This window comes from Legionella rowbothamii (assembly GCF_900639985.1).
Taxonomy (GTDB): Bacteria; Pseudomonadota; Gammaproteobacteria; order Legionellales; family Legionellaceae; genus Legionella; species Legionella rowbothamii.
Window position 1 is genome coordinate 115,344 of the sequence record NZ_CAAAIM010000008.1, and the last position, 88,706, is coordinate 204,049.

Here is an 88,706-nt window from a genome sequence, read left to right on the forward strand (position 1 = left end):
ATGTATCAGCCCTGGCTGATAAAAAAAGCACTGTTCGCCCCGCAATAAATGAGATGATTTATAGTTGCATTTCTTCATTATGGGAAAACGATTTGTTTTGGGCATTAGTAGTTTATCCGGCCTCTCTTATAGTTGCTTACTCTGCTACGATGGGTGTTGTCATACCTATTATTGCTTTAGGGGGAGTTGATTTTAGCCTTTCCTTGTTGCTATTTAATGAATTATTTTCTGCCCTGCTCATTTCTTATCTAGGATGTATTTTAGCGGCAATGGCAGTTGTGATTGCACAAGACCCAGACCCAATTATCGATCGACTTGGACATGGAGTAGAAAGAGTAACCTCTTTGATTACTTCCCCATTTCGATGTTCTGCAAGTTTTTTTAACAACAATAGTGTCGAAGAGGAGGAATTAACTGAGAACTTTTTACTATCCTCTATTTAGAGACGATTTGAAATTTAATTGCTTGTAACCTCTGTAGGGATATCCTTGAGGTTATAGGAGGCTCGGTTTTGTCTCAAAAAAATAATTGCAGATGTAAAACGAATAAAGACTAGGCGAGTTTAGGCTGCCAGGGTATAAAGCCCGTTTAAAAATAGACTGATTTCTGCCTGAAGATGCTTTTCGGAGCATATAGTGTAGTAGCCTCGTCAATTTACCTTTCATCAAATACCTCAGAGCTTCTTTAATTAAGATTAATACAGAATTTTTTTGCATTCCTTTGCACTCAATAACAAAAGCTCTATTGTTATCATCGTCATAAGCTAATAAATCTATCTCTGTAGCTCAATTTTCATCTTTTATTACTATGTTCCTTATTTAATTCTGGGCGATACCCCACTTCAGATATTTTCTTGGTTTTAAATTCTAATTTAAAGCCATATTTTTGCCTATTCTTAATATGCTCTTCATTAATTTCCATTTTTCTCTCAATCAATATTGAAAAAATCATAAGAGTCCCCCTCCCTATGGCATCCGCATTATAAATACCGATAAAAATCCGGCTTATAGACAGGGCGATTAATCAGTAAAACGTGAAGGAAATTGGCTTCCCACGACAGTCATGCGCAGATAAAATTTCGCAACACCCAGCTTGAAACAGATCATGGCAAGTACAAGCGACTGATCAATCCTGTAGGAGAATTCCAGTCCATGAAGCCAGTCTATGCGACTATCAAAGACTTTGAAATCATGCGCATGTTTAAAAAAGGTCAGTTCAATATGTGGATGTACGTAAACCGTGATGAATCTCTTTTATTAATGAGCTGTTTGGACTATAGAGCTGATTTGTGTCTAAAATTTAGATTTTAGTGTTCATAATATTTTATGCAACGTAGCCTAAATAACTATTCGCTTGTGCACCAGCTCTATAATATATTCTTCAACTATACACCATCACAATTTCCATTTTGGAATAAATTAATTTCAAAATAAACTCATTCTAAATTCAAAATAACATTGATAAGCTTGTATAAGATGGATTTTATTATTATTTTAATTCCATATAAAATTTTTTCTCATTAGTTAAATTAAGTCTTCGGCTCATAAACTTTTTTAGAGAGGCATTTAATAAATGAACACTCATCAAAAAACTAGTTCTTTGGGTTAGAACAGCTACTCACCTTAGAACAAATGAAACATACTTTATACCTTTTCATAGTGCCTAGAACAGAATGCTACATATAAACCTAAGAAAGTCATTTTTATGTACAAGGGATCCGCTGCACGACTTTGTTCTTTAGAGCTTACTGTTCAAAAAATCACGTTAGACGTATTTCATTTAGCGCGTGAGCAAATTCTCACAATTGTCGACAACAGACAGAAATAGAATTGATATTTAAAAAGGAAAATAATATGCCTAAAATAATTAATGTGTTTATAAATGGTACTGATGAAGAAGCACATGATTTAACAAAACATAGAGGAATGACTTCTCTTGCTAATCTTCTTAATGCACTTGTAAAAAAGGATACTGATACGATTAATCTTTGTTTAAATGGATGTAGTATTGATAACCACTATTCACAAGATCTTGGCGCTATTTTTACGTTTAATTTAGAGCACCAAGTAAATGAAGTTGTTGAAAAAGTAAAAGAGGAGATCAATAAAACAGAATCTCTACAACTAAATTTATATGGATTTAGCCGTGGTGGTGCCGCTGTATTTTGGATATGCCAAAAACTAAAAAATATACCCAAAGAACAACTCACCATATCTGCATCAGCATTTGAACCAGTTCCTGGTAACTTTATGCGCAGTGTATACTTAGATAAGCTAAGTGGCGCAAATACCACCTTATCAAGTCAAATTTGCGATTTAAGTGGCTGTAAAAACCTTAGTCGATTGCAAGTTTTGTTTACTTGCGATCCATTACCAGATATTGCCTGCCATGGGCCTATTTTACCCATATTACCAACAAGCTGTGAAGTTGAAGTGGATGTAACCGCTGGATGTCATAAGAGTTCTGAATTATTCGGAATATACAATCAGGTATTTCCTTATAATAAGGAATCAGCGGTTTCATTTCATCAGATTGTAGATTTTTTAGAACAAGGGGGTCTGCAATTTGATTTTTCACAATTAAAACTAAGCAATTCTTTGCAAGATAGATCAACAAAAAATAAGATTAATTTACTTAGAGAAATTGAAGTTAGCCCCACAAGTAGGTCAATGCATTTTGATAATGAAATTAAAGCCAAAAAATTTATATCTAAAAAGAGTGATGCAATTTTTCTGAATTTGTATCATCAAAAATTAGAAGGTAACGATAAAAACTTGTCTGAGTGTGCTCTTATATTAAAAGATTATAATCCTAAGCCAACATACAGTAATTGTCTAAAAAGCATAGGGATTTTTAAAAACACTGCTGTTGTTGGAAGTGCTTTAGCTTCATATGCAACCTATAGTTATTTTTCAAGCACTTGTAACACGTGAATACGTAGTGATTTTGATATGGTCTAAAAGAATTTGCCCATATCAGATCTCAGCCGGGATCCTAGTAAAAAGGGTCATGTTAATCCCTGCGGCAGTTTTGAAGTAGATTTAACGACTTATTATTCAAAAAAATCAGAAGAATTCGATATTCAAGTCATCACGACAACAAAGCGCTGGGCTGGTGTAAAGCCCAGCGATATCGTTACGCAAGGGTTTAGAGGCCTTGAGTATGAATTACAACCTCACTCAATAAAAACCTTTATATTCAAAGTACAAGGTCTGCCCCCGGAGCTGTGGTTGAATTGACGCCATGTCGTAGGCGATTATTATATTAGGAAGCTATTTTCGCTATCCAAAGTAGGTACTTTTGTTAATGCCAATTCGTATTTTGTTAATGCTAATTCATATTTTGTTGTGATTAACTCAGCAATTGGCTGGGATTTACTTCCAGCAAGCTCCTTTGTACGAATTGCATTTGCAATAAAATCAGTAAGATCATCAAATAGCTTCTCTATTTGCCCCGCATCCGCATTCACACGAACTACCTGTTGTATTTGAATCATATTATTTTCTATGGCCTGAGAAAAAACAGACATAATATTTTCTGGGGAAATTATTTCTCCATTAGCTGGAACATAAGTGAAATCATCATGATTTTTAGAAATTTCTTGTAGTCTATTCAATGCTACAGGATGCTCTGCATTGAGTTTTAAAGCAGCCTCATAGAATGAAGCGGCCCTTAAGGAGTTATCTTCCACGGGTAATAATGAACATGACTTCAAATAAAAATCACCCATTAATGATAATAAATTAGCTAAAAACCCACTGCTTTTATAGTCCCTTGCTACACCAATGATCACTTTCTTAAATGCGTCATGATGATGTGTTTGCAATAGAGTGGAACTGCTGGTTAACAGTTGGGGGGGGCTGGTAAAAAATGTAAATGGTGTAGGTGATAGAGATGTCTTATTCTTATCAGTTTCAGATGATTTTATATATTTTGATGGGGGTTCAACACTAGCTTCTAATAGGCGATTGAAGTCACTGTCATGAGATAGAGCTTGGGAAAGCTCGCTTAAAGCATCAACCATCCAACTATCTTCTTGGTTGGAAGTCGCTCCTTTTTTTACTTGTCGTGTTACTTTCTTTGCTTTCCATACTTTCTTTTGAATATCTTTTTGATTGGCTGCTGATTCTTCATCACCAAGTTCTCTCGATGATCGCTTTACTTTTTTTGCTCTATTGGATTTTTTAGCGTCGTTATGTCCTATTTCCGTTAATTCTTCTATCTCAGAGCATAGCAGTTTATGGTTTTGCTGCGAAATTTCTTCCTTTTCAGACGATATGTTGGCAATTAATTGATTGAATTTCGAAATAAAGGGATTTTTTTTGTCTAATTTACGTGATTTTCGGATAAGTTCTTTATACTGCTTTTCTAATTCTGGAACATCTTCATCTTTATTGTTTGTTGCAGCAAAAAATTTATAATATAGGAGTTGTAGTTTTTGTTCACCAGATAAGAATTTTGATTGATCTAATAAATTTTCGGTGATAAATGATTTAATTCTTTTTATAAATTGTGGGTTTTTAGAGTAGTTAAATCCACGCTCTAATAATTCCAAAGAGCCCAAATAGAGTTCAATTTCTACTAAATCATTTGCTTTACTCATATATTCTTCCGCTTTAGAAAACCAGTCTAAAGCTTGAGTAATTGCTTCTTCATGTTCCGCAGTTTCTTTTATAGAATGAGTAAATCGATTACTGATTTCTTTACACGCATTGCTAAGTGCCTGATATACCGTGTTTATTCTTTCTTTGTTGGTAGTAAGCTCTTGATTAAGGCAAATTTGCTTATAAATAGAGTCCATTTCGTTGCACCAACTAAGAATTGGCTTCCATTTTTCTAATATTTTTTCATGATTTAATTCTGTTTCGGAATAATCTAAGACAATTTCAGCTGTGGTGATAATAATTTCACCTAAAACAAAAGCAAGGGCATCCTGATAATGTTCATCCTGTTTAAAGTTTTTCTGCAAAGCCATTTTAGCGAGTTTGGCTTGGGCTGCTTGATACTGTTTTAGGGCTTCTTTGTAATTTCTTTTTTCATATTCCTGATTACCTTTATTTTCTTCCGAAGTGCCAAAGTAGTATTTCATAAAATTTAATCCGACGGATTGTGAATAATTTGGATATTGTAACTTATATTTGATCATAGTGGTATGGATCCATCCCTTTATGATAATAATATGATGCACCGTATTTATTTTAATTTTATGGTTGTATTTATATTCATAATATATAATTAATATACAGAAAAACAATTAATGTTTTATCATGACAACAAAGAAAAATACTAGACATTCCCCGTCCACAAAAACTACGAATAATTATTCTTTTTTCAAAAAAGGAAAAGGACAGATTTCGATGCCTTCCCACAAAATCGAAAAGACAATGCGTGAATTAGGCATCGATAATATGCGTCTTGAAGACTATATCCCTTCAGAGCATGATAACCCCCATTTAATATCCATTAGAGAAGTGGATTTACTGAGAAATTTTGGTGGTCGAGGAGCGTTTGCAAAAAAAGATATTAAAGAGGGAGAAACGATTGGAACATATACTGGGGTAGAATATAAAACTGAAGCAGAATATAAAAAGGTCAATACATCCAATGCTGATACTAGTTTTGCAATGGCAATTGGAAAAGGAGTTGTTGATGCGAAGCCCCAAGGTAACTTTACACGCTTTATTAACCACTCTGATATGCAGGATAATGTGGAGTTTGTTAACAACTCAATAGGTAAAAAAAAGGTAATTGACGTTGTTGCAACCCGAGACATTAAGAAAGGGGAGCAACTATTAATCGATTATAATACTTATGATGAGCGTGTAGTTAAAGAGTTTTTTTTCCTGAACGCTAGTGATAATTGGTTATCTGCAAGAGAAGTTTATGAGGAACATAGAGAAGAATATCAATTAATCAAGATAAATATCGATTTGCCATTATTTAATATTGAAGTGGGAGACCTATTTTATGTAACACCGCTTGGGGTTGAAATTTTTAAAAACTATGGTGGTGAAATCATACATGACAAGGCAGATGAGGTCATTATTTTGGGCAGTAACTTAATTGTTATTGAGGATGATGAAATGGAGGACGAAGATGAAATAGATTATAAATCTTTATCTTCCTTATCTTCTTTATTTTTCCTGGAGGGGGAAGAAAGCGATGTCGATATGTCTCATCATGATAAAAAAGAAGTGGCTCAAGATATAATTGATTTGCCTTTTCTGAAAATACAAAAAGATGGCAAAACGATTATGGATTTTAATCAAGCAGATTCTTTTACAGCACTTATGTACGCTTGTTATTGGGGACAAGTGGAGAATGTTAGGTGGCTAATTGATGCCGGAGCTAATATAGATCAACAGCAGAATCGCTCAGGAAAGAATGCTTTGTTTTTTGCATTGGAAGGTTACAGTGAAGGACTTGTTATTTTTGATAGATATTTGGATATTATTCGTCTTTTGGTCGATTGTAATGCTAATACCGCTATCTATGATAGAACAGAAAATACCTTTTTACATAGGGCAGCTGAACTTCTTTCAAAAGCCGCTTTTGAGTCATTGATTAATCACCTTAAAAACGCAGATTTGAAGAAAATTTTAAGCTATTTGAATCAGGATAATCTGGATCCTATCTTATATTGTTTTAAAATGAAGTATCTTGAAAAAGCAGAGATTTTATTAAATTACTATCCTGAATTTTTTGAAGATACTTTTAGCGAAGATAATGAGGACACAGAGGCTTTTATAACATTTCTCAATACTTATACCCCAGATGAAAAACACACTCTTTTGCAGCTTTTTAAAAAATTTGAAGTCGATCAAAATACGGATCTTATAGATATTTTAGGTTTAGATGAAGACTCTGTTCAGCTAAAAATATAAGCGGTGAGGCAAGAGAATCCGGCTCATATACAAGCGATTAATAGTTGAAACAGGAACGAAAATTGGCTTCCCGCTGCGCATGCTTTGGAGAAATTCATACAAAACAGCCAACTCCCAAACTTGGTTGGACTGTACCAGTTAATGCCAATTTATTTTTTAATTTACTCTATCCTCGAGCGATTTTTCTGGCGCCGCTCATGCAACACAAAATATAGTCCTGGTAATACCAATAAAGTCAAAAAGGTAGATGAGATAATACCACCAATGACCACCGTGGCAAGTGGTCTTTGTACTTCTGAACCGGTACCCGTAGCTAATGCCATGGGCACAAACCCTAATGATGCGACCAATGCGGTCATTAATACGGGACGAAGGCGTGCTAACGAGCCTTGTAACACGGCATCTTTTAAATATAATTTTTTTTGTTTTCGTAGTTTATTAATGAAAGTAATCATGACCAAACCGTTTAAAACAGCGATCCCCGACAACGCGATAAAACCTACGCCGGCAGAAATAGAGAGAGGAATACCTCGCAACCAAAGAGCAAAAACACCTCCAGTCAAGGCCAAAGGAATTCCAGAAAATACGAGCAAGGCATTACCTATATTTCCAAAGCTCATAAATAAGAGTAAGAAAATACCCAATAAAGTTACGGGCACCACAATTTCCAACCTCTTTGAGGCTGATTGAAGCTGTTCAAATTGACCGCCCCATCTTATCCAATAACCACTAGGTATTTTCACCGTTTGCTCAATACGCTCTTTCGCTTCAGTAACGAAAGAGCTTAAGTCTCGATTTCTCACATTGGCAGTCACCACTACACGACGTTTACCACTTTCACGGCTGATTTGATTGGGGCTTTCACTGCGTACTATTTTAGCAACCTCACTTAATGGAATAAAATGACTATGCCCATCTTTTCCAAGAGGCAAAGGAATAAATACCTGTCTTAACACAGTTGGACTTGAACGCAATACCTCCGGTAAACGTACGATCAAATCGAATCGTTTATCTCCCTCAAACAACTCCCCACCTTTTTTGCCGCCTATGGCGATCAACAGAGCATCTTGAACACTGCCAATTTGCAAACCATAGCGCGCTAGTGCATTACGATCGATCTCCACAGTTAAAAGCGGTAAACCACTCACTTGTTCGACTTTCACATCCGAAGCACCAGGTATCTTTTTAAGCTCCATACTCATCGCATCCGCTGTTTTGAGTAAGACACCCATATCATCCCCAAATACCTTCACCGCCACATCACTACGTACGCCTGAAATCAATTCATTAAAACGCATTTGAATGGGTTGGGTAAACTCATAGTTGTTTCCAGGAATTTCTTTTACAGCTTGCTCAATTTCTTGAACCAACTCCTGTTTGGTTTTCTTAGGATTAGGCCACTCTTGGCGTGGTTTCAGCATGATAAATGTATCCGCTACGTTAGGCGGCATAGGATCGGTTGCAACTTCTGCTGTCCCAAGTTTGGCAAACACACTTTTTACCTCAGGAAATTGTCGTACACGCCTCTCAACTAAATCTTGCATGGAAATAGCTTGAGTTAAACTAGTACCGGGAATGCGCATTGCGTGCATGGCAATATCTCCCTCATCAAGGCTAGGAATAAACTCCCCTCCTAAATGAAAAGCCAGGATAAAACTAATTAAAATCAAAACGAGCGCAGCGCCAATCACCGTTTTTCGAGCATGAAAACATTGTCTTAATACCTTCGCATACCCAAGAGAAAGAAAATGTACTAACCGATTTTCCTTTTCTTGTATGCGTCCTCGCAAAAAAATAGCGACGGCAGCCGGAACAAATGTTAACGCGAAAAGCATCGATGCCAAGAGTGCGAGAATGACTGTTTCTGCCATAGGAAAAAACATTTTTCCTTCAACACCGGTTAACGTTAAAATTGGTAAATAAACAACGGTAATAATAGATATACCAAAAATACTAGGGCGAATTACTTCCGTGGTAGCGTCAGCAATTACCGTTAAGCGCTCCTCAAGATTTAAGATTCGCCCTAAAGTGTGTTGTTGCTCCCCTAAATGTTTGATACAGTTTTCAACAATAATGACTGCACCATCAACAATTAAACCAAAATCCAGTGCGCCTAAACTCATCAAATTTGCACTGATCTTATTGGTTACCATGCCGGTAATAGTTAGGAGCATAGATAAAGGAATCACCATCGCCGTAATAAGCGCTGCGCGAATATTACCTAAAAATAGGAATAAGATAATGCAGACTAGCAATGCGCCTTCAAGTAAATTTTTCTTTACCGTATTAATTGTGGCATTAACGAGCGTGGTTCGATTATAGACTGTAACCGCTTCCACCCCGACGGGCAATGACTTATTAATTTCTTTCATTTTGGTGGCTACGCGTTGGGACACAGTGCGGCTGTTTTCACCCATCAGCATAAAAACAGTTCCTAAAACCACCTCTTCGCCATTCTCTGTTGCAGCCCCAGTACGTAATTCTTTTCCAAGGGCTACTTCAGCCACCTCACGGATACGTACAGGAGTTCCGTTAAAATTTGCTACCACAATATTTTCTATATCGGTGATATTCTGCACTTGACCTGGTACACGAATAAGATTTTGCTCGCCATTACGCTCGATATAACCTGCGCCAATATTCGCATTATTGCGTTGTAGAGCCTCAACCAGATTATTTAAACTCAAGCCATAACGTACCAATTTAGTCGGATGTGGAGTGATATGAAATTGCTTCTCATACCCACCTACCGTATTAACTTCAGCCACTCCTTCTACGTTACGTAATTGGGGCTTAATGATCCAATCTTGAATCGTGCGCAGCTGCGTGGGATTATGACGTTTATTTTGGGGAGTATTTGATTTATTAGTCACTGTATACATAAAAATCTCACCCAGCCCCGTTGAAATGGGACCCAGTGTGGTTTCTGCTTCTGGCGGTAATTTATCTTTCACTGCTTGTAAACGTTCATTGATCAGTTGCCGGGCAAAATAAATATTCGTTCCATCCTTAAAAGCAACAGTTACTTGGGATAAGCCATACCGAGATAAAGAGCGTGTGTAATCAAGATTAGGCAGTCCGCTCATGGCTAATTCAACGGGAAATGTAATCCGTTGCTCCACCTCAAAAGGTGAATATCCTGATGCTTCTGTATTAATTTGTACTTGCACGTTGGTAATATCGGGTACTGCATCAATGGGAAGACGCTGAAAATTGTAGATCCCCAATGCGGCGATAATGAGCGTAAATAAGAGTACAAACCAGCGATTTCGTAAAGAGAAGTGAATAATTTTTTCAAGCATGATTTTTAGTCCTCATGGCTTGCCCCTTCTTTACCTATTTCCGCCTTAATGTAGAAACTATTTTTACTTACGTAATACTGACCGGCATCTAATCCTGAAATAACTTCAGCCCATTCATTGTCTTTTTCACCTAAAAGCACTGGTGTTGCTTCAAAATAATCACCTTGCTGCACATAAACCACATCCTGTTTTCCCATTTGCTGAAGAGCCGAAACAAGCACCGCAACGGGAACTATTTTTTCCTTAACAACTATAGCACCATTGACATACATACCAGGAAGCCATAAGCGCCCCTCATTATTAAGTACCGCACGTGCCAGGGTGGTTTGACTGTCCTCAATACCTAAAGGAGAGATGTAGGAAATGGTACTTATGGATTTAGGTTTTCCTTCATCACCAGTCACAATCACCTCCATACCTGACTTAACTAAAGAAGCTTCCTTACGGTATAAAGTGAAATCAGCCCAAACATTAGCAAGGTTCGCGATTTCATAAATAGGTTTAGTATTTTGTGCAAACTCCCCATTCGTTGCATGTTTTTGCACAATCGTTCCCGTTATTGGGGCTTTAATTTCATAGCTTTGTAAACTCTCATTACTTTCAACGATCGCTAATAAATCGCCTTTGGTGACTTCATCTCCGAGATTTTTAGTCATTGATTTAATGATCCCTGAGTAACGGGCATAAATTGGGGCGGTGGTATCCCGATTGGTCGCAATTTTACCCACTACATTTAATTGAGTTCTTATGACCTGTTGTTGGGCAACCGCTGTTTTTATTCCTGCAGCCTTAAGCATGGAGGGCTCAATTTTTACTCGTCCCTCATAAGCGGAGTAGTGCCAATTTAGTTGTTTTCCAGAGTAATTAAAGCGAATCATTACCTCAAATGAATGAGGCTCTTCAATGACTTGCTGACTTTGTAAAAAGTTTCTTATTGGAATAAAACTAATTTGCTCTTTTTTTCCATTAAATCGAGTAAGCTCTACGTTTAAATCTGACTGTGGGGGCAAAATCGTTTCGCCATTTTTGTAAATATATACTCTAAAATGAGGCGGCATGCCGCGTTCAAAAACTAAAAGCTCTAAAGTCAAATCACCCTCTTTAAACAAACGACCACCTTGAGGGCCTCGTTCAATAACTTCGTGCTGATGATCTGCGTCCATGATTTGAATAGCTTCTGCACAGACGCCTGAAGCCATCCCTAATAAAAGCATGGCAATTTGCAGAAAGGAAATTATTGCCGGTAACGAATTCATTTGCTCTCCTTAGTAGGATGAAGACCTAAAAGCCCTGTCAATTGAATTAATGTTTTGTGATTATCAGCATGGGCTTGCTGATAATGTCGTTCTTCTGCATACAAAGTGGTCAACGCAATCGATAACTCAATATAAGTATATCGTCCCATTTGGTAGCCATCTTGCGCTAATTTTATTGATTTTCGCGCAAGTGGTAATAAAGAACTGGTTACCAAATCAGCTTCATAACGACTTTGCTGAGCTTGTAAAAACACATTATATACCGTTTGGCGAACATCAAGTCTTGCTCCCTGATATTGGTGCATCGTTTGCGTCAACTGAGCCTCTGCAGTCATTATTTTTCCCTGATTGCGATCAAAAACGGGAACTTGGGCGTAAGCAGACATCACCGCCGCATTGCTACCATCATCAGAAAAATGACGGCCACCAACCTGAATGTTCAAATCAGGCCAAACGGATTTTTTGACTGCGGTAATGGTTGCGCGTTTTGCTTTGAGTTGTTGTTGCATTTGTATGAGCTGCGGACTTCGCGGTAATTTTTTTAAAAGCTCGGCCCAATTTAATGTTACATCCGGCAATCCTTTATCTACTAAGGGTAAATCGACCCTTAATCCCTTACCTAATAAACGTGCCAGTTTAGTGCGTTGGGATAATGCATCACGTTCCGCTTTTTTTTCTTGAATCCTTGCCTCGCCCAAGCGTACTTGAGCTAGTCTTAAATCCAACTCAGCCCCTGCCCCAGCTTTAACGCGCCGATCAATCGAGCGTACAATATTTTTATTCAGTGAAATAAGTTTTTTAGTAACCAGATGCCATTGTCCTGCATATAAAGCATCGACATACGCAACCCCGACCGCCATATAAATGGCCGCTTTTTGAACATTAATTTGGCCCAAGGAAGCTAAATAATCAGCATAAGTTGCTTTTTTTAAATAGGAGAGACGCTTACCTAGAGGGATTGGTTGAGTTATGGAGGCGGTGGTTTCTGCTGCTTCGTAGCTGGAATAGCTTCCTGAGCCCCCAAAATTTTCTGCGGTTAACGTCAATTGGGGATTGGGGTAAAGACCGCTTTGGATAAAATATCCACGCATGGCCTGAGCCTTATCCATTTCGGCTTGCAGTTCAGGGTTATTCTTGTAGGCGATTGTCAAAGCTTCCTTAAATGTGAAAACCTTGCTTGCCAAGACTTCTGGGCTCATATAACTTATTAATAAACAAATAGTTAAATTTATATACCTCATTTCCTGTCTTAACCTATCCCTCATACCCAAGATTAACGTTTGATATCCATTTAACTATATTATTAAACTAAAATATATGAGTTTAAGGCTTATTCTTAAAAAGCAGATAAGACGATTAGTCAACTATCTTTGCATTTCGTAACAATGTCCTGATTAATACTGGCATCAAACAACACCATGTCAGCAATGATTATCGACATATTCTTTTTGAAAAATAAGTCCATCTTTAGATAATTTATCCATACCTTAATTTTTCATTAATAAAAGATGACTATAATATTACCTCAATGACCAAAATTTAAAGTTATCGTGCTAACAATTAATCCAGAAGATATATCTCCAAAATACTCAAAAGAACTAGCAAAATTTTTTAATACGCAAGCAGCAGATATTAATATCTGGAAAGCAGGACAACTGTATGCATTCGAAAATGGCACTCAATTTCAATTTACTTCTGATATTGTAAAACGCCAACGTAAAGAGGGTAAAACCGGATGTCGATACGAATTTATTAGCAATCGTCTTCTTGGCACCGGGACATTTGGTGAGGTTTATGAAATAGAAGGCACATTAGCTCTTAGCGCTGATGAAGTTCGGTTTAAACCTCATGGACTGAATAATAAAACGCGTGCTGTAAAAATTCAAAGACACCATGTCCAAAATCCTATTGATGCCATATTGACAGAATATAGCTTGGCTAAAGAAGCAAGCCATTTAGGGATAAAATTCCCCACAATCGAAGGAACGACCAGCTACACCGTAATGAAAAAGCTAAAAGGCCAGGAATTATTTACGATTATCACAGAAGATTTTGAGAAGATCAGCCCATTAACGTTAAAGCAACGTATTGAACTAACCCACTCATTATTAAAAGCATTGAAAGAACAAGTAACAGATAAAGGAATTATTCATCGCGATGTTAAAAACGAAAATATTCTCGTAGATTTACAATCTGGGCTAGTGAGTTTTTTTGATTTTGGGTTAAGTGTCAAAGCTGATGCACTTGATGGAAAGTATTGTGGTACGCCAGCTTATGCTCCTCCCGAACTATTTTTTAAAGGCAAACAGACCGTTAAAATTGATGTTTTTTCTTTAGGTAGAGTTCTAGCTCTTATCTGGCATATTGATACTGCAAGTTATAATGATCCGAATCTAAGTAGTTACAGCAAAAACTCTCTGAATGTAAATTTAGATTCATTATTTTTCGATTTAAATGACATCGATCCTAACACGAAGCGAATTATTCATCGCCTGCTTTACGGAATGATGTGCGCCCTGGTAGATTCACGATTAACAATTGAACAGGCCATTGTTTTATCTACTCAAATAACCCTAAGTAATCAAAATACGCAATCAACAAACGAAGAACTAAGTACTCCTGACACCACAGCTCTTTTAGATAAACACTCAACATTTATTCAAAATAATTTAGTCGAAATCAAATTCAAAATGATGCAGTTCTATTTATCTAAAAACCGCACTGACCTAGATACTGAACTAACGCAAAAAGTAAACGCTCTGGCCCGAGATTTGAATAGTAAAATTGATAAATTATCTCATCTGGCTGCTCAAGGATTAGAGCAGGATTTGTCCGAACTAATCAGAGAGGCTCGGCAACTTATTAAGGAAAATAAAGAGTTATTTAAGCACTACAAAATCGGCTCTCTGCTTACTAATATTAGTGCTGATTTCAGGACCCTAGTCTTAGCTAATTCCGGCTTAAACATGTGTTCTCTTGCCAGCAGTGAAAATCAGTTTGTTTTTTTTAAGGAAACAAAAACAACCCCAAATAATTCTTTATCTGAGAAAGCTGATGAGTCTATTGAAAGCACCACGAATAAAAAGCAGTAAAATAAACCCCCTAGTATGGGATAATTGTATTTAAGGAAATTTATCATACAATCAAAAAACTTAGATGGGCCGGAGTCGCCCTAAAGAAAGGAGCAGAGCGATGACAAATCTTTTGAGAGTAAAAGCCGGAAGTCAGGCCTATTACCAAGATTTCCCTACTCACATAATGGCACACCCATGTCTACTCGGTATACATAGCTGTAGTTGACCTTCTAAGTCTTCATCGATGAATTGATACTCATCTATCATTTCTCGGAGATTAGCTACTATTAATTTTTCATCGTCAAAAATTAAGAACCAAGTTAATAAGTCTCTTGCGGCAATGAGATTCATTGTGCTTTGAGGATCACTAGGTTGCGTGAAGAATCCAACAGGCGGTTGTGATTGAACAAGTTCGATTTTCTCTATATATGCTTTTAGTGTGAGAAGTATTTTTAAAGCCGGGTTATTTATATTATCAATCTCACCCTCTCCTACATGCGCTCCTATTTCCAGTAATAATTTTACGGTTTTTCGGTGACCCTTTTGAGCTGCCAAATATAAAGGAGTTAAGCCGCGTCTATTGATTGTATTAGGATTTGCTCCTTTTTGCAGCATTAATCGCACTGTTTTTAAACGTCCATTTTGAGCCGCCGTAGAAAAGGGGGACCCCTGTTCAAGATTAGCACCATAATCAAGCAATAAAGATACAATTTCTGTATAGCCTTTCTTAGCTGCGATATATAGAGGAGATGGAGCAGCTTCATTGACTCCATTAGGATTAGCTTGATTTTTCAGCAGTAGTTGTACTGTTTCTAGGTGCCCATTTTCAACAGCACTATAAAGCGGGGTAAATTCACCCCATGCCTGCTCAATGTTTACGCCGTAACAAAGTAATAAAGACACAATTTTTGTGTGGCCATTTTGAGCAGCCACATGGATAGAGGTTGAACCGTCTCCGCCAATTGCATTAGGATTCGCTTGCTTTTGCAGCAATAGTTGGACTACGGACGTATGCCCTTTGGAACAAGCAATATATAACGGAGTATACCCCCCTCTAAAAGTGGCTTCAATTGCCGCGCCAGCCTCGATGAGCATATTAGCGGTATCAGCATGTCCTTGCTGTGCAGCTATATATAAAGGTGTAGAACCATCTCCGCAGATTGCATTCTTATTAGCTTGCTTTTGCAACAATAATTGTACAGTGAGAGTACGTCCGTTTTGGCATGCAATATATAATGGAGTGAACCCCATAAAAGTGACTTCAATTGCCGCCCCTGCTTCCAAAAGCTCATTGACTGCGTCAGTGTGGCCCTTTTGTGCTGCAATGTATAATGGCATTGAGCTATCTGGTGCGTGGTTAACTGCATTAGGATTAATCTGTTGTTCTTCACATAAAAATCTTATAGCTAGAGCATTGCCTTCTTCGGCAGCGAGATAAAGCCCCGTAAGGCCTGCTGTATTTTTAGAGTGGGCATGCGTGCTAAATTGCCTTAATTCCATGATAGGCTGTCGGCATTGAATTGCCCAATGTAGAGGATGACGTGTGACAAGTTTTCTATAAGAATAGATAAGATCTAACAAAGGCTGGTGATTGCTTTGTTGCATTAATTCAAGGTATGTTACTTTTTTAAATTGTCTAGAAAGGAAATCAGTTAAGTAAATCTTTCTTCTCACTCTATTCAATAAAATATCTAAACTTCCAACATCCGGTTCTTTGATAATGAATAAAAATTCGCGGTCATCCGCTGTCAGGCTCGCATATTCTTTTTCGTCCTGCGCCCGAAATGCAGTTTGCCAAAATTGAGATTGTCGGCCTTGTAAGGCTTGAAACTGCTTTTCTAATTCAACAAAAACATCATTACTAAAATGTTTTTGAAATTTTATTTTCCAAATATAATCACTACCAAAAATAGTTTTATTCGTTTTTGAAGTGCTCTGCAAAGTATGTAATTGGGTAGGGGTAAGATGATCTGTAAACCTCAATAATATCTCCTCTGGCAGAGTTTCTATATTGAGATGACCAGGGATCTGATTAAGGGGTATTTTACGGCCAATCAATTTTGCAGATATATTGCCCATGAGGCATGATCCTTTTTAGTTTGTCAAAAACATCTTTAAGGGGTTAGGCTCTGGCCTATCCAGTCAAATTTTAAGAAAGATAAAACATATAGTGTATAGTATAAATAATGCCCATGTATACTAATTAGCAATCTAACTCGATTCGCTAAAAAATTAGTTGATGTCACGATTGTGCATGTGTAGTGTTTTGTGCTCCTACGGCTTTATGTGATCTCTTGCAACTCAAGCTAGTATTACACTAAAGTTCGAGAACAAATTTAACTAGGAGATTGGTAATGACGAACCAACAGTCTAAAAATGCTGAGCGCATGCCCGTGTTATTTATTGGTCATGGCTCTCCGATGAATGCAATTGAGGTAAATGAGTTTACTGAATGCCTTCAAAAATTAGGACAATGCATCCCCCCCCCTAAAGCTATTCTTTGTATTTCAGCACATTGGTTAACTGAAGGAACATGGGTGACTCACATGCCTCATCCAAAAACAATTCATGATTTTTATGGATTTCCACAGGCACTTTTCGATATTGACTATCCAGCACCTGGTTCTCCTGAAGTTGCTGATTTAGTGAGAACAGCGATAGAAAAACCTGCGGTGCAACCAGATAATGAAACCTGGGGATTAGACCATGGAACCTGGTCCGTATTGCGTCATTTATATCCCAAAGCAGATATTCCTGTTGTCCAACTAAGCATATACTTCGAACAACCTGGAGAATATCATTATCGAATTGGCCAACAACTAAAATCGCTGCGTGACCAAGGAATACTTATTGTGGGAAGTGGTAATGTCGTACATAACTTACCTAAAATTGTATGGGGAAAAGATCCAAAGCCTTATACATGGGCAATTGAATTTGATGCATGGATAAAAGAAATGCTCATTGTTCGAAACGTTCAAGCCTTAACAACAGAATATGCCAATTCAGAAGCGGGGAAATTGAGTGTACCTACCCCCGACCATTATTATCCTCTGCTTTATACACTAGGTGCGATGGATGAAGCAGATGAGCTTTCCTTTATATATGAAGGGATACAAAACAGCTCTATTTCCATGCGTACATTGAGTTTTGGATTATAATAGACATTAAGGCCGGCCCCTTAAACTGATATCTATTTCATCAGTAGTAGTAAGCGTAGTGTCCTGCTCTATTGCGCTAAAGTGTAAGTTGGGTCCATGACCCAACCTTAAATTCTGATGCGGCACCATGTCCTTACTAGTCCAGGGCACAACCTACAATTAACTCACTCTAAACGTATTAGATATCCCTTCATAAGGATAAATTTGTTGATTCCAACCAAATTTATAATGCCCTGAATGATAAATACGATAAGTTCCAGCAGGTGTTTCATTGGCAGTTTTCCAATAAACATGCCCATAAGAATAGGCTATACCGATACGCTCCCAGCGATAAATTGTATTGAAATCCCAATCATGCGCGATAGTTTCCCATTCTCCGTTAGGAAGTAAATGCTGCACCTCCAAGAAACCTTTCATCGTTTCTAAGCTATTTCTTGGATGCCCGGCCCAAAAAGAAACATGAACAATCTCTCCGGGTTGATATTCTTCTTTGGGTTGTTCATGCACACTGCCAAATGGAAGCATCGGCCATTTATCATCAAACAAAACGGGAAAAATCAAACTTCCTGTATTAAAGCTTAAGTCTTCCGGGATAGGACCTGGATCCGTTTCTCGTTGATTTATCATATCTAAGGCTAAGCCTTTAAAGCCCTGTAAATAAGCCGGCAAGGTCCATTTCCCAAAAACAGTAAAACCACCTTCATAGTTTTGCTGCGCATATTCCTCTGGAGTAGTTACATAACCCGCATAAGAATTACTAAGCCCGGCAATGACCACATGAGAAACCTGCTCCTGAAAAGTATCCTTTAATAATTTTTTTAATCTACGGCCTGACATGGTAGTAAATTCACCGGGAACAGCCGCTATCACTAAATGGCCAATTTTAAATAATTGAATGGGCATATTATGAGGAACCCAAGCCGGTTGATTAAGTCCAACTGCCAATAAAATGGGCTTAGGGTTCTGACATTGAGCCATTTCTTGAGTAGGAGTAGCAATAATATTACGTAAAAAATTTACGAAAGAATCAGCTTCCAATTGCCCTTGGCTGAATAAAAACTCCAACCCCACGCCATCGGATGTCCCGGCACCAAAAGAATAGCCCAAGGCTGCTGTACAAGTGGACTCTTCCTGGTTACCCGTAAACTCGCTACCTACATTAGTATGTTCCATATCTAAATATTGATGACGGTATTCCAAACCCTCTCCAATAGGTTCATTTGCACGAGTAAATAACTCTTTGGCTTTTTTATATTGGCGCTTACCAATGACATAGGTATGCTGAATGTCAACGCAGGTCATTTCACCACAATTACCTTCAGCAACCGTATCAAAAATATTAGGACTTGCGTCTCCTTCATTTGCTTGGGCAAAAGCAGCAACAAAGGTCTTATCTTGAAGGTAATTGCTATGCATCTCTTGTTCAAAAAGATAAGAAGCATAACCTTTATTATCGCCGCTAATCAGTGTATTGCCCTTACTCATTGATACGCCATGCACTGCATGCCAACTAATCATGCCAATAGGCTCTCCCAGAGCATTCACTAACTTCAGCAAAGTAAAGGATTTATCCGTATTATGCTCATATAAGGCACGCTCTTCCTCGGGGTTTTTTAAATACGCTTTAATTGACCGGTTTTTAGTAGTATTCGATAGTTCTGATTCTTCAATATAAATAGTACCTGGTTCTAGATTATGATGTGCGCGAATAATAGATTGGGTGATACCATTTACCACCACGTCATAATTATCTTTATAAAAACCACGCGCAGTAAAATTATATAAGGTTTCAAAAGCATAACCACCAGAACCTGCATGCGTATGCGTAGCACTGAGCATTACATTTTTATCATTATAAAGCGTCCCAAAATGCTCTTTTAATTTTTTAACAACCCCCTGTTTAATCGATTGGAAGGCCATACCAAGATCAGCACTAACGAAAACCACTCGCTGATTATTAACAGAAGAGGCAATAATATAAGCACGCGACCATAAACGCGAATGAACTCCCGTAGTTAATTGCAGTGGAGCTGCATAACCCATCATATTAATTTCAGCCGCAGCACCAGTGATATCATAAATCCCAGCACCAATTTGAAAAGGGTAACTCTCTGCATAACTGGTATTAACTAGTAAAAAACTAACTATATAAAGTAATTTTAATCTACCTATATTCATCTTTTCTCTCCTTAGAAATGCAATGAAATCAATGAAGTTAGAGTCTAATGGCACTTACTTAAGACTGGCGAAAATAAATATCTCTGCCGTGTAGAAAACGCGAATTACCGAGGTCAAGCGGTAATTCGCGCATATTATTTGGCAAGAAAAACTTAAGTAAAAGCCATTAGGGTCAGACTCGATTGACAATCTAATAGGAAAAATAAAATCAACTGAGTCTGACCCCATTGATTTAAAGAAAATATTCTCACATTTTCTTTATGAAATCTTCTGATGGGAAGCAGATCCGCTTAACGACCCATGAACATCACTTAAAAGCATTTTTAGAGAATGAATTTTATAAAACAGGAAATATTGATGCACAGCCGAGCTTATATCTAGATCAAGTAGCGTTATTCTCAACGTTAAAGAATCAATCTTTAGGGTCTGTTGACAATTCACCGACCGCCTACGTGCGGCGGCTTGTCCGCGGCATCCAGTAGATCTCCATCATTGGCCAATTTTTAAAACGTTTTTCATGACGAGCTGCTTCAATATACACTTCATGCATTTCATAATAGACCAGTATGTGGACGTTATATTTGGCTGTGAAGCCAGGAGTAAATTTATACTTATATAAGGAGCAAAAGAGATTGCGAAAAAGCTAAAAATTTCACATAGAACGATTGAAGATCACATCGTTAATCTTCGCCTAAAATTTGACGCCAAAAATATTATGGAATTGGTTGCTAAGCTTACAATCTATTTAAATTATTAATTGGCAAAGTTCTTTTAAATTATTTATTGTTAAAGCCTCCAAATACCTCTTACGCGAACTATAAATACCACGGTCAAAGCCGCGATAATTGTGAAAGGTATATGGCGAAAAAAATTTAAGTAAGGGCCCGTTGGCTATTCGCCGAACTATGCTCAAAAAAAATATTAGTTATAATTCCCAATCTTGAATTAACCGGTTATCGTTTTAGGGACTGATGTATTATGCCATATGAGCAAAAATTTATCGGAATTAATGTTGAAACCCTTGTACTAGTTGCTGTTTGGGAAACTCCTTTTATTTTTCAAGGATGTTTTAAAATTACGGAACTACAGGGAAAAAATACAGTTTTGTTTTTCTTTAGAAGCCAAGCTCGTCATGTGTACCAATCAGATATTCTTAACCATGATTTTTCACCCACGCACTATGAATTCACCCATTTATACAACGAAGAAAGTCTTATTCAATTAAGTAACCTCACTCCGCCACAAGAAGATGCTCTTTATTTATTGCAATATGCTTTACATATAACTTTGAGAGAAATGTTATCGAGTAGAAAAACCCATTTTACTTCAATAGATGATATTGCAATGCAAGCCCTGATTAATAAAATCAGACCAATTTTGAATAGCGAATTAACTTTACCTAAAGAGGAGCATATTGGGTTTGCGGTTGCGATGGACTTTTGTCCAGAAGAAGAAATGGCATTATATGCTGCATTGACTTTACTCGCGAAATTAAACAATATAGACACTCAAATAATACAAACCCATTGATGGACAATTCTGTTATTTCTATTGCAGGATGTTCGAAAAAACATCTTTAAGAAAAGCCATCGGCTAAATCTTTGACGACGCTATTCTGAAATCAATAGGTTCGCTTAATGAAGCAATTGAGTCTAAGATTGACGCTTTTGTCTTTTCCCCAAAGAAAAAGAATTCGCTCATAAAAAACAATCTCATTATTAACGCTAGGATCTTTTTCGACATCAGGACACGCTGTGGCCCCTTAGGAAATAAATTAATTAATTCTTCTAAATAATCCTGTTTTTCTTTTTCAGTAGGTATAAGTTTTAATTCTGGCAACCAGCTTGATAAAAACTGCTTGAACCTATCAGTATTGCAATCCACTGACGGCATACCGCTTATCGCCTCTGGATTTTCATCTTGGAAAAAAGAGCACTATCGAGCCCATCCACCTCTAATATCGCCGTGTCCTGAGGAAAATATATACCTTTGATGCCGAAAGTAGAAAAACAAGAATGAGGGTAGACGGATTTATGCCAAGGATTATCTTTCTGAAATCGCTTGTAATACAATTTGTCGTAGCCAATTGATTCATTTTTCAAGGAACGATACATGAGATCTATTTTTAAAATTTTATCTGGGATCGCAGTAAGTGTTACTGCTGTAACTGCTGTGGCAACACCAACGCATTACATTACTCACAATAATACAGAATGGGAAACCAATGTTGTTGTAAAAGGGGTTGAATCTCCCTTTCCTACACTTCCTTACTCAACAAGAAAAGTAGCTTGGCGCATGGTGAGGTTTGGTTGTGGAATTACTCCTGTTTGTGCTGCGGTAATTAAGGTAGCAACAGAGACGTCTGACCCTATAGAAATTGGCACGCTGTACATGGATATGGAGTCTGGGGAAATCACGCCACAACAAATTTCCGCACACGGCTATACCGCAAAAGTTAAGGATATTGGGGAAGTGATCATTACCCACGATTTGCCAAATACATAACCGATTTCAAATTACTCCAAAAAGTTGATCAACCATTGTGCTATTAATGCATGTTCATGTTCTAGCTCCAAAGAATGCAAGCCTTGAGCTAGAACTTCTTCTTCAAGAATATTTTTACGTGATTGCATTACATCTTTAGCATAAGCTTTAATAAACTCAGGATGTCCTTGTAAACTGAGCATCGTTTCCCCTATTTGCATCATGTTATTAGGACAAAACTCACTACTTGCCAACAACTGAGCTCCTGGTGGGAGAGTAATAACTTGGTCTTGATGACTTGCCAGTAAATTGAAATGAGGTTTTGTCGGACGCATCCATTCTTTAGGCTGTACGATTTGATTTTGTAAAACCCCAATACCCCAGCCCTTGGGGGATTTAATTACCCGTCCCCCTAAAGCCTTGGCAATAAGTTGATGGCCAAAACAAATACCAATCACTTTTTTGGAAGTTGTATGTATGACACGCACAAAATCTTCCAATGATGCAATCCAGGGAAAACCATCATTCACACCGTATTTGCTTCCAGTAATTAAATAAGCATCTGCAGCATGAACGTCTTGGGGAAATTCTCCATCAACCGCATTAAACACGGTAAACGTCATCTTGGGAGCTATAGATTGGAACAGTGCTGCAAACATATCAGGATACTGTCCATAATGTACTGCAAAGACATCACTTATTCGATCACAATTTAAAATCCCAAGATTCATAAATACCTCAAAGTCCGTTACATGCGGAATAAAGAATATCTTTGTATTGTTGTTGCGTAAACACGATGGGATTTGATCCTGAGGCAGCATCTGCTGTTGCCATCGTGGCCAGACGCTCTACTTGGGAAGTATCAATACCAATTTCGGCTAAGTTAGACTCAATTCCCAACTCCGAACGCATGTGGTTAATCCAGCCCCAAAACCCATCGAACCCGCCATCAAGAGACAAATAACGAGCCAAACGCTCAATTCGCTCTTCAATCGCAGAGCGATTAGCACGTAACACATAAGGCATTAAAATGGCATTAAGACGACCATGATGAGCATCATATAATGCGCCTAAAGGATGGGCCAATGCGTGCATTGCTCCTAAACCACGTTGAAAAGCCGTTGCTCCCATCGAGGATGCCACCAACATATTCGTGCGAGCAGCTAAGTTAGTTCCTTCATGGTAAGCAGCTAACAAATTTTCTTTAATTAAGCGAATTCCTTCTAAAGCAATACCTTCGGCCATTGGATGGTAACCCGGAGCACAGTACGCCTCTAAGCAATGCGATAAAGCATCCATTCCTGTAGCAGCAGTGATCGGCTTAGGTAAACCCACAGTGAGTTCGGGATCAAGAATGACCAAAGAAGGAAGCATATTGGGGTGAAAAATTATTTTCTTTATTTGCTGTTCGCTATCAGTAATCACTGACGCCCGCCCTACTTCGGACCCTGTACCTGCCGTGGTGGGTACAGCAATAACCGGCGCCATGGCGCCCACATTAACGCGCAGCCAATTATCGCCAACATCCTCAAAATCCCATAGAGAACGTTCTTGTCCCACCATTAACGCAATCGCTTTGGCTGCATCAAGCGCTGAACCACCACCAAAAGCAATCACGCCATCATGAGCTCCTTGATGATAAGTAGCAACGCCATCCATGACCTGCTCTCCAGTAGGATTTGCTTTAATCTGACAAAAAACAGAAGTCGTTACTCCAGCGTCCTGCATCAATGCCAGAGTATTTTCTACCAATACTGAATTAGCCAAACCAGGATCGGTAACCAGTAATGGCATCTTCATCCCTAGCTCAGCACAGGCTGCCGGTAGTTCACTTATTCGTCCCCTGCCCACACGAACTTTTGTGGGGTAATTCCAATTAGCTTTCAGCATTTTTTTAAATTCCTATCTTTTTAATATGAAATGACTTGGGTCGTGTTAGAGACTCATAACCGACAGAGGACAAAGTACAGCCCCTACCTGATTTTTTTATCCCCGTCCATGCCAAAGCAGGATCCAAATAATCGCAACGGTTAATGAAAAAAGTACCCGTCTGAATCTGCTCTCCCATTGCAATGCCTGCATTAATATCTTGAGTAAACACTGCTGCAGTCAATCCATAATCACTGTCATTCATTAATGCAATAGCTTCATCATCACTCTTTACCTTCATGATACCGACTAAGGGACCAAAGGTTTCTTCATTCATCACCCGCATCTGATGGGTCACTTCCGTTAATATTTGTGGCGCTAAATAAGCAGAGCCTAGTTTGTCTAAAGCAAAATCCCTACTATCTATATGCGCTATTGCCCCCTGCTCTACTGCCTCTTTAATTTGCCCGCGAACAAAGTCAGCTGCTTCCGCGCATACCATAGGGCCTAAAGTTGTTTCCGGATCATCAGAACGCCCTAAGCGATACTGTTTTACGAGCTGCACTGATTTAGCTAAAAACTCATCATAAATATCCTGATGTACATAAACACGCTCTATTCCACAACAGGATTGACCCGAATTAAAAAAAGCACCATCCATAACCGTTTCTACTGCATGTTGCAAATCAGCATCTGAGCGTACATAGGCCGGATCTTTTCCTCCTAGCTCTAAGCCTATATGAATGAAGCGGCCAGCCGCGGCACGCTCCACCATCTCTCCGCCCGCAACAGAGCCTGTGAAGGCAACCGCATTGATGTTCGCAGAATGAATTAATTGTTCGGTGTCGGCATGATTCAAGTGCAAATATTGAAAAATACCTTCTGGCAAGCGTGCTTCGTGAAATCCTTGTGCCAATCGCTCAGCAACCAACGGTGTTTGCGCAGAGCTTTTCAATAACACTGCATTTCCTGCCATAATTGCAGGAATCACCGAATTAACCGCAGTAAGAAAGGGATAATTCCAAGGCGAAATTACCAAATTAATTCCCAAGGGCTCTCGTTTAATGTATCGAACAAAGCCTTCCTTTTCGGGTAACTCAATAGGCTCAAGAGCTGTCTTGGCTATCGCAATCATGTATCTTGCCCGCTCTTCAAATCCGTTAATTTCTCCTTGGGTATAACGGATGGGTCGTCCCATTTGCCAGCTCAGTTCCAAAGCAATTGCTTCCTTATTGGCCACAACGATATCCACTGCCGCCTGGCAATACTCCTCACGTTCGGCAAGGGAAGCACGACTCCATAATTTTTGTGCTGTACCTGCTTTTTCCAGTGCCAAATCTATATCTTGCTGCGTTGCAAAGGTACGCTCTACATAAACCGAATTATCAATAGGAGAATACGTTTTAAATTTCATTTTTTTCCCTAAATAATTTCAAAATAACGATCTAATTCCCAATCGGTAACATGTCTTCTGAATTCGCGCTCTTCCCATTCCCGGGTCGCTGCAAAATGAGCCACGAAATCGGAGCCAAACAAGGCATGTGCGGCTTGTGACGCTTTAAGATTTTGTGCGGCATCCCATAAGGTCCGTGGCAAAGCTAGTTCTTTATCATGAGCTTGTGCGTATGCATTTCCTTTAATTTCTGCTCGAGGTTCCATTTCCTGTTCAATCCCATACAAGCCCGAGCCGATTGCTGCAGCCAAAGCAAGATAGGGGTTTGCATCAGCAGATCCTAAACGATATTCAATCCGTTGTGATTTTTCATTTCCCGGAATTACTCGCAATGCCGTAGTGCGGTTTTCTACGCCCCAGGTTGCATCGGTAGGTGCCCAATAGCCTGGGATCAAACGCGAATAACTGTTGATTGTGGGAGAAAACAGCGCTAACAATTCAGGCATTAGCACTTGTTGCCCCGCTAAAAAATGGCGTTGGGTTCGACTCATATTGTATGCATTTGCAGGATCGTAAAATGCAGAGCCCCCTTCCAAATGTCTAAGGGAAAGATGAATATGCCCACTTTGTCCCGGATAGTCCATCGACCACTTCGCCATAAAGGTGGCCATTTTTTGGTTACGCTGGGCCAATATCTTCATAAAAGTTTTAAAGAGCGCGGCCTTATCACCTGCATTCATTGCCGAGTCAACTGCAATCGCCGCCTCAATTACCCCAGGACCTGTTTCCGTATGCAGTCCTTCGATGGGAAAATCCATTGCCTCACTCATGTGTAAAATTTGATGATAAAATTCGGCATGGACCGTATTACGGAGGATAGAATAACCAAAATTATCTGGGGTAAGTGTTTTTAAATTACGAAAACCTTTGGCCCGAACACTTTCAGCTGTTTCATCAAAAACGAAAAATTCGTATTCCAATGCAGCATAAACATCAAAACCCATATTTTTTGCTTTTTCAAGGACGCGTCTTAACACTGCACGAGGGCAAATAGCCTCAGCCTTTTCAGCAAACTCCGCCAGAAATAATAATTGATTGTCTTCTACAACTAACTCACGACAGCTGGAAGGAATAATGCGCACATTTGCATCGGGATAACCTGTATGCCAACCCGTGTAACTGACATTATCGTAAAGCTGATCTTTGGCGTCCCAACCCAAAATTACATCACAAAATGCAAAGCCATTATCCAAAGCGGAAAAAAACTTATTGCGACTCATATACTTGCCAAGCATCACACCATCGATATCAAAAATCCCCACTTTGACATGGGTTAATTGCCTCTCTTCAACAATGCGTTTTGCGTCTTCTGCAGTCTTCACTTCACGTGGATTGAGCATTTTATATCCTTATGTATTTATCCTTAAAATTCCTACGTGTTCATCTTATTAAAAAACAATAATCACAATAGCAAGAGAAACTATCACTGGGAAGAGATATAAAATCTTATTCAAATAAAATAGAGTCCTGCAGCAAACATGATATAAAATAATCCAAAGTACGCTAACCGAGCTCCTGCTAAGGCACTTTTTTGTACCAATAGATACAAACCAAAAATTGACAATAATGTAATTACAGCCCCCCATATTGAAGCCTTATCTAAAATCCATGGAGTAAAAAATAGCCCCAGAGCACTCGGAACGGTAGCTTGAATCATCATTGCGCCACTGATGTTCGCCAGAGCTAATATTTGTTTTCCTTGGCGCACCCAGATCACTGCATTCATGATTTCTGGTAGTTCTGTCGCGATGGGACTTAACAACAAGGCCACCATTTGTGGCGGCAATCCAAAAATAGGGCCAATAATTCCCAATTGGTGGACAAATACATGCGAGCTTATAAAAATAATAATTAAAGACAGTATCGTTTGTAGCAATGCCCAGGATTGCGAGGGATTTGTATCACGAGGTCTTATTTTTAGAGGCTCTATAAAATCCAAATGTTCGGGATCGTCTTCTCCTTGCATTTCCTGCCGAACATAAAGTGCATAAGCAATGAGAAATGCTATCCCAAGCCAAGGCTTGAATGAAAAAGCAAATAATCCAAGTGCTATTTTAAAGATAAAAATGCTCATGAACCAGCACTGATCTTTTCCCAAACGACGCTCTGTAATCTTTGATATGAGTTTTTTTCCATGATTATTTTTTTGCGTAATAAACACCCAGCCAACCACAGCATAGGCAATTGTTGCCAAAACTAATGGACCACCTATTGCAGCCCCGATGCCAATATTTTTTTGCTCCGGTGTATTACCAAAAACCACAGCAACAAAAGTTACCACACTCTCAGGAAGCGCCGTGCCAAATGCAGCCAAGATGGTTCCGGTGGCATTTTTTGTTACATTAAATTTATACCCCACCCATTCAATGGCGTTAACAAAAAATTCACAGGAAAGATAAATAACACAAGCCGAGACCAATAATAAAATTAAAGTAATAATCACATCCATCCTTAAAATCTATCGTTTCAACGGGAGGAGCCAATAATCGCACTTACTTAAGTTTTTCTTACCCAATAATACTCACGAATTACCGTAGCTTGAGCATGCCCATGCGTGTCTTTTAAGTCGAATAACACTTAAGCAAACACCATTGTTAAACCTGAATCCCATTGATTAGTGTACTAAATTATTAAGATAGTGACCAAAAAATGAATTTAAATTATAGGATTGAGGAATATCTTTTTTCAAAATTAACAAGTTCAGTATTTTTGTGACTTAAAGAGAGGGCTGAAGCTGCACCAGGAGCAACTACACTGGATTCGCAATAAAAAAGTCTAAATCAAAAGAAAATCCTTTCCAAGTCAATATTATTTTACTAGGCTATATGCTTAAAATTATGGGTGTCACTCCCAAATGGCACTTACTTAAGCCTAAGTTCTGACCCTCCCTACGTCACCCGGCTTGGGCGTATGATCCAGAAGCTCAATGTGCGGAGTGCGATCTCTGGATTCCGCAAACAAATCTGAAACGCAGATATGGGTGAACTTGAGGTAAACAACTTAAGTAAGCCCCAAAAAGACATAAGGATCGTGCACGATGATTAATGCAACTCAAGATACAGCTATGGAAAATACAGATAAAGTTTCCAATGTACTGAAATGGATTCTGTTAGTTACCGCAATTTTATGTTTTATTGTTTTAATTTGGGGTACATATAAAACCTACCAACTTGCCCCACCGCTACCACAAAAATTTCAATCGCCTACAGGGCAAATCGTCATGACCGCAGATGATATTGTTGCTGGTAAAGCAGGTTTTCAGCGTGCGGATTTAATGGATTACGGTAGCCTTTATGGCATGGGCTCTTCTTTTGGAGAAGATTACACTGCAAAATACTTAGTGCGTTTAGGGCGCCTTATTGAAGATAAAATGGCGCAACAACAATTTACTAAACCTTTCGTAAGCTTGTCTGAAGGTGACCAATATATGGTACGTAAAGCCATGCAACAGGATTTGCAACAAACGAATTTAAGCCAGCCCACATCCATTTTATCGCAGGCAGTTGCTGATGCTATTTTGCAATTAAGAAATGAGATTTCCCAAAGCTTATTAAATCATAATGCCGAACTTGGCTGGACCAAAGCCTATAGCCTGGATCAGCAAAGTGCCTTACAAACAGCTGATTTTCTTATTTATTCTTCCTTAACTACAATTGCACATCGCCCTGGTAAAAATAGCTCTTATACCAACAATTGGCCCTATGAGCCAACAATGGGTAATACGCCAACAACCCATACATTTTACTGGACTTGGATCTCATTTTGCTTTGTCTTTTTAGGTTTTGGAGCCGTACTTTATATCTATCATCGTTACCTCAGTTCGCCTGATGAAGCGCTACGAACCCCAATATTTATGAGCTTTGCCCCCCTTACCCCAAGCCAGCGTAAAACGGGACAGTATTTTGTGGTAGTGGCGTTCGTGTTTTTGCTGCAGATAGGTGTCGGAGCAATTTTGGCACATTATTACACAGAACGGACTGGTTTCTACGGCATTCGCATCAACGATTATTTGCCCTTTAATTTCTTGCGCGATGTACACATTCAAACACCGATTGTTTGGATTGCCCTATCCTGGATTAGTGGAGCCATATTTTTATCACCTATCATCAGCAAAAAAGAAGCCAAGCACCAGGGATTCTTTGTCGATTTGCTCTTTTGGGTCACTCTGTTTATCGTGGCGGGAGCAATTGTTGGTGATTATTTAGGGATCATGGGGTATGTAAATCAAGCTTGGTTTTGGATAGGAAACCAAGGCCTATCTTATTTACAGCTTGGCCGTCTATGGCAAATTGCTTTTTGTTTAGGGCTTTTTCTGTGGAGCTTTATTGTGTTCCGAGGAATGTGGCCTAGCTGGGAAAATTTAAAAACCGCTACGAAGCAATTTTGGACGGGAAGAATCCGCCTAGAACACCTGTTTTGGGCAAGCACCCTGAATGTTGCCATATTATATTGCTTTGGAATGATTCCATTAACTGGAATTGAAAAGTCGTTTACTATTACCGATTTTTGGCGTTGGTGGGTGGTACATTTGTGGGTAGAGCAATCATTTGAGTTTTTCGCGGCATGTGCCACAGCTTATCTGTTGATGGGAACAGGCTTGGTATCACGAGTACTTGCAGAACGGACTATGTATTTTGAAACCATTCTGGTCTTTTTAGGTGGGGTGATTGGTACAGGACACCACTGGTATTGGACCGGAACACCAGATATCTGGGTTCCTCTTGGTTCGATGTTTTCGTTTATTGAAGTATTACCCTTGGTCTTGCTGATTATTGATGCCATTGAGCAACGTATATTGATTAAGCGTCAAGGAGCCTTTGCCTATAATCTGGCGTTTATGTATATTTTAGGCGCTTCATTTTGGAACTTCGTTGGTGCCGGTGTGTTCGGAGGGGGAACTCTTAATGCCCCATTGGTGAATTATTACGAACATGGAACCTTCTTAACCTTAAACCATGCGCATACAGCCTTATTCGGAGCCTTTGGCCTATTAGGGCTTGGTTTAGTTTATTTCTGCTTACGTTATGCCGCAGGAGATCGCCTACCTTGGAGTGAGCGTTTAGGCACTTGGGCATTTTGGCTGTATAATATTGGGTTGTTATTGTGGATCACACTAAATTTCTTCCCTATAGGCTGGGCGCAATTGATGGATGTATATGAGCATGGCTTTGCTCATGCGCGAAGTATTGAGTTTTATAATACAACCTTGTTATGGCAATGGCTGCGATTACCAGGAGACGTTGTTTTTGCGCTTGGAGCAGTATTTATGGCCTATGATTTTATTAAAAAATTAGGCCCTTTTTTCCCTAAATTTGCAAAAACCAGAACTGAGGAACAATTACCAATCCGAGAACATTTTTAATCATTCATAAACCTGGTTGCTTGCAACCAGGTTTCCATTTTCCTGATCAATATCCCAGATAACCCACCGAATAATTTTATATTAAACGTCTAGATAATTAACTATTTGTTGCTACACTAGACTCTGTACGAGCCTCTTGTTAGTAACAAGAGAATTTAGTCACAAAATCAAGGATGAACAATAATGACTACAGCACAAGTATCAATGTATCGATTAAAAACCGCACTACGCTCTTTAATCGCGATTTATCGTTTACCTCAAGAACAAATAGATGCTTTTTTGCGTTCCTACGAGAGCTTTAACAAAGAAATGTCCGATGAGAATGAAGAGCAGAGTATTGCGAATTATTATTCTGTTCTCAATCATCTTTGTGCTCTGGGTGAAGTAGAAAAAATGTATATTCCCCCAGTAATGGATCTAGCTAAAGGAATATATGACAACCAGATCTTATTCGAAGAAAAAATGAGTAATGATTTAAATATTAAAGAAGGTGATAAAGTTTTAGATATGGGCTGTGGTAGAGGGCGCGTGGCTGCTCATGTAGCTACGATGACGAAGGCCACCGTTACCGGATTTAATATTGATGATGTGCAGCTAGCGAGTGCTAAAGAATATGTCTCCTTAAATCAGTTAACTGACAAATGCCAATTTATAAAAGCAAATTTGAATGAGCCCTTTCCTTTTGCCAATAATTCCTTCGATTCCTTATATCAAATCCAAGTTTTAACTTATGCGAAAAACAAAGAACAACTCTTTGCCGAAATGTTTCGTGTGCTTAAGCCTGGAGGAAAAATATCCTTCTTAGATTGGGTACAACTGGATAATTACGATATGAAGAATGAACATCATCGTGATTTACTAAAACGCGTAAAACCCTTAATTGGCGCAATTGACACCCCTACCCCTGACGAAATTAAAAATACATTGGAAAAGGCTGGCTTTAAGGTGCTTTTAAATAAAGATATAAGTATTGGCGGCCATCAAGCACCGCTCATAGAAAAAGCGGATAAATATTATGAGCATATGCAAAAATTAGTGTACTTCATGGTTAAATTACACCTGTTACCTAAACACTTTAAGATATTATTTGACCGATTTGCACAAGATGGAGAGTCCTTTATTGAAGCAGATCAATTAGGCCTTTTTACCACTAGTTGTCAAACAATAGCAGAAAAGCCTGGTGCGAGTCTTCACTAAAGTTGCAAGCGACCAGGCCTAATAATATTATACTGCTAAATTCAGGATCAATGGGGCCAGTTGTCTGGCCCCATTGATAACTTGATTGATAGCGCACAATGCGCATATCATAGGGTTAAACCAGCCTAACGTCAGTACTCTAGAAGCCATGTCCGAGAAAATTTATTGGGTTTATATTTTACGTTGTGCTAATCAAAGCTATTACACAGGATATACAGATAATCTTGAAAAACGTTTTCAAGAGCATCTTTCAGGAAAAGGCAGTAAATATACGCGCAGCTTTAAACCCACCGCAATTGCTCAAAACTGGATGATTAAAACAGGTAAACCGATAGCGATGCGCATAGAACGCTATATTAAAAAACTATCTAAAGCTCAAAAAGAGCAACTCATAGCCAATCCTTATTCGGATACATTAATCAACATATTATCCAATGAAAAAGACCTACATAAGCCACATAGCTAAAGCCATTCCAATCATCATTAGATTCTCAGTAAGAGAAATAAAACCTAGTGGTACATTGCTGTCAGCCCCAACACAAGCACATTTCAATTCACGTTTATCAATATAAACGGCTTTAAATACCGAAAAGGCTCCTATGCAGCCGATAAACAAGGCGATTGGAATGGAAAGCCAATTCAGCGCATGTGCAATCATCAATACACCCGCTAGCGCTTCTGCAAAAGGATAAATATAGCTATAAGGAACCCAACGTTTGGCTAAAAGGTCGTAATTTAGAAACATGGTTGAAAAGCCTTCGATATTCTGTAACTTCAACAGCGCAAGAACCACCATGCTAAAAGAAATAAACCATCCTAAAGCTCTTGCTGTAAACGGGTTATGGAAAAAAGCATAGCTCGTTGCCAGAGCCATAAGTGCTGTGAGAACAAAAAGTACTATTACTGGACGATAACTCGTTTCTTTAGGGTCACGTACTTTTTTGCCAAAATAACGGCATAAATCATCATAGCCCCCAATCCGATCCCCATTGATAAATGTTTGTGGAGTGGTCTTAACATTATGTTTCTCTTTGAAGAGATCCACCTCTTCGCGACTGGTAAGCCAGTTGTCTTCTACACTATAACCTCGACGTTGCAACAAATCTTTTGCCTTAAGACCATAAGGACAGGTATGTTTTGGCATTACCATACGATATAGAATGGCTTTTCTAGCGACTATACTGTTCATTTTAATTCTCCATTGATACATAATTCAAATATAGAGTATGTACTATGGTACGGAGTCAAGCGATGAATAATAAAACCATTAGCGAATTTGCTAAATCATGTGGGGTTGGGGTCGAAACTATTCGTTATTATCAACGCAAAGAACTCCTTCATGTTCCCTCACTTAGCAACGAATTAAGCGCGGGAAAAATAAGACGTTATGGTGATAAGGATATACATCGTTTGAAGTTTATCCTTTCAGCCAAAAAAGCAGGCTTTACCTTAAACGAGATAAAAGAACTATTAGAATTAGATGCTAAAAATGATCGGGAGCGTGTAAGGGAATTAGCTCAAAAACGGGTTGCGAAACTTAATCTAAAAATTACCGAGTTAACTGAGGCTCGAAACTCCCTCTCACGCTTGGTGGAAGAATGTAGGGACAGTAAATCTGCCCCCTGCCCCATTCTTCTCACCTTTGATAAAGGCAGCTAAGTTCTCTATCTTCATCCAAAGGCAGGAGTGTCAAGGCGAAAGCGAATGATGCCAGTATGGTTTTACTTGAATCAAGCTGTTCGGATGAAGTGGTTTCAAGAGTACCTCGAATCAACACATTAATTCATCAAGGAAATATTGTTTATTAATGATATCATTACGGCCTATCTGAAATTAATCATAGTTAATAATAGAAATGGCCACTCTCGACTCCAACAGTGATAGCAAAGTTAACGAATTTGTTCGCGCAATTCAAAAATATTTAAGCCATTGGAAGTATAAGTCCTTTGAACGACTCGTGTCATTTTTGATTATTTCACTACAAGCCATTACGTTATTTAAGTTAATTTATAGCTATGAGAGTACCTCCTATTTTGGGTTACTCTTGGTTTTGATTATTGCCTATATTGCTACAGATTTTGTCAATGGTTTAGTGCATATGTATATGGATAATAACACTTATTATAAATCGCCGGTTGGGCCTTATATTGCTGCATTTCACTTACATCATGCAAAATATTTTTATACCGTCCGGCATCCGTTAAGAGTCTATTTTGATGAGTCAGGGACTAAATTTTGGCTAGTGGTCTATTTATTTGTTTTAGTGGGAATTCAATTCAATATTCACTTAGGGTTTTCTTTAAATACAGGATTGGTTGCTTTTGGTATTTTTTCATCTGTTGCTGAGCTATCGCATTATTGGTGTCATAATGCCACTGAAAAAAATCGGCTCATTCTATGGCTGCAAAATCATCACATATTACTTTCCAAAAAGCATCATAGAGCACATCATTGTTCAGATAATATTCAGTATGCATTTTTAAACGGGGTAACTGATCCACTGATCAATCTCATTGCTCGTTGCTGTTATAAGGGCTATAAAAATTATGCAGATAAGCATACTCATGCGTACATACAAAAAACTTTGTGCCAAAGCAAGCCTTAGCACAAAGAAGTATCGATTCATTACATGATGTTACAGTTTTCCTCAGAAACATGAACAATTGTTGATGTAGGCGATACAGTGATTCTGCTCGCACGAAACATGGATAACATATGTAGGAGTTGAACCGGATCTGACCTTTTGTGAGAATCTAGGGCGCGGGTATAACTTAATTCTTCCTCCGGAGTAAGTTTTGCCTTCTCTTCAACCATGGCCTCAATCGAACTTCCTTTATACTCGTCATAATATAGGGTAAATGCTTTTAGGATTCGGTCTATCTCTCCGTCCTCAAAGAATTTAAATATATCTTTATCGTGGTGAGGATCATTTTGTTGTTCCCAAAACTTATTAAGATAGAAAGACAACAATTTTGGAGTTATTTCTGTAGAAAATTCGCGATGAAAATGCATTACATCCGTTTCACCACCATAAGTATGATTTCTTTTTATATGAGGCGCATCAGGGCCCCGAAACCAATCAGCATTATATGTTGGTATTTCACTTAAAAAATGGTTATCTAAATGACCCCAAGCATTTAGGGCCAATGTGAGCTTGTTCTAATCGGTACCATAAAAATAGAGCGTAATTGTATTTTTAGTAACTTGTAGCTTAACAAAAGGTTGTGCTTTCATTAATTCTATATTAAATGGCATAATATTCTCACCGTTTATAGTTGAAAAAAAACCAATAATACGGCTAAACATTAAATAAATATTAACAATTAACTCTTTTATTTTACAAATAAACGGACTTCTATACATCAATAAATTATCGTTCTAAAAAGCTCACTTCTTAGAAATAAATCCATCTAGCGAGTAAAACCTGCGAACAGAATGCCAAATTATACGATAACCGCGACGTCTCTAGTTATCCCTTGAGACTACAGCCACTGTAAAGGTAGCGAGTCAATAAATGTTTAAAATGGGAAGCCCCCTCTCTCCCTCATACGATTTTCGTAACTTTTGATATCATTTTTAATATTAATAATTAATTTAGTAAATTGTGCATGATGTAATAACTCATTAGATCATTTTGACATATGAATATCCTTGAAAAAGTTAGCTCTTATATACGTAAGGACTTACTTTGCCATGATGATCTATTTTTAATGTCAATAGAACTTAGTAGAGTCACGAATGTTGGAGCAAAAGAATGCTTAGAGACTATAATTGACCGATGAAATCACTTAAAATGAAACAAAAAAAACATCCATGCGGTTCAAAACGATTTGTCCATTGTAGAACGAACACGAATAATGCCCTTTACTTATAATTATAAACAACCCGACGAATATCATTTTAGCCTTGATTCTATTAGGCTTGCACAATTTGTCGCAACAGAATTACAGTCCTGCTCAGATCTTGGTTCATTACGAGTTTTGGATCTCTGCGCGGGTTGTGGGGTTATTGGGATGGAATTATCCTGGCATCTTAAAGCCATACAGCACATTGATTTTATTGAGGTCCAAGATATTTATACCGACTATTTTCATCAAAACTTGGCCAATATCAATCGCCCCGAATTACAATGTCGCTGGCATCTTTTAAATTATGATGAGTTGCATGAAAAAGAATGGGAAGATAAATATGATTTGATTATCAGCAACCCACCTTATTTCCAACTCGGCCATGGGGTGCTTTCACCTTCAAAATTTAAAAATCGCTGCAGATTTTATTTAGATAGCTCATTTCAGAATTATATTCGCGCGTTGGAAAACTCCCTTGCCCATCAAGGTAAAGCTTATTTTTTATTACGCCCATTAACACATCATGGCTTTGATTTATTTTCCGATATGCAAACACAACTCCAGAAAACTTCAACCACGGTCAAAAAAGTATCGCATATTCGAGGTACCGATATTATTTTATTAGAAAAAACTCGAACAACTGTGCCAGCTGATAAATACCACGCCTACGAACAATCGAGTGAGTAATAGGTTTATAGGCCAACGTCTTCTGAAAAAATTGAGAATCGATGTCCAAGTAATAAAAAACATTTTGTTTTGCAGGAATTCATGTTTATTCACAAACACTCACCTCAGCCACCCACATAAACCACCACGCAATTTATTATCCACCTCTCTGATTTACTGCGACAGGTTTCAGTCACAGCACTATAGAAATTAGTGCAACGGATGAACGTGATATGCATACCTTAATCCAAAACACGTTTAGGTTCCTAGGCATTAACTCAAATCGGATATGGAATGCTACACCGACAAATTATGGTCGCTAATTATTGGGGTTTGTTAACAATTGCTCCCCGCATAACAACATCAATAAATAATAAACACATTATTTGTTCTGTGGTAAGCTCTGTTAATCTAAAAAGAACGAGTTTCATGATGATTAAAGTTGGGCAATTTAATAAATTAAAAATGGTACGCGAGGTTCCTTTTGGCGTGTATTTGCAAGGAGGAGAATTGGGGGAAATTTTATTACCCAATAAATCCGTCCCCAAAGGCGCTTTGGTTGGTGATATGCTGGATGTATTTGTGTATTTTGATTCAGAAGATAAAATTATCGCCACAACCGTACGCCCTCACGCAAAAGTGGGGAACTGTGCATTTTTAAAAGTAGTTGATGTAAATGCCGTGGGGGCTTTTCTGGATTGGGGGTTAGATAAAGATTTATTAGTACCCAAACCAGAACAACATTGCCCTATGGAAAAGGGGAAATCCTATCTTGTCTACTTAAAACAAGATCATCAGGGACGCATTATAGCCAGTTCAAAAATCGATTATTTTTTGGATAAGACAGAGGCTGATTTTAAACCAGGTGAAGAAGTTAATTTGCTTATTGCTGACACAACACCTTTAGGTCGAAAAGTAATTATCAATAACAGTCACTGGGGATTAATCCATGCGGATGATATTTTTCAAACATTAATTTATGGTAAAAAAATAAAGGGATACATTAAAAAAGTACGTGAAGATGGCAAAATTGATGTTGCTTTAAGACAAATAGGACAAAACAGCATTAATGAGTTAGCGCAACGTATTCTAGATAAGCTTGAACTATCGGGCGGCTTTTTAGCCTTGCATGATAAAAGCTCTCCGGCAGAAATTCAGCAAGCATTCGCTGAAAGCAAAAAAAATTTTAAAAGCGCAATTGGACAACTTTATAAACGCGGTTTGATTCATATTGAAGAGAAAGGAATTCGCTTACAGAACGCAAAAATAAAAAGTTAGTTCAGAGTGCGAAGCACACACTAACAACAGCGTTTATTGATAATGTGGAAAGGTTAATCTATATCCCCTCTATCTTATCTAGAGCAAAATGTAAGCTGGGCTGTTAAGCCCAGCCTGCGTGTTATAATGGCATCGTCAAGTTAACTTTTGTTAACGCAAGAAAGAATGCTTGGTAAATTTTAGGCGCAAAGAATCTGGGTGGCTGCGAAGGGATTTCTGGTTTTTCCCATCAAAGCCAGGACGTTCTGAGCGCCGGCTGCTGATTTAAAGCGGATGAGCGATTTTTCTTTTCTGCGTGTGGGCTGATGAGCATTTTTCCACTCGGTTATTTAATCCCTTATTTGACCGATGCTCGGTGCCTTTGCACATCTGGGGAATCGGTTTGGTATAGCTCCTTAGTTTGTCCGTTACGATAACCCGCGGTTTGGCATAGGCGTTCAATAAGCGAGATAGGAGGCGGATGGCTGCCTTTTTGTTGCGGCTTTTTTGCAGAAAAACATCCAACTCATAGCCTTCCTCGTCGACCGCTCGCCATAAGTAATAAGTCTCGCCGTTGATGCGTAGTTGTTGCTCATCTAAATGCCATTATCCGAGGGCTTTGGCTCTCGCTTCTTAACCACATTCTTAAATGAGGGCCAAACTTGATGCACCATTGGCGTATCGTTTTATAGCTCACCTCAATGCCTCAATACAACAAACGCTCCGACACATCTCGGTAACTGTCATTAAAACGATGATAACTCCATACGCAAATACTGATTATCTCTACAGGATATCTATATCTTTTCGGTTTCTTTGTTAGCATCTGCGGCGACTCAATAAATAAACCTCAGTGTAGCTCAAAAGTTAAATTGACGATGCCTTCTTGAGCTTTGCGTGTAAAACACCAATCAGGGAACAACCCGCTCGATTGCATCCTCTGTAAACAGACCATACGATTATCCTTCCTGCTCTCTAAACGCTCATCCAGACAGCTGATGAATTACACCACTCAAATCGCTTTACAAAAAAACATTCGTATCAATTAACGGGATTAGTGGGTCTTTTTTTCAAAAATACGCTAATTTACCATCCTATCTGGAGTAAATTTATTCTTACCTCTATCCCTCTTCCCTGTTTCACAATAAAAGCTGTCATAAACTACGATAACAGTGCTGTACAAAATTCATTCTTTTACTCTTTGAATTTCCTATAACCTCAAAGGGGCAGGACGTCCAGAGTCCTTAGCTTCGCGCGTTGGCGAGTCGATTTCGGGGACTGGGACGCCCCGGAATTTTTCACGAGGTAGCGCGCCCCTTGAGTGAGCATACCTTTCCGCAGCCTCCTAGTTTAAGGCCCGGAAAGGAGGTCGCAACACTCCAAGTTCGAATGCCGGTTTCGACAACGCCCAGTGATTTGAATAATGTATTAGTAGTAGCGCTGGTGCTGTTAAAGGAGCCGGAACCGACATAATCCACCGGTAACGTGCCAGCGGTCTTGTCTAGCTTATAGGTCCAACTCACCCCGTTATCCGTGCTCTGCGCGAGCATAGGGTAATTCGTGCTGCCGTCATAATACCGGCCCGCGGCTGCAACCGTGTAGCGAATACCCGGTGGATTTTTTAACAACTTAATGCGTAGTATGTTAGCCGAGCTTGGCTGATAACATTGATTCGGATTACCCTGGGCGCAAAGGATTGGTCCTCCAAACACATCGCCCTTTAAACCACTACCAGCCCCACTGCCAGGGTTAATGTACACGATTGATGATAACCAAAGGGTGATGTGCATCCTGATGAGGTAATACCCTGAATAGGCCTCATCTTCAGTGTATGGGATTTATGGGATTGATTGGTGACCGTGTATTTAATGGTTGCTGCCCCTGATGGGCTTACCCCCACCGAAGCAGGGTATCCGGATATGGGCGCAAACGTCCATACAGGAGCACCCGCCAAGGCTGCCACTTATCCAAGGAATCAACCAGAAGCCAGCATCTGCCAGCAGCTTTCCTTTCACCGCCACATGGTGTGCTGAATCTTGTGGTTGTAGGTGAAGTTATCAAATAGAGGATCGGCATCATCCAAATCATACCAGATAGATTGGCATTGCTGGTGAAGCCAACCGCAAGACCTAGTTGGCCTTGCAGGGTTTGGGTGAGTGCTTTTTGTGCGCCCAAAACACTTCACCATCAAATAAGGCATTGCTGGATTTATGGGCTACATAAGTCTTTTCAATGTCGGTTGTTAAATAAAACGTTTGGGTGTTGCCTGCTCCTTCCCAAACAGGATCCGCGCTAAAACTACCAACCCAGGTCCATGTACGTTGCGTTGTGATAGGCCTCATAGTTCCAGCTAAAGCACTGGTGGCTAAAAAATAGCGGCCATTATGTTTACAGCAGAATCTTTGTTCATGAATACTCCTATGCATACTTAAAATCATCCATAAAAAACAACAAGTGAGTACAACAAAAAATTTGAACTAATAAATAAAGAAAATGCGTTACAACACGCAATCATACTCAGAAACGGAAAATAAGCAGAAAAGATGCAAATGGTGCGAGCTAGAGATAAAGGGAAAACTAGCACTGATTGCCAAGAACGCTCCAGCCATTGGGACTTGTCAGCAATCCATTTTTTATATCTAATCGATAATTAATCCCTTGCATCAGCAATCCTATCTTTTTACTTAGCGTTAGTGAGTGTCGAATTTTTTTGTAAAGCAATTTGAGTGGTGTAATTCATCAGCTGTCGGGATGAGCGTTTAAAGAGCAGGAAGGATAATCGCATGGTCTGTTTACAGAGGATGCAATCAAGTGGCGGAATCCATTCGCGCCGTAGGAGAAAAAAATTCGAATTACGTTGGGGTTCAGCTTCAGTTTGGCTGGTAATCAGGTGATTAATGAGGGCCCTGGGGCTGTTGCTAATCACCGTGCTGTCATAATGCGCAACGATTGATGCTAAATAGTAAAACCATACTGCATTTCCTCATTGTTTGTCGGTTCTCCAAAAAGAATATTTACGGAGGGGTGTAAATATTTTTTTATCCTTTCTACTTGTTCCTCATCAAAGAAATTATTCTGCAGATCAAGTGTTTTTAAATTCTTATGCCGTGATAGATGAGAGCGAAGTGTCTCTAGCTCGTTAAGGTTTTTTTCACCCAGATAATTTTCTGAGAGCACTAACTTTTCCAGCGACGAAGGAAGTTCATCAATAATTTGACACAATAGGTCTATTGGTTGCTTATTAAAATGATTGGCTCCCAAATTTACGGAAATCAGGTTTTTATTTGTAGACAACGCTTTAAATGCGTGCACAACCTGAGGGTTTTTACTCAGTTCATTACCGTTTAAATTAATCTCAGCAACAGAAAGTAGCGAAAACAGCTGAGATAATTGGCTGGTTTCTACGATACCAAGGCAGTTATTACTCAGATCTAAAGAAGTCACCTCTACCCCACTTAAATGGAAGGCCTTTATTATTTCATCCATCCACATATATAAGTCATTTTCACTTAAATCAAGGCACTCCGTATAAGGGGGGATACTCTGAAAAGCAAACAAAATATCCTCTAAAGTTTTATTACAAAAATCATTGATGAGGTAAGATTTTTCTCGGGTAGCCGAGGGAGTAAATAAAGTAGCGTGATAGCGTGTGTATTCAAACACTGGAAACCTCCTTGATGATAAATAAACATTTTAACTTAGTTTCGCATTATTCTCGGAATGCTCATTGGGTAATACAATGGATTGACGAAGCCCCTGTACTACATCTCGAAAAGTTGTCATTCGTAATTTTTTTAAATCGAACTCAATATTATTCAGGGATTTGATGATTGATGACCCGCCGTTAAATTTATTTCCTGTCAATAACTCAATAAACTCATCTCTTGAATGCTCAACTATCTCAATAGCCTTTTTCACATCATTATTCGTCAAGGCTTCACCAACTTGGTAAAGATCGAGTCCTAATTTTTCTGCGTTTTGTTGTCCCTTGGCCTGCCCAATCAGCTGATGACGCACATCGTTTTTATATCCATCAATATAATTAATTATTTTCTGTGCTATGGCATGTGTAACAGGGATATTTGATAGTTCATTTAAACTTTGTATTTTGCTACGCACCGTAAACTGAAACACACTTCCTTGAAATGCAGGAGCCGATGGATTATCTTTTATCCAACTAAGTTCCGTATCCGCTTTAATTCTCAATGCTTCGAAGCAAGGCAAGCTTTGCACATGGTCTAAAACATCACTTATTGATGCGCCCTCTACGAGTAAAGAACGAATAGTATGTTGAAGGGTTATTAGATTAGCCGTGTATAGAGCATCCTGGCAATTTTTAATTGTAAACAGAGCTAAATTATCAAATACCTGCTCTAATTGTCCTAATAAATCATTAAATTTAAACGTTATTTTTTCGGAAGAAAGATTATTATTGATTTCGATTAACGATTTCTGCAAGTGCTCAATACCTTGAGTATAATGATTCTCTTGCATATCCATGATTAACTTTGAAAATTCAATCTTCGCATGTTGAATTCCCTTTTTGATAACCGCTTCATCCACCCTGCCAATTTTCGCCAAACTCCTAGCCAACTCAGGCATTACATCCAGAGAGCAAACACCAGGATAATCTCGCCATAATTTGGATGGAGCCCCACCGTTAACACCAACTCCGGCAATTTTTTCTCGATTGATGAAATCAAGCACAGGATGTTCCGGATTTAGAACCGAGCCGCCGAAAAGACCAGGAGCATTTAATAAGTCATTAAATGCATGTCCTAAGTCAATTCGGGCAACATGTGGCGTGTGTTGGTGCTCATCAGCTACAACTAGCATATTACCAGGATTAATGTCATGGTCGCCTAAAATCGCGGAAATTGCTATTGCATCCACTAAACTGCTTTTCAATGGTGTCATAAGCTCGCTGCCAAAGCCAATTTTTCCAGCTGTTGAATTCTGACCAGCAATTATACTCGCGTGTGCTTTATCAAAAGGAACCTGCTTTTTGATATAATCGTCTAAATTTAGTGCATTGGTACCAATATACTTGGAGGCAATCAAAACTCTATTTCTTTTTTGATCATACACGAGATTTACTTCTGGGATTTCACTTTGAGTATCGATACTTTTTAATAATTCCTGACCAATACATGCCGCAATAAATTCACCTAAATTTTCTCGATCCGTACTATGAGCTTTAATGCATCTTAAATAACTATTATCAAGAATAGATGGTTTTAATTGATAGTAAGACGAACCCTCTTTAACTCGCCTACTTCCTGTAACACCTCCGGTAGAGGTTGAGGAAGAAAAATCAAAGTTATCTACGGATTTTGTTCTTATTTGCTTGTCTGATATGTGTTGTTGCACGGTATGCGAAACAGATTGTTGATTGCTGTCTTTGTGTCTCCAAAAGTTTAGCTTTGATTTACTATCCTCATGCTCTAATTTAGTTCTCATTTTAAGGACTCCTCTAAATGATTCAGGAAACATTCCGCCTGACTCTCAGTAAATTAGGGTGACTCTGAAGTGGATTACGCTGCCAGAGTTCCTTACTTTGTATGTTTTAAGTATATAAAAAGAACCTTTTGAAAAAATGAACGTCGCATGAACAATAGGACTAGATGCTAACGAATAAGAATAAGGTATAGCCAGGGTCCAATAAATTAATTTTAAATAAGGCAGTCGAGAAATGGCCCCATTAAAAAAACGGAGCCAAACGATACATTTACAGATTAACTGAAAAGCGATTCATTAACGCCGCGCAGAAGGTCTACTCTCCTGAACTAACGCTGATTCCGACTCCTGATTGGCAACGGTTATGTCTACGACTTTCGTGGATTGGAAGAACGTTTGCCCAGCTGATTGCCAAAACTTGGGAGTACTCTGAGTAAATAGTACAGCTAAACCAGGAATAACACCACTTAAGATAATGCTTAACACAATTAACGCATTTTTTGCGAATCGCTTCCCAGCCGCATCACGATGTGTTAACAGCGTATCCCTAGCTTCATCTAACTCCTGGTAAAATTGCTTAACCTTTTCGCTGGGTTTTTCAGCAGACTCTAGAATAGTGTACAGTGTAGCAACCTTAAAAAATTTATCTTTTAAATTTTGCACGCTGTGTTCTTCAGGCCAGTTGCTAATTTCAGCAACATGGTCTGCTAAATGAGCAATATCATTGAGATCTAGATTAGGATTCACGTGCTGTTTTACTTTTTTTGCCAAATGTAATAAATAATCTTTGGTCAAAGGGTATAGGCTATCGTCTACGATAGTTTGAAATTTGCATTCGATCTTGATATCAAAATTCTTTCTCTCTAACTGTAATCGCTTAATTTCATCTGTTAATTGCATCACCTGTTCTGTCAGCTTATGCTGTTCAATTTCAATGATGCTTTTGTACGTTGATTGTTCAGAACTCAGTTGAGTGATTGTGGTTGTTAATTTTCTAACCTCCTGAGTTAACGTTTCTTTCTCTGCAGTTAGAGTTCCGATTTCATTTCTTTGTTGTTCTTGTTTTGCATCTAATTCCTGAATTTTTTTACCTTGTTCCTGATTCGCCCGCACCAACGGATCAGCCACACCCAAACAAATTGCTGCACTTGAAATTTCTTTATAAAGAGCCTCATTTTCTTTGTCAAAATACCCTTCAAGGGTCTCTAGAGCTATATTGTGATCCGCTATAAACCGAGCTGTTGCATCTACAACTTGTTTATGTCGCCCCGCTAATAGCACTTCGTGCTCTTCGTAATTAATGACGGTACTATCGATATTTTGAAAGTCTGGAAGCGCTTTTTTAAACACATCTAGCTCGTTGCAGGTACTAATTACTTCACGAATAATATTGTCCGTTGTATAACGCTGATTCGTTGCAATGGCCTCCACAATGAGTAAATTAGCACGATCCCTATTGGATACGTCTTGTGTTTCTTCAAATTTTATTTCCTGGAGTTGTGTAAATTTTCTTTGTAAAAATTCATTAATTTCACTCACGTTAGGATTTGTTGAGTTGAGCTCATTAAGCTGCATAATAAACAGAGTAAAATAGGTGGTTAACTTCTTGTCAGTGGGTTGTTGTTCCTTAAGTTGCTGCATTGCCCAATTTAAATCGACAACAAATTGTTTCTGCTGCATTCTATAGACTAAATCCTGATAATGCTTTTGTAGGCCCTCGTGCTTTTTCGTTAACGTATCACGTAAATTAGATCTAAATGTGTCGTAAATTGTTTGAGCAATTTCATTGTCATGGTTGGTATGAGTATACTCTGCAAACTGTTTAAATGTATTCTGAACGGCAAGATATACAGCTGCTCGCTCCTGGGTGTCGGTCAGTTTACCGTGTAAATAGGTTTGTTTTACTTCCTCAATAATCGTACTCACTCCATCTAAGAGAAGCTCAAAACCTGCTGTTGTATATACAGCACAAGCGAGATCATCTTCAATGCAAGAATCCAATGGCGAAAGAGAGTGTTTGTTCTCATCGAGGACGCGTAGGCTGCGGTGATGTTTTGCAATCTCCAGTAAGCGCGTTACGGCTTTATCTATCGTTTGATCTAATGGAATGTTATCACCACTTAAACCTAAGTCATGATTTAAAGACAAACGAGCATGTTCATAATTGAGAAAACGGCCACCGGGAACTGGGGGTACAATCGTTTCAAGGTACGTGTCGTTATGTGCCTGGTAATGTACTATCCGTTGATTAGTAATTTCCCAGAAGAGTTTGAGAATGCTCTGCTCTTGGCCAAGAAAAGCATACGCAGTGTCATTGTAATGTTGATAAGCTTTTCTATTCGCGAGAATTTCATTATATAACCCAAAATAAAGGCGTTTAAAATGTTCTTTTTGAGGCTCCCCATGCTCATCAAATAATTCTTTAGTTAAATGACTAAAGGGATCATCTTCAGAACGTCGAGGGGTCATCTTAACCCCATTACGAGTCAAGAATTCAATCATTTTTACAACAGCAAGTTCCTGAACATGCGTCGTATTTGCACCATCAGGATTGGGGCAACGTTGTTGGTCAAGAAGATTTCCTGACCCGGTGCCATGATGCCCCGGTAAACTGATTAGTTTAAATTGAGTCTCTTCTGATACCGGTTTAGGAACAATCGGTTTAAAACAGCGAGTGCGCTCATTTTCATAAATATACTGTTCATATTCTTTAACAATTTTAGGAAGCTGGTAAAAACGAGGATCGTTCCATGCAAGGGAAGAGAAATAAGTGATACCCACATAATCTCCACCAGGCACTGGATCAACGTTTAATATAGATAATTTAACACCTGCTATATTATTCTTGATTTCTTTCCAGTTTAAATACGCAAATATTTGTTGATGTGTATTCATCGCCCTTTGGGTTAGAAGACATGGGCTCTTTAATACTTCATCATTAAAATCATCTGATTGTTGTTCCATCAATGTTTGAATTCGTTCTAACTCATGGGCCACTAAAATGGCTTCAACAGCTCCACGGCTATGAGCAATAACGTTAATGTTTGTTTCTCCTCGGCTTATTGCTTCTAGAGCAGCAGCAACACCACGGGCAATTCGATCCCCGACCTCCCTACCGAGAGTTGTTGGGCCATCGATTACCACAACTTGGTTGCTCTTAAATCGAACTGTATCATCCTTGCACGCAGTTGATTCGTTGTTAATCATCGTGGAAATATAACTTAAGGTCTCGGCTCGCTCATAAGCATTTTCTACTTTATTGGGAGAAAATTGCGTATCAGTTCCTAATAGAGTCAGCGTGAATGGCATAATAATGATCCTCTACATCGTGTTAGTTGTTCAACGAGTATACTTTCCCTATACTGAAGAAAACTTTAAGCCGCCATGAATGGTTGTCATGCGTTAGGAACATTTGGAATGACAAAAGATCAAATTAGGCTTTGTCGCGGAAAACAGATTCATGATATTACCCATAAGTGCGATCAGAGCTCCTGCATTGATTTTAAGCGAATATTTCAATTATATTATCACTTAAAAATCTCGGAAGGTGCCTTAGAGCAATGTGAAAATGTGATAGTAGTCTAGCTCTTTAGGCTTGTATAATGAGCGCAGTTGAAATACCTAATATGAAAGTGACCCTACTGGGTACCATAATTTATTGATAACAACATTATAATTATATATAACTAGTTTATTTATATGGTTCACTTCATTGAGCAGCCTAGTCTATAGCTCACCAAGGCTATTAAGAACTGTATGATTATAACCTGTTTGGGATATCCGCTTAATATGGGCACTATTAAAGTGCTATAAAATATTGGGCACGCTTTATCAAAGCCCTAACATGGTACTTTACCGCGGGTTACGACTTCTTGATAATATTCCTGTTATGCTCAAATGTCCCTACTCAGAGCACCCCTCTCTTAAAATTCTCGCAGACTTACACCACGAATATTTTTTACTCATCAACTTAATATTCCCGGTGTTATTAAGCCCTATGCACTCATTCAACAAGGTCACCTTGCTGTTTTAGTTTTAGAAGATATCACTGGTCAGACTTTAAAGAGTTTTTACAAGAAAAGCCATTAGAACTGGACATTTTCTTCACAATCGCCTTATACCTGCAATCTAAAATGCCCAGCAAAAACAACCACCCCATTGCCATGATTTATGCTGACAAAGAGACGATGAGTGATGGTGCTGATGGACTAAACGTGCCGTAGAAGTAAAGAGTTTATCGCGGCTATATCCTCCATAATATTTTACAGGAGACCAGGAAGGACTTACCGGGGGTAATGGGGGATTAAATTGAAAAAACTGTTCACAAGCATGAACAACCTCCCCACCGACAACCGTCATCAGCGAATAAATATCTTTGATTTCTTCATCAGGAACCTGAAAAAAATTTTTCGACAATACCGCAAAATCTGCTAATTGATTAGGAAGGAAGGAGCCTTTGCGTTCTTCCTCATTGGAGAACCAGGCACTTCCTTTGGTATAAAGTTCCAATGCTTTTTCTCGAGAAAGAATATTCTCTTCATGATACAGTGATTGACCTCCTATCGTTTTTCCAGTAGCGAGCCAATACAAACATAGCCATGGATTATAACTCGAAACTCGTGTCGCATCAGTTCCCATACCTACCGGAATATCGGCGTCGATAAGTTTAGTAATTGGTGGAGTTCGTAGGGTTTTTTCTTTCCCATACCGCTCACTGAAATACTCGCCTTGAAATGCCATTCTATCTTGAATTGCGATACCACCACCAAGTTTTTTCACTCGCTCAATAGACTTATCCGAAATGGTTTCGGCATGATCAAAAAACCAATGCAATTGAGCAATGGGCGTTTCGGAATTCACTTGTTCATAAACGGTTAATGCGCGTGCAATGGACTCCTCGTAGGTTGCATGAAGTCTGAAAGGCCATTGATTTTTTGCTAAAACCTCGACCACAGGTTTTAATTGTTCTTCCATAACGTCGGGTAAGTCAGGACGAGGTTGCAGAAAATCTTCAAAATCGGCCGCGGAAAAAACGAGCATTTCCCCCGCGCCATTATGACGATAATAATCATTACCTTGTTGGTATTTTGAGATTTGTGTCCAATGCGTAAAATCCTCTAGCTCGTGCCCTGGTTTTTGGGTGAATAGATTATAAGCGATACGCAGAGTCAGCTTATTTTCCTCATCCAGCTGTTGAATCACATCATAGTCATCGGGGTAGTTTTGAAAACCACCACCCGCATCGATGACACTAGTAATTCCAAGACGGTTTAATTCGCGCATAAAATGTAAGGTTGAATTGATTTGATCGCTTCTGTCTAATTTAGGGCCCTGTGCCAATGCGGAGTAAAGAATAATGGCATTAGGGTGAGCAATTAACATCCCTGTGGGATTGCCTGATTTATCCCGTTGAATTTGCGTTCCTGGTATTTCCTGGGTGTTTTTGTCATAGCCAATCGCATTGAGTGCTGCTTTGTTAAGTAAGGCTCGATCGTACAAATGTAAAATAAAAACGGGGGTCTCTTTAGAAACCGCATTGATTTCCTCTAAGGTGGGCATTCTACGTTCTTTGAATTGAAACTCCGTCCAGCCCCCAACCACACGAACCCATTGCGGAGGTGGGGTGCGAACGGCCTGCTCTTTGAGCATATACAGGGCCTCATTAAGGCTACGAATCCCATCCCAACGTAACTCCATATTAAAATTTAACCCTCCACGAATCAGATGGATATGGGAGTCATTTAAGCCTGGGATCACGGTGTTCTTATGCAAATCAATTAACTTAGTTGATGATGTTTTCAGCTTCATAATTACGTCATCTGAACCAAATTGCACAAATCGATGATTTTTAATGGCAACAGCTGTAATTTTTTTACTAATACCTGAACCTTTAAAATTACCATTGTAATAAATAGCATCCATCTTTAGGTTCTCCTCATAAGAGCCTTAAGGAATAGATTCCCCAACATAAGGGAATAATAAGAATCAGATAGCTCCTCGGCTCAATTTAAATAATATTAAGCGCTTTATTTCACGATTTTTCCATGCCACTCACTCCTTGGCTTTTGCTTGTGTACCATGGTGTAAGCATAATCAACCCCCATGCCATAGGCGCCGCTATGTTCTTTGACGATGTTCATTACCTCATCATACGTCTCTCTTCTTGCCCAATCGCGTTGCCATTCTAATAATAACTGTTGCCAAGTTAAGGGAACTACACCGGCTTGTTCCATACGGCGCATAGAGGACTCATGACCTATGGGACTAGTACCACCGCAGGCATCCTCAACTATGTAAAGCTGATATCCCTCGTGCATTGCTGAGAACGCACACATATTAATGCAGACTTCAGTCCATAGGCCGGCAAGGATTAGTTTCTTTTTACCAGTAGCTTCTACATGCTGTCGTACAGCCGGAGAATCCCATGAATTCATACTAGTACGCTCAATAATGTCATTTTGAGGGAATACATCGAGGAGCTCCGGCCAAATAAAGCCACTGAAACTTTCTGTTTCCACAGAGGTAAGAATGGTAGGCACCTTAAATAACTTGGCCGCTTTAGCTACAGCGGTCGCATTGTTTTTGAGATTTTGACGGTCAATACTAGTGACACCAAAGGCCATTTGGGGTTGATAATCAATCATCAGAAGGACAGAGTTTTTAGGTGTCAGTAACTCGATTTTCTTATCCATAGCATTCATCCTGTGTGAAAGGTAGCGTGTAAATGATGCTCTCGCCAATAGATCAATTATAGAACATATGGGTGGTTTTATGTTCCCTCAATGATCCGCTGAAATAATGTAATTAGTTGCAAGGAATCTAAATAAATGTATACTTTTACGCGCATTAAAAAAGCGATTTAATAAGTACTAGGTCAAAGGACATAGTTCACTAACCTCTTACTTTAATAATTATTTTAGTAAGGATATTCACATGAAAAAATTAGGGATAAGTGCTTTTATTTTATTCATTATGACTCAGGGCATGGTTCATGCAATGCAAAGTCCTGGTTTTGCTGTTGGACCTCAATATGATACCACCCACGTTTATGTTGCCCCTGAAAATTTTGATCGTTTTGTTTCCAGTTTGGTCAGTACCTTTGGTGGAAAAACATCAAAGAAAGGTGTTTTTCAGGTAACACCTACTCCCAGTCAAACAATGTCACAGTTAGCGCTAACTCCTGCCGGTACAATCTCTGTCTTTGGGTTTAAAACACCCATTCCTTATCCTTTTGGTACTGAAAGAACTGGTTATTTGGTTAATGATTTTGACAAAGCAATTCTGGCCGCACGCTCTGCAGGTGCTGATGTGATTGTGGCTCCATTTCCTGATCCGATTGGTCGTGATGCTATTCTTCAGTGGCCAGGTGGTGTGAACATGCAAATCTATTGGCATACAACCCCTCCATCCTACGAGCCCTTAGCAACAATACCTGAAAATCGGATTTATATTTCTCCTGACCGTGCTAATTTATTTGCTCAACGCTTCAGCAGCTTTGCTCGAGGAAAAATTGTTGCTGATGAGCCCAAAGCCCCTGGAATAGAGATTGGGCAGCCCGACACAACTTATCGCCGTATGTCTATAGATTCGGGCTTTGGTAAAATGCTCGTGATTGTAACAAACGGACATTTAAACTGGCCTTATGGTCATGAAATGACCGGCTATGAAGTGCCTAACTTAAAAGAAACATTAGATAAAGCACAAGCTAGCGGAGCTAAAATTCTTGTTGCACCAGTTACTTCTGGAGGCCGAATCTCGGCCATGGTTCAATTCCCAGGTGGGTATATTGCCGAAATTCACGAACTAACAAAAAGCAACGAAGACTCGCAGAATGCCTCTACTAAGCAGTAAATGAACCCCACAGGCATACTTTTTTATAGCTTGCTACTCAGTTCATCTACCGTCCTGGGCAGTCAGAACACACCACCGACTCAGGCGCCAAAGCGTCCAAAGATTATGTTTAATCGCTAGCAAGAAGGCTGGTCTGTTCTGGCTAATCCGAATGTTCCGCGCGAACCTTTTGATGAACTAAAATATATTCCCTTATCAAAAACCAATCCGCAAACCTATCTTTCTTTTGGAATGAACCTACGTGAACGGTTTGAAAGTAATGACGCTGTTAATTTTGATGTAGGCAATAGCGTACCGCAGTCTTATGTCATTAGTCGTTTTGAGCAGCATGTTGATTTATGCATTGCGAATAAGCTACAAAGTTTCGTGCAATTTCAAAGTGATTTTTCGCCCTGGAAAACCATTATTACCCCGGTAAACCAAGACAGTTTGGATTTAGAACAGGCATTTACCACACTAGTTAAGCCGATTGCATTTCATTTTACAGCCCTCCGGTTGTGACACTCAATCTTCGTGCTTTTGATGATTACCAGCAATTAAGAAATTAGGTCAGCTCGATTCTACCTGCCTGCCTTGGATTTTTTCCACTTAAAAAGCAAATTTGATCCTGATTATAAATTTGGGAATAAGCTTTTTTATATATACTATGCACCCACCTCGTTAGAAAATGCTAGAATATAGCAATAAGGACGACCTTATCCATCATGGTTATCATTTCTGGACGGCCAGACTATTTACAAGGAATAATTAAAATGGCCTGGATCTATTTATTTTTTGCAGGATTACTCGAAGTTGTTTGGGCATATTATATGAAGCAGTCTTCAGGCTTCACAAAACTGGTCCCTTCGATTATTACACTCATCACCATGGCCCTTAGTTTTATACTTTTATCCATCTCCATGAGAAGTCTTTCCTTAGGCACGGCTTATGCGATTTGGACAGGGATAGGTACCGTTGGAGCATTCATCTTAGGGGTAGTGCTTCTAGGAGAGCCCGCTAACATGGCAAGAATAGCTGCAGCGCTTTTAATTATTGGTGGGCTAATATTGATGAAGCTTTCTGGTTAAAAATATTCTTTCGTATTTTCCATATTCATCAATCGTGTCATTGCAAGGTACTTAGCGATGAGCAACCCAGTAGTACTTGCCACGGCACCCTGGATTGCTTCACTTCCTTCGCAATGACCAGAGAGTTTAATAATAACATGCCTCACTAAAATTAAGAGAAATAAGAATATAAACCATGTTGAAGCGCAAAAGCTCATGGTTCCATCCCAAAAATAATTCTATGGATAATTTTATAACCAAAACCATATCGTAAAAATACGGTATCCCCAACCAAAATTAAGTGCAATGTAATTGGATAAAATTCATAACCGTTTCGACAAAATAAGGATCCCAAAGGTTATTATGGTCTTTATCATCCAAGGCAACAAAAGTTTTGGGTTCATTGGCTTGATTAAAAAGCGTCAACCCTTGCTCAAATGGTATGAGTTTATCCTGTTTTCCATGTAAAATAAGCAAAGGCGATTTAACATTATATATCCTCGCAAGCGAGTTATATTTATCCCATGGCGGTATAAGAATCCACGGATAATGGTAGCGAGCAACCGCAGGTAATGAGGTATATGGAGACTGCAGAACTACGGCACAAACAGGAAATTCTTCTGCCATTTTTACCACCACCCCTGTACCTATAGACTCGCCATAAAGCACTAAATGTGATGGTGAAATGCGTTGCTGCTGCAAAAAATGGATGCCCGTACGCGCATCAGTATAGAACCCCTCCTCTGTTGGATTGCCTTTATTCCCACCAAAACCCCGATATTCCAACAACAAAACGCCGAATCCCGCATCCAAAAAGGCACGCGCCAAAAACATGCGATAGCCAATATGGCCAGCATTTCCATGTAAAAATAATATCGTTGGCTGGTTTACCTTAGCAGCCTTGTACCAAGCCAGTAGCTCAATGCCATCAGTAGTTTTAAGATGCAAAGCGTGCATATCAGTGGCATGATAAATTAGCCGACTTGGCTCCTCCCCGGCTGGAAAATAAATTAAATTCCGTTGGAATGCATACATTAGCAAGGAAAGAATAATTAGCGTAGCACAACCAACCTTAAGGATATTTATAAGCATGCCAAAAATCCTGAAAAAGAGTTAATTGACTTGGATCATTTCTTAATTATTGCCACTACTCTATTTTTTGCAAGCAATCGAATCTCCCAACTAATTCACTATTTGAGCAACCCCTTGAGATCAATCAAATTAGTTATCGCTGAATAAACTGGAAGATACTTTCTTTTTTCCGACTCATTCTGCATCGCTATCTGAATCTAGTGAAAAAGTATCAAGCCGGAGCGAAAAAACAAGTGTTAATATTATGAGGCTTAAGTGCCCCAATACACACAATCATGTTGTATAATTTAAATACAGAACTACACAAGGATGTCCATTCTCATGAAAAAAATAATCTTAGCTTTATTAGTACTAACACCTGAACTTTTTTTAACCGGATGCATTATTGGTACTAACTCCTCTCCGGATTACATCTCGCCTGTTTATAATCGAAATTATGTCTCTTCTACGGGTTATGGTATGAGCGATTATGGCCTTGGATTTGGGACTAGTTATAATCCTCGATATGGCTTAATGAACTTTGGTATCGAACATTAGGAAAACCCAATTTCCTATTCAAAATAAGAGATTAGCATCTTAAAAATTTTTTATTGTCATTCAAGCAATTAAAGAATAGACTGTTGCGTCAAATTTTTATAAAGGACTATAAATGTTTTTAAGGCTACACAGTGTAATATTATCCTGCTCTATTTTAGGAACTTCAGCTTTTGCAGGTGCAATGGGCCCTGTATCAAATCCTCAAGGCTTCTTTATTGGGGCGGGAGGAAGTATTAATGCAGTTAGAATTCACCAAGACTCATGGGGTCTAGGACTTTCTAATTTATATACTAATGGCGTGTTAACTTCTCAAGGGGTTGCTCAAGGTAACGCGGCGCCATTTCAAAAAACGAGCTTTAACTTTGCGCCCGCAGTCCAAGCTGGATATTTAAAGAACTTTAACACCAATAACTACTACGGGATTAAATTTAGCTATCAGTATCTGGGCTCCGTAGCCACTAACCGTGATCTCTATCTTCCACAGACAGGTGAACTGAGAAGTTTCAATCCTCCAAGCACCAGCTCCATGTTCGGCTATGCAATTGCTGATTCCGTTGAGACAACGATTAACCATAATATGAGCTTACTCGCCTTAATTGGTAAACAACTAGGTAATAAATACATCTACTTAGGAGCTGGTCCCTCATTAACAAGTATTCAATCACAAAACTACAACTCCATAGGCTATGCCATTGTAGATGGAGCCACGCTCAATGTAACCGGATTAGTAAATTATGGTTCGCCCACGATTTGGGCATGGGGAGGTGCCGCTCAGATTGGAATGAGCTACTTTATTAACTCCTCATGGTTTGTAGATGCGTCTTATACTTATTCTGTTGCAGGGAACTATACGAGCTCACATAAACAGTCTTTTGCTCATACTGCTTCAGCTGGAAGTACTACTATAGAAACCTCCGGGATACTGGCAACCAAAGATACATTTAAAGCAACGATGGTGCAGTCAGTTACTGTTTCTTTAAATAAGATATTTGATTTATAAAATCCTCCATCTTGATGTAGGCTGGCTATAAGGCCATCCTACATGTTATTTTACAATTTTACTCCAAATTAGTGCCATGTAGCTGCTTGCAAAACTCTACGGCCCTCACTATCAATTAACGACTAAAGAATCTGATTCAATCGATTCGCTTTAATCTCGGCACATTAGAAAAGCTGTTCCATTAATCGCATTGGTGCTCTTCATTAAGCTCCATATCTTGTTGTGGTAATTCGTTTTTTATTATATATTTTTTTAAGAGATGCAACACAATTCCTTCTATTTTATCATCGGTGTTTTCAAATGATTTTTCGATGCTTTTGTTATCCATAATCACTCCTTCATTAATTGTCTAACAAACGTTTATTAGCAATCTGAATCGACCATTCTAGTTTGTGATTAGTTTTTAACAATTATGGTTTTCCTCAGGTATGAGATTAGGCTAGAAACTCTATTTGCGATAAGCTAGGCTATGATTAGTTAAACTTTTAATGAACTCATTATGACCTTAAAATTAGGCTGGCTAAATGAACTTTATATCAACTGGCAAAACGATCGGGTGTCAAGTCTTGCCGCAGCCCTTGCTTACTACACCCTATTTTCTCTAGCACCAATTTTATTAATTTGCATTTCCTTAGTAGGAACATTATTTGGAGAAGATGCCGCTCGAGGGCAGATATTAGGACACATCAATGCCTTATTAGGAGAACAAACTGCCCTACAGATCCAAGAAATGATCAAAAATGCTAATCACCCTTCTACAGCATTCCTCGCACGAATTTTTAGTATTATCGTTTTACTATTTAGCGCCTCACGAGTATTTGGTTCAATTCAAGAAGGTTTAAATATTATTTGGGGAGTTCAAATTAATCCCCACCAAAAATGGTTTGCAGTAATTAAAAATCAATTTGTATCGTTTGCGATGATATTAATTTTCGCTTTTTTATTATTTTCCTCTTTAGTCTTAAGTGCCCTTTTAGCGATTTTAAGCAGCCATATTAATTATTTTATTGGCACGAGCATCTTTATTGAACTTATTATTAGTTACTCGTTTTCTTTTTTATTAGTAGCCTTACTCTTTGCCACAATGTTCAAAAGCCTACCTGATATTGAGCTTAAATGGAGTAACGTATGGGTAGGCGCGTTAATTACCGCCTTATTATTTAGCCTGGGGAAAATAGCTATTGGCTTTTATTTAAATAAAGCCGAGATTTCCTCTGTCTTTGGTGCAGCAAGCTCAGTCATCGTGCTGTTAATATGGGTTTATTATTCAGCGCAAATTTTCTTTATTGGTGCGGAAATAACCAAGATTTATACGAATCATAGAGCATCCCGATGCAATGTAGGTTAGACCCGATCACCATGGGGCTAGGGTTTAACTTGATACTTATTGGCTAACTACCACCTAAAATTTACATTAGTTACCCTATTTCTTATGATGCCTGGATCAATCTACCTATTTTAAATTAAAGATACTGCGGCAGAATAATTGGTAAACACTACATTTGCATAGCTAAATACAGCTATAAGGGACTTTTAATTTCGTTTTATTTTTTGAACAATCCCATTTTAAGTTCTAAACTACTACTAGTGAGCCACTAATTGTTTCTTCAAATGGCCGTTGATTTAATCAGCGACATGAGGGTCCCTGGACTCCTGACAAATGATTATCGTGAAACCCTACACATATGGCTTCATCAGCAAGTAGATAAATTAACGAGTACTGGTAGAAAAGGAAAAGTTGCAATAGCAGCCCAAATCATAATGCGGTTGTGGATTTTGTTTCCTTATTAAAAGAAAGCATGAAGCAGAAAACCCTTTAGTTCTGAGCCTCCTGGCTCTCCCTATGCTCGCTGGGTAAAACCCGCATTGATATGTGAAGTCCACTTTACTGAATGGCCAAATTGAAACCATCTCTTTAAAGGTTTACTTTTTGATAAAAATACAATCTAAGTGACCATGGTATACGCGAAACTATTAGGAGATCCCCCTCCCCTTCCAAAGAAAAAGAATTTATTGTTATCCATCCCCAACAGACCTTCCATCCATATGGTCAAATTACAAACGAAATGCATTAAATTACTACGAGCCTACCATTGAGTACCTCCTGCCTTATATTTCTTTACGTCCCTTAACTTTATTGCGCTGCCTGGCTCATTATGATGAAGGTTTTTTACCAGCGTCATTTTATTAATTCCATGCCCAAAAACCTTTATCCTATTGATACTAATGAAAAAAATCAGAGTAATATATTTATATAAAGGATAAAGAAGTTTATTAAGTTTTATAAAAAAGTATGTACTGGAAATACAGCCATAGGGTAGCTAAATCAAGCAATTAAACAAACTTGATATTTTCAGTCTTTGACTTAAACCCGTACCTGATGCCCTTAGACCAAGGTGGTAACGGCCGCGTTAAAAATACGTGAGTATTTAATGCAATACAAACTCAGCTCATTTGTTAAAAGCACTAGGTGCTAAGGCCCACATGTGGTCATTGGCACCATTAAAAAAGATCCCTTGGAGGATTTTTGGCATACATACACTCTCTACTCCTTGGTGAACTATTAAAATAATTCTCCAATTATCCATCAAGGATGCCTTAGAGGTATAGCAGCCCCCCCTACAAAATCAACCTTATAAAAAACCAATTAATTTTTAGGAGGAACTTTTTTACCCTTTTTCCTCGCTTTTGACAAACCAATCGCTATAGCTTGTTTTCGACTAGTAACCTTCTTATCTCCCTTTCCACTATGAGCTTTACCTTCTTTGTATTTATGCATTTCTTTTTCTACTTCTTTTTGTGCTCCTTTACTGTATTTGTTCATCATATTCTCCTTTATGCTTTACTTATTATAATAGCCTGATTAGAGAAGACTGATTACTCATTTATAGCTTATATAATGATATGAGATTACGTAACTTCCTAAATTAATAATAAATAATTTATTTATTGAACCTAAATTTGTTAAAGGAATCACTATTGATATTACATTTTTTTTCCATATAAATAATACTACGCAAATGTTACATCAAGAGCCCCCATTCTCCAGCCACTCATACAGTAAATTTTTAACATTTGACGGGCTTAATCGCTAAAACTCATAATTGAGTCAAAGAATGCCTTATCGCCCAAACTAAGTCGAATTGAAACCGCCTTTCGTATCAATCCAGTGCGTACATCTTTCATAAGTGGTTTGGTTAGTTTAATCTTTTTCTCTAGCTCGAGAATTTGATTTTTAGTTTCTTCAGTAAAAAATACTTGTGTCGCATTTTCCAAAGGCCCTTGATTTAATCCTTCATAAATATCATCAATAAGCTCGCAATAATCAAGGTCCTTTTCATATTCAGCCCATTTAATTTCGGCAAGTGTATATAAATAATATTTAACTGCATCTTCAATAAGTAAAGATTGTTTCCCTCTTCCACTATATTCTTTGTCAGCCTGTATCTTAAGCTTTTCTTTAATATCTTTTGGAAAACGTATACATACGAGCCATTTTTCTTTTTTTTGTGGCGAGGAAAAAAATAACTTTTTACTTTTTCTCTTTTCCGTCATAAGCTTCCCTTATCAGAATCAAAAAAATCAAAAATATGATTTTTTCTATATTTATCAATGAGTTATGATTGCGTGACCCGGGTCACGCAAACTCTCCCACAGCTATTTCTTTAATTTTATGTAAAATACTTTCTAAGCTTTTAAAAGAAGGCTCAGCTTCAATTTCTTGAATCTCAGGAAACCTGGACAGTAATAGCGCTTGCATCGTAATAGACTCTTGCTCATTATTTACCTTGAATGTAGCAGATTTCTTGATAGCCCCACCTTGCCTTCCGCGAGGCTTAGGGCCTTTTACAATAGGGCTACTAAGTTGAACTTCACTCAAATCAGGCTCAGATGTTAAAGCCTGTTCTATTTCCTCATATGATTTAGGAACAAGTGCTCTAATCGTTTTAAACGTTAATTTGTTTTCTTGAATTCGCGAAAAGAATACAGGCGGATAACTTTCTGGTTTCGTACATATAGAGCGCAAAGCGCTGGCAATACTTTCATTAAAACCAATGATTCCCGACAACTCTTTTTTAGTGAGAGAGTGACTGCTTGGATCAGAAAAAAGCGCCTGTACAATTTGAAAATTCTGAGAAACGGTCAAACCTTTTCTAAGATTATTTTCTGATAATTGTCTTCTTAATTTTCGATGCTTCACCTTTAGTTTGGCTAACATGCTTTCATCGGTAATCTCAATACAGGTTACCGTTGGAACACCAGCCATCATTGCAGCAAGTCTTCGTTGGTGACCTTCTAAAATTACATAGCCATATTCTAGATTTGAATTCCGAAAATAATCAGGATCATTTTGTCGATCAGCCAAAAAAATCTCAATTGGCTGAATTAAACCATCATTTCTAATGGAGAAAGCCAAATCACGAAGTGCGTTATAACTATCCTCTAAGGACTCCTCCTGCTCACAAGGCAATTGGGAGTATTCAGGGATTACATAATCACCAGATGGCAAAAGGGTACATAAGGATTGCTCCGTACCAATATGTAACATGGTCCTTAACCAAGACTCATCAATGATTTCACCTGGCCTCGGATTTTGAGGATCTGGGATTAAAGAAAAGGGATCATGCTCAACAAGCTGCTTACCACGCGTAAATTTTAGATTCGCCGTAATACCTGCACGAGTAATCGTATCAGGTTTATTCAGTTTCGACGTTAATGAGCTCGCCATTATTTTCTTTTTGATGGACACGTTCTTTATCTCCTAATACTTTTTTATAAACAAACTCACCCAATGCAAGTGCTTCAATAGCAAATCGATCATTATCTTTTAATTCAGTATAAGGAGCCGTAATAGGCGCTTGATCTTCATCGATATCAACTGCTCTTGGCGAATCATGAACTTCAATCTCGTCAATTAACAATTGACTTAACATCGGATTAGACATAATTGTGTCAATTATACGAGTCTGAGGAGTTCTCTTGTTGTAATCAACTTTGTTTTTTAGCAAACCAATAATTTTGGCTTGTGAATTGCTCGGACGATATACGTTTTGACGATTGACCAAATCAACCATTCCCGCCAGACCCTGTAATGATTTGTTACTCAATTCCAAAGGAATTAAAACATGCGTTGCTGCGCGAATAGCACTTTGAGTCAAAGGGCCTTTAGCAGGAGGTGTATCTATAAGTATTAGGTCATAACCGCAATCAATAAATTCATCCATGGCAAAAAAGTCATAGGGCCGCTGGACAATGCTTTCAAGGCTGTCACTGTATTCAAATGCTTCAATGTCTTTGATCAATCCGGCATCACTAGGAAGAATGTCCAAATTCTCAAGATCAGTAGGGTAGGGTACTACAGGGTTTTCAGTCCACATATCCAAAGCAGATGAACGACCATCCCAACCATCATCATCCGGGTTATTAGGATCGTAATCTGGATGCAAGGGGGGTTTGTAACTCGACATATCCCGAATACGTGTGTCGCGAAGAAATCGATAAGACATGTTGCCTTGGGGGTCAAAATCAAGAACCAAGACCTTTTTATTTTTTTTAAAAGCAATATAAGTTGAAATTAATTGGCTAATCAGGCTTTTTCCAACACCACCTTTATTATTAGCAACGACTAAAACTTTAGGTTTTTTCGTGGCCATACCCTCTCCATAAGTTAAATTGTGACCCCATACAATACCTAAAATTACGGAAAAAAGCAACCGATACTCAATACTGTATTGGGTATATGATTGAGAATAAATTCCAAAGGTGAAAAAGCCGATAGATCATGTAAAATCAGGGGTATACTGAATAAAAACAAATCTTTGACATTTTGCGTATTGAGTATTGACATCAAGGATAACGATCACGTATAAATGGATCATTATTAACTGTGCTGTAAAAAGAAGGGCAAGATAGAGATAACCTAGTATCCATTCACAGAGGTAGGCTTAAATCTTGGTACGAAGTTATTTAAGCTCAGATAGAAAGAGAAAGTCGATGAGAAAAGGCCGTTTACGACAGTATATGGTATTTATCGTCGGCTTTTTCGTTCCATCTGAGTCTAATATTGCTCTCTGAAAATTCAAAGTAAGCCACGGTTATAAAAAAAATATCTTGTTATATGGATAGCAAAATAAACAGAAATGAAATGGGAAAACAAATGAAATAATAATAAAAAGAATGGTTATGAAGAGCGGCAACTCCTCATAACCTCAAAACATTTAACAACGAACAAAGCTAAATGTCCTAAAATGAGGGAACTGGTAATTCCTTCATTTTTTTGGGATCTATCCGCATTTATTTTAGCTCTGTTCCCTAAAAAACACAATAGGATAAGGATATTATCTATGGGGAATCTTTGCTCAATTTTTCACCTGCGATTTAAGAAACTTGTTAGGATCATTAAATCCTCACGTAAAGCACAACTTATTGATTACATTCTCTTAGGGTGGCAAAGCAGTACATACAAATTAAAAGGCTCTGAACAAAAGTGGTTTATGAAACCCTACACGCAAATTGTAGCCGACACAGGTATTCCTTTGAGTACGCTAGAACGCTACATAAAAGAATTAAATGAAGAAGGTTTTATTACACGACGCCAAGCACTCTACAGCAGAACGAGAGAGCTGGGTGAATTTGAAGTTAAAAAAGGCACTTACATCTGCATTACCGATAAACTACTGAGCTTACTTGCATTAGAAGAGCCAGCAAATAGATTAGCAGAACCACTATCATCAAATCAGGAAACAAACTGTTTAAAATCAACACCAAATGAGGGGTCCGAATCCCTCAATATGAGGGAATCATATATAAGTGATCTTTATAAAAAATCATTAAATAATATTATTTTTAAAAAAAGAATAACTCATGTGGATAAAAACGAAAATCAAAAGTTGATGCAGCAATTTAACGGTATCCAACAGCTATTATTTTCTGAAATAAAAGAAGAAATTCCCGACGAGGTGAAAAAAATGGTTTCTGGAACATTTTTTAATCTTACCTTTGAACATCACAAGATATTTTCTTCTCCTAAACAACTTGTAGCAGAATATTTGTATGCGCTTTTAAACGTAGATTTTTACATGCCCAATACTCATTGTTTCAAATATCGTAACAACATTCTATCTAAATTGGTAAGAACAAATACTTGGCGAACACCAAAAGGGTTTTATAAACATTTTTATTTAGGCCAAGACTTTGATGATCAACAAAAAATACGTGATAAAAAATGGCAAAAGAAAAAACAAGCAGAAATAGAGCCTAAAAAAGAAAGTATGAAGTATCAAAATCAGTGTTTAACAAAAATTGAAGCGAAACTATATGAAAAAGGAAGCTTAATTAACCAATTAACCGAGGATCTATATCGACAATCTGATGAAGAGCAGATATTACAAATCAGAGAGAAAATTCAAACTCTAAGAAAAGAGCTTGAATCATTATGGGCCCAACAAGCCTCTTTAGAACAACAAATAGAATATGAGGAGCTGCTTTGTGCTTAAACATTCCGCTAAATAGCTAAGAAAATAAAATTCCGCAAGGTAACAGATCGTTGTCATTGGCTTCATTATTTAACTTTTCCTCTCCAGCAAGAGGGACCGAAATGATCACGCCAAGGATGCGAAGGAATATATTATCGGGGCCAAGAAGTACTAAAAGGCCGATAATTCCTCGCCCAATTGTCATCATAGAAGCTGTATTGCACAACTCATGAGGAAGAGGATGAATAGGGAACAAGAATTAGACGGTCATTGAGTTTTTATCATGACTTCGGGCATAGAGATATAATTATATTTCCCATTTACGTCTTATTGTCGAATAGTTAGGACGCTAACAGGTCGACTCGAAAACTTATTTCTAAAGGTTCCTCGGGATTATGAACAGGTTGGGGTTCTTCTGGCTCAAGAGGGCGAGGGGGCTCTATAGGTTCTTTCATATTATTATCCTTGGTAGAATTTTTCATTCGCTATTAAATTTAGACCGTTTCTTTACTCTTGTCTAATGACTAATCATTCTTGTTCTAAATTAAACGGTTGCAGAAATAAAGTTAAATAATACTTCTAATTACAGGGAGAATCTCATTGTTAAATAGCCCTGTTCAATTAACTTATAAATCAATCCAAGGCTTATGACTTGATTTCCCTGTTTTTCTTCATTATTTATCACCTTGTATATAATTTGACAAATGTGCTTTGAGGATTAGTATTTAAAGAGAGAATCTCTTATTTATAGAATAGGAGAAATTATGAATACCTTTAATGAGAATGTTCAAAATTAAAATAAGCAAGTGGTCCGTTATAAAACTGCCAAAAAAGTCATTGAAGTGTAAATAAGAGGTTAATATGAAAAAAATAAATCGATTTAAACCGAATTTCAAATTATTCCCACTTATTGACGAGGATCAAGAGGAAAGTATTTATAGTTTCTCGACACTGAATTGGACAAGAATATGGTTTACAACTAATCCCGAGCAATTTATCCCTCCAACGAATAAAGAGAAAATAATTGATTTTCTGGATAAGTTTCCCTCTCGACAAATATCGCTAATCTATGACAGTCGATTACTAGACAATCAAGGGAAAGAGGATCTTTCTGATTTTCAGCGAGAATTGAGGATTTTAAATAAATCCAGCCAGGTAGATCTTTATGACTTTTCTGAAAGTAGTTTTAAAGAGAAACTATTAGATGCAAATGAATTAACACTATATGGATTAGCGAATATTGAATTACAAAATTTATCTAACGGTGGAAATGTGGCGGCAGCAAGCGACATTGTTCGTACATTAAGTGTCCTATATCGTTTAGGAATTTATACAGATTTTGACGTTGAATTCTTGAATTCAGACTTAGACGAAATCAAGACATCCGGTCCTTTTCTATGTGGTGTAAAGGGGGATGCTCGTTGTAATGATGTTTTAGCTATTCATCCTGAAATAGCGTCTAAAACAGATTTATTAAAAAGATATCATAACAATATAAAAGGGGCTTATCGTTTATGTAAGGAATATAACTCAGAGGAAAGGAACCGATTTAAAATTGAGATGGGCTTAAATTTAATGAACTCTTTCGAAAATATTGCTCCCCAATTGATTGATGAGGTCATTGATAAACTATTTTACATAATGGGTAACAAGTATGAGGAATTTGACTCTCTGCCTATGATTTTATTAGTTCGTAAAGCGTGTGAAGAGGCTATAAATAATGAGGGGAAAGATAAAATAAAAAAAATTTATAGGAAAATATATATGGATAATGTGATGGACTCAGCTGGCCCATCCGCTTTACCAAGCATGAGTTTTGCGGAGGAGGATGAATGTAAAAAGCTTCAGCAACTTGTTCGTGGACAAGTCGAGCTTCTTGCCAACGATTGCGGATGGGTTCCACCTGTTTTCGACAAAGGTAACACTCAAGAACTAGAAGAAAAAGAAGAGCAAGAAGACATTGATTTCAAAATCAAACCTTAGTCTTACAATTCACGATTTAAGACCTGCCCTTAGCTCTGCAGGTCTAGTAAATTCCTCTCGAGAATACAAGTACTTTGTTTTAAAAGCCCACCAATTCTGCTGAGGATGTTTGTTTTTACGAGTAGAGTCGAAATCGGTTAGTAATTAATTTCAAATTTGGTAATTTAAGGGGGGGTATCTTGGGCGGTAAGAAACGTATGATGAGTGATGAATTATTTATATTCTTTTATCCTTAATAAATTGCTTAATCGCTTTCAATGTCGGTGCTCTATCTTGTTGGATAGGTGAGTGTCCTGCCTGCGAAATTTTTATATGTGCTAAATTCGGTTTTATATGCAGTATTCTTTCAATGTCATCATTACTAATTAAGCCTCCCTGTTCTAAGCTTCCATATATTAATAAAGTTGGGCATTGAATTTTCTCAAATACATGCTCGTTATAATTTTCAAATGTTTCATCAAACTGATGAATTATTGTTGAAAGCATGTCAGGATCACATTGTCTAAGATGTTCAGGAATAAAATGATCCATATTTAAACCCATTTTGCTTAAGTGAAGTCCTTGTATAAGCAAATTGGTTGGTTCTTTTAATCCAATTGTTAACTGACGAAGATAGTATAAATTTAAAGGTGTCTCAATAATAATTAATGCTTTTACCAACAGAGGTGTATAAGCGGCCATCATACTCGAGACCATCCCTCCTAGGGAATGTCCTATCAAAATAGTAGGTTGTTTTATAACATCTTGAATAAAAGACTCAGTATCTTCTATATAATCTTCCAATCTGTATTTACCATATATTTTTTGGGATTTGCCATGGCCGCGAAAATCCATTCCATATAAATGAAAATTAGAGCGCAGTTCGGGAATTATAGGCGCAAAATTTTGCCATCGATGGGTTGCTCCATGCAGCAATAACATTGGTGGCCCATTATTGGGACCTTCTGCGTAATTTATTTCCAGAGAGTTATAATGATACGTATATTCTTTCATTTGAACTCCTTGAAGAATTGATTTAAAAAAAGTTATTTTATATCAATTGGTTCTAAATCATGAATTTAAAGATGGCAGCTTTTAAGTATAGCTCTAATAAACTGTAAGTCTTTAACCGAAGCAATAAAATAGGTTCTAAATTCTAAATCTTAATTAGGATATTACTTGAACCCTGGGCTAACGTGTTTTTAGAAAGTATAAATTGACACCAGATGCCCACGAGCAGTTGACTGATTATTGGAGGAATGAGTTTTCTACCATCAGTCTTAAAGTATAGCTCATATTGTATTATTGCAAGAACTTGAATGCGAAGCGGTCAGATCGGGACTATACTTAATTATTAAGCAACGAGTTCAAGGAGAATAAGATGCACACTAATTCTTTTCAGCAAAAGCTTAATCCGCTCCGATATTTAGATTCTACTAAAGAGTTCGCCGAGTTAAATATTGAGACTTTTCAAGCCTTTTCTTATATAACTCCCATGGATTTATTCACTACTCATAAACCTGAAGAACTTTTAGAAAAACAGGTAGACGTGTTCATTGATAATAGCCATAAAACGCTCGATTATTTACAAAAAGTCTTTCATATCATGGAGCAGCAATGGTTTAACTCTACTCAACATTTGATACGTGATACTCAAGAGTCAATAAAAAAAGTCCGCGCTACAGCTCGTAATAATATTAAAAATGCAATTAAAGCTGAAAAACAAATAGAGAGAAAAGTTCTTCCTAGTTTACGAGTTGAAATAAAGCCTCGTGCACACGAAAAATCGGGAGCAGCTCACCATAAAACCGCAAAAAAGCAAAAGTGACATTTCATAAATAATTAAGATGCAAGAAGGTAGCGAACTATGAGCCTCAGACATATTAAGGAGTGATAATGAGCAATTTCAATCAAATGAGTGAGGATGCAAAAAACAAATACAATCAATTATATAATGAAGGGAGGAAGAAAGTAGAGTCATTAGATCATCAACTTACAGAAGGTGTTGTAAAAGATAAAATTAAGAATTTAGAGGACAGTGTTTTCGAATACACTGAGGAAGTACTAAATAAAGTGAAAGAAAAACCCTTAACTTCTATGCTTATTGCCGGCGGTATAGGATATCTTCTTTCTCATTTATTAAAAAAGTAATTTAAAGATTCTCGTAAAAAAATACTATGATTCGGTGTGTGTCATAAACGAATCAAAAGCTTTTACCCGGGGCTGGTATAGATAGCGCTGCAGGAGAGGCTGTGGACAGCAGTCTCATTATCCTAAGCCGAGATTGTTAACATAAATCTTTCAGAAGAATAGGGATTGGTGTAATTAAGAATCCTTATCAATACGGGTTAATCCGTTTAATCGCTTTAGTTTATCCAACGATTTGAGCGGTGCCAATTGCTAAGAAATCCAAAAAAAACTTTCATGTTGTTTGATTTATGTCTATATTGTTTAAAAGAAAACAAATAAGGAAGTTATAAGAGCCATCAGAAAAAGGAATTCACATGAAAGCACTTTGCTGGCATGGCACAAATGAGGTACATGTAAATAATGTACCTGAACCTCAAATTATCAATGAGCATGACGCGATTATCAAGGTTACAGCTACGGCCATCTGTGGTTCGGATTTACATTTATTAGATGGTTTAATGCCGAATATGCATCAAGGTGATATTTTAGGTCATGAGTTCATGGGGGAAGTGGTGGAGCTGGGCTCTGGTAAGAATAAGCTTAAAATAGGAGATAAAGTTGTTGTTCCTTTTACTATTGCCTGCGGACAATGTATTTTTTGCAAGAAAAAACTGTATGCTTGTTGTGAAGTGTCTAATCCAAATGCAGAGCTGGCGCGCCAGAAATTAGGGCAATCGCCTGCCGGTATGTTTGGCTACTCCCATTTATTAGGAGGGTTTTCTGGGGGACAAGCTGAATATGTACGGGTTCCTTTTTCGAATAGTGGTCCCATTAAAGTTCCTGAAGGTATTCCTGATGAAAAAGTTCTTTTTTTATCCGATATATTCCCCACTGGATATATGGCAGCAGAAAATTGTGATATTAAAGCAGGAGATACCGTTGCCGTGTGGGGTTGTGGTCCTGTGGGGCAATTTGCAATTCAAAGTGCTTGGATTTTAGGAGCAGAGAGGGTTATTGCTATTGATTGTATTTCTGAGCGACTAAAATTAGCGGAAACATTTGGGCATGCTGAAACAATTAATTTTAAAGAAGAAGATGTTTTTGATGCGTTGATGGTCATGACACGAGGTTTAGCGCCTGAATGCTGTATTGATGCCCTAGGTTGTGAAGCCCATATAGGTCCACAATGGGACTCAGTGATCGATCGCGTTAAACAAATAGCTTATTTACAAGCTGACAGAGCTCATGTTTTAAGAGAGACGATTCATTGTTGCGGTAAATCAGGAACTATTTCAGTTCCAGGAGTCTACATCGATAAAATCGATAACTTTCCTTTTGGGATGGCGATGAATAAGGGATTAACATTTAAAATGGGCCAAACACACGCCCAACGTTATTTGCCTTTACTACTCAAAAAAATAATCGAGGGAAAAATCGATCCCTCTAAAATCATTACTCATCGAATGAAACTAGAGGATGCTCCTGATGCCTATCTCAAGTTTAAGGAAAAGCAAGACGGGTGTATTAAGGTTGTTATGACTCCCTAGGAGAAAATTATGGATATTTACGATTATCTGAAAATGGATCATCAAAAAGTAGACCAATTATTTAAGTTATTTGAACACTCAAAAATAGAGCAGCGGAAGAAAGATATTATGCTGATGATCCATAAAGAACTCATCGTGCATGCTCATGCAGAGCAAGAAACTTTTTATAAAACGGTGGAAGACTATCCAGAAACATTAGAATTAGCACACCATGGCGAAAAAGAACATCGTGAAATAGAGGCACAACTTAAGAAAATTATCGAATCTAATCATAATCAATGGCATGAAGCGGTCATCTCTTTAAAAGAATTAGTAACACATCATGTCAAAGAAGAGGAAAGTGAAATATTTAATAAAGCTAAAAAAGTACTTTCACAAGAAACAGCTTTTCTTCTCAAGGAAAAAATGCATTTTCTCAAAGGGATATTTCTAAACTGGTTGATGAAAAAAGAAAATGAGCCTATTTAAAAATAGTATGTAGGTATTTTCGTGGTCTTTTTATAATCAAGTTGAATAAGGATATTGCTATGACTAAAAAGCCAACGCCTCCGTTTCCCCCACAGCCTATAACACCTCCGGGCGCTGAGCATAAAATGGACCCGAAACCCCATTATAAGGCAACATCGTATAAACCCGCTGGGAAATTGAAAAATAAAGTAGCCTTGATAAGTGGAGGTGACTCGGGAATAGGCCGTGCTGTTGCTTTGATATTTGCGCGGGAAGGGGCTGATGTGGCTTTAGTTTTTTTACCCGAAGAAAAACACGATGCAGAAAAAATTAAGCAAGAAATTGAAGCGGTGGGTAGACACGTCCTGCTTATTCCTGGCGATTTAAAGCAAGTAGAGTTTTGTGAAAAAGTAGTAACAAATACAATCGAACGTTTTAAAAAAATAGATATCTTGGTTAATAATGCCGCTTTTCAGAAGCATCAACCAAATCTAGAGGCCGTGAGTATGGAACAGTGGGATCTTACCTTTAGGAGTAATATTTATGGTTATTATTTACTCTGTAAATATGCAGTACCGCACATGAACGCTGGAAGTGTGATTATCAATACGGGTTCAATTACCGGTTTAGAAGGAAGTAAGGAGCTATTAGATTATTCCTCCACTAAAGGAGCAATCCATTCTTTTACCAAATCCTTAGCTAAAAACTTGATAGAGAAGGGAATTCGGGTCAATTGTGTAGCTCCCGGCCCGGTGTGGACTCCTTTAAACCCAGCAGAAAATAAAGATAAAGACATAAAAAATTTTGGAAAAAACACAGGTATGGGTAGACCTGCTCAACCTGAAGAACTTGCTCCAGCATATGTATTTCTCGCGTCTAATGCTGATTCAGGATACATCAGCGGATTAATTCTTCCTGTCTTGGGAGGAGATACGATAGCAGGCTAAAAAGGGATTAAACTAAAAATAGTAGTGCCGCTGTAGGTTCAAAGGAAGATAGTTAAATATAGGAGAAAATGATGAACGATCATAAAGATATGCATATTACCACGGAAGTTTTTAACACCGCTGAGGCAGCTGAAAAGGCATATAATGATGCCATTGATGCAGGCTATTCGCCTCAAGATATAACAGTAATCATGTCTGAAGATTCTAAAAATAAATATTACAATTCAGTTTTAGTTAAAGAGGGTTCTAAAGCCTCTGAAGGATTGGCAGTTGGCGGAGCAACTGGTGCAGCTTTAGGTGGGATAGTAGGGGCATTAGCTGCCTTAGGAACAAGCCTGCTTATACCAGGGTTAGGTTTGATCGTAGCAGGTCCTATTGCAGCAGGTCTAGCCGGGGCTGGGGCAGGGGGCATTACCGGAGGATTAGTGGGGTCTCTCATTGGCTGGGGTATATCTGAAGATAAGGCAAAAGTGATTGAAACAAAAATTCAATCGGGTGGGATTGCTTTAGGGGTTAAAGAGACCTTGCCTAATAGTAATTTATCTTCAAAATGGGAAAATTACCGTAATTACTAATTAACCGAAATGATGCCAGTTTCTGCTTGCTGAGAGACTGGCAAAACTCATTGAAGATATAGCACATGAGTCTCTTAATTTATGAAATACCCTTCAAAACTATATCGGATTAGCGGCTTTTTCGATTTAGGTAATAAAAGAATAAAACATCAATAAAGTGGAAAGTGTCATTAATATGGCTTTGTTGCAACTCAGTGAATAGGGCAAGTACCATCTGACCAGCATTAAGATTAGGTCATCGTTTAAGATGACGCCACTTGAAACTGAGCATCGTTGATAGTCCACAAAAAATAAGAAAAATTCTATCGCATCAGACAACTTTTCGCGACAAAGCCTTCAAAAGTTAAATGACGATGCCGATTTATGCTATTATAATACCATAAAGGACTCATATTAATCATAGTGATGTAAAACAAATCTTCAAATTGATATTAGAGGAAAATATGTGGGATAAAAAAGCTAAAGCGGAAAGGGTGGAAAGTAATATTTTTTTTAAAGAGCCAGAAACGAGTCAGACCATCCATTATGCATGGATAGGCCCCCCTACATACCACGATGAAGGGGCCGTTCCAGGCCATGACCTAGATGGCCCCATACAATTAGCACAAAAGTTACAAAGTCAAGGCACAAGGGTGAATACCATTAAGTTTTGGTGCATTAAAGAGTATCAAGATTTTTATCGCAGCGAGTTTTTAAAAGCCAAAGTGGATATTCAAGTTTGTGCCATTGAAGATTTGTTGGAGCACGAGCTGAAGGGCAATTTGGCTGAAGCCGCGCAACAATTTAAGGCTTACATGCAAAAAGTAAATTTTCCTAAATTGCCCACGGTTAGGGCTAGAGTTGAATTCAAAGATGGTTTTTCATTATTTTTACTCTTAACACAATCAGGCTATTTTCTTGATACAAATGTAGTGCCGATCAAAAATAGGGAACGACTTGATTTGAATGGTGAAAAGCACTTTACTACATCAGGGAGGGGGGATAGTAGTTGGGATTTTTTCCTCATGTATTCCCCAATAGTAAAGGATCCGACCGCCATGCTCGTCTTTAACAGATGGATTGAAAAGCCGGAGTTTGCTAAGCGTGATGTTTTCCAAAATTTGAACATCCCCGTGATTTCAAATGTCTTCGGGTCTATATACGAGAGACTCGGAGTCCAAAAAACTTCCTATAGATCTTACTTTAGAAATTTATCTCATTTTTACTGGCTAGATCCTGACCGAGTTGATTTATTTTTACAAAAAAGGGGGTTTGTTGATATCAATAGACAAAGTCAGTCACCAAATTTATATCTTTTGGAGAGTTGTAGTTTGCATTATGCAGCAGACGGGAGTCAATTATTCTTACCCATCAAGACTGACACGGCCTATGTTTTATTAAAGCACAATAAGATATTTTTTATCCATCGAAAAAATCACGAATTTGTTTGTGTAAAAGATATGCTCAGCAGCGTGCAAAAATATTTTCCTACACAGGACGAACCTGAACCGATTACAGACTCTGCTACAACACGGAAGGTCGCTTCATTCTTTTTAGAATTTCCTCATCCGCGATATATAAAAAATGAAAAGAACGCTACTTATCTGCACGAAGCGGTGCTTTTGCAGCGAGCGGACATGGTCCAGATACTTTTAGCAGATGGTGCAAATATGGATTTGCGAGCTACTTATCGGATTTTTCCGGACAATGAATGCATTGAGGTAACTGCAGAAGAATTAGCCTCGTATTTAAATTATTCGGCGATTGAAGAAGTTTTTGCTAATCATTTGATGTCAATTTCACCTGGGAATAAGCGCTTCTAAACAAAATCCAGGAGTAAAAATTTTTAGAGAAAGAGACATAGTCCACTGAACTTGACCCTCGGCCGGGAGCTTGGAAAAAAGGGCATGATCAATTTTCAATCTCTATGAGGGGTTTTATCCAGATAGCACGGGTTTGTCCTGATTTACCTTTTCATCCCTTATAGAATAAGGATTTTTGGCTCCGTTGCAAAAAAAAACCGTGTACAAAAACACAGCTTCTGGATAGATCTCAGCTATAGATTCCAAATTGTTCATTAATAAATGAGCTCTCAGTCCGATTGCCACACATCCATAAATCGAACTGTCCTTTTTTAAACATGCGCATAATTTCAAAAACCTTGAGGTTATAGGAAATTCAAAGAGCGAAAGAATGAATTTTGTACAGTACTCATATCGTAGTTTATGACAGTTTTTGTTGTGAAACAGGGAAGATGGATAGAGGCAAGAATAAATTTACTCCATATAGGATGGTTAATTACAGAAAACGGATGGCCGCCTTTTTATTACGTCGCTTTTGCAGAAACACATCCAGTTCATAACCCTCATCATCCACAGCACGCCATAGATAATAAGTGGCTCCGCCAATACGCAATTGCTGCTCATCCAAATGCCATCTATACGATGGTCTGGATGCTCGTTTCTTAATCAAGCTCTTAAAATGAGGACCCAATTTAATGTACCATTACCATTCGTTTTATAACTGACATCAATCCCACGATCCAATAAGCGCTCTGAAACATCTCGGTAGCTGTCATTAAATCGGTAATAACTCCACACCGCAATACTGATTAGCTCGATAGGGTAACGGCATCCTTTCGGCTTCCGCTCCAGCATCGCGATCTTCCTATAAATAATTTACAGTGTAGAGCTCAAGTTAAGTTGGCGCTGCCTCAGTTCATGACTTTTGAGCCCTAGATTGCTTGTTTAAATGTCTCAATTAACCTATCGTCTTTCAGTGCCCCCTTTCGAGCAACGTAGGCTCCCGCGGCAAATAGCCTGGCTGATAAGAGCCCTGCTCCAACAGCAGGTAATACACCTACGCCAGTAGACGCTAAACTAAGAGATGCACCAGCAACCGCTACCGATAATGCCATCATCAACTTATCTAATAATTGCATACCAGATAAGGGGTTTTTTAAAGAGGCCTGCACAAATGAAGCATAGTCTTTTAGCTGCTCATTGCTTGGTTTGTTACTTAATAGAGTGGTTGTTTTATCTAAAACGTTTTGTAACTCTTCACTTGCATACTTAAGCGCCGAGCCATCTTTCCTCACAGCTGCAAAACGACTTCTTTGGATGAATGTTTATTTATCAAATTAAATATCCCCTGAAAAATAGTTCATGAATCTATGGCTTAACTTAACTAATGAGAAAGTTTTATACCGAATTAAATTAATCTTAATAAAAGTCATGTTGCACAAACGTTATCAAGATTGCTTTGAATTGAGAATGTATTCATTTTGAAATTAATTTATTCCAAAATGGAAATTTTAATGATAAACATGTGAAGAATGCGACATCGGCAAAATTAGCTTTCTGCATATTTGCAAAGCAATTAGTTTGGAGGCTACAGACACAATTTGCCGCGTTGGATCTTTTTTACGAATTAAGGTGAGTTCACTACTGGTGATTATCGGTGATAATGTTAAGTCTGTTCTCTCATGCCATTGTTTACTGGAACACGGCATCGTCAACAAAAGGCCTAAACAACCGCGTTGAAAACGCTCATTAGCCTACACACAGACAATAAAAGTACCTCATTCGTTTTAAATCCCCAGCTGGGGTTCAGAACGTCCTGACGCTCATCGACAAAACCAGAGTCTCTTCGCATTCGGTCGCTACACCCAATCCGCACCATATAATCAAATTTCATAACGCTAAAGAAATTTGGCATCCCGTGGCGTCGGGAATTTTTTGCGCCTAAAATTCGCCAAAACTACTTTTTTTTCGGGTTTAAAAGTTGAGTTGACGGTGCCAGAGTACGCTATTCGTGAACCCAGTAATTGGATGAATACCGGATTTTTTCGCAACGATAAGACGCTTTATGTACTATAGTTTATAAAGGTTTATTTCTTCAGGAAGCAGTAATCCTGACATTTTAGCCCTTTAATAAGAGAGATGCTCAAAACATGATTAGAAAAAAAAATAAATCAAGGGAGAGCGTTAGATCAATTTCAATCTATGCCAGCCGCTATAATCTTGGTGATTTTACCCTGACTAAATTTAATGAGAAAGGAATGCCTCCTTATGTTGCTAAGCAGTTGATTGAAGATGAATTACAGACAGATGGGATACCCATTTTAAACCTGGCAAGTTTTGTTACAACGTGGATGGAGCCTGAAGCAGATGAGTTGATTATGCAGTGTCTCAACAAGAATTTTATAGATCATGATGAATACCCGCAAATTGAGAAAATCCATAGTCGTTGTGTGCATCTACTGGCTGATTTACTTAACGTACCAAAGTCAGACAATTATGTTGGTACCGCAACGGTCGGATCTTCCGAGGCGATCATGCTTGCTGGGCTTGCCCATAAATTTAATTGGCGCAATAAACGAAAAGCGGCAGGCCTTGATAGCTCCCGGCCTAACATCATCATGGGTGCTGATGTACAAATATGTTGGGATAAGTTTGCACGCTATTTTGATGTAGAGCCTAGAATTATCCCTCTGCAAAAAGGAAAATATGTCATTACAGCAAAAGATGTCGAATCACTCATTGACGAAAACACAATATGTGTTGCAGCTATCCTGGGAACCACCTTTACAGGTGAATACGACGAAATTGAGGAGATAAACAATTTACTTCTTCAGATAAAAAAGGAGAAAGATCTGGATATCCCTTTGCATGTGGATGCGGCCAGCGGTGGTTTTATATCGATGTTTATTGATGATGGTATTAATTGGGACTTTCGCCTTAAGCAAGTGAAATCAATTAACCTTTCTGGGCACAAATATGGCTTAGTATACCCAGGTATCGGTTGGCTTATTTTCAGGGATGAATCGGTGGTGCCCAAAGACTTGGTTTTTGATGTTAATTATCTAGGTGGTAATATGCCGACTTACACGCTAAATTTTTCTAATGGTTGCGCCATGGTTGTCGCACAATATTATAATTTTCTCCGCTTGGGAAAAACTGGCTATCAAAAGATAATTAATAACATGATGACTATAAGCAACTTTATAATTGAGGGTTTGCTAACTACCGATAAATTTTTCTTGCTTGGTACTCGCCGTATGGAGCCTGTTGTTAGCGTTTCTCTCAAAGACAATAGCGAATACTCAGTGTTTGATATTTCAAAAGCACTGCGCACTCGGGGATGGGTAGTCCCTGCCTATACTATGCCTGAGAACGCACAGAATATTGAGGTTTTGCGCATTGTGATTAAAGAAAACCTTAGTCTAATGTTAGCGAATGAGTTCTTGAGTGTAGTCAGCGCTGTATTAGCAGAACTTGATGGTCAGGAGAGTAAGCTAAGTAAGCCTAGACAGGGAAAAAACATAACACATTAACTATCCTCCGTTGTTCGGATCCTGTTGAAGAACCCCCCAAAAGTGTTCGTTCTGAGTTAGGCATTCTTCCAGAAGTGCCGTTTTAAATTCTTTTCATGCTCACTGACCCTAGCATTCACATCAATATCACCATTGCTCTTTTTAAAATTGTACTTACCAGTGAATGCAATGTATGACCAGGCACTCGGTGAGATTCTAGCAAAGTTACAATTATAAAAATGTATGGTGGTTCAGAGGCAGAAGTTGCTTATCAATTGTTAGGATTTAATGAGTCAAAAAATTCAATTAAAAATTTGGGTGATATTAATAATATCATTCCTGTTGTAATTATTTCATCTACCGAAATGGAAAAGGAACATCCATTAAAAGGGGGCTAAGGCAAATCGACCTGGTCTTACTATGGCCCTCGAGGTATTCAGAAAGAATGACACCCTAGTGGTTTGGAAACTAGACCGATTAGGTCGCACGGTTAAAGGATTAATTGATTTAGTCAATCAATGGCATCAGAAGGAAATCCATTTTAAAAGTATTACCGATAATGTAGACACTTCAACGCCAGCAGGCCGATTCTTTTTCCATGTCATGGCAAGCCTCTCTCAAATGGAACGCGAATTGATGGGGAAAGAACTAAGGCGGGCTTGGCTGCTGCTAAGGCAAAGGGTAGAGTTGGTGGTCGAAGACGAAAATGACTGAAAGCAAAATAGAATCTGCTAAACAATTACTGCCATCTGGTACACTACCTAGGGATGTTGCACAAAATCTTGGAATATTTGTACCTACTCTATATCGTTGGATCCCTGCCTCAGCTAAATGAACTTAATCCCATATTAGATACCAATCCATACATCAACCCCTTTAATATACTTAACCATTAGAAACCTCCCACCAGCAAGTAAGTATTGTGATAATTTGAGTCAACATGTATAATTAAAGCCAATTATTTCCTTGTGGGGTTATTGTGTTTTATATTGATTATGTTATTGGTGAAGAAAAAGAGCCTATTTATTTAATTAAATCATTTTGGTTTTTGACCTCAAAAAATCGTACTGAAGCCATGAATGATCTCTCTCTTAAACTTAATAGACATGATATAAAATTGCACGCAATAGGCTATGAAAATTTTCAATCTCCATATTCTACCCATAGCTTTCATACTTTTGGACCAACTAACTGGGGAATGGCAGTAGGAATTAATAGAAATAATTATACCAAAGAAGACATAAACCAATTATTTAATAAACTGGGAGTTTCTCCTAAAGCGCCTTGGTACATGAGTGCTTTTTTAATACCATTTAGAACACCCTTATCTTTTCTATTATCAGGTGGCTACAATCTTTATCGGAGTTTTATTTCTAATAATTATTTTAACTTTCAGAAAACTAATGTATCCCCAGGCACTTTTACACAAACCGCATACCAGCCTTCCGCAACCACTACTTCGATGGATGAGCATCGAGTACACTCAGTAATCTATCGTTCAAAAGGCTTTTATAATAGTCAACCTGTCTCTGAAAATAAATTTCAAGAGTTAGCTGATGTTTTAAATATTAGTGTAAAACTTATTGTAGATGTTGAGCCTATAGCACTTGGACAGGGCTATCTTATTAAAGTAAAGTCACCAGAGGCGGCAAAAACGATTGAAGAGTCAGTTCGGAAGACATTAAAAAAGCATACACAAAATGAATTTGGAGATTGTATTCGTTTTTTAGATACAAATGGAAGACCTACTAAGATGCCTTCAAGACAACTTGAAATTTGGGGGGCAGGGGCTACCGCATTAAGTGAATTACTAGATTCTGTTTCTTCAATAAGACGACAGGCTTCATTTAAGTGATACCTCCCTTAATTTTTTGATTCTAATTAGCACAAAAGGTTAGGGCTATTTTGAAATCCCACTTTTTGTAGGTTCTTAGGCCCGACCCCTGATAGAAGCACATTACTACGACATGCTACGTATGGTGATGTCTATTCGAAGTGGTAAAATCAAAGCCTCTGCAATTTTACGAAAATTATGCACCTAGAGTCGAAAACATAAAATTTACCAAGCATTTCGTGAGTTAGGGGGAGTTGTTAGAACCATATTTTTCCTTAATTATATCAACGATATTGATTTAAGGCCCCTACTTGTAAAAGTGAGGAATTTAATTTCATTGACTGGGTTTCCTTTGGCCGAGATGGAACAATTGAAGATAATTTAGCGCAATAGTTTAGTTGACGGTGCCGTTTCAATAACTTCGCTAGGTTTTAAACATTCTTTTTACAAAGAAAACTGGCTTTTTGCCTCAGAGGAGGTAATTGATCTTAATCCAATGGTTACTCTAGCATATAACCCTGCAGAAAAAATTTCTTTATATCACGAAAGTCTATGCGCAAAGTAAAATTAGCTCTGCGGAAGGATGGGGAATAAATTACGATGTAGGCGCTCTTTTTGAACTGTGTGAAAATTTTATAATTTATATTAGCTGGGCATATCAATTACATAATAATTTAGGAAATTTTAAATCCTATTCGAGTAGTGGTTTTTCGATAATGCTCTAGTAAAAAAACTATTCCGGACTGTATTTTGCGAGTCATTATTTTATAATAGAAAATAATGACTCAAATTAGATTGTGAATGTAGTTTCGAGGTAGAGTCGAATCTTAAATTTACTTAAGAAGAAAAATAGCTAATTGATTTATTTCTATTCTTAATGTAATAAGTCTGATAAATCATCAGCATGCTCTTCTTCGTCTTTAAGAATTTCTTCAAGCATTCGGCGTGTTGTGGGATCTTTAGTACCAAACCATTCAATAAGTTCTCTATAAACCATGATTGCGATACGTTCAGCCACTAAATCTTCTTCAATTAATTCCCTCAAATTTTTTCCAGAGCCATATTCAGTAGCTGTTCGCTGCGAAATCGTTAAAGGGTTAAAATCAGGATCGCCGCCTAAGAGATTAATGCGTTCGGCAATCATCATCATGTGCCGCTCCTCATCCGATGCATGCTCTGCAAATTCCGCTACTACCTGGGGCTTGTCAATTCCTTTTGCAATAATTTGATGATGGCGATAGCGTAAAACACACATGATTTCAGTAGCTAATGCCGAATTCAAAAGGCGGCATGCTTCTTCTATGTTCAATGGATAATCTTGGGTTACAGCTCCTTGACTCAAAGACTGTTGGGCGTTTTTCTTAATTTGTTCCAAATCATAGGGCTTTTTAAATAATTCTGGATCATTCATATCATTCTCCCTTAGAAGCATTTTAATTCCTTTTTTAAAGTGTAGACTAAAATTATTTGATTTGAATTTGAACAAAGAGAGGGTTTGATTCATTCTTAATTAATTATTTAAAATACACTCATTTAGAAGGCAAATAATAAAGGAGGTACTTTTTTTGAGTGGGTTTTTCGGCTTAGCTTGCGCGAGCTTAGATGATAGGAGTTTTATTTATAAAAGAATCTGCCAAAAAGGTATTTCCAGAAGCATTAGATACTGGTTACCAGAAAAATGAAACCAAAATATAGCTTTTCCTATTTCTTTATCTTCATCCAGAGTTGATCTTTAATTTTATGCCTCTGGTTGAGGCTTTTGATTGAAATTAATTATTGAGCCTTAATTAGAGAGCCCAAAGTCTCTAAGTCTCGTTCACCATGGTTTTGTCGTAAGAATAAATCTAATTCGTGGTAACGTTTATGAATAGAAGGCTCACAGGCTAAAGGAAAAGGGCCATATGTCCGTGCAAACCGTCTTAAGATATCGGTGCAGAGCTGTTCGATGATATGACGTGATTTTAAAGCCAATTGTTGAAGAGAAAGAGAATTTAAATTGCTTTGAATTTCTTTTCCTGCACACTCTAAAACACAGTGAATAGTCCACAGGTTAGTTTCCATGGCAGCAAGGTGAGCTAATGTGTGCGGATCTTTTCGAGAATTGGAGCGCGCGTAATCTATTAATCCTGCAGAACCTCCTCCCCAACAAGCAGCAGGTCCAAAAGAACCCTTCCAAAATCCTTTTCTTTGAAGATACCAACCTTTCTCTGCAATGATATTTTCTTTAAATACGGGATAATTTATAAAGGTAAGGGAGGAGGTATTGGTTTCTTTAAACGCACTCGTGATCCATTGGTCGTTGCTGATGTTGAGGTGGGTAGGGGAGGGAGAGGTTAAATTCACATCAATCAACCAACCTTCGGCTGTTATTAAAGCACGATCCACAATTCCAGCCCCACTACAAAACATTTTCGTGCCGTTTAAAACCCACTGGGAGTTAGTTCGGTCTAGAATTAAAGGCTTATTAGGAATTTCAGATGCCCATACTCCATATAATTGTTCTTTTTTTATATCATGTGACGCTTCATGTAAAATTGATAAAGCATCCCAATGTGCCTCTGCCAATTTAGCTAAAGATAAATCCCTTCGAGCCACCTCAAATAAGTGAAAAAGTCTTTCTACTTCACTGACTTTGGGAGGTAGGAGATCGGTCTTTTTGATTAACTCATAAGTTTCATTGACTATTTTGTTCATTTTGTTTTCCATTATATGATGCTAATTTTCCTGCAAACCCGTGAGGCGCTCGCCCTTGTTTACGTCCACTCGTAGTAACCCATAGTGTTGAATGAGAAATTAGATTGAAATCAAATTTTTTTAGGCGACTCCATAAGTCATGATCTTCTGCAGTTGCTAAGTTATTCCAGCCGCCAATTTTTTTATACACGTCTGCGCGTATTCCTAAATTAGCTCCATGAATGTGAGGATGAGAGCAATCTTCATTAATAATATATTGATTTTGAAATAGTTCAGCCACCTGGGAATCATGTTCACGGTAAGAGTCAACGACAACAATTCCTGTTATAGCATCTATTCCTTGAGAGGCCCAAAAAAGATGAGTGGTTAACCAATTTAAAGGAACTTCACAGTCTGCATCGGTATTTGCTAACCAGCATTCTTCTAAAGGCCCTGTGTAGCGCTTTAAAGCCTTTTGAGTTGCATATTTTCTAGCCATCCCTACATTAGTATGGTTTTTTTCTATAACAACCCCCCTTCTGTTTATCATTTGTTGGCCAATCTGAAAGGTCGCATCAGTCGAATCGTTTACACAAAGGATAATATCCACACTAATTGAGTCTGGGATGTTCTTGCAGGCCTCTAAGATTGACCGAAGGCAGCGAGGGAGAAGTTGCTCTTCATTTTTTGCAGGAATAATGATGCATAAATGTTTTATATTCATATTCTTATCCAATAATCTAAACGAAAATTTTCATTTATTTCACTATGCTCTAAATGCAATCCATTTAAAGAATAAATAATAGAATGGACTTCATCTCCGCTTAAGACATGATCTTTTGAATTACCTAACCAATGCGATGCTAAAAGATAAAAAGGAGGCTCACAGGTTAAAAGTATTTTTTTTAAAGTACTTTCCCACTCATTGGGATAAAAATAATACCCAATCTCGCTAAGAATAATTAAGTCTATTTTTGAATTTATAGGGTAATTGATTAATGAATCGCACTGTATGCGAACGTTCTTTAACTCATTGCAATAAATGAGGGCTCGAGAAGTGGCTAGTGAGGAAATATCGATCGCCTCCACAAATTTAGCTAATTGAGCCAATTTTTTTGTTAAAACTCCTATAGAGCAGCCAGCTTCAAAGGCATAGCGATGCTTTTTATGACTGATTACTTCGCAAATTCGCTGATAACGATTTAATTCATAAGGGCTTGTAGCAAATTGCCAGGGATCAGGATTATTACGGTATAATGACTCAAAAAATTCAAATTTATTGTCCATAGGGATAATACACCTCATAAGAACGAAGAGCAGGAACTAAAAAATTGGGAGTCAAAACCGCTTTTCCATATTCTTCAGAATATTGAGAGGCATAACACCTTAATGCCTTTTGTTTTAAATTATATGTTTCGTCATTCAATGGATAAATCCCTAGCGGTAGTGAATGAAGCGAATTAATAGTGGAGTAGTGCCAGGTCCAAAAAAAATAAAACCCTAAATAAATTTTTTTGCGCTGCGCAATTTTTAAAGCCACCCGCCCAACCGCTTCATGATCAGCATGATAATCGCTGAGCCAAGGGGCTAATAGGTGATCTTTTTCATTGATAAAGGGTAACAATAGTTGTTCCAATTCATCTTCAATGAGATTGACAGAGCTATCGGTTAATCTAAGACGAATGATATTTTCTTTTGCTACACCCAACAGATGTAAAGCTTCTTCTTGTTCTTGCTGTCTTATTTTATTCAAATCTTTTACCTGTGGATAGGCATTTTCTCCATCGGTGATGGCAATAACGAGGACCTCAATATTTTTTTGACATAAATCTCTTATTAGTCCTCCAGCGCCTAGTGTTTCGTCATCAGGATGAGGAGTTAAAATAATGGTTTTTTCTTTCGGACCATTCCAAAGTTGTTTGGATTGCAGAAAATTTAGCCATTTTATTTCTGGTGTTATCATAAGAAACTCCATTTCCTACAAATTGGTTGAGAATTTTTAATAACGTAATTGATTCTTGGGTGTTGTTTTCTTAATTAAAAAATTCCTCTGTTTTGGCTTCTTGCGTCGGGCTTTATTTAATAATTCATGATAAACAAGAGTTTGCTTGTTATTTAAGGAAAGACGAAGCCATTTATTTTTTATTAATAACCGGCAATTCGGGGTGTTTTGTTCCTCTAAATTAATGACGCATCCCCATGAAAAAAGTTCTATGACATATAAATTTTGCTTAAATAGCACTTTAAATTTTAAACGTTTAATCCAAGAGGGTAATTGAGGATTTAGACTCAAACAATTTTCGTATATCCCAAGACCACTGATAAATTGTTTAAGAAATGAAAGCGTACCGGTCATAACTCCGAGGTGAATTCCTTCCTCTGTGGTGCCCCCTTGAGTGTCCTGCAAATCACTAATGAGGGCTTCTTGATAGAGATGTACGGATAAGGCGGGATCTCTAGTTGTGAGAATAGACGCCAAAGTTATTTTACTTAAAGTCGAACCATGAGATGTTCGTTGCAAATAATAATATAGGGTATCATTAATGAGTTTGGGAGTAGGCAAATATCCTGCATGATAAAGAATACGAAGAAGCTCTTGTTCCCCTAAAAGGTAAAATAGCATTAAGGTATCAGGCTGTTTGGCAATTTGAAATTGATTGGGATCTTTATTTTCTGCTTTTAAGATGCGGTCTAATCGTTCACATTGGCCATATTTTTTCTTATAGGATTTCCAATCAAACGCATTAAGGCATTCATATCCTTCAAATTGACTTAATATCTCTTCATGAAAAGGGATGAATATATTTGTTGTAATATTTTTCCACTTTTTTAAATCTTCTTTCCGAATGTTTAATAGTTCATATAAAGATTGAAGCTGAAAGGAAGGTAATATATCTTTTAGAGATAAGGCTTTTTCTAACACCCACACCGACATGATGTTGGTATAAGTGTTATTTCGTAATCCTGGGGTTTCCGCGTTTATTTCTTTTTCATGGTATTCATCCGGACCCATTACTCCAAGTAGTTCAAATTTATTTTTTCCAGGATTAAATGTTACATAACTACTAATAAACTTAGCGATTTCAAAAATAATTTCGGCCCCATAATCTTTTAAAAATACAATGTCCTGAGTAAATTGATAGTAATTATAAATGTTATATGCAATAGCCATGTTGACATGAATTTGCTGACTACTTAAGTCTGGCCCCCAGGTTCCGGATTGTGGGTTTAAATGAAATTGTTGGGTTTCTTCTTCTCCATTGCTAGCACTTTGCCAGGGAAACATTGCGCCTTGATACCCTTTTTCACGAGCTAATTGTCTTGCGCTGTTTAAGCGGTGATATCGATACATGAGCATAGATCGAGCAATGCAGGGAAATGTGGAAAAATAAAAGGGTAAGATGTAAACCTCATCCCAAAACACATGGCCGCGATAGGCTTCTCCATGAAGCCCGCGGGCAGGAGCACCATAATCTTGTTGGATACTATTTTTGGAGATGGATTGTAGGGCATGAAATACATGAAAACGAATAAGGGGTTGTTCTCCATTTTGGGATTCAATTTCTATATCTGCTTTATGCCATAATTGTTTCCATGCCCAAATGTGATGTTTAATTAATGTGGGAAAACTGCCCTTTTCTTGAATTAATTTAATAGCATCATATAAGTTTTCTGAAATTCCTATATCTTTTGAATGATAAACACTCATTATTTTCTGAAGAGTTACTTTTTGATAAGGTTCAATTGAAATCTCTAACAGTTGATGAATTTTATCTTTTTCTTCAATTATCTTAAAATGGGCCTTAATCTTGGAATGATTTTTAAACACCTCTGTTTTAATAACTTCTGAGACTTCTAAATGAGATTGAAGCGTTCTTGCTTGTAAATATAGATATTCGTTTTGGTGTACTCCTTTACTCATTGTTTCCAAATGGTGTCCATTTAGTTCTTGATAGCGGGGGACTCCTTTGTTTATTACTCCACCACATAAAGAAGAGCGAATAGTTATTTTTCCTGTCCAATTTTCCGAGGTTATCGAGTAACGAATGCCTGCTAAATGAGAATGGTGTTGACTTATGAAGCGTATACTATTAATTAAAAAAATTCGCCCAGCATGATCCTTAATACGATAAAAACGTTTTAAAATTCCTTTTCGAAGATGTAATAACTCACAAAAGTCTAGAAGGGTTGTTTTGGTTATTTCAAACCAATCTTCATCTTCTACTTTAAAGGTTAAAGGAAGCCAATTGGGAAAATTGACTAAATCCTCATTAGTTAGAATTTTATCGGCAACGTGGCTTTTTGCACGATTATATCCACCAGCAATGTATGTTCCTGGATAATGAGTAGATGCACTACTGTCTTCAAATGCCCCACGAGAAGCAATATAACCATTCCCTAATGTAAAAAGTGTTTCTCTGAGGCGAATAGTGGAGCTATCAAAACTCCGATAGCTAATTATCCATGGATTCATATTCGACACTCCTTAAAAAAGGTTAATTGGGTTAAAAAGTTTTGCACCTCTAAGGGAGAGTCTAGGTAATAATGAGCTTTTGTATGATGTAATTTCTCTGCAACTTTAATGGTAATTCCAGTAGCTTTGAACGCTTCAAATGCGTCTTCATCGGATACATCATCTCCAATATAAATGGGAATTAATTTATGATTTTTGGCCTTGAATCTATTTAAAATGGATGTGGAAGCAATTCCTTTATTCCAGTTTATATTGGGTCTTATTTCGTAGACCTTTTTTCCTAAATGTTTTTTTAAATGAGGATGTTCTACCATAATTCTTTCTATTTCTTTTTCAATTAAATGACGGTATTTTTTCTCCACTAAACGATAATGAACGGATAAGGAAAATGTCTTATTCTCAATAAAACAATCTGGAATTGAAAATAAACATTGATATAGACTGTCGTAAACTTCTTTTATTTCTTCTTTAAATCCTTGGCCTATTTCGTAAGAATATTGAGGTCCTTCAAATTCAAATCCATGATTTCCCGAATAAAAAAGGCTGGCAATATTGATTAATTTTTGTAAGTTTTTAAGTTCTCTTCCACTCATGATGACTGTAGGATAATGTCGTGAGAGATGATTAAGGCAATAATGCATAGAGTTGGATAACACGGCCTCGCTGGGCCTTTCTCTTATTGGTGTTAATGTCCCATCATAGTCTAAAAAAATAACAAATTGATAATTAAGTTTACTGAGTCGTAAAATGGATTTTAAAGCTTGGGTTCCTGTTTTGAGTGGTGCTGTGCGACTTGTTGGGAAGTAAAAAAGATTTTGTGCACTCGCTAAATTAGGCAAAATGTAATCTGCTCCTAATTGACGGAATTGATGATGGAGTTTATTTCTCCTATCAAGGGCGATCACACCTCCAAATCCGCCTTTTTTTCCTGCTTTTACGCCAGCTAAGGCATCTTCAATAATAACGCATTCTCTAGGCAATAATTTTAATCGTTTGGCAGCTTCTAGGAAAATGTCCGGCTCTGGTTTCCCCCGAAGATTTAACTCTTCAGATATAATTCCATCCACATAAATAGGAAACAAATGTTTAATTTGGGCACTTTCTAAAATAGGAATGCAATTTTTACTGGATGAAATAAGTGCGATTTGATAATTATGCGCTAATAAAAACTCAATAAATTGAATTGTGTCTGAAAAATATTTGACGGATTGATTAAATAACATTCTATGTAGTAATTCATTTTTTTTATCACATAATTGCTCAAGAATGTCTTGATGATATCCAATTTTTCGTTCCTTTAAAAAATTGGATAATCCTTCTTTTCTAGGCATTCCGTCTAAATAGCTCCAATATTCATCTTCAGAGAATAATCTATTTTTTTTATCGAGGTTAGTTACATATTCATCTAAAATGATTTTCCAAGCATCAAAGTGAAGGGTGGCGGTTTGAGTTACTACACCATCCATATCAAATATTATTCCTTTAATGTTCAACATGGCAGCTCCTTGCAAGATGAAGATTTTAACAACATTTTGCTTATTAGTTGATAATAGCCCTTAGCTTAGATATTGCAAAAATTTTCTTCTATTTGTTAAGAAATTAAGTTTTATAACCAATACTTAAATATAGAATTAATAGGAAAAATAAAACAAAATCACGAGTTTGAAAAAGATGTGAATTACCAATTTTATGATATGGAACAATAGCTTACTGAATATTAAGGTGTTTATTAAAAAGTAAGGGAAAACAATTACCTGGCTATTAAAAGGAGTTTCATAATGAATATAACCTTGCTTATATTGGCTCGTTGTTCTACACCGACCAGGCCTTTAATAGGGAAGTTCTTGAAGAGAAGTGTTATAGCTCGTATCTACTAACAAACAAGCATTACGTGGTATTGCTATCCACTTTATCCCTTTAGAAGAAAGTTTCTCGGAGGTTATAATTACCTGTTTTGTAACCGTATCTTCAAAGAAATACATTGTTTCAGGTTGGGCTTTGGAAGAAGTACAATAACGAAAAGCAACCGTATATTTTCCATTAGTGATACAAATATTAAAATAACACACTCCGTTTTTATTATGTTCCTTCACTAAATTATTAATGATGTGTAATGTCTTTAATAAGACTACTTGTATATCATTGGCACTCTTGAGGTTTGTTTTTTTCCCTAGTTGTAAAAATAAAGCAAAAATCAACTCTGAATCAGTGGTTCCTTTGAGCCAATTATAAATATCATCATCCAGTAAGTTTTGAATTTGGCGTCTTACTTTTGTAAAATGAGGAATCCATCCGTTATGCATAAACAACCAATTTTTGTAGATAAATGGATGGCAATTAAATTGAGAGATACCTCCAGTACTCGCGGCCCTTATATGCCCAAAAAAAAGGGACGCCCGTGTTTTTTGGGCAAGATATTTTAAGTTTTGGTCGTTCCACGCAGGAAATAAGGAAGTAAAAAGCGCAGGCGTTTTATCATAAGAGGTGTACCATCCTAAGCCAAACCCATCTCCATTAGTGACCGTTCGTGACTCCTTAGAAACAAGGCTTTGTTTAATCAAAGAATTACTTGGCTTAATTAAAAGCTCTGATAATAAAATATCATTTTTTCCAATGTAAGCTACGAATCGGCACATTTTTTCTCACTTTTTTGTGATGCAAAATCCTGCTTCTTTTATTATAGCTTAAGAGATAAATTTGAAATTTTTGAATTTTGCACTCATATGTTTACGCTTATTTAAGTCTAAAGAAAACTTAGTAAATAATTTAATTGATAGGCTATCCTTAGTTATAAGCCCATTAAGGCAATTTATTGCCATTCATATTGTAGGTTTTCCACTATTTATAAAATGGCTCAGCGCGTGATAAGGATATACTATGAAAGAAATCCTCTTTAAAGAATCCTCAAAATTCTCAATTGGACTGGAACTGGAATTTCAAATTATTAACCCGAAATCATTTTCTTTAATTTCCCGTGCTAATGAGGTTTTGGAGAACATTCAGGGAAGCGCATACCAACAACAAATTAAGCCTGAACTGACTCAAAGCATGATTGAAATTAACTCTTCAGTTCATTATAAAGTCTCTGAGTTATACGCCGAAGTTCACAAATTATATGGTTTTTTGTTAGAGCAGGCATCTGCATTGGATATTTCTTTCTGTGGCGGAGGAGTGCATCCCTTCCAGCAATGGAATACACAAGACATTTATATTAAAAACAAAAAACTTGCCTCTTTTGCCAGGGAATATAAGTTTCTAGCACAACAAGCAACAGTGTTTGGTCAGCATGTTCACATAGGCTGTAATAATCCAGAAGACGCATTGTATCTAATACATGCGCTCTCAGGTTTTGTTCCTCATTTTATTGCTATTGCAGCCTCTTCACCCTTTTATCTAGGAGTTGATACAGGATTTTTTTCTGCAAGATCCACTCTTTTTAAGGCGTTTCCTTTCAGCGGAGTGATTCCCTTTTTTAAAAACTGGGATGAATTCTCTAAGTACTTTTATAAAATGCGTGACTTAGGCGCAGTAAGCAGCTTGGGAGATTTTTTATGGGACATTAGACCCCAGCCATCTTTTGGAACCGTAGAAATTAGGGTTTGCGATACTCCTTTAACGTTAAACAAGGCAATTTTAATCACAGCTTACCTACAAACGTTGGCTTTTTATCTACTAGAAGAAAAACCTATAGAAATTTGTCCTAATTTATATTCCTTTTATAATTATAATTATTTTCAGGCCTGTAGATATGGATTTAATGGAGATATTATTAATGTTGCCAATGAAAAACACTATTTAATCGCCCAAGATATACTTTATACATTAAAGAGAATAAATAAATACGCCAATAGTTTACAAACAGAGCAATTTCTTCTCTTGTTAGAAGAGGAAATAAAAAATAAAGAAAATGATGCTGAAAACCTAAGAAGGATTTTTTATGAATCTAATTCTTTTCAAGAAGTTGTAAGAAATCAATGTCAATATTGGGCAACAAGTGCATATTAATAATTAAATTTTTAAGTTTTCGAGCAAAATTTGATGTAAAAAACAAGCAGCAACTGGCCTTTGGCCAAGATATGTAAAAGGATTGCCACTAATTTTAATCAAATTGTGCCTTCTACATATTAAGCCTTTTTATGTATTCAGCTGTATCTTTTGTTTTTCAATTGTCACCTTCATCAAAAATAACGTAAGAATTAGTTTTACTCACAACGAAACTCATACGTATAAATGATGCTTATCCTCATTAAATGCGGCCCAACAAGACTAAGATAAGTAAAATAATCAGAATTGTTCCAATTAAACCACTAGGCCCATAACCCCAGTCTTTACTGTAATTCCACCGAGGAAGACCACCTATAAGGAGTAAAATTAACAG

The 88,706-nt window shown here is 37.8% G+C and carries 77 protein-coding genes and 4 pseudogenes (1 of these 81 only partly in view); 38 read left to right on the forward strand and 43 right to left on the reverse strand.

Translation table 11 applies throughout. The features are described from left to right. On the forward strand, window positions 1–443 hold the 3' end of the coding sequence (locus E1P08_RS13330) for a hypothetical protein (RefSeq protein WP_133137506.1). The gene continues 445 nt to the left of window position 1, outside the view; the window shows 443 of its 888 coding nt (coding positions 446–888); its start codon lies beyond the left edge, outside the window; the stop codon is at window positions 441–443. Between the two features lie 349 nt (window positions 444–792). Here E1P08_RS13330 and E1P08_RS17220 read toward each other — a convergent pair whose 3' ends face one another. Then, the gene (locus tag E1P08_RS17220) at window positions 793–951 is read right to left on the reverse strand and encodes a hypothetical protein (RefSeq protein WP_165485180.1); all 159 of its coding nucleotides are present in this window, start codon (window positions 949–951) and stop codon (window positions 793–795) included. A gap of 92 nt (window positions 952–1,043) precedes the next feature. On the opposite strand from E1P08_RS17220, the gene E1P08_RS13335 reads away from it, so the two are divergent. Both E1P08_RS13335 and E1P08_RS13340 read left to right on the forward strand, forming a co-directional pair. After that, the gene (locus E1P08_RS13335) at window positions 1,044–1,310 is read left to right on the forward strand and encodes a DDE-type integrase/transposase/recombinase (protein ID WP_242602466.1); all 267 of its coding nucleotides are present in this window, start codon (window positions 1,044–1,046) and stop codon (window positions 1,308–1,310) included. Window positions 1,311–1,853: 543 nt separating this feature from the next. Then, window positions 1,854–2,933 (forward strand): hypothetical protein, encoded by a 1,080-nt coding sequence (locus tag E1P08_RS13340; RefSeq protein ID WP_133137507.1) that lies wholly within the window; start codon window positions 1,854–1,856, stop codon window positions 2,931–2,933. Between the two features lie 326 nt (window positions 2,934–3,259). On the opposite strand, the gene E1P08_RS13345 is transcribed toward E1P08_RS13340, so the two are convergent. Next, on the reverse strand, window positions 3,260–5,188 hold the full coding sequence (locus E1P08_RS13345) for a hypothetical protein (protein WP_133137508.1): 1,929 nt from the start codon (window positions 5,186–5,188) through the stop codon (window positions 3,260–3,262). A 79-nt stretch (window positions 5,189–5,267) separates the two neighbouring features. Here E1P08_RS13345 and ankI point away from each other — a divergent pair, with 79 nt between their 5' ends. Next, window positions 5,268–6,884: a Dot/Icm T4SS effector AnkI/LegAS4 gene (ankI, locus tag E1P08_RS13350; RefSeq protein WP_133137509.1), complete on the forward strand. Its 1,617-nt coding sequence runs from the start codon at window positions 5,268–5,270 to the stop codon at window positions 6,882–6,884. A gap of 161 nt (window positions 6,885–7,045) precedes the next feature. Here ankI and E1P08_RS13355 read toward each other — a convergent pair whose 3' ends face one another. The 3 genes from E1P08_RS13355 to E1P08_RS13365 are packed head-to-tail and all read right to left on the reverse strand — an operon-like array spanning window position 7,046 to window position 12,683. Continuing rightward, window positions 7,046–10,186: a CusA/CzcA family heavy metal efflux RND transporter gene (locus E1P08_RS13355; protein ID WP_165485181.1), complete on the reverse strand. Its 3,141-nt coding sequence runs from the start codon at window positions 10,184–10,186 to the stop codon at window positions 7,046–7,048. Between the two features lie 5 nt (window positions 10,187–10,191). Then, window positions 10,192–11,442 (reverse strand): efflux RND transporter periplasmic adaptor subunit, encoded by a 1,251-nt coding sequence (locus E1P08_RS13360; protein ID WP_133137511.1) that lies wholly within the window; start codon window positions 11,440–11,442, stop codon window positions 10,192–10,194. Continuing rightward, window positions 11,439–12,683: a TolC family protein gene (locus E1P08_RS13365; protein ID WP_133137512.1), complete on the reverse strand. Its 1,245-nt coding sequence runs from the start codon at window positions 12,681–12,683 to the stop codon at window positions 11,439–11,441. The genes E1P08_RS13360 and E1P08_RS13365 overlap by 4 nt, the downstream gene beginning before the upstream one ends. A 309-nt stretch (window positions 12,684–12,992) precedes the next feature. Between E1P08_RS13365 and E1P08_RS13370 the strand changes: the two genes are divergently transcribed. Continuing rightward, window positions 12,993–14,534, forward strand: a complete 1,542-nt coding sequence (locus E1P08_RS13370; RefSeq protein WP_165485182.1) for a protein kinase domain-containing protein — start codon at window positions 12,993–12,995, stop codon at window positions 14,532–14,534. A gap of 159 nt (window positions 14,535–14,693) precedes the next feature. Here the strand turns inward: E1P08_RS13370 and E1P08_RS13375 are convergent, their stop codons facing one another. Next, complete coding sequence (locus E1P08_RS13375) at window positions 14,694–16,595, reverse strand: ankyrin repeat domain-containing protein (protein WP_133137514.1); 1,902 nt, start codon at window positions 16,593–16,595, stop codon at window positions 14,694–14,696. Between the two features lie 275 nt (window positions 16,596–16,870). Between E1P08_RS13375 and ygiD the strand changes: the two genes are divergently transcribed. Then, window positions 16,871–17,674, forward strand: a complete 804-nt coding sequence (gene ygiD / locus E1P08_RS13380; protein ID WP_242602467.1) for a 4,5-DOPA-extradiol-dioxygenase — start codon at window positions 16,871–16,873, stop codon at window positions 17,672–17,674. Window positions 17,675–17,833: 159 nt separating this feature from the next. Here ygiD and E1P08_RS13385 read toward each other — a convergent pair whose 3' ends face one another. Both E1P08_RS13385 and E1P08_RS17505 read right to left on the reverse strand, forming a co-directional pair. Beyond that, entirely contained in the window at window positions 17,834–19,852 is a 2,019-nt protein-coding gene (locus tag E1P08_RS13385; RefSeq protein WP_133137515.1) for a neutral/alkaline non-lysosomal ceramidase N-terminal domain-containing protein, read from the reverse strand. Between the two features lie 493 nt (window positions 19,853–20,345). Continuing rightward, window positions 20,346–20,468 (reverse strand): annotated as a pseudogene (locus E1P08_RS17505) (GIY-YIG nuclease family protein); the annotation flags it as partial. Window positions 20,469–20,483: 15 nt separating this feature from the next. Here E1P08_RS17505 and E1P08_RS17760 point away from each other — a divergent pair. From E1P08_RS17760 to E1P08_RS13400, 3 genes are all read left to right on the forward strand, one after another. After that, window positions 20,484–20,609: a helix-turn-helix transcriptional regulator gene (locus tag E1P08_RS17760; protein WP_133137578.1), complete on the forward strand. Its 126-nt coding sequence runs from the start codon at window positions 20,484–20,486 to the stop codon at window positions 20,607–20,609. Between the two features lie 221 nt (window positions 20,610–20,830). Then, entirely contained in the window at window positions 20,831–21,382 is a 552-nt protein-coding gene (locus E1P08_RS13395) for a hypothetical protein (RefSeq protein ID WP_133137516.1), read from the forward strand. 582 nt (window positions 21,383–21,964) lie between these two features. Beyond that, on the forward strand, window positions 21,965–22,357 hold the full coding sequence (locus E1P08_RS13400) for a hypothetical protein (RefSeq protein ID WP_133137517.1): 393 nt from the start codon (window positions 21,965–21,967) through the stop codon (window positions 22,355–22,357). 11 nt (window positions 22,358–22,368) lie between these two features. Here E1P08_RS13400 and E1P08_RS13405 read toward each other — a convergent pair whose 3' ends face one another. The 5 genes from E1P08_RS13405 to E1P08_RS13425 form a co-directional block, all read right to left on the reverse strand. Continuing rightward, window positions 22,369–23,067: a glutamine amidotransferase-related protein gene (locus tag E1P08_RS13405; protein WP_133137518.1), complete on the reverse strand. Its 699-nt coding sequence runs from the start codon at window positions 23,065–23,067 to the stop codon at window positions 22,369–22,371. A gap of 7 nt (window positions 23,068–23,074) precedes the next feature. Next, a complete protein-coding gene (locus tag E1P08_RS13410) occupies window positions 23,075–24,226 on the reverse strand; it encodes an iron-containing alcohol dehydrogenase (protein WP_133137519.1) in 1,152 nt (383 codons plus the stop codon). Window positions 24,227–24,230: 4 nt separating this feature from the next. Next, window positions 24,231–25,619, reverse strand: coding sequence for an aldehyde dehydrogenase family protein (locus E1P08_RS13415; RefSeq protein ID WP_133137520.1), 1,389 nt, complete (start codon window positions 25,617–25,619; stop codon window positions 24,231–24,233). A gap of 8 nt (window positions 25,620–25,627) precedes the next feature. Further along, the gene (locus E1P08_RS13420; RefSeq protein ID WP_133137521.1) at window positions 25,628–26,998 is read right to left on the reverse strand and encodes a glutamine synthetase family protein; all 1,371 of its coding nucleotides are present in this window, start codon (window positions 26,996–26,998) and stop codon (window positions 25,628–25,630) included. A 110-nt stretch (window positions 26,999–27,108) separates the two neighbouring features. Continuing rightward, window positions 27,109–28,101 carry a sodium:calcium antiporter gene (locus tag E1P08_RS13425; protein WP_133137522.1) on the reverse strand — a complete coding sequence of 331 codons (993 nt, stop codon included), beginning with the start codon at window positions 28,099–28,101 and terminating at the stop codon, window positions 27,109–27,111. A gap of 594 nt (window positions 28,102–28,695) precedes the next feature. Between E1P08_RS13425 and E1P08_RS13430 the strand changes: the two genes are divergently transcribed. The 3 genes from E1P08_RS13430 to E1P08_RS13440 all read left to right on the forward strand — a co-directional run bounded on the left by E1P08_RS13430 (window position 28,696) and on the right by E1P08_RS13440 (window position 32,683). Then, a complete protein-coding gene (locus E1P08_RS13430; RefSeq protein ID WP_133137523.1) occupies window positions 28,696–31,020 on the forward strand; it encodes a nitric-oxide reductase large subunit in 2,325 nt (774 codons plus the stop codon). A 183-nt stretch (window positions 31,021–31,203) separates the two neighbouring features. Next, complete coding sequence (locus E1P08_RS13435; protein WP_133137524.1) at window positions 31,204–32,217, forward strand: class I SAM-dependent methyltransferase; 1,014 nt, start codon at window positions 31,204–31,206, stop codon at window positions 32,215–32,217. 148 nt (window positions 32,218–32,365) lie between these two features. Next, complete coding sequence (locus tag E1P08_RS13440) at window positions 32,366–32,683, forward strand: GIY-YIG nuclease family protein (protein ID WP_133137525.1); 318 nt, start codon at window positions 32,366–32,368, stop codon at window positions 32,681–32,683. On the opposite strand, the gene E1P08_RS13445 is transcribed toward E1P08_RS13440, so the two are convergent. Next, entirely contained in the window at window positions 32,663–33,406 is a 744-nt protein-coding gene (locus E1P08_RS13445) for a glutaredoxin family protein (protein WP_133137526.1), read from the reverse strand. The two genes, E1P08_RS13440 and E1P08_RS13445, sit on opposite strands and share 21 nt — an antisense overlap. A gap of 62 nt (window positions 33,407–33,468) precedes the next feature. Here E1P08_RS13445 and E1P08_RS13450 point away from each other — a divergent pair, with 62 nt between their 5' ends. Both E1P08_RS13450 and E1P08_RS13455 read left to right on the forward strand, forming a co-directional pair. Continuing rightward, window positions 33,469–33,876, forward strand: a complete 408-nt coding sequence (locus tag E1P08_RS13450; RefSeq protein WP_133137527.1) for a MerR family transcriptional regulator — start codon at window positions 33,469–33,471, stop codon at window positions 33,874–33,876. Between the two features lie 196 nt (window positions 33,877–34,072). Next, a complete protein-coding gene (locus tag E1P08_RS13455; protein ID WP_133137528.1) occupies window positions 34,073–34,822 on the forward strand; it encodes a fatty acid desaturase CarF family protein in 750 nt (249 codons plus the stop codon). A gap of 20 nt (window positions 34,823–34,842) precedes the next feature. Here E1P08_RS13455 and E1P08_RS13460 read toward each other — a convergent pair whose 3' ends face one another. Next, the gene (locus E1P08_RS13460; RefSeq protein ID WP_133137529.1) at window positions 34,843–35,364 is read right to left on the reverse strand and encodes a hypothetical protein; all 522 of its coding nucleotides are present in this window, start codon (window positions 35,362–35,364) and stop codon (window positions 34,843–34,845) included. Window positions 35,365–36,074: 710 nt separating this feature from the next. Between E1P08_RS13460 and E1P08_RS13465 the strand changes: the two genes are divergently transcribed. Both E1P08_RS13465 and E1P08_RS13470 read left to right on the forward strand, forming a co-directional pair. Continuing rightward, window positions 36,075–36,752, forward strand: a complete 678-nt coding sequence (locus E1P08_RS13465; protein WP_133137530.1) for a methyltransferase — start codon at window positions 36,075–36,077, stop codon at window positions 36,750–36,752. A 408-nt stretch (window positions 36,753–37,160) separates the two neighbouring features. Further along, entirely contained in the window at window positions 37,161–38,009 is an 849-nt protein-coding gene (locus E1P08_RS13470) for a CvfB family protein (RefSeq protein ID WP_242602468.1), read from the forward strand. Window positions 38,010–38,273: 264 nt separating this feature from the next. On the opposite strand, the pseudogene E1P08_RS17765 reads toward E1P08_RS13470, so the two are convergent. Beyond that, window positions 38,274–38,582 (reverse strand): annotated as a pseudogene (locus tag E1P08_RS17765) (DDE-type integrase/transposase/recombinase); the annotation flags it as partial. A 296-nt stretch (window positions 38,583–38,878) separates the two neighbouring features. Between E1P08_RS17765 and E1P08_RS17770 the strand changes: the two are divergent. Next, window positions 38,879–39,037 (forward strand): annotated as a pseudogene (locus E1P08_RS17770) (IS91 family transposase); the annotation flags it as partial. Between the two features lie 671 nt (window positions 39,038–39,708). On the opposite strand, the gene E1P08_RS13480 reads toward E1P08_RS17770, so the two are convergent. The 7 genes from E1P08_RS13480 to E1P08_RS13510 all read right to left on the reverse strand — a co-directional run bounded on the left by E1P08_RS13480 (window position 39,709) and on the right by E1P08_RS13510 (window position 50,137). Then, complete coding sequence (locus tag E1P08_RS13480; protein ID WP_133137531.1) at window positions 39,709–39,951, reverse strand: hypothetical protein; 243 nt, start codon at window positions 39,949–39,951, stop codon at window positions 39,709–39,711. 166 nt (window positions 39,952–40,117) lie between these two features. Next, entirely contained in the window at window positions 40,118–40,414 is a 297-nt protein-coding gene (locus E1P08_RS13485; RefSeq protein WP_133137532.1) for a hypothetical protein, read from the reverse strand. A gap of 529 nt (window positions 40,415–40,943) precedes the next feature. Next, window positions 40,944–41,651, reverse strand: coding sequence for a leucine-rich repeat domain-containing protein (locus tag E1P08_RS13490; RefSeq protein WP_133137533.1), 708 nt, complete (start codon window positions 41,649–41,651; stop codon window positions 40,944–40,946). Window positions 41,652–41,681: 30 nt separating this feature from the next. After that, complete coding sequence (locus E1P08_RS13495; RefSeq protein ID WP_133137534.1) at window positions 41,682–43,448, reverse strand: hypothetical protein; 1,767 nt, start codon at window positions 43,446–43,448, stop codon at window positions 41,682–41,684. A 294-nt stretch (window positions 43,449–43,742) separates the two neighbouring features. Then, the gene (locus tag E1P08_RS13500) at window positions 43,743–46,754 is read right to left on the reverse strand and encodes a synaptonemal complex protein 1 (RefSeq protein ID WP_133137535.1); all 3,012 of its coding nucleotides are present in this window, start codon (window positions 46,752–46,754) and stop codon (window positions 43,743–43,745) included. A gap of 819 nt (window positions 46,755–47,573) precedes the next feature. Next, window positions 47,574–49,367: an amidohydrolase gene (locus tag E1P08_RS13505; RefSeq protein ID WP_133137536.1), complete on the reverse strand. Its 1,794-nt coding sequence runs from the start codon at window positions 49,365–49,367 to the stop codon at window positions 47,574–47,576. A 104-nt stretch (window positions 49,368–49,471) separates the two neighbouring features. Next, the gene (locus E1P08_RS13510; RefSeq protein ID WP_133137537.1) at window positions 49,472–50,137 is read right to left on the reverse strand and encodes a hydrolase; all 666 of its coding nucleotides are present in this window, start codon (window positions 50,135–50,137) and stop codon (window positions 49,472–49,474) included. 241 nt (window positions 50,138–50,378) lie between these two features. On the opposite strand from E1P08_RS13510, the gene E1P08_RS13515 reads away from it, so the two are divergent. The 3 genes from E1P08_RS13515 to E1P08_RS13525 all read left to right on the forward strand — a co-directional run bounded on the left by E1P08_RS13515 (window position 50,379) and on the right by E1P08_RS13525 (window position 52,363). Beyond that, complete coding sequence (locus E1P08_RS13515) at window positions 50,379–51,296, forward strand: glyoxalase (RefSeq protein WP_133137538.1); 918 nt, start codon at window positions 50,379–50,381, stop codon at window positions 51,294–51,296. A 231-nt stretch (window positions 51,297–51,527) separates the two neighbouring features. After that, complete coding sequence (locus E1P08_RS13520) at window positions 51,528–51,797, forward strand: alginate export family protein (protein WP_207387372.1); 270 nt, start codon at window positions 51,528–51,530, stop codon at window positions 51,795–51,797. Window positions 51,798–52,048: 251 nt separating this feature from the next. Beyond that, window positions 52,049–52,363, forward strand: coding sequence for a DMT family transporter (locus E1P08_RS13525; protein WP_133137539.1), 315 nt, complete (start codon window positions 52,049–52,051; stop codon window positions 52,361–52,363). Here E1P08_RS13525 and E1P08_RS13530 read toward each other — a convergent pair. Together E1P08_RS13530 and E1P08_RS13535 are read right to left on the reverse strand one after the other, a co-directional pair. Further along, a complete protein-coding gene (locus tag E1P08_RS13530) occupies window positions 52,360–52,560 on the reverse strand; it encodes a hypothetical protein (RefSeq protein WP_133137540.1) in 201 nt (66 codons plus the stop codon). The two genes, E1P08_RS13525 and E1P08_RS13530, sit on opposite strands and share 4 nt — an antisense overlap. Before the next feature lie 79 nt (window positions 52,561–52,639). After that, window positions 52,640–53,434 (reverse strand): alpha/beta hydrolase, encoded by a 795-nt coding sequence (locus E1P08_RS13535; RefSeq protein ID WP_133137541.1) that lies wholly within the window; start codon window positions 53,432–53,434, stop codon window positions 52,640–52,642. A 321-nt stretch (window positions 53,435–53,755) separates the two neighbouring features. Here E1P08_RS13535 and E1P08_RS13540 point away from each other — a divergent pair, with 321 nt between their 5' ends. Then, complete coding sequence (locus E1P08_RS13540; RefSeq protein ID WP_133137542.1) at window positions 53,756–53,971, forward strand: hypothetical protein; 216 nt, start codon at window positions 53,756–53,758, stop codon at window positions 53,969–53,971. 112 nt (window positions 53,972–54,083) lie between these two features. Then, window positions 54,084–54,971, forward strand: a complete 888-nt coding sequence (locus tag E1P08_RS13545; RefSeq protein WP_133137543.1) for an outer membrane protein — start codon at window positions 54,084–54,086, stop codon at window positions 54,969–54,971. A gap of 181 nt (window positions 54,972–55,152) precedes the next feature. On the opposite strand, the gene E1P08_RS17225 is transcribed toward E1P08_RS13545, so the two are convergent. Then, window positions 55,153–55,299, reverse strand: a complete 147-nt coding sequence (locus E1P08_RS17225; protein ID WP_165485183.1) for a hypothetical protein — start codon at window positions 55,297–55,299, stop codon at window positions 55,153–55,155. Between the two features lie 171 nt (window positions 55,300–55,470). Between E1P08_RS17225 and E1P08_RS13550 the strand changes: the two genes are divergently transcribed. Continuing rightward, on the forward strand, window positions 55,471–56,319 hold the full coding sequence (locus tag E1P08_RS13550; protein WP_133137544.1) for a YihY/virulence factor BrkB family protein: 849 nt from the start codon (window positions 55,471–55,473) through the stop codon (window positions 56,317–56,319). Between the two features lie 1,299 nt (window positions 56,320–57,618). Here the strand turns inward: E1P08_RS13550 and E1P08_RS13555 are convergent. From E1P08_RS13555 to E1P08_RS13570, 4 genes are all read right to left on the reverse strand, one after another. Continuing rightward, on the reverse strand, window positions 57,619–57,798 hold the full coding sequence (locus E1P08_RS13555; RefSeq protein ID WP_133137545.1) for a DUF6496 domain-containing protein: 180 nt from the start codon (window positions 57,796–57,798) through the stop codon (window positions 57,619–57,621). Between the two features lie 257 nt (window positions 57,799–58,055). Then, a complete protein-coding gene (locus E1P08_RS13560; protein ID WP_133137546.1) occupies window positions 58,056–58,526 on the reverse strand; it encodes a hypothetical protein in 471 nt (156 codons plus the stop codon). 82 nt (window positions 58,527–58,608) lie between these two features. Continuing rightward, window positions 58,609–59,721 (reverse strand): ParB/RepB/Spo0J family partition protein, encoded by a 1,113-nt coding sequence (locus E1P08_RS13565; protein WP_133137547.1) that lies wholly within the window; start codon window positions 59,719–59,721, stop codon window positions 58,609–58,611. Further along, complete coding sequence (locus E1P08_RS13570; protein WP_133137548.1) at window positions 59,669–60,625, reverse strand: ParA family protein; 957 nt, start codon at window positions 60,623–60,625, stop codon at window positions 59,669–59,671. Before E1P08_RS13570 ends, E1P08_RS13565 begins: the two co-directional genes overlap by 53 nt. Before the next feature lie 690 nt (window positions 60,626–61,315). Between E1P08_RS13570 and E1P08_RS13575 the strand changes: the two genes are divergently transcribed. Together E1P08_RS13575 and E1P08_RS13580 are read left to right on the forward strand one after the other, a co-directional pair. Further along, window positions 61,316–62,467, forward strand: a complete 1,152-nt coding sequence (locus E1P08_RS13575) for a hypothetical protein (protein ID WP_133137549.1) — start codon at window positions 61,316–61,318, stop codon at window positions 62,465–62,467. Between the two features lie 840 nt (window positions 62,468–63,307). Next, window positions 63,308–64,429, forward strand: coding sequence for a glycosyltransferase family 88 protein (locus tag E1P08_RS13580; protein ID WP_133137550.1), 1,122 nt, complete (start codon window positions 63,308–63,310; stop codon window positions 64,427–64,429). A 216-nt stretch (window positions 64,430–64,645) separates the two neighbouring features. Here E1P08_RS13580 and E1P08_RS13585 read toward each other — a convergent pair whose 3' ends face one another. Continuing rightward, window positions 64,646–65,422 (reverse strand): alpha/beta fold hydrolase, encoded by a 777-nt coding sequence (locus tag E1P08_RS13585; RefSeq protein ID WP_133137551.1) that lies wholly within the window; start codon window positions 65,420–65,422, stop codon window positions 64,646–64,648. Window positions 65,423–65,789: 367 nt separating this feature from the next. On the opposite strand from E1P08_RS13585, the gene E1P08_RS13590 reads away from it, so the two are divergent. The 7 genes from E1P08_RS13590 to E1P08_RS13620 all read left to right on the forward strand — a co-directional run bounded on the left by E1P08_RS13590 (window position 65,790) and on the right by E1P08_RS13620 (window position 71,856). Further along, window positions 65,790–66,236, forward strand: coding sequence for a hypothetical protein (locus E1P08_RS13590; RefSeq protein WP_133137552.1), 447 nt, complete (start codon window positions 65,790–65,792; stop codon window positions 66,234–66,236). 68 nt (window positions 66,237–66,304) lie between these two features. Beyond that, complete coding sequence (locus E1P08_RS13595; RefSeq protein WP_133137553.1) at window positions 66,305–66,559, forward strand: DUF883 domain-containing protein; 255 nt, start codon at window positions 66,305–66,307, stop codon at window positions 66,557–66,559. Window positions 66,560–66,912: 353 nt separating this feature from the next. Beyond that, window positions 66,913–68,085, forward strand: coding sequence for a zinc-dependent alcohol dehydrogenase (locus E1P08_RS13600; RefSeq protein WP_133137554.1), 1,173 nt, complete (start codon window positions 66,913–66,915; stop codon window positions 68,083–68,085). A 9-nt stretch (window positions 68,086–68,094) separates the two neighbouring features. Then, the gene (locus E1P08_RS13605; RefSeq protein ID WP_133137555.1) at window positions 68,095–68,553 is read left to right on the forward strand and encodes a hemerythrin domain-containing protein; all 459 of its coding nucleotides are present in this window, start codon (window positions 68,095–68,097) and stop codon (window positions 68,551–68,553) included. Window positions 68,554–68,612: 59 nt separating this feature from the next. Beyond that, a complete protein-coding gene (locus tag E1P08_RS13610) occupies window positions 68,613–69,479 on the forward strand; it encodes an SDR family oxidoreductase (protein ID WP_133137556.1) in 867 nt (288 codons plus the stop codon). A gap of 68 nt (window positions 69,480–69,547) precedes the next feature. After that, window positions 69,548–70,054, forward strand: coding sequence for a hypothetical protein (locus E1P08_RS13615; protein WP_242602469.1), 507 nt, complete (start codon window positions 69,548–69,550; stop codon window positions 70,052–70,054). 443 nt (window positions 70,055–70,497) lie between these two features. Further along, window positions 70,498–71,856, forward strand: coding sequence for an ankyrin repeat domain-containing protein (locus E1P08_RS13620; protein WP_133137557.1), 1,359 nt, complete (start codon window positions 70,498–70,500; stop codon window positions 71,854–71,856). Between the two features lie 475 nt (window positions 71,857–72,331). Here E1P08_RS13620 and E1P08_RS13625 read toward each other — a convergent pair whose 3' ends face one another. From E1P08_RS13625 to E1P08_RS13635, 3 genes are all read right to left on the reverse strand, one after another. After that, window positions 72,332–72,505 (reverse strand): DDE-type integrase/transposase/recombinase, encoded by a 174-nt coding sequence (locus tag E1P08_RS13625; protein WP_165485184.1) that lies wholly within the window; start codon window positions 72,503–72,505, stop codon window positions 72,332–72,334. Further along, window positions 72,502–72,690, reverse strand: coding sequence for an IS6 family transposase (locus E1P08_RS13630; protein WP_133137559.1), 189 nt, complete (start codon window positions 72,688–72,690; stop codon window positions 72,502–72,504). Before E1P08_RS13630 ends, E1P08_RS13625 begins: the two co-directional genes overlap by 4 nt. Window positions 72,691–72,767: 77 nt before the next feature. Beyond that, on the reverse strand, window positions 72,768–73,130 hold the full coding sequence (locus tag E1P08_RS13635; RefSeq protein ID WP_133137560.1) for a hypothetical protein: 363 nt from the start codon (window positions 73,128–73,130) through the stop codon (window positions 72,768–72,770). A gap of 855 nt (window positions 73,131–73,985) precedes the next feature. Between E1P08_RS13635 and gad the strand changes: the two genes are divergently transcribed. The 5 genes and pseudogenes from gad (at window position 73,986) to E1P08_RS13660 (ending at window position 77,566) form a co-directional block, all read left to right on the forward strand. Beyond that, window positions 73,986–75,368 (forward strand): glutamate decarboxylase, encoded by a 1,383-nt coding sequence (gad, locus tag E1P08_RS13640; RefSeq protein WP_133137561.1) that lies wholly within the window; start codon window positions 73,986–73,988, stop codon window positions 75,366–75,368. 218 nt (window positions 75,369–75,586) lie between these two features. Next, window positions 75,587–75,745: a hypothetical protein gene (locus E1P08_RS17230; RefSeq protein WP_165485185.1), complete on the forward strand. Its 159-nt coding sequence runs from the start codon at window positions 75,587–75,589 to the stop codon at window positions 75,743–75,745. 22 nt (window positions 75,746–75,767) lie between these two features. Further along, window positions 75,768–76,061, forward strand: coding sequence for a recombinase family protein (locus tag E1P08_RS13645; RefSeq protein ID WP_242602470.1), 294 nt, complete (start codon window positions 75,768–75,770; stop codon window positions 76,059–76,061). 265 nt (window positions 76,062–76,326) lie between these two features. Next, window positions 76,327–77,202, forward strand: coding sequence for a hypothetical protein (locus E1P08_RS13650; RefSeq protein WP_133137562.1), 876 nt, complete (start codon window positions 76,327–76,329; stop codon window positions 77,200–77,202). Between the two features lie 91 nt (window positions 77,203–77,293). Then, window positions 77,294–77,566, forward strand: a pseudogene (locus E1P08_RS13660) (Tn3 family transposase). Between the two features lie 489 nt (window positions 77,567–78,055). Here the strand turns inward: E1P08_RS13660 and E1P08_RS13665 are convergent. From E1P08_RS13665 to E1P08_RS13700, 8 genes are all read right to left on the reverse strand, one after another. Then, on the reverse strand, window positions 78,056–78,592 hold the full coding sequence (locus E1P08_RS13665; RefSeq protein WP_133137563.1) for a ferritin-like domain-containing protein: 537 nt from the start codon (window positions 78,590–78,592) through the stop codon (window positions 78,056–78,058). Window positions 78,593–78,954: 362 nt separating this feature from the next. Continuing rightward, window positions 78,955–79,875 (reverse strand): acyl-CoA dehydrogenase family protein, encoded by a 921-nt coding sequence (locus tag E1P08_RS13670; RefSeq protein ID WP_133137564.1) that lies wholly within the window; start codon window positions 79,873–79,875, stop codon window positions 78,955–78,957. Continuing rightward, the gene (locus E1P08_RS13675; protein WP_133137565.1) at window positions 79,856–80,578 is read right to left on the reverse strand and encodes a glycosyltransferase family 2 protein; all 723 of its coding nucleotides are present in this window, start codon (window positions 80,576–80,578) and stop codon (window positions 79,856–79,858) included. The genes E1P08_RS13670 and E1P08_RS13675 overlap by 20 nt, the downstream gene beginning before the upstream one ends. Further along, on the reverse strand, window positions 80,575–81,141 hold the full coding sequence (locus E1P08_RS13680) for an SAM-dependent methyltransferase (protein WP_165485187.1): 567 nt from the start codon (window positions 81,139–81,141) through the stop codon (window positions 80,575–80,577). Before E1P08_RS13680 ends, E1P08_RS13675 begins: the two co-directional genes overlap by 4 nt. Further along, a complete protein-coding gene (locus tag E1P08_RS13685; RefSeq protein WP_165485188.1) occupies window positions 81,131–81,817 on the reverse strand; it encodes a PIG-L deacetylase family protein in 687 nt (228 codons plus the stop codon). The genes E1P08_RS13680 and E1P08_RS13685 overlap by 11 nt, the downstream gene beginning before the upstream one ends. 36 nt (window positions 81,818–81,853) lie before the next feature. Continuing rightward, window positions 81,854–84,328 (reverse strand): glycoside hydrolase family 65 protein, encoded by a 2,475-nt coding sequence (locus E1P08_RS13690; protein WP_133137568.1) that lies wholly within the window; start codon window positions 84,326–84,328, stop codon window positions 81,854–81,856. After that, window positions 84,325–85,824: a trehalose-phosphatase gene (gene otsB, locus E1P08_RS13695; protein WP_133137569.1), complete on the reverse strand. Its 1,500-nt coding sequence runs from the start codon at window positions 85,822–85,824 to the stop codon at window positions 84,325–84,327. Before otsB ends, E1P08_RS13690 begins: the two co-directional genes overlap by 4 nt. A gap of 333 nt (window positions 85,825–86,157) precedes the next feature. After that, window positions 86,158–86,964 carry a class II glutamine amidotransferase gene (locus E1P08_RS13700; protein ID WP_133137570.1) on the reverse strand — a complete coding sequence of 269 codons (807 nt, stop codon included), beginning with the start codon at window positions 86,962–86,964 and terminating at the stop codon, window positions 86,158–86,160. A gap of 241 nt (window positions 86,965–87,205) precedes the next feature. Between E1P08_RS13700 and E1P08_RS13705 the strand changes: the two genes are divergently transcribed. Further along, complete coding sequence (locus E1P08_RS13705; protein WP_133137571.1) at window positions 87,206–88,333, forward strand: YbdK family carboxylate-amine ligase; 1,128 nt, start codon at window positions 87,206–87,208, stop codon at window positions 88,331–88,333. Window positions 88,334–88,574: 241 nt separating this feature from the next. Here E1P08_RS13705 and E1P08_RS13710 read toward each other — a convergent pair whose 3' ends face one another. Then, window positions 88,575–88,706: a DUF3309 family protein gene (locus E1P08_RS13710; protein ID WP_479724437.1), complete on the reverse strand. Its 132-nt coding sequence runs from the start codon at window positions 88,704–88,706 to the stop codon at window positions 88,575–88,577.

Coding starts and splice junctions, on each gene's coding strand:
- E1P08_RS17220 (WP_165485180.1), bottom strand. CDS start 951: ATGATTTTTTCAATATTGATTGAGAGAAAAATGGAAATTAATGAAGAG.
- E1P08_RS13340 (WP_133137507.1), top strand. CDS start 1,854: ATGCCTAAAATAATTAATGTGTTTATAAATGGTACTGATGAAGAAGCA.
- ankI (WP_133137509.1), top strand. CDS start 5,268: ATGACAACAAAGAAAAATACTAGACATTCCCCGTCCACAAAAACTACG.
- E1P08_RS13355 (WP_165485181.1), bottom strand. CDS start 10,186: ATGCTTGAAAAAATTATTCACTTCTCTTTACGAAATCGCTGGTTTGTA.
- E1P08_RS13360 (WP_133137511.1), bottom strand. CDS start 11,442: ATGAATTCGTTACCGGCAATAATTTCCTTTCTGCAAATTGCCATGCTT.
- E1P08_RS13365 (WP_133137512.1), bottom strand. CDS start 12,683: ATGAGGTATATAAATTTAACTATTTGTTTATTAATAAGTTATATGAGC.
- E1P08_RS13375 (WP_133137514.1), bottom strand. CDS start 16,595: ATGGGCAATATATCTGCAAAATTGATTGGCCGTAAAATACCCCTTAAT.
- ygiD (WP_242602467.1), top strand. CDS start 16,871: ATGACGAACCAACAGTCTAAAAATGCTGAGCGCATGCCCGTGTTATTT.
- E1P08_RS13385 (WP_133137515.1), bottom strand. CDS start 19,852: ATGAATATAGGTAGATTAAAATTACTTTATATAGTTAGTTTTTTACTA.
- E1P08_RS13395 (WP_133137516.1), top strand. CDS start 20,831: ATGCCATATGAGCAAAAATTTATCGGAATTAATGTTGAAACCCTTGTA.
- E1P08_RS13400 (WP_133137517.1), top strand. CDS start 21,965: ATGAGATCTATTTTTAAAATTTTATCTGGGATCGCAGTAAGTGTTACT.
- E1P08_RS13405 (WP_133137518.1), bottom strand. CDS start 23,067: ATGAATCTTGGGATTTTAAATTGTGATCGAATAAGTGATGTCTTTGCA.
- E1P08_RS13410 (WP_133137519.1), bottom strand. CDS start 24,226: ATGCTGAAAGCTAATTGGAATTACCCCACAAAAGTTCGTGTGGGCAGG.
- E1P08_RS13415 (WP_133137520.1), bottom strand. CDS start 25,619: ATGAAATTTAAAACGTATTCTCCTATTGATAATTCGGTTTATGTAGAG.
- E1P08_RS13420 (WP_133137521.1), bottom strand. CDS start 26,998: ATGCTCAATCCACGTGAAGTGAAGACTGCAGAAGACGCAAAACGCATT.
- E1P08_RS13430 (WP_133137523.1), top strand. CDS start 28,696: ATGATTAATGCAACTCAAGATACAGCTATGGAAAATACAGATAAAGTT.
- E1P08_RS13435 (WP_133137524.1), top strand. CDS start 31,204: ATGACTACAGCACAAGTATCAATGTATCGATTAAAAACCGCACTACGC.
- E1P08_RS13440 (WP_133137525.1), top strand. CDS start 32,366: ATGTCCGAGAAAATTTATTGGGTTTATATTTTACGTTGTGCTAATCAA.
- E1P08_RS13445 (WP_133137526.1), bottom strand. CDS start 33,406: ATGAACAGTATAGTCGCTAGAAAAGCCATTCTATATCGTATGGTAATG.
- E1P08_RS13450 (WP_133137527.1), top strand. CDS start 33,469: ATGAATAATAAAACCATTAGCGAATTTGCTAAATCATGTGGGGTTGGG.
- E1P08_RS13455 (WP_133137528.1), top strand. CDS start 34,073: ATGGCCACTCTCGACTCCAACAGTGATAGCAAAGTTAACGAATTTGTT.
- E1P08_RS13465 (WP_133137530.1), top strand. CDS start 36,075: ATGCCCTTTACTTATAATTATAAACAACCCGACGAATATCATTTTAGC.
- E1P08_RS13470 (WP_242602468.1), top strand. CDS start 37,161: ATGATGATTAAAGTTGGGCAATTTAATAAATTAAAAATGGTACGCGAG.
- E1P08_RS13485 (WP_133137532.1), bottom strand. CDS start 40,414: ATGCATAGGAGTATTCATGAACAAAGATTCTGCTGTAAACATAATGGC.
- E1P08_RS13495 (WP_133137534.1), bottom strand. CDS start 43,448: ATGAGAACTAAATTAGAGCATGAGGATAGTAAATCAAAGCTAAACTTT.
- E1P08_RS13500 (WP_133137535.1), bottom strand. CDS start 46,754: ATGCCATTCACGCTGACTCTATTAGGAACTGATACGCAATTTTCTCCC.
- E1P08_RS13505 (WP_133137536.1), bottom strand. CDS start 49,367: ATGGATGCTATTTATTACAATGGTAATTTTAAAGGTTCAGGTATTAGT.
- E1P08_RS13510 (WP_133137537.1), bottom strand. CDS start 50,137: ATGGATAAGAAAATCGAGTTACTGACACCTAAAAACTCTGTCCTTCTG.
- E1P08_RS13515 (WP_133137538.1), top strand. CDS start 50,379: ATGAAAAAATTAGGGATAAGTGCTTTTATTTTATTCATTATGACTCAG.
- E1P08_RS13520 (WP_207387372.1), top strand. CDS start 51,528: ATGAACCTACGTGAACGGTTTGAAAGTAATGACGCTGTTAATTTTGAT.
- E1P08_RS13525 (WP_133137539.1), top strand. CDS start 52,049: ATGGCCTGGATCTATTTATTTTTTGCAGGATTACTCGAAGTTGTTTGG.
- E1P08_RS13530 (WP_133137540.1), bottom strand. CDS start 52,560: ATGAGCTTTTGCGCTTCAACATGGTTTATATTCTTATTTCTCTTAATT.
- E1P08_RS13535 (WP_133137541.1), bottom strand. CDS start 53,434: ATGCTTATAAATATCCTTAAGGTTGGTTGTGCTACGCTAATTATTCTT.
- E1P08_RS13540 (WP_133137542.1), top strand. CDS start 53,756: ATGAAAAAAATAATCTTAGCTTTATTAGTACTAACACCTGAACTTTTT.
- E1P08_RS13545 (WP_133137543.1), top strand. CDS start 54,084: ATGTTTTTAAGGCTACACAGTGTAATATTATCCTGCTCTATTTTAGGA.
- E1P08_RS17225 (WP_165485183.1), bottom strand. CDS start 55,299: ATGGATAACAAAAGCATCGAAAAATCATTTGAAAACACCGATGATAAA.
- E1P08_RS13550 (WP_133137544.1), top strand. CDS start 55,471: ATGACCTTAAAATTAGGCTGGCTAAATGAACTTTATATCAACTGGCAA.
- E1P08_RS13555 (WP_133137545.1), bottom strand. CDS start 57,798: ATGATGAACAAATACAGTAAAGGAGCACAAAAAGAAGTAGAAAAAGAA.
- E1P08_RS13560 (WP_133137546.1), bottom strand. CDS start 58,526: ATGACGGAAAAGAGAAAAAGTAAAAAGTTATTTTTTTCCTCGCCACAA.
- E1P08_RS13570 (WP_133137548.1), bottom strand. CDS start 60,625: ATGGCCACGAAAAAACCTAAAGTTTTAGTCGTTGCTAATAATAAAGGT.
- E1P08_RS13575 (WP_133137549.1), top strand. CDS start 61,316: ATGGGGAATCTTTGCTCAATTTTTCACCTGCGATTTAAGAAACTTGTT.
- E1P08_RS13580 (WP_133137550.1), top strand. CDS start 63,308: ATGAAAAAAATAAATCGATTTAAACCGAATTTCAAATTATTCCCACTT.
- E1P08_RS13585 (WP_133137551.1), bottom strand. CDS start 65,422: ATGAAAGAATATACGTATCATTATAACTCTCTGGAAATAAATTACGCA.
- E1P08_RS13590 (WP_133137552.1), top strand. CDS start 65,790: ATGCACACTAATTCTTTTCAGCAAAAGCTTAATCCGCTCCGATATTTA.
- E1P08_RS13595 (WP_133137553.1), top strand. CDS start 66,305: ATGAGCAATTTCAATCAAATGAGTGAGGATGCAAAAAACAAATACAAT.
- E1P08_RS13600 (WP_133137554.1), top strand. CDS start 66,913: ATGAAAGCACTTTGCTGGCATGGCACAAATGAGGTACATGTAAATAAT.
- E1P08_RS13605 (WP_133137555.1), top strand. CDS start 68,095: ATGGATATTTACGATTATCTGAAAATGGATCATCAAAAAGTAGACCAA.
- E1P08_RS13610 (WP_133137556.1), top strand. CDS start 68,613: ATGACTAAAAAGCCAACGCCTCCGTTTCCCCCACAGCCTATAACACCT.
- E1P08_RS13615 (WP_242602469.1), top strand. CDS start 69,548: ATGATGAACGATCATAAAGATATGCATATTACCACGGAAGTTTTTAAC.
- E1P08_RS13620 (WP_133137557.1), top strand. CDS start 70,498: ATGTGGGATAAAAAAGCTAAAGCGGAAAGGGTGGAAAGTAATATTTTT.
- E1P08_RS13630 (WP_133137559.1), bottom strand. CDS start 72,690: ATGCTGGAGCGGAAGCCGAAAGGATGCCGTTACCCTATCGAGCTAATC.
- gad (WP_133137561.1), top strand. CDS start 73,986: ATGATTAGAAAAAAAAATAAATCAAGGGAGAGCGTTAGATCAATTTCA.
- E1P08_RS17230 (WP_165485185.1), top strand. CDS start 75,587: ATGTATGGTGGTTCAGAGGCAGAAGTTGCTTATCAATTGTTAGGATTT.
- E1P08_RS13645 (WP_242602470.1), top strand. CDS start 75,768: ATGGCCCTCGAGGTATTCAGAAAGAATGACACCCTAGTGGTTTGGAAA.
- E1P08_RS13665 (WP_133137563.1), bottom strand. CDS start 78,592: ATGAATGATCCAGAATTATTTAAAAAGCCCTATGATTTGGAACAAATT.
- E1P08_RS13670 (WP_133137564.1), bottom strand. CDS start 79,875: ATGAACAAAATAGTCAATGAAACTTATGAGTTAATCAAAAAGACCGAT.
- E1P08_RS13675 (WP_133137565.1), bottom strand. CDS start 80,578: ATGAATATAAAACATTTATGCATCATTATTCCTGCAAAAAATGAAGAG.
- E1P08_RS13680 (WP_165485187.1), bottom strand. CDS start 81,141: ATGGACAATAAATTTGAATTTTTTGAGTCATTATACCGTAATAATCCT.
- E1P08_RS13685 (WP_165485188.1), bottom strand. CDS start 81,817: ATGATAACACCAGAAATAAAATGGCTAAATTTTCTGCAATCCAAACAA.
- E1P08_RS13690 (WP_133137568.1), bottom strand. CDS start 84,328: ATGAATCCATGGATAATTAGCTATCGGAGTTTTGATAGCTCCACTATT.
- otsB (WP_133137569.1), bottom strand. CDS start 85,824: ATGTTGAACATTAAAGGAATAATATTTGATATGGATGGTGTAGTAACT.
- E1P08_RS13700 (WP_133137570.1), bottom strand. CDS start 86,964: ATGTGCCGATTCGTAGCTTACATTGGAAAAAATGATATTTTATTATCA.
- E1P08_RS13705 (WP_133137571.1), top strand. CDS start 87,206: ATGAAAGAAATCCTCTTTAAAGAATCCTCAAAATTCTCAATTGGACTG.